The following is a 113622-nucleotide window of genomic DNA, read 5'->3' on the forward strand; positions in this document are numbered from 1 at the left end:
GCCGCTGGGAGCCGATGGAGACGGTCACCGAGCAGATCGTGGTGCGCGGCGAAGCCACGCCGCGCAAGGTGACCATCGACTACACGCGTCATGGGCCGGTGCTGTATGCCGACGGGAAAGCCAACCGCGCCTACGCGCTGCGCGCGGCGTGGCTGGACCTGGGTATGGCCCCGTACTTCGGGTCGATGGACTATATGCGCGCCCAGAACTGGGACCAGTTCCGCGCGGCCATGAACCGCTGGGGCGCACCGGGCGAGAACCAGGTCTATGCGGACCGCTTCGGTAATATCGGCTGGATTCCCGGCGGGCTGACCGTGAACCGTCCGAACTGGGATGGCCTGACGCCGGTGCCCGGCGATGGCCGTTACGAGTGGGCCGGCTATCGCAACATGGACGAGCTGCCGTGGGCCTTCAACCCGGCGCCGGGTTATGTGGTGACGGCCAACGAGAACAATATTCCGGCCAATCATCCGGCCGCGAAGATCGGCGTGGGCTACGAGTGGAGCGACAGCTCGCGCGCGCGGCGCCTGAAAGCGCTGGTGGCGGCGAATCCGCGGAGTTCGCTGGAAGACTCGATGGTGTGGCAGAACGACACGGTGTCGCTGCCCGCGCAACGCGTGGTGGCACTGGTCAAGCCGCTGAACAGCCCCGACGCGCAGGTGCAGCGCGGCCTCGACCTGCTGCGTAACTGGGATGGCAACGAGCGCGCCGACAGCGCGGCCGCCGCGTTGTTCGAGGTCTGGTTCAGCAAGCATCTGCGCACGGCCGTGGTACGCGCGGCGCTGTCGCCGGAAGGCGCGCGCCTGACTGGCGCCGGCGACGCCAGCCGCGTGATCGCGGTGCTGGAGCGGCCCGATACGTGGATGACGGTCGACAAGCGCAACGAGATCATGATGGGCACGCTTAAGTCGGCCATGGTGGAAGTCGAGAAGAAGCTCGGCACTGACCCCAAGGCCTGGCAATGGGGCAAGCTGCACACGGCCGTGTTCAGCCATCCGCTCGATCCGATCCTGGATGCAGGCCAGCGCCAGCAGTTCGACGTCAACGCCGGGCCGATCGGTGGCTCGTCATTCACGCCGATGAACACCAGCTACCGCAACAACGACTTCCAGCTCACGGCCGGCGCATCGTTCCGCATGGTGCTGGACGTGGGCAACTGGGATGCGTCGCGTGCGGTGAACACGCCGGGGCAATCGGGCAACCCGGCCAGCCCGCACTACCGCGACCTGGCGCCGCTGTGGGCCAAGGGCGAGTACTTCCCGCTGGTTTATACGCGCAAGGCGGTGGAGAAGGAAAGCAAGGAACGGGTGGAGTTGGTGCCGCAGTGATTGCGGCTCACCCGCGGCGTTTATGCTCCCCGGTGGTTTGGCTCCCCTCTCCCACAAAGTGGGAGAGGGGTTGGTGGAGAGGGTAACGAGGTCCTGCTTGCCGAAAGGCTTCGCAATTTGAACCGCCGCGCCCTCTCCCCCGGCCCCTCTCCCGCTGTGCGGGAGAGGGGAGCAAATCAAAAGAAAATAAAAAGCAAACCAAGCGCCAACCGCCCTACAACGCCATCTCCAACACCCTGGCCACATGTAGCGCCTCTCTTCCGGCGCCGTCATGAATCTGATGCCGGCAGCTCGTGCCATCGGCCACGACCAGCGTGTCCGCATCGGCCTTGCGCACAGCAGGCAACAGCGCCAGTTCCCCCATCTTCATCGACACCTCGTGATGCTCGGCTTCGTAGCCGAAGCTGCCGGCCATGCCGCAGCATGACGATTCGATCAACGACGTCTTGAGCTCGGGAATCCATCCCAGCACCTGTTCCACGGGCCGAACCGCGTCAAACGCTTTCTGGTGACAGTGGCCGTGCAGCAGGGCCTGCTTGTGATCGATGGGTTTGAGCGCCGGCGTGAAGCGTCCCGTCGCGTGTTCGCGCACCAGGAATTCCTCGAACAGGAACGCGTTGTCGGCCAACTTCCGCGCGGCATCGCCGTAGCCGTACTGCAGGAATTCGTCGCGCATCGACAGCAGGCACGATGGCTCCAGCCCGACCACGGCCACGCCGCGTGACACGAACGGCAGCAAGACGTCGAGCGCGCGCTTGGCTTCCGCCTTGGCCTCGTCGACCAGACCAGCCGCCAGGAACGTGCGGCCGCAGCAGAGTGGACGCTCGCCGGGCACACCCGACAAATGCACCGTGTAGCTTGCGGCTTCGAGCACCCGTTGCGCGGCGCGTGCGTTCGCGGGTTCCATGTGGTTGTTGAACGTATCGACGAACAGCACCACCTCTTTGTCGCCGGCAGCCTGGCGGGTGTAGTCGTCACCGAGAAACGCGGGTTGCCAGCGCGGCAGCGACCGCTTGGCAGACAGTCCCAGCAGTCGCTCGCCCAGTTGCGGCAGGCCTGGTATGCGGTCGCGCAGGTTGAACAGCCACGATAGGTTGCTGGCGATGCCCGCATAGCGCGGCAGGAATGCTACGAGGCGGTCGCGTGCGCGCAGGCGACCGGCCTTGGCGTTGGCAGCGCGCACCTCGATCTTCATCTTCGCCATGTCGATGCCGGTCGGGCAGTCGCGCTTGCAGCCCTTGCAGGACACGCACAGGTCCATCGTCTCCTTGACGGCGGGGTCGAGCAGTCCTTCATTGCCGAGCTGGCCCGAGAGCGCCAGCCGCAGCGAGTTGGCCCGCCCGCGTGTCAGGTGCTGTTCGTCGCGCGTGACGCGATAGCTCGGGCACATGGTGCCCGCGTCGAACTTGCGGCAGTGGCCGTTGTTGTTGCACATCTCCACGGCCGCGGCCAGGCCGCGCGCGGGATCGAGGCCGGTGCCGGGCGTGCTCTCGATTTCGGTGACCGGATCGCGCGTGACGTTCCACGCCGACCAGTCCAGCGCCGGCTGCAGTGGCTTGACCGTGTAGCTCGGCGGAAAGCGGAATAGCGCGGCATCGTCCATCTTCGGCGTGCGCACGATCTTGCCCGGGTTGCAGCGGTTGTCGGGATCGAACAGCGCCTTCACTTCGGCAAACGCGCTCGCCAGCGACGGGCCGAACTGCCACGCCACCCATTCGCCACGGCACAGGCCGTCGCCGTGCTCGCCCGAGTAGGCGCCCTTGTATTCGCGCACCATGGCGGCGGCCTCCTCGGCGATGGCGCGCATCTTGGCTGCGCCGTCGCGGCGCATGTCGAGGATCGGCCGGACGTGGAGCGTGCCCACGCTCGCGTGTGCATACCACGTGCCACGCGTGCCGTGCTTGTGGAACACCTCGGTCAGGCGCGACGTGTATTCGGCCAGGTGTTCCAGTGGCACCGCGCAATCCTCGATGAACGACACCGGCTTGCCGTCGCCCTTCATGCTCATCATGATGTTCAGGCCGGCCTTGCGCACTTCCCACAGTGCCTTCTGCGGGCCGGCGTCGGGCATTTCCACCACCGAGCCAGGCAGGCCCAGGTCGGCCATCAGCTCCACAAGCTGGCGCAGGCCGCGCAGCGTGGCGTCGCGGTCTTCGCCGGCAAACTCCACCAGCAGGATGGCCTCGGGCTCGCCGGTCAGCGCCTTGTCGATGACGGGGCGGAACGCGGGGTTGTTGCGCGCGAGGTCGATCATCGTGCGGTCGACCAGTTCCACGGCGGCAGGCTTGAGCGCGACGATATGGCGCGTCAGCTCCATCGACTGGTAGAACGTGGGGAAATTCACCACGCCCAGCGCCTTGTGCATGGGCAGCGGTGCCAACTGCAGCGTGATCTGGCGGAAGTAGGCCAGCGTGCCTTCGGAGCCGACCAGCAGGTGCGCCAGGTTGACGCTGCCGTCGGCCGTATAGGGCCGCTCGTTCTGCGGCTGGAAGATGTCGAGGTTGTAGCCGCCCACGCGACGCAGCACCTTGGGGTACATCTGCGCGATGGCGTCGCGCTCGCGCTCGGCAATGCGGCGCACGCCATCGGCAATGGCGCGATGCGGGGCATCGTCGTCCGGCCAGTACGCGTCGAAGCGCACGTCGTCGCCATTGGCCAGGATGGCCTGCACGCCCAGCACGTTGTGCACCATGTTGCCGTACTGGATCGAGCGCGACCCGCACGAGTTATTGCCCGTCATGCCGCCGATCGTGCATTGAGCGGCCGTGGAGACATCCACCGGGAACCAGAGGCCGTGCGGCTTGAGCCATGCATTCAGGTGATCGAGCACGATACCGGGCTGCACGGTGACGGTGCGCGCCACGGGATCGAAGTCGATCACCTGGTTCAGGTACTTGCTGTTGTCGATGACCAGCGCCTCGCCCACGGTCTGGCCGCACTGGCTGGTGCCGCCGCCGCGTGGCAGCAACGGCGCCTTGAGGTCACGTGCGATATCGAGGGCCAGGCGGGCGTCGGCTTCGTCGCGTGGCACTACCACGCCCAGCGGCATGATCTGGTAGATCGACGCGTCGGTGGCATAGCGGCCACGGCTGGCGGTGTCGAACAGCACGTCGCCGCGCAGTTCGGCGGCCAGGCGCCGGTACAGCGGCGATTGCAGTGCGGCGGACGATGCCGCGCCTGGCATGAAGCGCAGCGGCTGCACGCCGGGTGGCGTGGGGGTGACGGGCAAGGCCATGAGCGGGGATGTCTCCGGTTGCGGACACTCGAAGACGCCGCCATGGCCGGGCGCGCGCGTCGTGCGCGCACCAGGGGTCAGGCGGCGACGTTCTGTGCGCGTTCTAGTTCGGCGATCAGCGCGTCGTGCTTGTGCTTCAAGTGGGCGCGCAGGATGTCACGCAGGGCCGCGCCGTCGCGCTTCGCCAGGGCATCGAGCATGGCACTGTGCTCACGCACGGCCAGGTCCCATTTGTCGTGGTCGAAGTTCGAGCGGAACCGCAGCGCCTGGATACGCAGGTTGATGCGTCGATAGGTCTCCTCAAGGATTGGATTGCGCGCCGCCGCGTTGATGGCATCGTGGATGCGCCGGTTCAGCGCGTAGTAGTTCGGCAGATCGCGTCGCGCGTGGCACGCCAGCATCTCGAAGTGCAGCGCGCGGATTTCGTTGAGCTCGGCGTCGGTGATGCGCTGGCAGGCCAGTTCGCCCGACATCGCCTCCAGCGCGCCCATCATCTCGAACAGGTGGTCGATCGTTTCCTTCGAGAGCACCACCACCTCGGCGCCCCGGTTCGGCAGCAGCGTCACCAGCCCGTCGGCGGCCAGCACCTTGAAGGCTTCGCGCAACGGGGTGCGCGACACCTGCAGCAGGTCGCACAGCACCCGTTCGTTGAGCCGCGTGCCCGGCGCCAGATCGCCTTCCATGATCATCGTGCGCATGCGCTGGGCCACCGCCACATGCAGGATCTGGCGGTCCACGGCTTGAGAGGAGATGGTCGGAGAAGTGCTCATCAGGGATCGTGTGACTTGACAGTATTGTATTCAAAACCTACTCTGGGGCAAGCACGAATCACGTTCCGGTGCGAAATTCTGCTCCAGGAACCATGCAACGACTGGCAGCGAAGCCTTGTAGTTGTTGATTTATAAGGCTTTATGGTAGATCGGCCGGCAATCTTGTCCGCCAACATTATCCCGCATGCCGGCGCTGCAGTGCACCCCCGTTTTTTGAATACAAAATTCAAACGTAAGGACACGAGGCGACATGATCCGACTGAATTCCCATCCCAGTGGCCGGCATTTCCTGCAGATTCCGGGCCCCACCAACGTGCCGGATCGCGTGCTGCGCGCGATGGACTATCCGACCATCGACCACCGTGGTCCCGAGTTCCAGCAACTGGGCAAGAAGGTGCTGGCCGACATCCGCAAGATCTTCCAGACCGAACAACCCGTGGTGATCTACCCCGCGTCCGGCACGGGCGCGTGGGAGGCGGCGCTGGTCAATACGTTGTCGCCGGGCGACAAGGTGCTGATGTACGAGACCGGCCACTTCGCATCGCTGTGGAAGAAGATGGCCGACAAGCTGGGGCTGAACCCCGAGTTCATCGTCGGCGACTGGCGCCATGGCGTGGACGCCGCCGCCATTGGCGCGCGCCTGGCCGAAGACCGTGGCCACGAGATCAAGGCGGTCTGCGTGGTGCACAACGAGACGTCGACCGGCGTCACGTCCGACGTGGCCGCCGTGCGCCGCGCCATCGACGCCGCCAATCATCCGGCGCTGCTGCTGGTGGATACGATCTCCTCGCTCGGTTCGGTCGACTACCGCCATGACGAGTGGGGTGTCGACGTCACGGTGTCGGGCTCGCAGAAGGGGCTGATGCTGCCGCCGGGCATCTCGTTCAACGCGGTCAGCCAGAAGGCGATCGCCGCCTCCGCCAAGGCAAAGCTGCCCAAGGCGTTCTGGGGCTGGGAAGAAATCCTCGAATCGAACAAGAACGGCTTCTGGCCGTACACGCCGGCCACGAACCTGCTCTACGGGTTGTCCGAGGCATGCGACATGCTGCTGGAGGAAGGTCTGCCCAACGTGTTCGCGCGCCACCAGCGCCATGCCGCTGCCACGCGTGCCTGCGTGACCGCCTGGGGCCTGGAGATCCTGTGCCAGAACCCGGCCGAATACAGCCCGGCGCTGACCGCTGCCGTGATGCCTGACGGCCACAGCGCCGACACGTTCCGCAAGGTGGTTCTGGAGAACTTCAACATGTCGCTGGGACAGGGCTTGTCGAAGCTGTCGGGCAAGGTCTTCCGCATTGGCCACCTGGGCGACTTCAACGATCTCACGCTGATGGGCACGCTGGCTGGCGTGGAGATGGGCCTGGCGCTGGCCGGTGTGCCGCACCGCGCCGGCGGCGTGCTGGCCGCGATGGAAAGCCTGCGCAACGCGGCGGCTTCGCAACCGGCGTTGCGGGCGGCTTAGTGGTTCCTCTTGGGGCGGGCGTGTTGCTTGATGCGCCGGCCCTCACCCCCGGCCCCTCTCCCGCCTTGCGGGAGAGGGGAGCACAACTGATGCATTGCAGACCGAGGCCACCCGCGAGAGGTGTCCCGCCACCCAAAGGAGACAGACCATGACGTTTCGTTATGCTGCGCGCGCGTTGGCGTGCGCTTCGCTGTTTGGTGTTGCGCTGGCCGCCGCGCCGGCTTTTGCATGGGAACCCACCAAGCCGGTCGAAGTAATCGTGCCGTTCAGCGCCGGCGGTGCATCGGACCAGATGGCACGCTCGATCCAGGGCATCATCGCCAAGCACAAGCTGATGAGCCAGCCGATGATTGTGGTGAACAAGGCCGGTGCCAGCGGCGCTGAAGGGCTGATGGACGCCAAGGCGTCGAAGGGCGACGCGCACAAGCTGCTGGTGACCTCGTCCGCGCTGTACACGGTGCCGATGATCAGCCAGCTACCGTTCAACTGGCGTGACCTGACGCCGGTGGCGATGGTGGCCATGGACGAGTTCGTGTTGTGGACCAACGCCGAGGCGCCCTACAAGACGCCGTCCGATTACCTGGCCGACGTGAAGAAGACGCCGAACAAGTTCAAGATGGGCGGCACGAGCTCGAAGCGCGAAGACCAGATCATCACCGCGCAGACCGAGCGCAAGGCCGGCGTGCGCTTCATCTATATCCCGTACAAGGGCGGCGGCGAGGCTGCGACGCAGTTGTCGGGCAAGCATATCGATTCCAACGTCAACAACCCCTCGGAATCCATCGGCCAGTGGCGTGCCGGCGAACACCGCGCGCTGTGCGTGTACGCGCCGGAGCGCATGCAGTACACCACCAAGATCACCGGCTCGCAGAGCTGGCATGACATCCCCACCTGCAAGGAGCAGGGCCTCGACGTGCAGTACCAGATGCTGCGCGTGTTCATGCTGCCCGGTAGCGTCACGCCCGACCAGCAGAAGTACTACGTCGAGCTGATGCAGAAGGTGGTGGCCACGCCAGAGTGGAAGGAATACCTCGAGAAGAACGCGCTCAAGAACGACTTCCTCACGGGCGTCAAGCTGACCGAATTCCTGACCGCCGATGAGACGCGGCACAAGGACATCATCAAGGAAGCCGGGTTCGTGGCGGCGGCGAAGTAAGCAACGCTCGTCGATGGTTTGCTCCCCTCTCCCGCAACGCGGGAGAGGGGCGGAGGTGAGGGCCGGCAGTTCAAGCAGCGATATCGGCAAGCAGAATCGCATTGCCCTCTCCCCCAACCCCTCTCCCGCACGCGGGAGAGGGGAGTGGACTTCTCTGGGGATTCTCAATGACCGAACAAACACATGACACCGCGCCGGCGGCGATCACGGTGCGTGCCGCGGAAATCGCCGTGGCCGTGCTGATCGCCATCGGCGCGGTGGTGGTGATGGTGACCAACTACCAGATCGGCGCGGGCTGGGCACCTGACGGCCCCGAGGCCGGCTATTTTCCGCTGCGCATCGGCGCGCTGATCTTCCTGTCGTGCCTGGTCGTGCTGTGGCACGCATTGCGCACGCCCAACGACGCCGTGTTCGTGACATGGCCGCAGCTCAAGCAGGTGGCCGTGATCCTGGTGCCGCTGACGGTGTACGTGGCGCTGATTTCATTCCTGGGCATCTACGTGGCATCGGCCATCTTCATCGCCGGATTCATGCTGGCGATCGGCAAGTTTGCGTGGTGGCGCGCGGTGCTGACCGGCGTGGCAATCAACGCGGTGCTGTTCTGGATCTTCGAGATGCAGTTCCGCGTGCCGCTACCCAAGGGCCCGCTCGAAGCGGCCTTCGGGTTCTGAGGGGAAGGGCATGGAAGAACTCAATGCGTTGATGGGCGGGTTTGCCGTGGCGATGTCGTGGCACAACGTCGGGCTCATGCTGGTAGGCATCCTGCTCGGCATCGTGGTGGGCGTGCTGCCGGGCCTGGGTGGCCCGAACGGCGTGGCCATCCTGCTGCCGCTGACGTTTTCGATGGAACCCACGTCGGCCATCATCATGCTGTCGTGCATCTACTGGGGCGCGCTGTTCGGCGGCGCCATCACGTCGATCCTGTTCAACATCCCGGGCGAAGCGTGGTCGGTGGCCACGACGTTCGACGGCTATCCGCTGGCGCAGCAGGGCGAGGCGGGGCGTGCGCTGACGTCGGCATTCACGGGGTCGTTCCTGGGTGCACTGGCCGGCGTGCTGCTGATTACCTTCCTGGCGCCGATGGTGGCCAAGTTCGCGCTGCGCTTCGGTCCGCCGGAATTCTTCGCGGTCTACTTCCTCACGTTCTGCAGCTTCATCGGCATGGGCAAGGAAGCCAAGGCCAAGATCGTGATCGCGATGTGCATCGGCTTTGCACTGGCGGCCGTGGGCATGGATACGGTGTCGGGCACGCTGCGCATGACGTTCGGTTCCACCGAACTGCTGCGCGGCTTTGACTTCCTGGTGGTGGTGATCGGCCTGTTCGGCATCAGCGAGATCCTGATGACGATGGAAGAAGGCATCGCGTTCCGGGGCAAGCGGGCCAATATCGACCTCAAGGTGGTGCTCAAGACCTGGGCCGAACTGCCGCGCTACTGGATGACGCTGATCCGCTCGTCGATCATCGGTTGCTGGCTGGGCGTGACGCCGGGCGGCGCCACGGCCGCGTCGTTCATGGGCTATGGCGTGGCCAAGCGTTTCTCGCGCAAGCGCGATACGTTCGGCAAGGGCAATGTCGAAGGCGTGATTGCGCCCGAGTGCGCCGCGCACGCGGCCGGCACCAGCGCGTTGCTGCCGATGCTGGCGCTGGGCATCCCGGGCTCCGCCACGGCTGCCGTGCTGCTGGGCGGGCTGATGATCTGGGGCCTGCAGCCGGGGCCGCTGCTGTTCACCGAGCAGAAGACCTTCGTCTGGGGGCTGATCGCCAGCATGTACCTGGGCAACCTGGCGGGGCTGATCGTGGTGCTGTCCACCGTGCCGCTGTTTGCCGCCATCCTGCGCATTCCGTTCGCGATCATCGCGCCGCTGATCCTGGTGGTCTGCGCGATTGGCGCGTTCACGGTGCACAACGCCATGTTCGATGTCTGGCTGATGCTGATCTTTGGCGTGGTTGGCTACGTGCTCAAGAAGCTCGACTATCCGCTGGCGCCGCTGGTGCTGGCGCTGGTGCTGGGCGATCGCGCCGAGGACGCCTTCCGCCAGACCATGCTGATGTCGCAGGGCGAGATGAACGTGTTCTGGTCGAACGGTTTGGTCGGCACGATCATGGCGCTGGCCATCCTGATCCTGGTCTGGCCCGTGATCGGCGGACTGCTGGAGAAGACGCGCCGCCGGCGCATGGTGTCGGCGCCGGAAGGCGCCGGGGAGTAAGCGGTGCGTGGGCGGCGGGCGTCAGTCGACGTAAGTTAATCGACGTTGATTCAGTCGACGTAGAACAGGATGCTGACGAACTGGCAGATGCTGCCGCCCAGTACGAACAGGTGCCAGATGCCGTGGAAGTGGCGCACCTTCTCGTCGAACAGGAAGAAGCCGATGCCGGCGGTATAGATCGCGCCGCCGGCCACCAGCCAGTACAGCCCTGCCGTGGGTAGCGCCGCGGCCAGCGGCTGGAAGGCAATCAGCACCAGCCAGCCCATGATCACGTAGATCGACAGCGAGATGACGCGCGTGCGATGGCCGATCCACAGCTCCTGGATGATGCCGATGGCCGCCAGCCCCCAGTTGATGCCGAACAGCGTCCAGCCCCAGGGGCCGCGCAACGTGACCAGCGCGAATGGCGTGTAGCTGCCGGCTATCAGCAGATAGATCGCGCAGTAGTCGAGCCGCCGGAAGATGTCCTTGGCTGGCCCGCGCACGCTGTGATAGACCGTGGAAATTGTGTAGAGCAGCACCAGCGTGGTGCCGTAGACCACGGAACTGACCACCTTCCAGGCGTCGTGATAGAGCGCCGACGAGGTGACCAGCACCGCCATGCCGGCTGCGGATAGCACCGCGCCCGCCAGGTGACTGTAGCCGTTGAACCGTTCCCCGCGATACATCCCGAATGCTCCGTTTGCGTAGTTGGCCAACGGGCATTGTGGCATGGATCGCCGAGGAACACGGGTCAATGCCTGCAGAAGCAGGGTTATTTCATTTCCAGGAAATGCTTCAGCGTGCGGGCGTTGGCGGCCTTGGCGGCGGCGTCCACGTAGTGCACGCCCTCGTTGCGCGCGAACGCATGCTGGCAGTCGGGGTAGGTGTGGATCTCGACTTGGCGGTTGTCTTTTAGCGTTTCGACGATGCGGGCGCGCGCTTCGGCCGGCACGAATTCGTCGGCTTCGGCGATATGCATCAGCAGCGGTTTCGAGATGGCCGACGCCTCGCCCAGGTACTTGTCCAGCCCGACGCCGTAGTACGACACGTTGGAGTCAGCGTTGGTGCGCGTGGCAGCCAGGAAGGCCAGCAGGCCGCCCAGGCAGAAGCCCACGGTGCCAACAGCGCCGGTCACGCCGGGCAGCTGCCGCGTGGCCTGGATGGTGGCGTCGAGATCGGCCACGCCCTTGTCGACATCGAAGCCGGTGTACAGCGCAAATGCCTTCTTCCACTCGGCCTCGGTCTTGTCGGTCAGTTCGACATTGGGCTCCTGCCGCCAGAACAGGTCGGGGCACACCGCCACAAAGCCGTCGCGCGCGAAGTTGTCGCAGGTTTCGCGCAGGTCTGCATTGATGCCGAAGATTTCCTGGATGACAACGATGGCGGTGCCGCGCGCGTTACCGGCGCCAGGCGTTGCAACGTAGGCGGCAAAGCTGCCGTCGGGCACGGAGATGGTGATGCGATGGGCCATGGAGGGCTCCTGGGAGGGTTAGGGATTGGAGTGTGCCAGCCAAACAAGCTTAGTCAAAGACTGCTGCGGACCGGCGGTTGCCGGCGATCCGGATGGTTACTGCCGAACGCGCGAATCAACGTTCATTCGCAATGCCAATAGTTTCATACGCGCGATTCGTATCGTTCTGGTCACATCATTGACATATCAAGGGCACAGACTTCATATCTCGCCCGCAAACACCCCACTTAAGAGGGGTGCGCCTTGTCTATCAAGCCATTTGGAGACCCAGGCGGCCGGGGAATACGCACGTGCACCGGGTTGCTGGCAGCCCGGTCCGTCACTGGAAGCTCTCTGACCTAGAACCATGACAACCACAAATTCTGTTCATTCGCGCATGCGCAGGCCGATGCTCGGTGCCGGCGTGCTGTGCCTGGCCCTGATGCTGAGCGCCTGCGGCGGCGACGACAACAACACCACCACGCAGCCCGCCACGGGCGGCAACGGCGGCAATGGCGGTGGTACCGCGCCGGCTGCCTGCACCACGGCGCATTGCGCGCCCGCTCCCTGAGACCGGCCCACGCCCGGCGCCTACCCAATCCAACAGACACCAACCCCGGCATGACATTCAACCCATCCAAGCGCAAGTTCCTGCGCAACACGCTCGGCACCGCGGCGGCAGCGGCCACGCTGGCTTCGTTCCCGCCCAGCATTCGCCGTGCTCTGGCCATCGAGGCGAACAACGTCACCGGCACGATCCAGGACGTCAAGCATGTGGTGCTGCTGATGCTTGAGAACCGGTCGTTCGACAGCTACTTCGGCACGTTCAAGGGTGTGCGCGGCTATGGCGACCGCTTTGCCATTCCGCTCGCGAACGGCAAGAACGCGTTCTTCCAGACCGACGCCACCAGCAACACGATCACGCCGTACCGCCTGGATGCCACGCTGGGCAACGCGCAGCGCGCCGGCAGCACGCCGCATACCTGGCCCGACGCGCAGAACGCCTGGGACCACGGCCGCATGAATCGCTGGCCCGTGGCCAAGAACCGGCTGTCGATGTCCTACTACGACACCGCCGAGGTGCCGTTCCAGCGCGCGCTGGCCGATGCGTTCACGCTGTGCGACGCCTACCACTGCTCGATGCACACCGGCACGATTCCGAACCGCCTGTTCTACTGGACCGGCACCAACGGCCCGAGCGGCGCGAATGTGGCGGCCATGGTCAACGAGTTCAACGGTGGCAACGACGTGGGACCGTCCACGCAAGGCTGGACGTGGAAGACGTACGCCGACCGCCTGGTGGACGCCGGCGTGAACTGGAAGGTGTACCAGAGCCTGGCCGACAACTACGGCTGCAACGAGATGATGAGCTTCCAGCATTGGCGCGCGGCCATCGAGTCGATGCCCGTGGCACGGCGCCCGGTGGCGCTGCCCGCCACGTCGCCCGCCTACGATCCGTCGATCGATGACGCGTACACGCCGCTGGCCAAGGGCTTTGGCAACACCATGCCCGACGGGCTGCTGCAGTCGTTCCGCGACGACATCCAGAACGGCACGCTGCCCGAAATCTCGTGGATCATCCCGCCGTCGCTGTACAGCGAGCACCCGGGACCGTCGAGCCCGGCGCAGGGTGGCTGGTATGTGCAGCAGGTGCTGGACGCGCTGACTGCCAACCCCGAGGTGTTCAGCAAGACCGTGCTGCTGATCAACTACGACGAGAACGACGGCTTCTTCGACCACCTGCCGCCGCCGTCGGCCCCGTCGCGCAACGCCGATACGTCGCTGGCCGGTGGCAGCACACTCAGCGATGCCGACATGGCCTTCGAGTATCACAACTACACGCCGGCCTCGACGCTGCAGCAGACGCAGGGCCCCATCGACGGCAAGCCGTATGGTCCGGGTCCGCGCGTGCCGATGTGGATCGTGTCGCCGTGGAGCCGCGGTGGCTGGGTCAACTCGCAGGTGTTCGACCACACCTCGACGCTGCTCTTCCTGGAAAAGCGCTTTGGCGTGAAGGAGCCGCAGGTTGGCGCCTATCGCCGCGCGGTGTGCGGCGACCTGACGTCGGCCTTCAACTTCGTCAACCCCAACAAGGACCCGCTGCCGACGCTGGCTGGCCGCAGCACGAAGGTCACGGTCGACAACCTGGCGCTGTCGCAGAAGGCATCGGCCGCGATTCCGGTGCCGACGACGCCGGTGCTGCCCCCACAGCAGACCGGTACGCGTCCGTCGCGTGCGCTGCCTTACGAACTGCACACGACGTCGCACGCCAATGCGAGCGCCAAGACCGTGACGCTGAGCTTCGTCAACGGCGGCACGGCCGGCGCGGTCTTCCACGTCTACGACAAGCTGCATCTCGACGCCATTCCGCGCCGCTATGTGGTGGAGGCCGGCAAGAGCCTGGAGGGTGCATGGAGCCTGGCGGCCGACAACGGCAAGTACGACCTCTGGGTGCTGGGCCCGAACGGCTATCACCGCGAGTTCGTCGGCGACGTCACCGAGCAATCCAGTGCCGAGGTACAGGTTTGCTACGAGCTGTGCGACCCGCCGAAGCTGCAGGTCAAGCTGCACAACCGTGGCGACAAGCCCTGCACGTTCACGGCCGTGGCCAAGGCGTATCGCACCGACGGCCCCTGGGCGCAAACCGTGGCGCCGGGCCAGGTGGGCGAGCTGAGCTGGACGCTGGGTGATAGCGGCAACTGGTACGACTTCGAGATCGGCTGCAACCTGGCACCGTCGCTGCGCCGCCGTGTGGCGGGACGTATCGAGACCGGCAAGGACTCGGTCAGCGATCCGGCGATGGGACAGGCGTCGTAAGCGTTGCGCGGCACGGGTGCCGGCCGGCATGGCGTGTACACTTGCCGGCTGGCACCCGCACTGCGTTTTGCGCGTGGGGTGTCGCTCCCGAGAACCCGACACACGACAGAATCTCATGAAGAAAATTTCCCTGCTCCTCGCTGCCGTTGCACTGACGGCTTCGGGTCTGGCCGCTGCCGCCGAAACGCTGCCTTCGGGCGTGGTGGTCGATACCGTGACCAAGGGCACGGGCGCATCGCCCAAGGCCACCGACACCGTCAAGGTGCACTATCGCGGCACGCTGACCGACGGCACGGAATTCGACAGCTCGTACAAGCGCGGTCAGCCGATTTCGTTCCCGCTGAACCGCGTGATCCCGTGCTGGACCGAAGGCGTGCAGAAGATGCAGGTGGGCGGCAAGGTCAAGCTGACCTGCCCGGCATCGACGGCCTACGGCGCCCGCGGCGTACCGGGCACGATTCCCCCGAACGCAACGCTGAATTTTGAAGTCGAGCTGCTGGGTATCGGCGGCTGATTGATCTCTCATTCTCCCGACCGGTTTGCATCGCCTGCCGGTTTGCTCCCCTCTCCCGCATGGCGGGAGAGGGGCAGGGGGTGAGGGCCAGTAGTTCAAATTGCGACAGATCGGCAAGCAGAGCCTCCAGCCCTCACCCCCAACCCCTCTCCCGCGCGCGGGAGAGGGGAGCCGTGACACCGCATCCATAAAACCACCACCACCAACGAATGGATTCCGTCTTTCTCATCGTCGCGCTCGGTGCTGCGGTTGCGGGTTTCGTGCAAGGTCTTTCGGGGTTTGCCTTCGGCATGGTGGCCATGTCGTTCTGGGCATGGGGCGTGGAGCCGCACATGGCCGCGGCGATGTCGGTGTTCGGTTCGCTGACTGGCCAGTTGCTGGCCGCCGTCACCGTCCGGCGCAAGTTTCACCTCGGCACCGTGCTGCCGTTCCTGCTCGGCGGTGTCGTGGGCATTCCCATCGGCGTCAGCCTGCTGCCGATGCTTGATGTCAACCTCTTCAAGTTGTGCCTGGGCACCGTGCTGGTGATCTTCTGCCCGGTGATGCTGTTTGCCGCCCGCATGCCGAAGATCCACCATGGCGGCCGTGTGGCCGATGCGGTGGTGGGTGGCATCGGCGGCATCATGGGCGGCATCGGCGGGTTCACGGGCATCGTGCCCACGCTCTGGTGCACGCTGCGCGGCTTCGACAAGGACAAGCAGCGCGTGGTGATCCAGAACTTCAACCTCGGCGCGCTGCTGGTGACCATGGGGGTCTACCTGGGCACGGGCATCATCACGCGCGACATGCTGCCGATGTTCGCCATCGTGGCGCCCGCCATGCTGATCCCGACGCTGATCGGCACGCGCGTCTATATCGGTATCAGCGAACTGACATTCCGGCGCATCGTCCTTACGCTGCTGACGTGCTCGGGCACGGCCATGCTGGCAACGTCGGTACCCAAGGTCTTCTGGTAAAAAAGCGCTTTAAGCAGCACTAATATCGGCGCCAGCGACGCTGTGTAATCAGGGTTTATACTGATGCCCGCTTTCGCCTATCTTCCTGACAGAGGGCCCCGGAATTGCGGGTCCGCCGTCCGCCGCATCATGAACAAGCGCTTCTATCTCTTCTGTGCCACCACGTGGACAGCCGCCGCCATCCTGATCCTCGGTAACGGCGCCATGTCCACCGACGTCCTCAGTGGCGTAGTGGCACTGGCCGGCTTCGACCTGCTGCGCCCCTGACCCGATCCGTTTCGCGGCGCACGCCTGGATTTCGCGTTCGCACGGTGCTGTACCCGGCATGTGCGATCAGTGATGGCGATTTGACTATCTGACGTCTACGCTTATTGTTGGCTCGTGCGGTTTCCGCACGTCGTTATCCAACCGTACGTAGGAGATGTCGATGAAAGCGTCCACGATGGCATTGGCCGTAGCGGTGATGGCGGTATTCACTTCCGGACTGGCAGTAGCTGCCGGCCCAGCCAACCCGGCCGACCGCTATGACTACAACATGCGCACGACGAACAAGGACGGCTATGTGCCTGATCCGGCGCGCGTATCCAACAAGGACGGCTATGTCCCGGACACCGCACGGGCCGGCGACAAGTTCGATCCGTACACGCAAGGCGCCAACCAGGGCACCGCGTCCGCGCTGACCGACAGCAAGGCGACCAAGTCGACCAAGAAGTCGTCGACCAAGGCGCAGAAGAAGACGCCAGCGGCGCAGTAAAGCCTTCCGTCCCCACGGCAAGAAAAAAGCCCCGCCGAACGTGAGTTCGGCGGGGCTTTTGCGTGCCTGAAGCGGGAGAAAAATCAGCGCTGCGCCGACTGATCCCCGCGTGCAAACACACGTTCACCGGCCACCCAGGTTTCCAGCACCTGGATCTTCCAGATATCGCCTGCCGGCACCTTGAACAGGTCGCGGTCCACCACGATGAAGTCGGCCCACTTGCCGGCTTCCAGCGATCCCAGCGTCTTTTCCTGATGCTCGGCGTAGGCGGCGTCCAGCGTGAAGGCGCGGAATGCCTGCGGCAGCGTCATCGCTTCCTCCGGGTGCCAGCCCTTGATCGGGCGGCCTTCGTGGTCGGTGCGCGTCACGGCGGCGTGCAGGCCGTAGAACGGGTTGGCCGATTCCACGGGGAAGTCGGAACCACCGGCGATCACGGTGCCTTGCTTCAGGAACGTCTGCCAGGCGTAGGCGCCCTTGATGCGGTCATGGCCGATGCGGTCTTCGGCCATGTTCATGTCGCTGGTGGCGTGCGTCGGTTGCATCGACGCAATCAGGTCCAGCTTCTTGAAGCGCGGGATGTCCGGCATCGACACCACCTGCGCGTGCTCGATGCGGTTGCGCAGGTCGCGGCCGCCCACTTCCTTGTAGGCCACTTCCATGGCGTCCAGCACCTGGCGGTTGGTCTTGTCGCCGATGGCGTGCACGTTGACCTGATAGCCGGCCTTGATGGCGGTCTTCACGGCCGCCTGCATCGCGGCGTCGGTCATGAACAGCAGGCCGCTATGGGCGTGGTCGTCGGTGTAGGGCTCCATCAGGGCGGCGCCACGGCTGCCCAGTGCGCCGTCGCCGTACAGCTTCACGGCGCGCAGGTAGTAGCGGTCGTTGCCATAGCCGATGACCGGGCCCTTGGCGGACAGTGCCTTGAAGTCGTCGCCGGTGTCGCGAATCATCGCGTAGATGCGCGTGGTCAGCTTGCCCTGGTCGGCGAACTCGCGATAGATGCGGTCGTCGGTCACGGTCACGCCGGCGTCGCCCACGGCGGTCAGGCCCAGCGCGTTCATGTGCGAGATGGCGGCAGCCAGCGCGGCGCGGCGGTCGTCGTCGGTGTACGGCGGGATGATGTCGTTGACCAGCGCCATGGCCTTGTCGACCAGCACGCCCGTCGGGTTGCCGTTGGCGTCGCGCTCGATGCGGCCGCCAGCGGGGTCCTTGGTGTCGCGCGTGATGCCGGCCGCCTGCAGGGCCTTGGTGTTCAGCCACGCGGCATGGCCGTCCACGCGCACCAGGCGCGCGGGTCGATCCGACACGGCGGCGTCGAGTTCGGCGGCGGTCGGGAAGCGGCCCAGCTTCCAGTTCACCTGGTTCCAGCCATAGCCCAGCAGCCACTTGCGCTGCGTATTCTTCTGGCCGTAGGCGCGGATGATGCCCTGGGCTTCCGCCAGGTCACGGGTGCCCGACAGCGAGATCTCGGTGGTCTTGAAGCCCAGGCGGAACACGTGGCCGTGGGCGTCGATCAGGCCCGGCAGCAGCGTCTTGCCCTGGCCGTCGACGCGCTTGGCCTCGGGATACTTGGCGCGCAGCGCGGCGGCGTCGCCGGTGGCCAGCACCTTGCCCTGGTCGAATACCAGCCCGCTGAACGTGGCGAGCTTGTCGTTCTGCAGCGTGTAGCCCTGGACGGATTCCACCAGCGTCGGTGCGGCATGGGCCTGCAGCGCGGCCATGGCGGCCAGTGCCAGCAGGGTTGTGCGAATGGCTGTCTTCAAGGATGACTCCTTTTGCGTTGTGCGTGGTTTCTTGTTGTTGTGACGGCGCCTGGGAAGGGCGCCCTTATTCGCCGGCTGCCGTGGCGATGCCGCGCGCGGAGGCGTCGGCATTCGCTGGGGGCAGCGCGGGGAATTCCATGTCGGCGTAGCGCACGAAACGCGTCTTGCGTGCGATGCGATAGCCGAGCCAGATCAGCAGGAAGATCGGGATGCCCACATAGGTGGCCGTCACGGCCACCCAGTCGATCTTGCCATCGGTGAATGCCTGGTAGTTCTGCCCCAGCGTGACGATCATGCACAGCGCGAACGCGAAGATCGGGCCGTATGGGAAGAACGGCGAGCGATAGGGCAGGCGGTTCAGGTCCAGGCCCTGCGCCACGAAGCCCCGGCGAAAGCGGTAGTGGCTGACGGCGATGCCGAGCCACGCGATGAAGCCGGTCATGCCCGACAGGTTCAGCAGCCACAGGTAGACCGCCTTGCTTTCGAACATCGATGTCAGGAAGCACAGCGCCCCGACGGCCGTGGTGGCCAGCAGCGCCATCATCGGCACGCCGTTGCGCGTGAGCTGCGCAAACACGCGCGGCGCGCGGCCTTCGGTGGCCAGGTTGTAGAGCATGCGGGTGGACGCATACATGCCAGAGTTGCCGGCCGACAGCACGGCGGTCAGGATCACCGCGTTCATGACGCCGGCCGCAAACGCCAGGCCCGCGTGGCGGAACACCAGCGTGAACGGGCTGACGCCCACGGTTTCCACATCGTTCTTGAGCAGGCTCGGATCGGTGTACGGAATCAGGATGCCGATGATCAGGATGGCCAGCACGTAGAACAGCAGGATGCGCCAGAACACCTGGCGTACGGCGCGCGGAATGGTCTTGGCCGGGTCGGCCGATTCGCCTGCCGCCACGCCGATCAGTTCGGTGCCCTGGAACGAGAAGCCCGCGATCATCGCCACGCCGATCAGCGCGGGCAGCCCGCCTACGAATGGCGCGTCGCCGGTGGTCAGGTTGGCCAGGCCATTCACGTGGGCAAAGTCGCCGCGCATGATGCCGAAGATCATCAGCGTGCCGATCACGATGAACGCGATCACGGTCACCACCTTGATCAGCGCGCACCAGTATTCGGCTTCGCCAAAGCCGCGCACCGAGATCGCGTTGAGCGCGAACATCAGGCCCAGGAACAACGCGCTCCACAGCACGCCGGGCGTGTCGGGGAACCAGTACTGCATGACGAGTTGCGCGGCCGCCAGCTCCACGGCGATGGTCACGGCCCAGTTGTACCAGTAGTTCCAGCCCAGCGCGAAGCCGAAGCCTTCGTCCACGTAGCGCGCGCCGTAGGTGGCGAACGAACCCGATACCGGCATGTAGGCGGCAAGCTCGCCCAGGCTGGTCATCAGGAAGTAGACCATCGCGCCGATCAGGATGTAGGCCGCCAGCGCGCCGCCTGGGCCGGCCTGCGCAATCGTCGCGCCCGAGGCGACGAACAGCCCGGTGCCGATGGAGCCGCCAATCGCGATCATCGTGAGATGGCGTGCGCGCAAGGTGCGGCGCAGCCCGGGCGCGTGCGCGCCTTCTTTTGTATTCGAATGAGTGGACATATAAGACATGCGTCCGGGCCCTTGTGAGGCCGCGGGCGGAGTTCGCCGGCCGTGGTCTCCTCTCCTGCCGGCCAGCATGATGGGCGGCATCATAAGAGAAAACAGGGGCCGGGAAAAGGCGGGAAATGCCGGAGCCGGCTGCTTCAGCGCAAGCTTCGTTCGATGCGGGCGACCAGATCATCCATCCAGTTGCGCAGCGCCGTGTCGGACATCACGAGCGCCGTGCTGCGCCAGAGCACGCGATACACACTGTTGCGATTGATCTTGATCACGCGTGTCGGGTCGAGCCATGCATCGTTGGCGACAAGCAGCGCCAGCGTCTCCAGGCCGATCAGGATGGGCCACAGGCAGGCCAGCCGCAACCGGATCGCGGTGCGCGGCAGTGCGAACGTGTACGCCATGGCTTCGCGGAAGTGGTCGAGCGCGATGCGCAGCAGTTCGTGCAGCGCCGGCCGAGCGCGTTGCGAATTGGATGGATCGAGCAGCAACTGCACGGTCAGTCCATGACGATCGAGAACGTCGGTGGGCAGGTAGCAGCGGCCAATGCGCAGGTCCTTGCCGCAGTCGCGCAGCACGTTCACCATCTGCAGCGCCTTGCCGAAGCGCACGCCACGGCGCAGCATCGTGTCGACCGGCGCCTGCATCGTGCCGGGCAGATGCGCGTCGGTCATCGTGGTCCAGAATTCGCCGACGCAACCGGCCACCAGATAGGTGTACCGATCGAGGTCGGATAGCGCGGGCAGCGCGGCCACCTGGCCCGACCGTTCGTCGGGGAAGGTCTGCAGGTCGAACTCCATGCCCTCGGTCAGCGTGGTGACGATGCCTTGCACGGCGGTGCGGTCCGTGGCGGAAAGCTGCGCGAGCACGTCCAGCGCCGGGCCGATCGATTCGAGCAGCACCTTTTCGTCGGACACCGATTGCTGGCCGGCCACTTCCACGGCAAGCCGCTTCGCGAGCGTGCCGCCATCGTCGGCGCCATTCACGCGCTGGCGCAGCGCCAGCAGCAGGTCGAGCCGCTGTGCGGGCGGGATCAGCGAGGTATCGGCAATCGTGTCGGCCGCGCGCGCCAGCAGATAGGCCAGGCCAACGGGATCGCGCATGCCTGCGGGCAGGATGCGCAGCGTCAGGTAGAACGAACGGGAAACGCCCTTGAGCAACGGGCCGAGCAGAAAGGCCCGGTTGGGGTTTGGCATGACACGGTTGACGGACGAATGGGACCGCGCATTGTACCTATTGGGTCAATCTGTGCCGCGATGCTGTGCTTCTCTTTCCCAGGGTTTGCGCCCCTCTCCCTCCGGGAGAGGGGCGCAAAAAACCTGGGTGAGAAGAAAAAGCTCTCAGTCGTACCTCAAACTCGGATACCAATCCCCGCGTCCCTCCGGCGTCGTATCCAGCAGCGTCCACAGCGGATCGGGATCCGGCGCACTACGCGGGTCCTGTCCCGGGTCCGACATCTTGTCGCTCATCTCCACGCTGTAGAAATGGCGGATCTTGCCGTCGCGCTTCGTGAACACGGTGTAGGCAGGGATGTCGGCATCCTCGGCGCTGACGTAGTCGCGCGTGAATGCACCATCGGTGTCGGCGTAGACCTTGAGCTGCGTCCAGCCGCGCGCGGCCTTGGCCGCCTTGAGCCGGTCGATTGGCGAGCGCGCCACCATGGCCAGCGCCACGCGCTGCTCGATGTCGGGCACCTTGCCTTCCCACGACGCCATCAGCGAGGTGCACATCGGGCAGGGCTTTTCTCGCTGCGGCCCGAACATGTAGCTGTAGACCACCAGCGTGTCCTTGTCGCCGAACAGGTCGGCCAGCGAAACCGGGCCGTTCTCGCCGGTGAATTGATAGGTTTTCTGCACTTCGCCGCCCGGGGGCAGCTCGCGCCGCATTTCCGCCACGCGCTCGATATGCCGGCGTAGTTCGATTTCCTCGGCCAGCAGCGCATTGCGGGCCTGGCGGTATGTGGCGTTCTCGTTAGGAAATTGGGCACGGTTGCGTTGGGCCAGTGCCTTGGCCGGGGTCAATGTGGACGATTGCGTCATCGTCTTGCCTCCTTGATCCATGAATTCGTGGCGTGCGCGCCACGCTGGGGAAGACCCGCACCCGGCCGCAAAGCCCGGCATGGCGCGGCCGTCTGACCAGCATAGGCAAGGAACTGTCCACATACGCAACACACCGGTTGCTGGGTCATTCCCATGTCATGCGCAGAAATGCATAATCTGTGGCATCTGGGCTTCAAGTGTTTATCTGATGCACGTGACGATTCGAACCACGACGATTCCCGGATCCCCCGACAGGGGCCCACTGCATCGGGCGGCGGTCTACCTCACTACCGAGGAAGATGCTTCGCCGCTGATGGTCAGTGCATGGAGTCAGCGTGAACCCGATGCTTTCCTGGCTGCGCAGCGCTGGGCGCGTGACCACCATTACATGGTGTCCAACCCCCGCAACGGCACGTACTACGGTGGCCGCACCGCACGCTGACCCGCACGCCTGATTTCTGTAATGAAACGACTGCTGTTGTGCTGTCTGGCCCTGGCTGTGTCCGGGCCGGCGCTTGCCGACGTTAGCCTGCTTGAACGCATCGTCGGCGGCTTCTCCCGCGACTCGCTCTGGCGCAATGTGCAGGAGCGGTGCCTGATACCTCCCACCCCCTCGCATGCTGATTGCGTGATCGTCGATCGCGCGCAGGGCTTCGTGCTCTACAAGGACATGATCGGCGCGTCGCATTACCTGGTGATTCCCGACCAGGCCGTGGCCGGCGTGGACGATCCGCGCGTCTGGCAGGACGGACAGCGCAACGCGTGGGCCTTCGGCTGGCAGGCGCGCGACACCGTTGGCAAGGCCGTGGGGCATCCGCTACCGGACACGATGCTGGGCCTGGCGATCAACGCCAGGACGTCGCGCAGCCAGGACCAGCTACACATTCACCTGGACTGCATCAGCGAACGCGCGCGCGATTTCCTGGCTTCCGGCGATATCGGCACGCAATGGCGTGATCTGAAGTTCAACGGCAAGCCGGTGCGCGCGAGGTTGATCCCGACCGAGCAGCCGTCGCTGTCCGTCAATCCGTTCAGCCTGGTCCGACAGGACGTAGGCGGCGATATCGGAGACCGTGGCGTCTTCCTGACCTACGTGAAGCCCGCCAGCGGTGCGGCCGGGTTTGTCGTGGTGGACGAGCCCGTGGACAAGGCCGCCGGCGGCAACGGCCACGCAAGCGACTTTCTGGACCGGGGCTGCAAGCTCGGCCGCGCGCTGGCGCCCGCACAGTAAAGTGGCCGATTTTGCCAGGTGGAACCTCGCGGCGGCGGTGCGCGGTGATCGACCGCTTTATTAGTACGCGGCGGCCGTGGCGCGCGGTCCGGCCAGCTTCGCCGCGTAGAATGGGTGCCAAAACAGGGCAAGAGCCCCATCACGACGCGCACCCATGAACACCCCGGCAACAGAACCGGCAGCAGACCGGCGTTCGCAGACTCCCTCCGCCTTTGACGACAGCACCGCCGCGCGCGGCATTGCGCTGTTGACGTTCGCATTCATCCTGAGCCAATTCTACCGTAGCTGCCTGGCGGTGATCGCCCCCGAGCTGCAGCACGACTTCGGCCTGTCGCCGGCTGGTTTCGGTGCGCTGTCTTCATGTTTCTTCCTGTCGTTCGCGGTGGCGCAGATGCCGGTGGGCATCGCGTTCGATCGCTTTGGCGTGGGGCGTCCCACCGCGTGGCTGCTCGGGATTGGTGCGGCATCTGCCGTCGGCTTCGTCATGGCGCCAAGCGGCGCGTGGGCCATGCTGGCGCAGATGGGCCTGGGGCTGGCGTGCGCACCGGTCTTCATGGGGCTGCTGCACTATGCGTCGGAGCAGCTCTCCGAACGGCAATACATGCGTGTGGTGAGCCGCTCCAACGCCATGGGCATGATTGGCGCGCTGTGCGCCACCGCGCCGCTGGGCTGGTTCTCGCAGCATTTTGGCTGGCGCCCGGCGCTGGCGGTGTCCGCACTGTGCATGGTGGGTGCCTGCTATGGCGTATGGCGGCATGTCCGCGACAGCGGCCACGCGCAGGCGCGCCAGGCGCCGATGGGCGCGATGCTGGGCGAAAGCGTGCGACTGCTGGGCATGTGGCCACTGTGGACGCTGATTCCGCTGTGCGTGGCGATGGCGGCCGGAACAGGTTTCCGTAACGCCTGGAGCGGACCGTACCTGGCCGATGTGTTCGGGCTGCAGGCGGGCACGCGCGGCGTGGCGCTGACGCTGCTGAGCCTGGCGGGGTTTGCCACGGCGTTCCTGCTGCCAGTGCTGGTCCGGCGTAATACGCTCAAGTCCACCATTGGCGGCTGGGCCTGCCTGTCGATGGCGGGCGGCGTCGCACTGACGATCTGGCCCGACGTGGGCGTGGTGCCCGGCGTGGGCATGATGGCGCTGCTGTCGACCATCGGCATGCTGCATCCGCTGGTGATGGCACAGGGCCGCGCGCTGATTCCGCCGGCCAAGCGCGGGCGCGGCCTGGGGCTGCTCAATACCTTCGTGTTCCTGGGATCGGCGCTGACGTCGTGGGGCTTCGGCCTGATCGCCAACGTCGGCCATCTGCGCGACTGGCCCGTGGCCAATACCTACTCGGCCATTTTCCTGTCAGCCGTGGTCGTGGTGGCGCTGTCGCTGCTGCCGTACTGGTTCAGTCCGACCTCGGTGCCGGCACCTCGCAAATAAGCCAACATTACAGTTTGCTTTCAATGCGGGCCCGCGCCCGCAATCCGCGTTTTCCCTAAGTTTTTCCTTAAGTTTCGTCTACGCATGACCGTTAGGTCTTCCAATGTCTGTTCATGCGTACATGGAGATGTGCGCTGACCGCAGGAGGAGCGGCCGGGCGCGACGCGCGACTTCGGCCTGCCACGAACCAATCGATCAGGTAGAAGAAACATGAAGAATCTTGGTATTGGTGTGCGCCTTGGCATTGGCTTTGGCGTGGTGTTGGTGTTGTCGACGCTCATGACCGTGCTCGGCGTGGTGCGGCTGCAGGAAGTAGCGGGCCGCACGCACGCGATGATGCAGGAACCGCTGGCCAAGGAGCGTCTGGTCAGCGACTGGTATCGGCTGATGTATGCCAGCGTGCGCCGCACCACGGCCGTGGCACGAAGCGCCGATCCGTCGCTGGGTTCGTTCTTCTCCGCGGAAACCGCTTATTCGGTGAAGGCGATTGCCGAACTGCGCGACAAGATCGAGCCGCGTCTGTCCACGGACGAGGAAAAGGCGGCGTTCAAGAAGATCCAGGTGGTGCGCAACCCGTACAACGATTCGCGCGACAAGATCACCAAGCTCAAGGCCGAGGGCCAGACCGAAGAGGCGAACAAGGTGCTGGAGGCCGAGTTCGTGCCCGCCGGCGACGCCTACCTGAGCGAAATCCAGAAGCTGCTGGACATCCAGCGCGCGGCGATCGATGCCACGGCCACCGAGATCAACAACATCTACGTCAGCGCCCGCAACGGGCTGATCACGCTGGGCGTGATCGCGCTGGGTATCGGCGTGGCGTTTGCCTGGTGGCTGACTATCGGCATCACGCGTCCGCTGCACCGCGCCGTGGGCTTTGCCCGCACCGTGGCGGCCGGCGACCTGAGCAGCCGCATCGACGTGGACAGCAGCGACGAAACCGGCCAACTGCTGGGCGCGCTGCGCGAGATGAACGACAACATCCTGGGCATCGTCAAGGAAGTGCGCAACGGTACCGAGGCCATCGCCACGGGCACCAGCCAGATTGCCGCCGGCAATACCGACCTGTCGCAGCGCACCGAGGAACAGGCTTCGTCGCTGCAGGAAACCGCGTCGAGCATGGAAGAGCTGACCAGCATCGTGCGCCAGAACGCCGATAGTGCCAAGCAGGCCAGCGCGCTGGCCGTGAATGCGTCGGAAGTTGCTACGCAAGGTGGCGATGTGGTGGGCCAGGTGGTGCACACGATGGACGAGATCAATACGTCGTCGCGCAAAGTGGTGGACATCATCTCGGTGATCGAGGGCATTGCGTTCCAGACCAACATCCTGGCGCTGAATGCCGCCGTGGAAGCGGCGCGTGCCGGCGAGCAGGGCCGCGGTTTTGCCGTGGTGGCTGGCGAGGTGCGCAGCCTGGCGCAACGTAGTGCCACGGCCGCCAAGGAAATCAAGTCGCTGATCGGAGACTCGGCAGACCGCGTGGAGCGCGGCTCCGAACTGGTGGCGCAGGCTGGCCGCACGATGGAAGAGATTGTCGGCGCGGTGAAGCGCGTGACCGACATCATGGGCGAAATCAGCGCGGCCTCGGCCGAGCAGAGCGCCGGCATCGAGCAGGTGAACCAGGCCGTGACGCAGATGGACACCGTGACGCAGCAGAACGCCGCGCTGGTGGAACAGGCCGCCGCGGCCGCAGGCTCGCTCGAAGAGCAGGCCCAGCGGCTCAAGGAAGCCGTGGCGACGTTCCGCCTGGCTGCCTGAGCGATCTGAAGCTTGCGGGCCGGCGGGGCGTTACTGCTTCGCCGGCTCGGTCTTGGGCGGCACGATCTTGCCGCTCACGTCGGAGCTGGTACGGTCCGTCTTGTGTTGCATCGACGGCATCATGTTGCTGTTGAGGTGGTACATCACCCAGAGCGATCCGGTCAGGGTGATGACGACAAGCGTGAGTGTGAACATCAGCGACAGCATGTTCCAGCCGCCCTCCGACTTCGCGTTCATATGCAAGAAGAAGATCATATGGACGACGATCTGCACCGCGCCGATCAGCAGGATCACGATCGCCGTGGTCGACGACTTCTCGATCACTCCCCCCATCACGAGCCAGAACGGAATCGCCGTCAGGAACACTGACAGCACGAAGCCGGTCAGGTAGCCGCCCAGCGTGGCGTGCGGGCCGATGTCCTCGTCATGATGGCCATGATCGTGGCCGTGCCCGTTCAGTGCATGGTCTTGTGCGCTCATGGCAGCGTTCCCATCAGGTAGACGAACGTAAAGACGCCGATCCAGACCACGTCCAGAAAGTGCCAGAACATCGACAGGCACATCAGCCGACGCTTGTTGGCGGTGATCAGGCCATGCCGGCCCACCTGCACCATCAGCACGATCAGCCAAATCATGCCGAACGTGACGTGCAGCCCGTGCGTGCCGACCAGCGAGAAGAACGATGTCAGGAACGCACTGCGCGTGGGGCCTGCCCCTTCGTGGATCAGGTGCGCGAACTCGTAGAGTTCCACCGCCAGGAATGCCGCGCCGAACACGCCCGTGATGGCGAGCCAGATCTGCGTGCCCGCCACGCGGTTTTGCTGGAGCTGCAGCATCGCAAAGCCATATGTGATCGACGACAGCAGCAGGAACGATGTGTTCAGCGCCACCAAGGGCAGCTCGAACAGCTCGGCGCCGGTGGGACCGCCCGCGTACTCGCGGCCGAGCACGCCATAGGCGGCGAACAGGCACGCGAATATCAGGCAGTCGCTCATCAGGTAGAGCCAGAACCCGAGCAGCGTGCCGTTCTGCGGGTGGTGCTCTTCGGTCAGGTAGAACTGGTAGCCGCCCGGCGGCACAACGTCCGCCTCGGTGGTACCTGCTGCATGGAGGGGAAGGGTCGTATCAGCCATGGCCTGCCATCAGTTGGGTGCGTGCCGCCTCGGTCCGGACCACGACGTCGGTCGGGATGTAGTAGTCGCGCTTGTAGTTGAAGGTATGGATGATCGCCGTGATGATCGTGGCCGCGAACGACACCACCACGAGCCACCAGATGTGCCAGATCAGCGCAAAGCCCATCAGCGTGCACAGCCCTGCCAGGATGATGCCCGCGGCGGTGTTCTTCGGCATGTGGATCGGGATGAAGCCTTCGAGCGGGCGCTTGTAGCCATGCTGCTTCATCTGCCACCAGGCATCGGTGTCATGCACCATCGGCGTGAAGGCGAAGTTGTATTGCGGCGGCGGTGACGACGTCGACCATTCGAGCGTGCGGCCGTCCCAGGGGTCGCCGGTGGTGTCGCGCAGTTCTTCGCGCCGCAGGAAGCTGACCACGAGCTGGATGATGAAGCAGGCAATGCCGCACGCGATCAGGAACGCGCCGAACGCGGCGATCTGGAACCATATCTGCAGCGACGGATCATCGAAATGGTTCACGCGCCGCGTCACTCCCAGCATGCCCAGCCAGTACAGCGGCATGAACGCGAAGTAGAAGCCGCTGAGCCAGAACCAGAACGACGCCTTGCCCCACGACGCCACCAGCCGGTACCCGAACGCCTTGGGGAACCAGTAGTAGATGCCGGCCATCAGGCCGAACAGCACGCCGCCGATGATCACGTTGTGGAAGTGGGCGATCAGGAACAGGCTGTTGTGCAGCACGAAGTCCGCTGGCGGCACCGCCAGCAGCACGCCGGTCATGCCCCCGATCACGAAGGTGACCATGAAGCCGACGGTCCACATCATGGGCGCCTCGAACTTGATCTTGCCGTGGTACATCGTGAAAAGCCAGTTGAAGATCTTGGCGCCTGTGGGGATCGAGATGATCATCGTCGTGATCCCGAAGAACGAGTTCACGCTGGCCCCCGAACCCATCGTGAAGAAGTGGTGCAGCCACACCAGGTACGACAGCACGGTGATCACCACGGTGGCGTACACCATCGACGCATAGCCGAACAGGCGCTTGCGGCAGAACGTGGCCGTGACTTCGGAGAACACGCCAAAGACGGGCAGCACCAGGATGTACACCTCGGGGTGGCCCCAGATCCAGATCAGGTTCACGTACAGCATGGCGCTGCCGCCCTGGTCGGCCGTGAAGAAGTTGGTGCCGACGTAGCGGTCCAGCGAGAGCAGCGCCAGCGCGGCGGTCAGCACCGGGAACGCGGCGATGATCAGCACGTTGGTGCACAGCGACGTCCAGGTGAAGATGGGCATGCGCATCAGCGTCATGCCGGGCGCGCGCATCTTGACGATGGTCACCAGCAGGTTGATGCCTGATAACAATGTCCCGACCCCCGCCACCTGTAACGCCCATATGTAGTAGTCGACGCCCGCGTCCGGACTGTGCAGGATGCCTGACAGTGGCGGATACGCGAGCCAGCCCGTGCGCGCGAATTCGCCCACGAACAGCGACATCATTACCAGGATGGCGCCGCCAGTGGTCATCCAGAAGCTGAAGTTGTTCAGGAACGGAAACGCCACGTCGCGCGCGCCGATTTGCAGCGGCACCACGAAGTTCATCAGGCCCGTCACCAGCGGCATGGCGACGAAGAAGATCATGATCACGCCGTGCGCGGTGAAGATCTGGTCGTAGTGATGGGGTGGCAGGTAGCCCAGGTTGTCGCCAAAGGCCACCGCCTGCTGGATCCGCATCATGACAGCGTCGGCAAAGCCGCGCAGCAGCATCACGATGCCCAGCACCACGTACATGATGCCGATCTTCTTGTGGTCGATGCTGGTGAACCACTCGCGCCACAGGTAGCCCCAGACGCGGAAGTAGGTCAGCAACGCCACCAGCGCGATGCCGCCCAGCGCAACCGCGGCGAAGGTGCCGATCAGGATCGGCTCGTGGAACGGAATGGCCTCCCAGGACAGGCGGCCAAAAATCATGTTGGCGAGTTCGGAGCGCTCGGGCATGGTTGTCACCTGGGCCGGTATCGGCCCGTCAGGGCCGATGTTTTATCGTGAAGATTGGTATCTGGCAGTCGACCTGCTGGACCTGTTCGACGTCTCAAGCGAAGCGGGGCCGCGCGTCAGCGCAGCAGCCGGTTGCCGTCACTACTGGCCATGGCATCTGGCGCGAACGCCGGCGCGGCGGCCGGGGTGTTGCTCGCGGTGCAGATCTCCGACGACGGATCGAATCTGAGGCGACTGGGATTCCGGTTCTGGGCCATCGTATCGGCCATGCAGGCGCCGCCGTCCACGCAGCGGTTCAGAATCAGGTTGTAGAGGTCCGGCGCCACGCTGGCGTAGCGCTGCACCGGCTCGCGCTCGCTGGGCTTGGCCAGTTTCAGGTAGGCATCTTTCGACAACTGCGTGCTGGACGACTTGGCCTGCGCGACCCAGCGGTCGAAGTCCTCATTGCTCATGCCGTGGAACTTGAAGGTCATGTGCGAGAAGCCCGCGCCGCTGTAGTTGGCGGACAGGCCCTCGTAGACCCCGGCCTTGTTGATCACCGCGTGCAGCTTGGTTTCCATGCCCGGCATCGCGTAGACCATGCCGGCCAGCGACGGCACGAAGAACGTGTTCATGACCGACGTGGCCGTGATCTTGAACGCGATAGGGCGGTCCACCGGGGCGGCCAGTTCGTTGACCGTGGCAATGCCCTGGTCCGGATAGAGGAACAGCCACTTCCAGTCCATCGCCACCACCTCGACGTTCAGTGGCTTGACGTCAGGCGGCACCGGACGCCGGTCGTCGATTCGGGTGAGCGGGCGGTAGGGATCGAGCTGGTGGGTGCTGACCCACGTCACCGCGCCCAGCGCGATGATGATCAGCAGCGGGGCGGCCCAGATGGCCAGTTCCAGCACCGTGGAATGGTCCCACTCCGGGTTGTAGGGGGCATCGCCCTTTTCGCGGTAGCGCCACGCAAAGAGCAGCGTCAGGCAGATCACCGGCACGATGATCAGCAGCATCAGGCAGGTGGCAATGATGATCAGGTCGCGCTGCCTGACAGCCATGTCGCCCTGGGGCGATAACAGGACCGCGTTGCTACATCCCGCGAGCGCCAAGGCGATGGCGATTGCGGCACTTCTCGCAAGTAGTTTTCCCGTCACACTAAACGTCGGCACTGCAGCTTCAGAGCGTGGCATGGTCTTGGAAGTGGCGTTTGATTAACGTCGATGTTCGACTGACGTCGCAATCTTTCGATTTCCAATGGCAGTTTAGGCGCTATTCTTGTTACTGCGGGACTTTAAGTGCAGTACGACATTCCTTCCGCACTTGATGGAGACTCTCAGATGGCCAGTCTGTCTCACCAGCATCGCGCGTCGCCGACTGCACCTCCGGCGCCGGGCCACCACGAAGTGGCACCTGCCGAAATCGCCACAGGCGTGGTGATCGGGCGGGCCTCGGAGTACTTCGACTTCTTCGTCTACGGCATCGCATCGGTGCTAGTCTTTCCGACGGTCTACTTTCCATTTGCCGGCGAGCTGGCGGGGCTGCTCTACAGCTTCGCGATCTTCTCGTTCGCATTCATCGGACGCCCGTTCGGCACGGCGCTGTTCATGCGCGTGCAGCGCCGATGGGGGCGTGGCACCAAGCTCACCGCATCGCTGTTCCTGCTCGGCACCGCCACGGTGGGTATCGCGTTCCTGCCCTCGTATGCGTCGATCGGCAGCGCGGCCATCTACCTGCTGTCGCTGTTCCGATTCCTGCAGGGCATTGCATTCGGCGGCTCGTGGGACGGCCTGCCGTCGCTGCTGGCGCTGAACGCGCCGGAGAACAAGCGCGGCTGGTACGCGATGGTGGGCCAGCTTGGCGCGCCCACCGGGTTCATCGTGGCCGGTGCGTTGTTCCTGTTCCTGAACGTGAGCCTGACGCCGGCCGAGTTCATCGACTGGGGCTGGCGCTATCCGTTCTTCGTGGCGTTCGCCATCAACGTGGTGGCGCTGTTCGCGCGCCTGCGGCTGGTGGTGACCAACGAATACACGCGACTACTCGAGGAAGACGAACTGGAGCCCATCAGCACGCTGCAGATGGTGAACGCGCAGGGCTTCAACATCTTCCTGGGCGCCTTTGCCTCGCTGGCCAGCTACGCGCTGTTCCACCTGGTCACGGTGTTCCCGCTGTCATGGGTGAGCCTGCACAAGACGCAGGAGATCAGCGACGTGCTGGCGATCCAGATCGTCGGTGCGGCCATCGCGTTCATCGGCACGCTGATTTCGGGCTGGCTGGCCGACCGCATCGGCCGGCGCACCACGCTGGCGACCATGGCCGTGCTGATCGGCATCTTCAGCCTGGCGGCGCCATGGCTGCTGGATGGCGGCGCGACGGGGCAGGACATCTTTATCCTGGTGGGATTCGGGCTGCTGGGTCTGTCGTACGGACAAGCCGCCGGGGCGGTCACGTCCAACTTCGACAGCAAGTTCCGCTACACGGGCGCCGCGTTGACCACCGACTTCGGCTGGCTGTTCGGCGCCGCTTTCGCGCCGCTGGTGGCGCTGGGGCTGTCGTCACTGTTCGGACTTGGCGCGGTGAGTCTTTACCTGCTGTCCGGCGTGGTCGGCACGCTGATCGCGCTGCGAATTAATCGCGCACTGGGGACGCCGGACGACGCTTGAAGTGGTATCAATCTCCACCGCCTTGGTTTGCTCCCCTCTCCCGCACGGCGGGAGAGGGGCTGGGGGTGAGGGCGCGGCGGTTCAAACTGCTGCTTCGGCATCTTGATGCGCTGACCCTCTCCCCCAACCCCTCTCCCACTTCGCGGGAGAGGGGAGTCATAATCCCTCCCTTGACCCGGCGTGCGTATCGGCGCGCCATGGCTCAAACGAGGGGATTACCAAGTGAAAGACCTGATTCAAGGCATTCTCAAATTCCAGCGCGAGGAGTTTCCCAGGCTCTCGTCGCTGTTCCAGGAACTCGCCACGCAGCAGAGTCCCAGCACGCTGTTCATCGCCTGCTCGGACAGCCGGGTGGAGCCCGCGCTGCTGACGCAGAGCGAGCCGGGCAAGCTGTTCGTGATTCGCAATGCCGGCAACATCGTGCCCGCGCACGCAGTGCAGCCCGGAGGTGTGTCGGCCAGCGTCGAATATGCGGTGGCCGGCCTGAAGGTGCGCGATATCGTGATCTGTGGACACTCGAATTGCGGGGCCATGACGGCGGTGGCGATGTGCCAGTGCCTGGACCATATGCCGTCGGTGGCCGAATGGCTGGAACATGCCGCCAGCGCCCGCAAGATCAGCCTGGCGCGTCCGCATGCCTCGGATCGCGAGCGCGTGGAGGACATGGTGCGCCAGAACGTGATCGAGCAGCTGGCGCACCTGCGCACGCATCCGTGCGTGGCCCAGGCGTTGGCCGAGGGCCGAGTGGCGCTGCATGGCTGGTACTACGACATCGGCACCGGTGCCATCGATGCGCTGGACGGCAAGACCGGACGCTTCGTGCCGCTGGCCGAGTTTCCGGAAGTCAACGCCACGGTGATGACGGCCTGACGCGGCAGGCCGGCAGACGATTTATCGGCTTGCCGGCGCCGCGCGCATGACGCCCGCAGCAATCTCGCTGGTCAGGGCGTCGATGGCTTCCAGCTCGGTTTCGCCAATGGCAAGTGGCATGCGCGCCGTGCCCCAGTCGCCATAGATCATCGCGATGCAGCGATTGCGGATCTTCACGGGCGCCAGCAGTACCGTGCGCGCGTCGGGAATCGCATCGCGATACCAGCGCGGCATGCGGTGCGCCACTTCCGCGTCGAACGAATCCTCGATCAACAGCGGCCGGGATGACAGGCCGGCGAAGTGGAACACGTCGGGCACGAAGCCTTCCTCGAACGACAACGCCGGCAGCGCTTCGCGCATGCCGTCGCCAAAGCCCAGACGCGCGTGAAAGCGCCGCGTGCTCGGGTTCAGCATCATCAGGAAGCAGCGCGAGAAATCGAGCGCGCGCATGCTGGTTTCCAGCACCATCGGCGCCAGCTGCGACACCGTCAGCCCGGCGCCTTCGCGCTGCACCTCGGCCAGGCCCTGCTGCAGCCGCTCCAGCACGTTCACGGGCTGGGGGCCATGCGGGGCCGCGCCATCGGTGGGAATGGCCGCTTCCGACTGGGTGATCGATGAATTCAGGGCCTCGGCCTGCCGCACCGCCACGCTGACGTCACCGGGATTGAGCCCCAGCATCTTGGCGTGCGTGTTCAGCAGCGCTTCCACCGACGCCTCGGTGCCCTCGCGGACCATCGTGACAGCGGCTTCGGCCGATACATGGGCAATGGCCGACAGCCAGTCAGAATGCGTCTCCAGCACGGTGTCGTTGGACAGCGTGCGCGGTTTCATCGCGTGGGCGATCAGGCCCGGCAGGCGCCATTTGCGCGCCGCCGCTTCGGCGATGTCTTCCAGCGACACCCCGAGCACTTCCATGGCAGCCTCGTTCTCCGTCATCGGATGCACGGCGCACATGGCCTCCACGCGCTCCCATTCCTCGGGGAAGTAGAATACCAGCAGCAGGCGGCTCATGTGGTGCATCAGCGTGCAGACCACCGCCTCCTCGCCCTCGTTGATGCCCCGGGCCTGGGTCAGCGCGCGTGTGACCTCGCCTGCCACCAACGCACGCTGCAGCGCCTTGGCGGCCTGCGGACGCTTGGGCGCCACGCCGTGGAAGTAGTCCAGCAGCTGGATGCCCAGCGTGAGATGGCTGATGGCCTCCACGCCCAGCACCAGGATGGCGCGCGACACCGTGGTCACCTCGCCGCCGAACGACCGGTACATGGCCGAGTTGGCCAGCCGGATCACCTTCTGCGACAGGCTGAAGTCGGACAGCACGCTCGTGGCCATCTCGCCGACGGTCAGGTCGGCGTTGAGCGTCTGGAAGATATTGTCGACGCAGTACTGCAGCGTGGGAAAGTCCCCCTGCTGCGCCATGCGCGCCCACAGCGTCTCGAAGAACTCTGTCTTGGACATCAGGGCGCCACCCGTTGTGCGAATACTTCGCCCTCGCCCATCACGAGCCGGCCTTCCAGCACCGCGTTCTCGAAATCAGACGGGTTCAGGGCGCGCGCGTAGCGCCATCCCTGCACCAGATCGCAGCCCTGCGCGGCCAGCAGCGTGCCCTGGGCGTCGGTCTCGACGCCTTCGGCGATGGCCACCAGACCCAGTTCGCGCGCCAGCGACAGCACGGCGGACACGATGGTGCGCGCGTGCGGGGAGTCGATCATGTCGGCCACGAAGCTGCGGTCCACCTTGAGCGCGGACAGCGGAAAGCGCCGCAGGTAGGACAGGCTCGAATAGCCGGTGCCAAAGTCGTCCACGGCAAAGCGGATGCCCAGCGCGCGCAGCGACAGCAGCAGGCGTTCGGCTGCCTGCGGATCGGTCATCAGTGCGCTTTCGGTAATTTCCAGCACCAGGCGGTCGGCGCCGATGCCGGCGTCCTGGATCGCGTTGCGCACGCTGTCGTAGAAGTTCGGATGCAGGAACTGCACGGCCGACACGTTCACCGACATGTGGCCCACATGGATGCCCAGCGCATCCCACGCGGCCAGTTGCGCGCAGGCGCAGCGCAGCGCCCACGCGCCCAGATGCTTGATGAGGCCGTTCTTTTCCGCCACGGGGATGAACACGTCGGGGCGGATATCCTGGCCAGCGTGCTCCCAGCGCATCAGCGCTTCCACCGCGCAGATCTTGCCCGAACCCGGCCAGACTATGGGCTGATAGTGCAGCAGGAATTCGCCGCTCTGCACCGCTTCGAACATGCTCTGCTCGATCCGGAACTGCTCGTCCAGCCGCCGGTCGAGTTCGGGCGTATAGACGCAGTAGCGGTTCTTGCCCAGCGCCTTGGCCTCGTACATGGCCAGGTCCGCGCGGCGCAGCCATTGCGATTCGCTCTGCGACGCCTCGGCGGAGAACGCCAGGCCGATGCTGGTGGTGATGCGCACGTGGCAGCCGCCCAGCAGGAACGGCTGGCGGCACACGTGGATCACGCGTTCGAGAATACGCACCGCCTCGGCCTCGGATTCCAGACCGTCGAGCATCAGCACGAACTCGTCGCCGCCCAGCCGTGCCACGCTGTGGTGGGTGCGCACGGTGTCCTGCAGCCGCGCGCCCACTTCCTTGAGCAGCGCGTCGCCAAATTCATGACCCAGCGAATCGTTGATGTTCTTGAACCCGTCCAGGTCCATCAGGGCCAGTGCAAACGGCTGGCCGCCGGCCGGGCCGCACATGTATTCCTCGATCCGCTTGCGGATGAAGGCGCGGTTGCCCACGCCCGTCAGCGGATCCAGGAAGGCACGCTCGGTGAGCTGGCGCTGGGATTCCATCCATTCTGTGACGTCGTGGCCGAAGAGCAGCAGGCTGGCGGCACCGCTGGCCGCGCGGTAGTGGCTGACGCGCAGGTCGATCCAGTTCGAGCCGTTGCCGCCCGCCACGCGCACGCGCTCGCGGCGCGCGGCATGATCCTGCGCGCAGCCCTGCAGCATGCGCGCCACGCGTTCGCGCGAATCCAGCGCGATGACGTCGAGTACGGAGGTGTGAAGCAGATAGTCGAGCGGATAGACCAGCAGGTCGGCCGTGGTTTCGGTGGCTTCGAGAATGCGGCCCTGGACGTCAACCCGCATGGCCAGCGCGCCGGAAGCTTCCAGCAACGCCCAGGCTTCGCCCCCGGCAGGGGTGGCACCAACCGGCCGGCGGTCGGCGGGCTCGGGTGCCAGGGCTACATCGTATGCAAGCGCGGTCATGTATCTGTTATGCCCGAAGTCCCGTGGACGCAGGACAGATATCGGATGGTTTTCTTGGAAACTGAAGCGCCGGACCCCACGGACGAAACCAGTCCGGGGACGAATCCGGTCCCGGAACATGACCTCTGGCTTCGATGGAGCCGGACGTGACGATAGCGGCGATTCTAATACGACCTTGCGTGCGCCTGAACACCGCATGGGCAAACGGATTGCGGGAATCGGCGCGGCCGCAACAGGCGGCCCCGGTGGCCCCGGGTGGCGCATCGGCGGGATTGACACAATGTGGCGATATCCGTGACACTCGCTGCCATGACCTGTTTCGGCCTGCAAATTATCGCGATTATTCGCACCATTCCTCGAATGGTGGGTTAGCGCGCGTCCGGAACAGACATCGACAACCCGCCCAACGAGGCGGGTTTTTTGTGGCCGCCTCCTGGGAAATCCCCCCGACTTCAAGACAGGAGCGCCCCATGCAGTCCGTCACCGCCCAGTTCACCGCTACTGCCGCTTCGGCGGCGTCCGCCGCCGTTCTGCATGCAGATGCCGATAGGATCGACGCAGATGACTACCTGAGGCGCATTTTGACGGCACGCGTGTATGACGTTGCGCGCGAAACGCCGCTGGACCGGGCGCCCGCCTTGTCGGCACGGCTGGGCCACCAGGTCTGGCTCAAGCGCGAAGACCATCAGCCCGTGTTCTCGTTCAAGGTGCGCGGCGCCTACAACAAGATGGTCAACCTGCCGGCCGATGCGCTGGCGCGCGGCGTGATCACCGCTTCGGCCGGCAACCATGCCCAGGGCGTGGCGCTATCGGCGGCCCGGCTTGGCGTGCGCGCCGTGATCGTGGTGCCGCAGACCGCGCCGCAGGTGAAGGTGGATGCGGTGCGCGCCCATGGCGGCGCCATGGTGGAGGTGGTGCTGGCCGGCGAATCGTATTCAGACGCCTACGACCACGCGATGGCGCTGCAGCGCGAGCAGGCGCTGACTTTCATCCCCGCGTTCGACGATCCCGACGTGATCGCCGGGCAGGGCACCGTCGGCATGGAAATCCTGCGCCAGCACCGGGGCGCGCTGGACGCGGTGTTCGTGCCGATCGGCGGCGGCAGCCTGGCGGCCGGCGTGGCGTCCTATATCAAGGCAGTGCGGCCGGAGGTGCGGGTGATCGGGGTGCAGACCGAGGATTCGTGCGCGATGGCGCGATCGATCGCGGCGGGAGAGCGCGTGACGCTGGCATCGGTGGGTCTGTTCTCCGACGGCACGGCGGTCAAGCGGGTGGGCGAGGAGACTTTCCGGCTATGCCGCCACCTGCTGGACGACGTGCTGACCGTGGATACCGATGCGCTGTGCGCGGCCATCAAGGACATCTTCCAGGACACGCGCAGCCTGGTGGAGCCGGCTGGCGCGCTGGCCGTGGCCGGGCTGAAGCAGTACGCGGGCAGCCTGCCGAACGGGGCGTCGCGCACGCTGGTGGCGATTGCGTCGGGGGCGAACATGAATTTTGACCGCCTGCGTATCGTGGCCGAGCGGGCCGAGGCGGTGGAGGCGGCGGCGCGCTGAGGGCGCGCCGCCGGAGAGGACTTGCCAGGGCGTCAGGCTTTTGCCGGCCCGAAGTCCTCGGCGTCGACGTCGTAGTTGGCCGGCTCCCAACGGATGGCCAGCAGCGCCAGCAGGCCAGCTAGCGGTGCCAGGGCGATGACCCAGAACACCTTGGTGGACAGCGCGGCGGCCAGCACCGGGAACAGGAACAGCGATGCCGTGGAGCTGGCGCGCATCAGCGTCTGGTTGAAGCCCACGCCCACGCCACGCAGCGAGGTGGGGTAGCTCAGCGACGCGTACGTCATGGTGTGCGCGCCGGGGCCAAAGCCCTGGCCCAGCAGGAACACGGCCAGGAGCGCGATGGCGGTGACTACTTGGGCGGCACCGTCGGGCTTGCCGACCAGCGCCAGGCCGATCAGCGCGACCAGCTGGAACGAATAGCCGGTCACGGTCAGCTTCCAGGCGCCGGTCTTGGGCACCAGATGCACGCCGATCAGGCCGCCGACGAAGGCGAACAGCAGGTTCAGCGCCAGCGACACCAGAATCGTGGTCAGCATGGTCTGGGCCAGGAAGCTGGCGATGATCACGGGCAGGCCGAACGCCACTGCGTTGTACGCGAACGACGAGGCAATCGACATGATCGTGGCCAGCGTGGTGCGGCGGGCGTAGACGCCCTTGAGCAGCAGGCCGTAGTTACGCCACGAAGCCGGACGCTTGGGCGCTTCCACCACCGCGTCGGGGGCCACCACCGCATCGATGCCGTACGACTTGCGCAGGATCTTGGCGGCGCCTTCCAGGTCGCCCTGGTTGGCGGCCCATACCGGCGATTCGCTCATGTAGCGGCTGCGCACGGCAATGATGATCAGGGCCGGCACCGCGCCAAAGCCCAGGATGATGCGCCACAGCAGGCCACTGTGCGATGCGGGCAGGATCGAATAGCAGGCCAGCACCAGCAGGTACGACACGCAGATCGCCGCATACCAGGTGGGGCACCACATCGCCACCCGTGCGGCCTTGTTGCCATGCCCCTTTAGCTTGGAGAATTCGGCCAGGAAGGCCATGGCGACAGGCAGGTCGATGCCGACCCCGAGGCCCATGACAAAGCGGGCGCCGGCCAGCACGTATTCATTCGGTGCGAACGCGCAGGCGATGGCGGCGATCACGAAGCAGAGCATGTCGGCCATGAACACGCGGTAGCGGCCGATGCGGTCGGTGAAATAGCCACCCAGGAAGGCGCCGACAATCGCACCGAACGTGATGGCCGAGGCCACCATGCCGGTACCGGCCGGCGTCAGGCCGAATTCCTTGGTAACGTCCTTGAGGCCGAAGGCCAGGGCGCCAAGGTCGTAGGCGTCCAGGAAAATGCCGCCCAGCGCAATCGCCACCACGATGCGGGCGTTGCTGACGGCGGCGCCGCCTTCGTTGACAAGCCGCGCCACATCGGCGGCGGAACGGATGACGGCCTTGGACGGCGTGGCCGTCTGGGCGGCAGCCTGTGCACCGGCGGGCGACAGGGCGAGATCGACTGACATTTGTAGTTTTCGAGGGCGCTGTAGAAAGGAAGGCGAGCGCCTCCCAGCACTCGCCCAGTCAACGGCGGATCGTACGACAACCACCGGTCCAGGCCAAATGCATTGTTGTTATATCTTTAGAACTGCACCCACCGGCAGGGTGAAGGACGCGTTGCGGCGCCACGGAATTCCTTGAGCACGGCTATACCGCTGCCGCTCCGCATGTTGTACGATGACTGCCATATCAGCAGTTGCTTAACACACGAACGGAGACATCGAGCATGACAAAGCAGGCAAAGGTTGCATTGGTCACGGGCGCCGCGCGCGGCATCGGCAAGGCGGTGGCGCAGGCCATGCTGGCCGACGGCTACCAGGTAGTGCTGGCGGGACGCACCGCCGAAACGCTCGAAGCCCTGGCGGCCCAGGCCAACGCGGCCGGGCAGACGGCGCTGGCCGTGCAGTGCGATGTCAGCAACCCAGCCTCGGTGGACGCGATGTACGCCCAGGTGCGCGACCGCTTCGGGCGCCTCGATGTGCTGTTCAACAACGCCGGTATCAACGCGCCGGCGATCTGTATCGACGAATTGTCGTTCGAGCAGTGGAAGGCCGTGGTCGACACCAACCTGACGGGTGCCTTTCTGTGCGCACGCGGCGCATTCGCGCTGATGAAGTCGCAAGACCCGCGCGGCGGCCGGATCATCAACAATGGTTCGATCTCGGCCCACGCGCCGCGCCCGAACACCGTGCCGTACACCGCCACCAAGCACGCCATCACCGGGCTGACCAAGAGCCTGTCGCTCGACGGCCGTCCCTATGACATCGCCTGCGGCCAGATCGACATCGGCAACGCCGGCACCGACATGGCCAACCGCATGGCGCGCGGCGTGCCGCAGGCCAACGGCGAAATCCGCCCGGAACCGCTGATGGACGTGAACCACATCGCGACTTCGGTGCTGCACATGGCCAACCTGCCGCTGGAAACCAACGTCCAGTTCATGACCGTGATGGCCACGAAGATGCCGTTCGTCGGACGCGGCTGAAACTGGGGTCGGATCGGGCTCGGCTCATTGATGGCCGGGCCGTCCGGCCATGAACGCGGCCGCATCGGCGGCTGTCATGCCGCGCTCGTCGCGCGCCTCGGGGTCGGCGCCGTGTGTCTTCAGTAGTTCGACGATCTCGGCACGCTGGAACATCGCCGCCACCATCAGTGCCGTGCGGCCATCGGGCGACGCGCCTTCGACGTCCGCGCCGTGTTCCAGCAAGATTTCGATGATTTCCTTGTAGCCCTTGTAGGCGGCGCCGGCAATCGGCGTCTGTCCCATCGCGTTGCGCGTGTCGGGCGACGCGCCCTTTTGCAGCAGCATGCGCAGGGTATCGGCGTGGCCGTGGTACGCGACCAGCATCACCAGTGTGTCGCCTTTTTCATTGCGCAGGTTCGCCGGCATGCCGCGTTCGATCAGCACCGCCAGCGCAGCTTCGTCGCCATTGCGTGCCAGATCGAAGACCTGGCCGAGCGCCGCGATCATGCGGGCTTCCTCGTCGGCGGTCATGGTGGAGGCTTGAGACTGGTCCATCGGCTGTACTCGCTTCGAATTTCGTGTGGAGGGCGGGGTGCCTGCCCCCGATCCCTCTCCGGCGCGCCGCGCGGGAGAGGGATGATGCAGGCAATTACCTGGCGTTCTCGATCGCCTCGATCGCCGCCGCCACGCCCGCGCCGTAGGCCGGATCGGCCTTGGTGCAGTGCTCGATGTGCTTCGCCTGGATATGGCGGGACACACCCTTGATGGCGCGCGCCGTGTTGTCAAACAGCGCCTGCTTTTGCGCCGGCGACATCAGGCGGAACAGCGCGCCCGGTTGCGAGAAGTAGTCGCTGTCCTCGCGATGGTTCCAGTGGTCTGCCGTGCCTTCCAGCGTCAGCGGCGGTTCACGGAAGTCCGGCTGCTCGGTCCACTCGCCCTTGGTGTTCGGTTCGTAGGCGATAGTACCGCCCGAATTGGTGTCGGTGCGTCCGCGGCCATCGCGGTGGTAGCTGTTCACATACTTCGCGGCCTTGGGTGCGTTGACCGGAATCAGGTGATGGTTGACGCCCAGGCGATAGCGCTCGGCATCGCCATACGAGAACAGGCGGCCCTGCAGCATCTTGTCCGGCGAGAAACCCACGCCCGGCACGATGGTCGACGGTGCGAATGCCGACTGTTCCACCTCGGCGAAATGGTTCTCGGGATTGCGGTTCAGTTCCATCACGCCCACTTCGATCAGCGGATAGTCCTTCTTCGGCCAGACCTTGGTCAGGTCGAACGGGTTGTAGCGGTAACCGCCGGCCTCGGCCTCGGGCATGATCTGCACGAACAGCTTCCAGCGCGGGAATTCGCCGCGCTCGATCGCCTCATACAGGTCGCGCTGATGGTATTCGCGGTCCTGGCCGGTAGCCTGGGCGGCTTCGGCGTCGGTCAGGTTCTGGATGCCCTGCTGGGTCACGAAGTGGAACTTCACCCAGTAGCGCTGCATGTCCTTGCTGATGAAGCTGTACGTGTGGCTGCCGAAGCCATGCATGTTGCGCCAGCTGCGCGGAATGCCGCGGTCGCTCATGACGATAGTGACCTGGTGCAGTGCCTCGGGCAGGCCGGTCCAGAAGTCCCAGTTGTTCTCGGCGCTGCGCATGCCGGTGCGCGGGTCGCGCTTTACGGCATGGTTCAGGTCGGGGAATTTCAGCGGATCACGCAGGAAGAAGACTGGCGTGTTGTTGCCCACCAGGTCCCAGTTGCCTTCCTCCGTATAGAACTTGATGGCGAAGCCGCGAATATCACGCTCGGCATCGGCCGCGCCGCGCTCGCCGGCCACCGACGAGAAACGCATGAACAGTTCGGTCTTCTTGCCAATTTCCGAGAACAGGTTGGCGCGGGTGTACTTGGTGATGTCGTGCGTGACGGTGAACGTGCCATAGGCGCCCGAACCCTTGGCGTGCATGCGGCGTTCAGGAATGACTTCGCGGTCGAAGTGGGCAAGCTTTTCCAGGAACCAGACATCCTGGAGCAGCGCGGGGCCGCGCGGGCCGGCTGTCTGAATATTGTTGTTATCGACGACGGGCGCGCCGAAAGCGGTCGTGAGCTTTTTCATACAGACTCCTTGATGCTTGTGGCATGGCCCTGCTGGGCCATGTCCGGACGTTTGTGGGTCAGACGGGGCAGGCTGCCACCGATGGCGCGATGCATCGGTGAAAGACGGTTGCACTATCGCAGATGGACTGCGACAAGTCATATCGTATTGATCAATGGCCGCAATAGGCCATCAGACTTTCTGGTTAGTGAATTAAATGGTTTAGACGATGGTCAACTGACGGTGGCCACTTGCCCGCGCAGAATCTCGTAAATGTTCGATGTCATTGACGGCAAATTGACGCCGCGATTATCGATCTTTGCAACGTTTCGATAATGGACCTCATAAGCTGAAGACATTCAAACCGTCATGTCTGCGTCATGTGGATGGCATTCAGGATTGGCATTGCCGTGGTCGCGCTGGTCGCATTACTGGCGCTGTTTATCTGCCAGTACCGGTTGTCTGACCGGCTGTCACGCCGGGAAGCCGCGCTCGGGCGGCCGGAGGGGGAGGGCGGCGGAACTCAGTCGTCGGACGTGGCGAACTGGAACTGACCCTTGCCCTGGGCCTTGGCGCGATACAGCGCGCGGTCGGCCAGGTGCAGGATGTCGTCGGCGGTCAGCCCTTCGGGGCGCACGTGGGCGATGCCGATGCTGACGCCCAGCAGCGCCTGGTGGCCGGTGGACAGTACATAGGGCGCGCTGACTTCGCGCAGCAGGTCGTGCGCCAGGTTCTGGACGCTCTGGGTACTTTCATTGCGCAGCACGATCACGAATTCGTCGCCGCCAATGCGGTAGACCAGGCCGCGGCCAGGCACCGCGCCGCGCAGGCGCTCGCCCACGCGCACCAGCAACTCGTCGCCGCTGCCATGGCCGTATGAGTCGTTGACGGGCTTGAAGCCGTCCAGGTCCATATACAGCAGGGTCAGGAACCGGCCCGTGGCCATGCGCTGGGCACTGGCCTCGCGGATTTCGGCCAGCAGGCTCGACCGGTTCAGCAGCCCGGTCAGCGAATCGTGGCGTGCCCGGTGCGCGTTCTCTCTTTCGGAACGCATCGTGGCCACCACCATGGCATTCATGCGGAACGACGCACTGGTCATGCTGATGACATACACCGGCAGTTGCAGCAGCGTGAGCAGGAACAGCGGTTCGTGGGCCATCAGCGCGCCGGCGCAGATCGGGCCCAGGCTCAGCAGGATCATCAGCGCCGTCATGCGCGGCGCGCCATAGTTGCGGAAACAGATGCCGCCGCACATGGCCGCGCCCGACAGGCAGGCCATGGCGGCACTGAGCCAGTCGCCGCTGACCACGCTCAGGTATGAACCCAGGCCAACCCCGGCGGCCCAGGCCAGGGTCAGCAGCATGTGCCAGTCGGTGGGCGTCGGGCGGCCTGCGCGGGCGGCCCGACGCGCGACGAGCAGCACGGCCACGCGCGATATGCAGACCAGGATTTCCAGCCCCAGCCAGACCATGAACTCCGGCCGGCGCATATGGAGCGTGATGATGATGGCCACCATCAGCGTGTTGAGAATGCCGCCAAAAAAGATCGACAGCGTGCCGAACAGGCTGCCCACCAGTGCCTCGCGGATTTCGGTTGGCACGTCCCGGCCGGGCTCCGCGAGCCAGCGCATATAGCGCCAGCGCGGGGCGCTGTAGAGCTGGCCCGACAGGAACATGGGGGAGTAGCGTTGGGTCATCGCTCGTGATTTTGCCAGAGCCAGGTTACGCCGCGTGCACTACAAAGGGGGGTGTTGGGCGCCGGGCACGGCGCGGACCCGCCATGACGCACTGCGGCAAAAGCGGCGCGAGCGCTCCACAGGCACTGGAGCGGGGCAGGTTTTCCGTGCCTTTTCAGACGGCCCTTATATCCTTACAGGGAAAACAACCCGCAGGAGACAACGATGCAAGCGAGGTTTGCGCGCGGCATTGCGCAAACGCCACTGACGGTGGCGGCCCGGGAATATCCGCTGGCGGAGGAGGCCGCCATGCCCGAGGTCGGCGACCTGGTGAGCGTCTACAGCCAGGATCTGGAGACCGAGTTCAGCATCCGGCTGAACGCCGTGGCGGGGCCGGATCTCTGGTATGGCGTGATCTATGCCATCAACCGCGGCGCCGAAATGCTGGTGGTTGCCGAGGGGCTGGAGCTTGACGACGTGGTGAGCGTCCGGCGACAGGAGATTGCGTCGGTCATCAAGGCGGACCATCCGCATTGATGCCGGAGCCCGGTGGGGCAGACGTTGGCGCCCCGGTCCGGCGGAGGGTATGCTGCGCATGCCCTCTTTCAGCCGATCACCGGTTTTCACGATTTTCATGTCTTCGTCATTCACCACCTCCGCCCCCACCCGTCTTTTCATTGCCGGCCCCGCCGGACAGCTCGAAGTCCTGGCGGACGCCCCGGCCACCGCGCCGCGCGGCATCGCCGTCGTGGCCCATCCGCACCCGAGCCAGGGCGGCAACGCCGAACACAAGATTCCGCAACTGTTGGCGCGTGTACTGCAGGCGCATGGCGTCCTGACGCTGCGGCCCAACTACCGTGGCGTGGGCCAGAGCGAAGGCCAGTATGACGATGGCAACGGCGAGACTGACGATGTGCTGGCCGTCATTCGCCACCTGCGGGGCGAGCATCCGGATTTGCCGCTGGCGCTGGCCGGCTTCTCGTTCGGCGGGTTTGTCCAGGCACGGGCGGCCGCGCGGCTGGCCGCCGACGGCGAAGCCATCGCCCACGTGATCCTGACCGGCATGCCGGCCGGCGTGCTCTCCGAGACGCTGTCTTATGACACCCCGCCCGTGCCGGCCCATACGCTGATCGTGCATGGCGAGGCCGACGAGCGCGTGCCGCTGATCAATGTCTTTACATGGGCGCGGCCCCAGGAGCTGCCGGTGGTGGTGCTACCCGGTGCGGGGCATTTCTTCACCGGCAAGCTGCCGGGGCTGAAACAGGTGGTGGAAGGGTACCTGCGCCGGCCGCAGGACTGATGTCCGGGCCGGCGCGGTCAAGCCTGGCGGTGGCGGTCAGAACTGGTAATTGATCGAAATATCGCCGGTCCAGCTCGTCGATTTCGACACAACCGGGCTGTTGCGCGCATCGCCGACCAGGGCGGACACGCCAACGTCGGCCGTACTGAACCAGTGCTTGTTGAAGAACCACATGGCCGAGACGCCGCCGCCGTACGACTTGATACCGCCGCTGGCGCGGTGCTGCGGCAGGCCCGAGCGCGCCGACTGCTCGGCGCTGACGCCGTACCAGCGGCTCATGTAGGCCGAATCGGCAAAGGTCATGGTGGGGCCGGCGAACCAGAAGAACTTCTCGTTGCTGCCCGGCAGCGGCATGTAGGCGCCGATATCGCCAATCACGCCGTTGGCGCCGCCGAACTGGCGCCGCACGTTGGCGCGGATCACCAGCGGGAATTCCTTCGACACCACGTACTCGGCAAACGCCTTCGTCTCCAGCGCCATGCCGATGTTGCCCAGGCCGCCCAGGTGGTCGTGGTCGTGCTTTTCGCGGCGGCCGAAGTCATAGGTCAGCGCCACGCCAGCCCGGAAGTTGTTGGTATGGATGATGTTCCAGCCCAGGCCCTCGCCCGTGGACATGAACGCCAGGTCGCGGTAGCGGACGTCGATCACAGGGCCCGCCAGCATGAAATAGTTCGTGGTGCCCTCGTAATACGGCCGGACGCTGGTGGCCAGGCCAACGCGGACTTCCCACTTCTCGGGCTCGCCTTCGAACAGCTTTTCCAGCGGCACCCCCACGGAATACTGCCACTCGGACAGCGGCGCGGGCGTCTGGGCGTGGGCGCGCGTGGCGCCCAGCAGGGTCAGCGCGGCCAGCAGCGCCATGGCCAGCCATCTCGGGAAACGGGTGAGGATGTGCCACGACGGGCTATCCGGGATGGTCGACACTTTTTGGCTCTCCGGTCTTCTTGTTACCCCATTGGCCGGGGCGGAATCGACGTTTAACGGAACAAGGGGCCGTCTGGATGACGGCAACTTATCTTTTCACCGAAGCCCGCCGCCGGCAACTTCCCTGAATCTCACAACCGTGTAGGAAGGACGCCGATTTCGGCGTCAGCCGACGACGCCTACCATGCAAAAAAGCGGTGCGGCGTCACGTGCTGGCAGGTGGTTGCCCGGCGATCGGTCTCCTGGTCGTTGGTCTCCTAGTCGTTGATCTCCATCTCGTCGCCGCGCCAGTCGCGCCGCATGATCAGGAATGTGAACGATGTCGACCAACCGATCAGGATCAGGCCCACCAGCGGCTGCACCGACGCCAGCAGCCGCAGCGGCCCCACGGGAAAGATATCGCCGATGCTCTGCGTGGTGAAGGTTTCGAGCGAGAAATAGATATAGGCTATGGCGCCGTGCTCGCGCATGCCGGTCAGCTTGCCGATGGACAGCACGTCGTTGCCGACCCAGTAGCCGGCGCTGAACACGATGGCCTCGAGGCAGTGCGTCAGGATGATCAGGACGATGACGGTGCCGATGTTGAGCTTGCCGCTGAGCCGTTTCGGGTGGAATTCCGAAATCAGGCGCAGCGCCTCGTAATGGATGCCGACACACAGCAGGGTCAGCGCAGCGGTGAGCCCGACGGCAATCAGGTAGTTGAGCGGGGTTTCGTCCATCGGCGGGTAAGGCGCGAGGTAAGAAGACCAGACTATACGGCGCCTCGCGCGGTGTAAATGCATCGCGTGTGAGCGGATGGATACAAATACGGGGTTGCCGGCAAAGGAGTACGCCGGCGAGAACGGCATGCCCGGTGAATCGGGGAGAGCGCAATGACGAATGCTGACGGTGGTCTGCCGTCGATGGAACGTGATGGGCAGATGCCCGGGTTTCTGGCTGGCGCCGGCGAGATGGCCGCGCTCATTCGTCGGTTCGACTGGAACACCACCGGGCTGGGGCCTGCCGAACATTGGCCGCAAAGCTTGAAGACGGCCATCCGGATTATGCTGACGTCGCGCCAGCCCATCTGGATCGGCTGGGGCAGTGACCTGCTGTTCTTCTACAACGACCCCTACAAGGCCATCATCGGCGGCAAGCACCCCGTGGCGCTGGGCCAGCCCACCGCCGAGGTATGGCGCGAGATCTGGCCCGAGATCGAGCCGCTGCTGGCAACGGCCATGGCCGGCGTAGAAGGAACGTTCGTCGAGCAGAAGCTGCTGATCATGGAGCGCAACGGGTATCCCGAGGAGACGTACTACACGTTCTCGTACAGCCCCGTTCCCGACGATCAAGGTGGCACGGGCGGCATGATCTGCGCCAATAGCGACGACACCGAACGCGTGGTGGCCGAGCGCCAACTGAACCTGCTGCGCGAGCTGGGGTCGTCCGTCACCCACGCGCGTAGCGGCGCCGAAGCCTGCCGACTCAGCGTGCAGGCGCTGCGCGCCAATCCCTACGACATCCCGTTTGCGCTGCTCTACCTTGGTGAGCGCGGCGCCGGCACGCTGCGGCTGGCCGGCACCGCCGGCATCGAAGCGGGGCACGTGGCGGCGCCACCGGAACTGGACGCCGGCGACCCCGCGTCGCCATGGCCAGCGGCCGACGCGCTGCGTACGGCAACGCCGATGCGGGTCGATGACCTGGCTGCGCGTTTCAACGTGCCGCTGCCCGGCGGTGCGTGGCAGATGGCGCCGCGCCAGGCCATGGTGCTGCCCGTGCTGCTGTCCGGCGAGAGTGCGCCGCGCGGCGTGCTGGTGCTGGGGTTGAATCCGTGCCGACTGCTGGCCGACCGCTATCGCGCCTTTCTCGATCTCGTGGTGGGGCAGATCAGCCAGGCCATCAGCTATGCGCTGGCTTATGAGGAAGAACGGCGGCGTGCCGAGGCGCTGGCCGAGATCGACCGCGCCAAGACCACGTTCTTCTCGAACATCAGCCATGAATTCCGCACGCCGCTGACGTTGATGCTGGGGCCGCTGGAAGAGATGCTGAACCGTGCCGATGCGCCGGAGGCCGACCGCGCGCTGGCGGAGATCGCACATCGAAACGGCTTGCGGCTTCTGAAGCTGGTCAATGCCCTGCTCGATTTCTCGCGCATCGAGGCGGGCCGGGTGCAGATGGCCGCGCAGCCCACCGATCTGGCCACGTTCACCACCGAGCTGGCGTCGGTATTCCGTTCGGCCATCGAATCGGCTGGCATGGTGCTGGACGTGCATTGCCCGCCGTTGCCGGTGCCGGTGGCCGTGGACCGCGACATGTGGGAAACGGTGGTGCTGAACCTGCTGTCGAACGCGTTCAAGTACACCCATGCGGGCCGTATCGCCGTGACGCTGGAAGAGCGCGCCACGGGCGAGGTGGAACTGTGCGTGGGCGATACCGGCATCGGTATCGCGCAGGAAGAACTGCCGCGCCTGTTTGAGCGGTTCCATCGCGTGGCCGGGGCGGTGGGGCGTTCCATCGAGGGGAGCGGCATCGGCCTGGCGATGGTGCAGGAACTGGTGCATCTGCACGGTGGACGGATCGAGGTGCAGAGCACGCCTGGCGAGGGCTCGCGCTTCCGCGTCGTGCTGCCGGCCAGTGCGCGGCTGGCCGTTGCGTCAACCGCGAGCCCGGCGGCCACCAGTGCGCGGGCGCTGGCCTACGTCGATGAAGCGCGGCGCTGGACGCCCGGTGCCGACGACATGCCGACGCCGTCGTCGGCCGAAGACATCCCACCGGCCGCCGTGGACGTGGACGCGGACGCGGTACGCGGCCGCCTGCTGGTGGTGGACGACAACGCGGATCTGCGCGACTACATGCAGCGCATCCTGCGTGCGGCCGGCCATCGTGTTGAGATCGCCGCCGATGGGGAGGAGGCGCTGGAGCTGGCGCGTCGCGGTGCACCGGACCTGATCGTCTCCGATGTGATGATGCCCCGCCTGGACGGCTTTGGCCTGCTGCGCGAAGTGCGCGCCGACGCTGCGCTGCGCCAGACGCCGGTGCTGCTGCTGTCGGCCCGTGCGGGCGAGGAGGCGCGCGTGAGCGGCCTGGCGTCGGGCGCCGACGACTACCTGATCAAGCCATTCAGCGCGCGCGAACTGCTGGCGCGCGTGGCCAGCAACCTGCGGCTGTCGCGCCTGCGCAGCAGGGCGCAGCAAGAACTGCGCGAGATGAACGATTCGCTCGAACGCCGCGTGACAGAAACCGTGGCGGACCGCGACCGGCTCTGGGACCTCAGCGAAGACCTGATGATGGTGACAAGCGCGGACGGCACGCTCGAACGCGTGAGTCCATCGTGGCAGCGCGCGCTGGGCCATGGCGGCGATGCGCTGATCGGCCGCTCGTGCCTGGCGCTCGTGCATCCTGAGGATCTGGTCAGCGTGACCGAGCAGATGCTGGTGCTGCGCCAGGAGGGCGCGCCAGTGCGCTACGAATGCCGCATGCTGTGCGCCGATGCCCGTGTGCGCTGGATGGCCTGGACGTTGTCCGTCGATCCCGCGAACGGGCGCATCCACGGCGTGGGGCGTGACGTGACTGGCGACAAGGAAGCGGCCGAAGCCCTGCGGCAGGCGGACGAGGCGCTGCGCATGGCGCAGAAGATGGAGTCCATCGGCAAGCTGACCGGTGGCGTGGCGCATGACTTCAACAACCTGCTGCAGGTAATTGGCGGCAACCTGCATCTGCTGTCGCGCGACGTGGCCGGCGACGACCGCTCCGAAGCCCGCGTGCGCAATGCGCTGGCGGGCGTGGCACGCGGCGCCAAGCTGGCGTCGCAGTTGCTGGCCTTCGGACGCCGGCAGCCGCTGGCGCCCAAGGTGGTGAACTTGGGCCGCTTCGTGCATGGGTTGGACGACATGTTGCGGCGCGCACTGGGCGATGGCATCGAGGTCGAGACCGTGATCGGCGCGGGGCTGTGGAATACGCTGGTCGATCCATTCCAGGTGGAGAACGCGCTGCTGAACCTGGCGATCAATGCGCGCGACGCCATGAACGGCCATGGCCGGCTGACCGTGGAGGCGTGCAATGCCGCGATCGACGACGCCTATGCGCGCCGCACCGCCGACGCCACGCCCGGCCAGTACGTGATGCTGGCTGTCACCGATACCGGCGCGGGCATGTCGCCGGAAATCCGGGACCAGGTGTTCGAACCCTTCTTCACCACCAAGCCCGAGGGGCAGGGCACCGGCCTGGGCCTGAGCATGGTCTATGGCTTCGTGCGGCAATCGGGTGGGCACGTGAACATCTATAGCGAAGTTGGCGTGGGTACCACGGTGCGGCTGTACCTGCCGCGCGCCGACGAGCCGGAGGACCTGGAAATCCAGGTGGATACCGGGCCGGTCGGCGGCGGCAGCGAGACCGTGCTGGTGGTGGAGGATGACGAGGATGTCCGAGCGACCGTGGTGGAGATGCTGGCCGGACTTGGATATCGCGTGCTGAAGGCGCGCGATGCCACCAGCGCGCTGGCCATCGTCGAGAGCGGCGTGCCCATCGACCTGCTGTTTAGCGATGTGGTGATGCCGGGGCCATTGCGCAGCACCGAGATGGCGCGCAAGGTACGTGAGCGCTTGCCGGGGATCACGGTGCTGTTCACGTCGGGCTACACCGATAACGCCGTGCTGCGCGGCGGCCGGCTCGATGCGGGCATCGAACTGCTGAGCAAGCCGTACACGCAAGAGGCGCTGGCGCGCAAGGTGCGGCAGATGCTGGCCAGCGGCGCCACGCCGTTGCCGGATGCATCCGTGTATCCGCTGCATGCGGTACAGGCGGCGCTGCCGGTAGCCGAGGTGCCTGACGGCGTGCCGGTTGCCGTGCCGCGTGGCCCGCGCGTGGTCTTCGTCGAGGACGACGATCTGGTGCGCGCCAGCACCGCCGAACTGATGAGGACGCTTGGCATGGAAGTGCTGGAGGCGCGTAACGATATCGAGGCCATGGCCGCGCTGCGCGGCGACGGGATCGATGTGCTGCTGACGGATGTGGGGTTGGGCGGCGTGTCGGGCGTGGATCTGGCGATCGATGCCTGCCGGCTGCTGCCGGCCTTGCGCGTGATCTTCCTGAGCGGCTACGACGTGGTGCTTACGCCCACGCAGCAGGCAGCCTTGCCGAATGCGGCGATGCTGCGCAAGCCGTATGCGCTGACGGATTTCATCGACCTGCTGCAGGCTCGCCAGGCCCAGAAGTAAAAAAGCAAAAAGCCAGGGGCCACCTTCGTGGTGGTCCCTGGCTTTTTTCAGGCGGTCTTCTTCAGACTGGCAATGCCGTGGCGACGAGGGCGGCGGCTGCGCCGCTGGCGGCAGTCAGTGCCAGCCATCCGCCCACGAGCAGGGCGCTGTTCCGGAAAGTCATGATGGGCTCCGTGGAGAGGGTCCGGAGCCCAGCCTGGGCTCCGGCTACTGTTGGTGAACCGCCTTCATCGGGCGGGAATCAGACGTTGGCGCCGTCGGTGTAGATGTCGGGGGTGCGGGCACCGTCGTAGAACGGGTTGCGCGGCTGGTTCACGCTGCGGGCGCCGTCGTAGTACGGGTCAACCTTGCGGGCGGGGCTGGCCGATACGCCAACCTTGTCCAGACCTGCCACGATGCGGGCACCGTCGGTGAACGGATCAGTCTTGCCAACCTTGGCGCCGTCGGTGTACGGGTCGGCCTTGCCAACACGTGCGCCTTCGGTGAACGGGTCGAACGTGCCTTGGCGTGCACCATCGGTGAAGGCGCTACGCTGGTCTTGCACGCGGTAGCTGTAACCGTAGACTTCGCCGGCCTTTTGCACGGCGGGGGCGGCTTGCACGGCACCGGTCACGAAAGCGGCTGCGAGGGCGGCGGCGGTAACGAAGGTCTTGGCGTTCATGATTTGCTCTCCTTGGCTTTGGCCGGGCGATCACTTATGTCGGATGCGCGGGGCCGGTACATCTGTTTCGATCAGGGTAACTTTCTTTTGCTGCTATCTACTGGTAGGTAGATTTGCTTTGCTAAAAAAAGAACCGTCTCCGGTTTCATTCACTTGCCTTGTATTGCGTGGACGTTGCTGCTGCGTCTTGCTGTCTGCTGCGTGCGTCGTCCATGGCTCGAATATTATCTACTACTAGATAGACAAGCAAGGACTTTTTGCAGAGCACAATCGTATAACCGCGTAATTCGGACGTTCACAGTCGCTGCGGATGGAAGCTGTGGCGCCCCAGATCCTTGAATTAAAAAGAAAAAAGACGCTGCCTATGGTGTTAGGATGGTCATTAGAGTGTTTGCTCTAATCGCTGAACGACTACCGATCGCGCGCTGCAACCAGCCCCAGGAGCAGGATACGCGTGTGTTCCTGCAACACATCCTGCACGCGCTGGGTCTCCGCTTCGCCGTAGCCGTCCCATTCGAGTGCCCGCAGCACGTGACGCCGCATCACCTTGAACGCCGCGATCTGGCTGTCGATGGCGACTGTGCGGATACGCGTGGTTTCGTCGGTCGCCGGGCGGCCGATCAGGCGCCCGATCAGCGCCGAGGTCAGCGCGAACAGCCGGCGATTGATGCCCGCGTCGATGCGCTCGAACGCCGTGGGCGGTCCCAGGCCGGCGCGCTCGCGCGCCATGAACTGGCGCCAGTGGTCGGTTTCCGGGCACTCATACAGGAAGTTGGCAAAGCGTGCCTGCAATGCCAGGTAGGCGTCGATCAGTTCCGCATCGGTCACATCGGCGCGGGCCAGCAGGGCTTCGCCGTCGGCCACCAGGTCTTGCACCACGGCCCAGGCGCGCTCGACGAAATAGTCGATACAGGCCAGGTACACGCCTTCCTTGTTGTCGAAGTAGTACTGCAGGGCCGGTGCGTTGACGCTGGCCTCGCGGGCGATGTCGCGTGTGGATGCGCCGTCGAAGCCATGTACGGCAAATAGCCGCATCGCTGCTTCGATGATGCGTGCGCGGGTTTCTTCGCCGCGCTGGTAGCCGCCCTCGGCTGCCGGCCTGTGTCGCGCCATGTTGCAGTTTCCCCTCCGTGGTGAACAGGCTGAAATATATCAGTTGACAGATTTATTCCAAGTGGAATAATTGCGCAGCTTTCCCGACTCTTACGCCTCGCGCCCCATGTCCGCCCCCCAATCCGACACCCTGCCCTCGCCGGCCGGCATTGCTCCGCAGTCTGTTCCCGCCACCCGCACCGCGCGCCGCCGCTCGATCCTGATCGGCCTGGGCGTGGCGCTGGCGCTACTTGCCCTGGCCTTCGGCGTGCGCTGGTGGCTGTATGGCCGCTTCATCGAAAGTACCGATGACGCGTACATCCAGGCCGACAGCGTGACGGTGGCGCCCAAGGTGAGCGGCTATGTGGCCGAGGTCTACGTGCGCGACAACCAGCAGGTGGCCGTGGGGCAGCAACTGGTGCGGCTCGACAATCGCCAGTACCAGGCCGCCAACGACGAAGCCCAGGCTAACGTCGCATCGCGACAGGCCGATGTGGCACGCGCCGATGCCGACCTGCAGCAGCAGAAGGCGCGCATCGCCCAGGCCGCCGCCGAGGTGGATGGTGCGCGGGCCAATGCCCGCTACGCGGCGTCGCAGGTGGAACGCTACGCGCCGCTGGTCAAGACGGGCGCCGAGACCGAGGAACGCACGTCCGAATTGCGCAATGCGCAGACCCGGGCATCGACCACGCTCGCGGCCAATGAAGCGGCGCTGCGTGTGGAGCAGAGCCAGACCGTGACGCTGCAGACCCGCCTGCAGCAGGCACGTGCCCAGTTGGAAGTGGCCGAAGCCAGCGCGCGCAAGGCGCAGCTGGACCTGGAAGACACCGTGGTGCGGGCCACCACGGCCGGCCGCGTGGCCGACAAGGGCGTGCGCGTGGGGCAGTTCGCGCAACCGGGCACGCGGCTGCTGACCGTGGTGCCGGTGCAGGACCTCTACCTGACCGCCAATTTCAAGGAAACGCAGGTGGGCCGCATGCGTCCCGGCCAGCCCGTGACACTGCATGTCGATGCGCTGTCGGGCGAGGAACTGCATGGCGTGGTGGATAGCCTGTCGCCGGGCACGGGCTCGCAGTTCGCGCTGCTGCCCGCGCAGAACGCCACCGGCAACTTCACCAAGATCGTGCAGCGCGTGCCGGTACGCATCCAGGTGGACGTACCCAACGCGGCGCGGCCGGTGCTGGTGCCGGGGCTGTCCGTCGCGGTCGAAGTGGATACCCGCGACATGAAGCCCGCACAGGCGCAGGCGCCCGCCAGCGGAGCCAGCCATGGCTGAGGCCGTGGCAACCAGCCCGGCAGCTTCCGCCGCACAACCCGCTGCACGGCAGCCGAACGCAACGGCGGCGGACTGGATCGCCGTGGCGGCGGGTTCGCTGGGCGCGCTGCTGGCCACGCTGGATATCTCGATCACCAACTCCGCGCTGCCGCAGATCCAGGGGCAGATCGGCGCGGCCGGCACCGAGGGCACGTGGGTCTCCACGGGCTACCTGATGGCCGAGATCGTGATCATCCCGCTCACAGCATGGCTGACGCGCGTGTTCGGGCTGCGGCGCTTCCTGATGTGGAACGCGCTGCTGTTCACGGCGTTCTCGATGATGTGCGGCATGTCGCATAGCCTGACCGAGATGGTGATCGGCCGGATCGGGCAGGGCTTTGCAGGCGGGGCGATGATCCCGACCGCGCAGACCATCGTGCGTACGCGCCTGCCGCGGCACCAGATGCCCATCGGCATGTCGATGTTCGGCCTGATCGTGCTGCTGGGGCCGTTGCTGGGGCCCGTGGTGGGCGGCTGGCTGGCTGAGAACATCAACTGGCGCTGGTGCTTCTTCCTGAACCTGCCGATCACGGCCGTGCTGGTGCCGCTGCTGTACTTCGGGCTCAAGGCCGAGCGCGCCGACATCGAGGCGTTCTTCAAGGCCGACTGGCTTGGCATCGTCGGCCTGGCCATCGGGCTCAGCTCGCTGACCGTGGTGCTGGAAGAAGGCCAGCGCGAGCAGTGGTTCGAGTCGCAATACATCGTGTACCTGTCGGCGCTGGCCGCCATCGGCCTGTCGATGATGCTGATCAGCCAGTTCACGGCGCAGCGGCCCATCGTGCGGTTGCGGCTGCTGCTCAACAAGAACTACGCGAGTGTGATCCTGATCGTCAGCGTGGTGGGGGCCGGCCTGTATGGCGTGTCGTACCTGCTGCCGCAGTTCCTGGCCACCATTGCCGGCTACAACGCCGAGCAGGCGGGCGGCATCATGCTGCTGTCTGGGCTGCCGGCGTTTCTGCTGATGCCGGTGCTGCCGCGCATACTCGGCAAGTTCGACAGCCGCTGGCTGGTCATCACGGGCCTGATCTGCTTCTTTGCCAGTTGCATGCTCGACATCAACCTGACCGTGGACAGCGTGGGGCATGACTTCACGGTGTCACAGATCCTGCGCGGGTTTGGGCAGATCCTGGCGATGATGCCGCTGAACCAGGCGTCGATGGCAGCCGTGGCCACGCACGAGGCTGGGGACGCCGCCGGGCTCTACAACATGGCGCGCAACCTGGGTGGATCGATTGGCCTGGCGCTGCTGGGCACGCTGATCGACCGCCGCAACGCGTACCACGACTCGGTCATCCGCGAATCGGTCACCGCCAACAGCAGCATCGGGCAGGAACACATGGCGTCGAGCATCAGCAGCTTCGTGGCCCAGGGCGGCGATTTCGCGCACGCCCAGTTGCAGGCCGTGGCCCAACTCAGCGGCGCAATCGCACGCCAGGCCGCCGTGATGACGTTCTCCGAAACCTTCTTTGCGCTCGGTATCGCGCTGCTGTGCTGCGTGCCGCTGGCGCTGCTGCTCAAGCCGCCCCGTCCGGGCGCACCCGTTTCCACCGGTCATTGATCATGTTCGCCATTTCACAAGCCCGGCTGCCACGCCTGCTGGCAACCGCCGCCGCACTGCTCGCCGCCGGATGCACCGTCGGTCCCGACTATCGCAGCGCCCCTGCCGTGGCGGCCAACGCCATCGACGCGGGCAACTTCCCGCATGCCCCGGCCGTGGCCGAGCCCGCCGTGCCGCGCGCCGCCGACTGGTGGCATGCGCTGGGCGACAGCCAGCTCGACGCCCTGATCGAGACTGCGCTCAAGGACAGCCCCGACATCGATGTGGCCAGGGCCCGTGTGCGCCAGGCGCGCGCCGGGCTGAACAGCAACAAGGCCAACCTGCTGCCCAAGGTCGGCTTTGACGCGGCCATGCTGCGCACGCGCTCGCCAGACTTGTCGGCGTTGTCCGGCGAAGGATCGTCTGGCGGCGGCCGCGGGCCGCTGTCGCTCTATATCGCAAGCTTCGACGCGAGCTGGGAAATCGATCTCTTTGGCGGCACGCGCCGATCCATCGAGGCGGCGTCGGCCGAAGCCGATGCGGCATCGGCCCAGCTTGCCGACGCGCACGTGCAACTGGCGGCCGAAGTGGCGCAAGCCTACATTGGCCTGCGCGAGCAGCAGGCCAGCCTGGCGCACCTGCTGGCGTCAGAGAAGCTTGAAGCCGACATGCTCGACCTGACGCAACAACGCCGCGCCCGGGGCGTGGCATCGCAACTGGAAGTGGAGCGTCTGCTGACGCAGGTCGACAACACGCGGGCGCAGATGTCGCCGGTGCAGGCCGGCATTGCCGAATCGTTCGACCAGCTCGCGCTGTTGACTGGCCGCGCGCCGGGCACGCTCGATGCCGAACTGACTACGTCCAAGCCGTTGCCCAACGTGCCGGAGACGGTGGCGGTGGGTGACCCCGCCGCGTTGCTGAAAGCGCGTCCCGATATCCGCGCGGCCGAACGCCGCCTGGCGTCGAGCACGGCGCAGATCGGCGTGCGCCGCGCCGACTGGTTTCCGAAGCTGTCGCTGCTGGGGTCGCTGGGCTTCAGCGCGATGGACCCGGGCCACCTCGTGCGCAAGGACAACGGCACGTGGCTTACACTGCCGCGCCTGCAATGGAACATTCTTGATTTCGGCCGCGTGGCAGCAGGTGTGGATAGCGCCGAAGGCGGCCGCGACGAAGCGGAAGCCAACTATCGCGGCACGGTGCTGAAGGCATTGCGCGATGCCGACGTGGCGCTGTCGCGCTACGGCCATCAGCGCGAGCACGTGGTGGTGTTGCGCCGAGTGGAAGCGTCGTCAGAGCGTGCCTCCACGCTGCAGCAGCAACGCTACCGTGCCGGCACGGCCAGCATGCTCGAATGGCTGGATGTGGAGCGCACCCGCGTGGTGGCCCAGCAGAACCGCATCTCCGGCGATGCGGACCTGCTCAAGGACTACGTGTCGCTGCAGAAGTCATTGGGACTGGGCTGGCAGACGGCAGCTGCCAGCCAGCCCGCATCCTGAACGCCAGCGGCTCAGGCCATCACTCCGAAGCCGCCGCCTTCACCATGGGCGGCTGCTGCCAGCTGCCGTTGGTCGCCTCGGGCTTCGGCAAGTACATGCGCAGCATCACGTAGAACGGGCCGGCGGGCGCCGGCAGCCAGTTCTGCCGCGCGTCGCCCGCCGGCGCATCGTGCTGGACATGCAGAGTGATGCCGCCATCGGCGTCGCGCTTCAGCGACTGCAGCATGCGTGAGTTGATCAGATACCGGTTGATCGGGTTGTCGACCAGCAGCTTCGACTTGCCGTCGTACATCGTGATCGACCAGAACGAGTTGGCCGGCGGCAGCGCATCCTTGCTGAAACGCAACGTGTAACGTGCCCCGTTGGTGCTGTTGAGTGGCTTGTTGTCCGCATCGGTGTAGTAGCCCGAGTACAGCGCCTCGGCCGCCGTGTTGCCGTAGATGCCAAGCGCCGCCCCGGCATACCGGTACAGGTAGTTGTTCTTCAGGGCGGCTCGCGATCCGAACAGGTCGCCGCTGCTCACCTTGCGCGTGCGCAACTGCGTCACCTGGAACGTCTGCAGTTCCTTCTTCGCGTCGGCAATGCCGGCTTCCATCGCCTGGCGGATCTCGGGTGTCAGCGCCTTTTCGTCGAAGGTCTTGCCCGGCCCCACGTCGATGGCCGCCAGCCGCTGCATCAGGGCAGTCTCGCCCGGGTCGGCCGGCGCCAGCCCCAGCATGAAGTTCAAGTAACGGAACAGCGCCGGGCTATCGGTCATGCCCGGTTGCGGCGCCGGCCAGTCGATCGACGGCTGCGCCGGCGGCGCCGGGCGCTTCAGGAAGGCCGACAGCGTTTGCACCCGGTAGCCCTTCTGGATCTGCTCCACGCGCGGCAGGTCGGCATCGTCGAACAGCTGCGTGCGATAGAGCGCGTAGGCGATGCGCGATTCGCTGCGCAGCACACGGTCGATGCCGGGCGGCGTAGCGCCCTGCCAGTCCGGGCCGACGATCATGAAGCGGCCGCCGCCATTGCCGGTCTCGCGCGTGCCCAGGTAGCCGAAGATCTGCGTGTAGATGTCGAGCATTTGTACCGAGTAATACCGGCTGGCTTCCACGGCGGGCAGTGTCAGCACCATGGGCTCCGCGCGCAGGTCCAGCCAGGCGAGTGAGTACGGCGTGTCCGCGTTGGGCGTGATGATGGCGGTGTCTTTCGGAGAAAACGTGCCGACGCTATGGCCAATCCGGTTGAGCGGCGCCTTGAAGTTCGGGTCGGTGTTGTCCAGCGCCTGGGCATGCAGCGTCTTGTACGACTCCACCACGGGATAGCCGTAGATATACGCCTCGCGGGCCAAGGCGCGCGCCTGGTCGGGCGAGGCGGTCATGGCGGTTGCTGCGCCGCAAGGCAGCGCCAGCACGGTGGCCCCGGCGCCAGCCATCAGCCAGCGGCGGCTGGTCTTCCACATCATTGTCGTTCTCCCTGGATATTGTCTTCACGTCATGTGCCGCCAGTGGCGCGGCGGCACGATTCTGCGCTGTCTTGACGATTCGGTTTTTGCTTTCGCGCAGAGTGTGCGGGTGCAGCATATGCAGGAGAAACGCCGACATCGGAACCGGACGAATTCCACTTTTGTGCACGCGGGGCGCCCCGCACACTGCCAAGTGGATAGAATCGCCGTGGGCATTCGACCTGCGGCGCCGGTTGCAACAATGTGTGACAGGCGGGTGGAGATCGGGATGCAGAACAACAGGCACAGCACCCATGCACTTCAACGCCAACGACAGCATCCTGGTCAACATCATCACCAGCATCGTGGTCATCCTGGCCGGCACGCTGGTGGTCAAGCTGATCAACCGGTTTTTCTCGGCACGGCTGCAGGCCGACAACCGGGGCAGCTATCGCGCCTGGACGGTGGCATCGCGCAACCTCGTGGCGGCGGTGGTCTTCCTGCTGTTGCTGGGCATCTGGGTGTCGGAGCTCAAGAGCGTGGCCATCTCGCTGGCGGCGTTCGCGGCGGCCTTGCTGCTGGTCGGCAAGGAACTGGTGATGTGCTTTCTGGGCGCGTTCATGCGCATGATCACGCGCCCGTTCCAGCTGGGCGACCTGGTGGAGATCGGCCCGTTCGGCGGCGAAGTCATAGACATGGACGTCATGTCCACCACGCTGGTGGAAGTGGCCGCTGCACGCCAGTACACGGGCTTCACGGTGCAGGTGCCGAACAGCATGCTGCTGACCACGGCCGTGCGCAACCATTCGCAGGCAGGGGCCTATACGCTAGACATGGTGCGCATTCCGCTGGCCGTGGGCGACGACCCCGAGGCGGTGGAAGCGCTGCTGATACAGGTGGCGCGCCGCGCGTGCGAGGGCTTCATGGAGGAAGCGGGCCGCACGCTGCGCCGGTATGGCGACATGCGCTTTGTCGATCTGTCGCAGTTCGAGCCGCGCGTGATCTTCGAACCGTTCGACGTGACGCGCTACGACGCCGTGGTGCGCTTTCCGGTGCCGGTCAGTGCGCGGCTGGCGGTGGCGCAGCAAATCGTGCGCGGCTACTACCGCGAGCGTGCCACGGCGGCGGCCAACGCTTCGCTTGCACCGGCCGACACCGACACTCCGCTGGCACAGCCATAGCCCCCGCGCCGGCCGTGCCGGCCCTGCCAGGACCATCGAGGAGACAAGCATGGCGCAGGCACTGAGTCGATGGTCCGTCGCGAGCATGGCGCCGCGCTGGCGCAGCATGCCGCTGGCGTGGATGGTGCTGGTGTCCTTCTGCCTGGCGCTGCTGGGCGGTTGCGCGAGCCTGCCCGCCAACGCCGGGCGCACGCCCACCTACGCGGCCACCGATACCGGCAATACGCTGCTGGCGCGGTCGCTGGCCCCGCGCCTGGCCCAGAATCCGGGCCAGTCGATCTTCTATCCGCTGGGCGCCGGGCCCGATGCGCTGACCGCGCGCATGGCGCTGGCGCGGGCGGCGCAGAAGACGCTGGACGTCCAGTACTACATCTACGACATCGACACCACGGGCAGCGCGCTGCTGGGCGAACTGATCGACGCCGCCGACCGTGGCGTGCGCGTGCGCATCCTGATGGACGACATCCATACGGCCAAGCAGGACAAGACCTGGGCCGCGCTCGATTCGCATCCCAATATCGAGGTGCGAATCTTCAACCCGTTTGCCAACCGCAAGGCGCGCTGGCTGGAGCTGGTGTGGGACTTCGGCCGGCTCAACCGGCGCATGCACAACAAGCAACTGACCGTCGACAACCTGGTGTCCATCATGGGCGGGCGCAATATCGGCGATGCCTACTTCGCGGCCAAGCCCGACATGGCTTTCAGCGATCTCGACGTGATGGTGGCGGGGCCGGTGGTGCCGGCCGCCAGCAAGGTCTTCGACGCCTACTGGAATAGCGACCTGGCGTATCCGGTGGCCACGCTGACGCCCGAAGGCAAGGAGGCGCCGGGTGAACTGCGGGCCTTCCGCAAGCAGATCGAGGCGCGCGGCGACATGGCGCGCGCCAGCCCGTTCGTGCAGGAACTGCTCGATTCCGGGCTGGCCAAGGGGATCGAGGTGGGCCACCTGCCCGGCTTCATGGGTCCGGCCAGCGTGATCGCCGACAAGCCCGACAAGGTCGAGGAGGACGAAGACGATCCGTCGACGCACGCCATTCCGCAGTTGCGCGCCATGATGGACAAGGCGCGGACCGAACTGGTGCTGGTGTCGCCATACTTCGTGCTCGACGACGAGAACGAGAAGTGGCTGACGAACATGGTCAAGCGCGGCGTGAAGGTGCGTGTGCTCACCAATTCGTTCGCGGCCACCGACGTGGCGGCCGTGCATGCGGGCTACGCGCCGCGCCGCAAGAGCCTGCTGCGGTCCGGCATCGAACTGTGGGAACTGAAGCCTACGGTGGGCAACGCCGAACTGATGCGCGGCCGCGCGTCGAAGAGCCGCATGTTCGCGTCGAGCCGTGCCAGCCTGCATGCCAAGGCCTATGTGGTTGACCGCCAGCAGTTGTTCATCGGCTCGATGAACCTGGACCCGCGATCGATCAAGCTCAATACCGAGATGGGCGTGGTACTGCAGAGCCCGGCGCTGGCGAAGCAGCTGGTGGAGGATATGGACCGGCGGCTGCCGGAGATTGCCTACCACGTGCAGTTGAAGAAGGGCGAGAACGGCTCGGAATCGCTGACGTGGACCACCCGCGACAGCGGCAAGGAAACCACCTACGACAGCGAGCCCGACATGAATGTGTGGCAGCACATGGGCATCGGCGTGCTGCAGATCCTGCCGGTGGAAGACCAGCTATAGCGCTGGCGGGATCAGGTGCTGCCTAGGCGTCCGGCGCGGCAGCATCGAGGTTGCGGGGCTGCAGCAGTTGCAGCAGATACTCCTGCAGTCGCGACAGTTCCAGCGCGATACCGCCCGGAAACCCCTGCCGGCCGCCGCGCTCGTCGATCAGCAGCGCAGCCACGAAGGCCGACACTGCCGACGCATTGCCCAACGCGGCCAGCTGGTTGCCAATGCGCGGGTAGGCGTAGAACAGTTCCAGCGGACGGAATTCGCGCGGCAACTGGGCCAGCCACCGCAGCGCCACGGGCGTGAGCGACAGGTTGATCCGGTCCGGCGGCTGCCGCATTTCGCTCCAGTCGGCCTGCACCGATGCGGACGGGTCGCCGTCCAGTACCTTCTTGGCTTCTTCGACCGTGACGAATTCGAACGATAGGGGATCCATGGTGGTGGCTCGGTATAGGGCGTGAGGCGGACGGCTCACCCGCGCAGGGTCAGATTTCGCGCCGTCGCCATGTTAACGGACGCCGTTCAGGAATATGTAGCGATTACCTTTCAGTCCCTTGTTTTCAGTCCCAATCAGCCAGGTCGTCCCAAATCTCATGGCAGGTTGCCGGAACGCTCATGGCAGGCGCGCGTCGGTTTGCCAGACTTGCACCATGAACTGGAGCGTTGCCATGACCTGGGATCTGTTGATCGAATCGGACTGCGTACCCGTGACTTTGCGCGCGGGCGCCAGTGTGACCTGCCACGCCGGGCGGCTTTGGATCACCGTGGAAAGCCGGCACGCCATGCCATCGGCCGATATCGTGCTGGCGCCCGGGCAGCAATGCCACGTGGCGGAAGACGGCATCTACTTTCTCAGTGCGCTGAGGGGCGTGGGACGGGGCAGTGGCGCAGCGCAATGCCGTATCACGCCGGCCGGCCATCAGCGGCTGGTGCTGCGCCCGATCTGACGCGCTCCACGCGCGCCGCCTCCTCGGCAATCCACTCGGCCACATGACGTACATCCTCGCGCGGCGCGTCGGTGGCGTGGATCAGCCAGTACGCATTGGGGCTGGGCATGGCGGCGCCGGCCGTGGTCACCACGTTGAGCTGGCCGCCTTCGATCAGCCGCTGGATCAGTTCCAGCCGGCCCAGCGCCACGCCTTGTCCCGCCAGCGCGGCATGAATCACCTGGTCGTACTGGTTGAAACGCAGGATGCCGCGCCGGCTGGCCTGCTGGTACCCGTGGGCGCTGAGCCAGTTGCGCCAGTGCAGCCACGGCCGGGGGTCATCGAATTCGAGCAGCGGCAACTCGGCCAGCGCTTCGGCCGACGCCACGCGCGTGGCGCCCAGCGACGGATTGGCCACGGGCGCGATGGTCTCGTCGAACAGGTGGATCGCGTGCGGCGGCGCCACCGATGCCGGGCAGTAGCGGATGGCCAGGTCGATGCCGTCGGCGCGCAGGTCGCTGATGCGATTGTCGGCCGACAGCCGCACATCGAGCCGGGGATGCCGGTGCTGCAGACTGCCCAGCCGTGGCAACAACCACAAGCCGGCCACGCCAATGCTGGCGGTGACCGTCACCGGATGCCGGCCATCGCGCTTGCGCAACTCGGCGGCCACATCCTGCAACTGCTGTACCGCGCCATCGGCACTGCGGAACAGCCGTTCGCCTTCAGGTGTGAAGGCCACGCCACGATGCTGGCGCACGAACAGCTGTACCTGCAATTGCTCTTCCAGCGCGCGGATCTGGCGGCTGACGGCCGACTGGGTCAGGCACAGGTCGTCGGCCGCCTGCGTGATGCTCATGCGCCGGCCCACGGCCACGAAGCCTTTCAGCAGATCGAGCGGGAACAGCCGGACGAGCGGGACGGACATGGCAGCACCTCTTTGGGGGTGACGCCATTACAGCACGGCTGGCAGACGCTTGCCATGCGCGTTGGGAATACCAGAACGCCCAAAAACTCGGTTGAACGGCACGCTGTCTTCGCATGAAATGGAGCCATTTCCGCCAGGGAGTCCACCATGACCGATCGCCAGCCTTCTCATGCCGTCAGCGCATTGCAGCCGCCTGCCGTGCCGGTCTGGTGGCGCAATACCGCGTTCCTGTTGCTGGCCGCCGGGCTCGTGATGGGCCTGGCGCTCGGCGTGCGCCACGTGCAGGGGTTGTTTCTGCTGCCGGTGATCGCCGAGCGCGGCTGGACGCGCGAGTCGTTCGGCTTTGCGATGGCCGTGCAGAACCTGGTGTGGGGCATTGCGCAACCGTTCACGGGCATGGTGGCCGACCGCTTCGGCTCGTGGAAGGTCATGCTTGGCGGGCTGGTGCTGTACGCGGCGGGACTGTGGGGCATGGCGCTGGCGCCAAGCTCGCTGACCTTCGTCGTGGCGGCGGGCGTCTTTGTCGGCATCGCGCAGTCGGGTACCACGTTCGGTGTGGTCTATGGCGCGCTGAGCCGCATGGTGCCCCCCGATCAGCGCAGCCGGGTGCTGGGCATTGCCGGCGCGCTCGGGGGCATCGGCCAGTTCCTGATGGTGCCGTCGGCCCAGGCGCTGCTTTCCGTAGCTGGATGGCATCTGGCGCTGATGGTGTTCGCGGTGGCGGCCTTGCTGCTGCTGCCGTTCGCGCTGCCGTTCCAGGACCGGCCCACGGGCGGTGACGCGGCGGGCGCCCAGACGTCGATGCGCGGCGCCATTGGCGAGGCGTTCCGCCATTCCGGATTCTGGCTGCTGAACCTCGGCTTCCTGGCCTGCGGCTTCCAGCTTGCGTTTATCGCCAACCACCTGCCGGCGTACCTGCGCGACCAGGGCATGCAGCCGGCCAGCGCGATGATTGCGCTGGCCATCATCGCGCTGGCCAATATCGGCGGCACCTATGCGTTCGGCTGGCTGGGCGGCCGCCATGTGAAGAAGTACCTGCTGGCCGGCATCTACCTGGCGCGCGCGTCGGCCATGGCGCTGTTCGTGCTGCTGCCGCTGAGCCCGTTCACCTTGTACGCGTTTGCGGCGGTGATGGGCTTCCTGTGGCTGGGCACCGTACCGCTAACCAGCGGCATCGTTTCACAGGTGTTTGGCGTGCGCTACATCACCACGCTGTTCGGCTTCGTTTTCTTCGGCCACCAGCTTGGGTCGTTCCTGGGCGTGTGGCTGGGCGGGCTGGTGTTCGAACTAACGCATTCCTATGATCTGGTATGGATGGGTGCGATGGCGCTGGGCGTGATCGCGGCGGCATTGCATTGGCCCATCGACGACCGCGAGATCGTGCGCGTGCCATGGCAAGGGGTGCGGCCCTGAGCAGCGGCATGGAATAAACGGCTGGCCTGGCGTGTTTACGCATCAGGCGGGCTACGTGTCGGGCGCGGGAGGTGGAGTATGCTTGGCACGAAGTCCTGCCTTTGCCGATTCTCGGAGATTGCCATGCCGTTTCGATTCCCCGTCCGGGTGGGCGCCATCGCGGCCGCCCTTGCGCTTGCCGCGTGCGCGTCGTTGCAGCCGGTGGAGACCGGACAGAAGCTGATAGGCAGCCCGCAGGCAGCGGTGCAGCAGACCTTCGGCACCCCCACCGATACCTTCCAGATGGCCAATGGCACCCAGCGCTGGATCTATTCCAAGCAGCCCTATGGCTACGAGATCTACGTGGCCGACTTCGATGCCGGTGGCAAGCTGGCCAGCTTCCGGCAGACGCTGACCGAAAACGAGATCTATGCCGCGCGGCCGGGGCAGTGGACCAAGAAGGACGTGCTGGAGCGCTGGGGCAAGCCGCGTGAGCCGATCCAGTACTACGCGCTGATGAAGCGCGAGGCGTGGTCGTACCGGATGTATCTGCCCGGTTATGTGCCGGCGCACTTCAGTGCCTACTTCGACGACAACGGCGTGCTGGACCGCACGATGATCATCCAGGATTCGCGCGGTGGCGATCGCAGCCGCAAGTAGGCGCGGTCCTCAAAAACCCAGAGCCTCAGAGCTTCTGCACCGCCGCCAGCCTGAAGATCTTGGCCCAGCGATTGGCGGCATCGCTGTTCGGGACGGGAATCACCCAGGCCGGCTGCCGCGCGTCCCGCAGCGTCACGTTCACGTACCAGCGGCCCTGACGGGCCTCGGGCTGCGCGCTGTCGATGTCCGCGAAGATCAGCACCTGTCGCTGGCCATGCATTTCGAGCACGCCGTTCTTGCGTTCCGCATCGATCCGGAGGCTGCCCCAGTCACCACGCAGCGCCAGGATGCGCTCGCCCTTGACGCGTCGTCCGTGGATCGCGCGATAGCGGCGCAGCCACGCCACGAAGCAGGCGGTCAGCACCGCCAGCACCACGATCACGGCAGCGGCGCCGGCCAGCATGCCGGCCATGGCGGTCACCGCCTGATATAGCCGGACCATTCCGTAGACAAAGGCGGCAAGCACCGCCAGGCCAAGCAGGATAAAGGGCACGTACAGGTTTCTCCAAATGTTGGCGCGGACCCCACGGTCTTATAATGGTTCGCCCCCGCACGGTGCATTCAGCAGCGGCAGGGTTGCCATCCGGTTCGGCCCACCTTCGATGCCATCGTATCCTCTCGTCCTTTGCCTGACCATTGCCGTGGTATGCAGCGTGGGTATGGCCGTCGCGGCCTGGCCCCGGCGTGACGATCCTACCGTGCGCGCCTTCCTTGTGCTGGCGGGCGGCGTGGCCATCTGGAGCGGCGGACGGCTGCTGGAAATCAGCGAGACCGGACTGGCTGGCCGCATCTTCTGGGCCAAGTTCCAGTATGCAGGTATCGTGGCCGTGCCCATCGGCTGGCTGGTGGCGATGGTCCACCTGAGCCGCCCGCGCTTTGTCGTGCCGTGGTCGTTGCTGTGCGTGCCGGTCTTCGCGGCCGTGCTCACGCTGGCACTGGTGTTCACCAATGAACGCCATCACCTGATCTGGACCTCGATCGAACTGATGCCGCCCGGTGTGTCGCCAGGCGCGGTGTTTCGCCATGGCGTCGGCTACACGGTGGTGGCGGCGTGGACGTATGCCATGCTGGGGCTCAGCATGTATTTCCTGGCCACGGCCGAGGTGCCGAACGCGGCGTTGTCCACGCGCGGCCGGGCCGTGCTGATGGGCGGGCTGATGCTGCCGCTGGTGACGCATATCGCCTACCTCTACCGCTGGACGGGTCCGCTTGGCGGCGACCTGACCCCGGCCACGTTCTCGCTGATGACGCTGCTGGTCTGGTTCTGCGCGCTGCGCACGCACCTGGACGACACGGGCCATTACGCCCGGCTGCGAGTGTTCGACACGATCCGCGAAGGCTGCGTGATCCTGGGCGCCGACGGGCGCGTGGTGGAACTGAATCCCGCCGCCCGGCGGCTGGTGCCCGAACTGCGCCGTGGCCAGTTGCCGCCGGTGCTCTGGAACCACGCGCTGAACGACCCGGCCGAGGCCACGCCCGCGATTCCCGACGGGGCCGGATACGAACTGACGCTGGAGCCGGTGCGTCGCATGGACGGCAAGCAGATCGGTCTGCTGGTGTTCATGCGCGACATCAGCCGCTACCAGTCGCGCGAGCAGGCGCTGGCCACGCAGCTTGGCGAAGCGGCCGAGCGCCTGTCGCGCGTGCAGGCCGACCTCGATATCGATGCGCTGACCCGGATTCCGAACCGGCGCTACTTCCAGCGCGAATCGCATGCCGCCGTGGCCCGCGCCCATGAACGTGGCACGGAGATCGGCCTGCTGATCCTCGATGTCGACCTGTTCAAGCAGTACAACGACCTCTATGGCCACCCGCGCGGCGACGAATGCCTGCGGCAGGTTGCGGCCGCGCTGACCGCCGCGCTGCACGGCGGGCAATTCTGCGCCCGGCTAGGCGGCGAGGAATTCGCCGTGGTCCTGCCTGATTCGTCGGGCGACGAAACGCGTGCCATTGCGCGCCGCATGGTGGCGGCGGTGCGCGACCTGGGCATTCCGCATAACGGCACACCGGTGCAGCCGTACGTGACGATCAGCGTCGGCGCGGTCTGCGCAGTGCCGGAAGCCGCGCGCCTGGAGCCGCTGCTGCACCGTGCGGACAGCGCGATGTACCGCGCCAAACGCGCCGGCCGTAATCGCTACGTGGTCGACGGCAGCGTCTATCTTGGCGTGCAGAGCAATTGATGCGAAAAAGGGGTTGCAAATTACCGAACCTTCTGTAGAATTCGCGGCTGCGCGTCGCAGCAGCAATGCAGCGAAACGAAGCCCAGATGGCGGAATTGGTAGACGCACTAGGTTCAGGTCCTAGCGGTGGCAACACTGTGGAGGTTCGAGTCCTCTTCTGGGCACCAATTCGAAAGCCCTGCTCAAACGAGCAGGGCTTTTTTCGTTTGTGCGTTTGAATTTCGCTCGGTTTTTTCTCCCCTCTCCCGCAGAGCGGGAGAGGGGCTGGGGGTGAGGGCCAGCGCATCAAGACGCGACGGCGGCAGTTTGAACCGCCAAGCCCTCTCCCCCGACTCCTCTCCCACAAGTGGGAGAGGGGAGAAAAACAGAGGCCCTCAAGCCGTCACGCCGCTCGCCATCTCCCCGAGTGCAACGCGTCCATCTCCCGCCGCCTGCCGCACCACATCCCCCACCATCTCCGCCGTCACTGCAGACAGCGTCCATCCCAGATGTCCGTGCCCGGTGTTGTAGAACACGTTGGCGGCGTGCCCGCGCCCGACGCGCGGCATCATGTTGGGCATCATCGGACGCAGGCCGGCCCAGGGCACCACGCTGCGCGTGCTGACGCCGGGAAAGCACTGATGTACCCAGTCGACCAGCGGGCGAATGCGGTCGGCGCGGATGTCGCGGTTGATGCCGTTGAACTCGGCGGTGCCCGCCACGCGGAAGCGGTCGGCGCCCAGGCGGCTGGTCACGAGCTTGGTCTCGTCGTCAAGCAGGCTGACCGTCGGTGCGCTGGCCTGGCTTTCCGCGTCGTTGAGATTCACTGTGATCGAGTAGCCCTTCACCGGATAGACGTTGATGCGGTCGCCAAGCTGCTGCGCGAACGCGCGGCTGGCCACGCCGGCGCATACCACCACGCCGTCAAAGTCGCGCGAAGTGGGCAGGTTGTCTTCCGCCGACTGCACGGTCACGCGGCGGCCGGTGGTGGATACCGATCGCACGTCCTGGTTGTACAGCATCTGGACACCGAGGCGCCGGGCAGCGGCGGCCAGACCGTTCGTGAACTTGTGGATATCGCCGGTGGAATCGCTCTCGGTGTAGTAGCCGCCGTAGTACTGCCCGGCCAGCGTGGGCTCGATGGCGCGCATCTCGTCGGGCGTGACGGCCCGGCGCTCCAGCCCGCCTTTGGCCAGCAGCGCCGACACGCGGCCGGCGTGGTCGAATCCCGCCCGGTTACGATAGATATGCAGGATGCCAAGCCGCTTGAGATCGAAGTCGATGCCTTCGGCGTCAGCCCATGCAAACAGGTGCTGGCGCGCCGCCACCGCCAGGCGCGCGGTCTCGATGGTGTTGGCGCGATAGTGCGGCATCGATGCAATGAACTCGGCGAACCAGCTCAGCTTGTGCCACGACGGGCGTGGGTTGACGAGCAGGGGCGCATCGGCGCGCAGCATCCACTTGATGCCCTTGGCCAGCGTGGACCAGTGCGTCCAGACTTCGGCGTTCGACGCGGACAACTGGCCGCCGTTGGCGAACGACGTTTCCATGGCCGCATAGCGGTGCCGTTCGAACAACGTGACAGAGAACCCGCGCCGGGCCAGCGCATAGGCCGTGGTGACGCCGGTAATACCGCCGCCGACAACTGCAATGGATTTCATGAGGAAGGTCTTCCAGGACGTCATGGAGTGGCAGTCCACGGCGCACCATGCGCAACGCGGACGCCCCCTCTGTCCTTGACCTGAGAGATTCGCGGGCGCGCGGCCCGCTTGCTCCTTCGGTACCACCGGCCGACGTACGGGCCGGGGGTTCTTCAGAGTGCACTGGCGATACCGGTCCTTTTGCCTGAGAGTTTCCGGGGCGGTTGCTCCTTCGGCGCCGCGCTGCCTGGCGGCAGCGACGGGCTCTCCCGATATCGCGGGGTACAACGGTGGCAACTATGCCATAGAAATTAAGGAATCGGCTATGTGGGAAAGCGATACCCGGATCGGGCGCATGGTCACGCCTCGGCCACCAGGAAGCGCTCTGCCAGCCGCACCCACGCCGACGCGCCCAGCGGCAGCACCGCGTCGTTGAAGTCGTAGCCCGGGTTGTGCACCATGCAGCCGCCGAATTCGCCTTCGCCGTTGCCCAGGATCAGGTAGCAGCCTGGCACCGCGTTCAACATCCAGGCAAAGTCCTCGCTGCCGTTGAGTCCCTTGGGCGCCTGCGTGACCACCTGCTCCGCGCCGACCAGTTCCTTGCAGACCTCGGCGGCCAGCGCTGTTGGCGCCGCGGCGTTCACCATCGGCGGCGTGAGCTGGCGATAGTCGATCTGTGCGGTTACGCCGTGCGCCTGCGCGGTCAGGCTGACGATGTCGTAGATGCGCGATTCCACCAGCGCGCGCGTTTCAGGGCTAGCCGCGCGCACGTTGAGGCCGATCTTCACTTCCTCGGGAATCACGTTGTGCGTGGCGCCGGCGTGGATGTAGCCAATCGACACCACGGCCGTGTCATCGGGTGCCACGTTGCGCGCCACCACGGTCTGCAGCGCGGTGATGATGGCGGCCGATGCAGCGATCGGGTCCTTCGAACGATGCGGCATGGCGCCATGGCCGCCGACGCCGCGAATCGTGACGTCGGCGACATCGGACGACAGGCTCACCGGGCCTTCCAGCACTCGGAACGACCCGGCCGGCACGCCGGGCATGTTGTGCAGCGCGTAGACCGTGTCGCACGGAAAGCGCTCGAACAGGCCATCCTCGATCATGGCGCGCGCGCCGCACAGGTTTTCCTCGTCGGGCTGGAAGATCAGGTTCAGCGTGCCGTCGAAGCTGCGCGAATCTGCCAGTGCCTTGGCCGCCGCCAGCAGGATGGCGGTGTGGCCATCGTGCCCGCAGGCGTGCATGCGGCCCGGCGTCTTGCTGGCATAGGGCAGGCCCGTGGCTTCCTTGATCGGCAGCGCGTCCATGTCGGCCCGGATGCCCAGGCTGCGCGTGCCGTTGCCCACCTTGAGCCGGCCCACCACGCCGCTCTTGCCGATGCCGGTGTGCACCTCGTAGCCCCAGCTTTCCAGCAGCGTGGCCACGAGCCGGCTGGTGGCGCCCACTTCAAAGCCCAGCTCGGGTTGCGAGTGGATCTGGCGGCGGATGTCGACAAACGTATCGGTGTCGATCTGGGGCAGCAGGTGCGGACGCAGCTGGAACGGGGTCAGGGTGGATTCGCGTGTCATGGTGTGTGTCTCTCTCGCTCTCTCAGGGGATCAGTGTTCGCGTTTTTCGGTGATGCGCAGTACGGCAGTCAATGCCAGCACGCCGCACATCATCATGTAGAAGGCCGGGGACATCGGGTTGCCGGTCTTGGCCAGCAGCCACGTGACAATGAACTGCGACGAGCCGCCGAAGACCGTGACGCCGACGCTGTAGATCACCGCCAGTCCCGTGGCGCGCACGCCGGCCGGCAGCATTTCCAGCAGCATCAGGAACAGCGGCGTGGTGCCCAGGTTGATACTGGCGGTCAGCAGCGCGGACAGGCCCAGCACCAGCGGCACGCTCGGGTAGTGGTTCATCAGCCAGAATGCGGGATAGACGGCTACCAGGCTGAACAGCAGCGACCCGGCCACCAGCGGCTTGCGATAGGTGAGGCGGTCTGCCAGGCGGCCGGCAATCAGCGAGACGACCAGCAGCGTGACGCCGGTCACGCAACCGGACAGGTACGACAGCGATGCCGGCATGTGCAACACGCGGATCATGTAGGTGGGCATGAAGAACACCACCAGGTACATCGTGGCCGTGCCGGCGGTGCCGGCCAGAATGCCCAGCACGACCTTGCCGGCGTGGTTGCGGAACAGTTCACCCACGGGGCTCGGCGCATCGGCGTCGGCATGATGCGTTTCATCGAGATTCGCGCGGATGTAGAGACCCACCGGTGCGATCAGCAGCCCCAGCAGGAACGGCACGCGCCAGCCCCAGCTTTCCAGCGCCTCGGTGGACAGCAGCGCGTAGAGCGTGGCGCCCATGGCGGCACCGGCCAGCGCCGAGATGCCCTGGCTGCCGATCTGCCAGCTCACGCGCCAGCCACGGCCACTCACGTCGCCGCCTTCCATCAGCATTGCGGTGGACGCGCCGATTTCGCCGCCCAGCGAGAAGCCCTGCAGCAGCCGTCCGGCCAGGATCGTCAGCGATCCAAGCACGCCAGCCGTGGCGTAGGTCGGTGCCAGCGCAATGCACAGCGTGCCGATCACCATGAGCCCGATGGTCAGCGTCATCGCCGCCTTGCGCCCATGCCGGTCTGCGTAGTTGCCGATCAGCACGCCGCCCAGCGGGCGCATGACAAAGCCGATGCCGAACGTGGCCACGGCCAGCAGCAGCGATCCGTAAGGGCTGTCGGAAGGAAAGAACAGCTTGCCGATCAGCAGCGAGAAGAAGCTGTAGACCGTGAAGTCGAACATCTCCAGCGCGTTGCCAATGGAGCAGGCGGCGATCAGGCGGAACTGGCTTTGGCGGGGCTTGTGCGCCGCAGAGGCGGGGGTGGCTGCAGCGGCTGCGGAGAGCGGCGCACCGGCGGGCATTGTCGCGTCGTTCATGTCAGGGGGCTCCACGAACTGGGTTGGGGATGCGTGGAGCCGTTCAGCCGGTTTCCATCGCGCAAGTCGGACGTCCTTGGCGATGCAGTATTCCGGCAAACACGCCATGCCGAAAATCATTTATTGTCATCGTGATAACCAAACGGCATCACCGTCACCATCACCCGCCCGGCACCATCAGGACTAGTACCTACAGGGCGCTTGTAGTGGGTGCCGTGCACGACGAATGCGCGCGCCGCACCACGGCGGGGCATCGACAAATGGACGTTCGGGAGAAACCCTGATGAAGCTGCAACAACTGCGCGTGCTGGTGGCGGTGGCCCAGCACGGCAGCATGCACGAGGCCGCACGCAGCCTGCATACGTCGCAACCGGCACTATCCAAGGCCATTGCCGAACTGGAGCGCGAACTGGGTGTCACGCTGATGTCGCGCTCGGTGCGCGGTGTGAGCCTGACCGCCTACGGCCTGGCGCTGGTGCGCCGTGCCACGGTGGTGGAGCAGGAACTGCGGCACGCGCTGGAAGACATCGAATCGATTCGCGGGCATGCCGAAGCCCAGCTACATATCGGCTTCACGGCGGTGGCATCAAGCGCCGCGCTGCCCGATGCGATGGCCGCGTACCGTCAGCGCTATCCCAACGTGACGCTACGCGCGCTGGAGCTGCGTCCGCAGCAGATCCTGGAGGGTTTGCGTGAAGGGCGGCTCGATCTGGGGCTGATCTCCACCAACAGCGGCCCGGGTGGCGGCGGCATGCAGTGGGAGCCGCTGTTTTCCGTGGGCATGGGGCTGGCGGTGCGGCCTGACCATCCGTTGCGCCGCGCGCGACGCCTGCGCGCATTGCTCGATGCCGACTGGCTGACGCTGGACCCGCTCGACGATCCGGGCAGCCCGCTGGCCAGCCTGATGCGCTTGCATCGGCTGGACATGCCCAAGCGCATCGTGCAAAGCGCGTCGAACCTGCTGGGGCTGCAACTGGCGACCAAGACCGACCTGATCAGCGTGTGGTCGAACTACGTGTTCGATGGCACGGGGCCGCTCAAGCTCGACCCGCAGGCACTGGTGCGCCTGCCCATCGCCGATGAGCTGCCCGAGTTCCAGGTGTTCCTGGTCTATCGATCCGAAGACCTGATGACGCATGCCTGCGCGCAGTTCACGCGCGAGGTGCGGCATGCGGCCAAGCCGCTGCGCCGCACCCGCCAGGCGTCCTGATGAATCGGTCGAATTACTTCAGCAGCTTCATCAGCGCATGCGCGCCGGCTTCGGATGACGCGGGATTCTGTCCGGTCACCAGCTTGCCGTCGGTAATTGCGTAGCTGGCCCAGTCATCGCCGCGCGAGAACTCGGCGCCGTTGGCCTTGAGCACGTCCTCGACCAGATACGGCACCACCTTGGTCAATTGCACGGCCTCTTCCTCGGTGTTGGTGAAGCCGGTCACCTTGCGGCCCTTCACGAATGGCTCGCCGTCGGCACGCTTGACGTGGCGCAGCACACCGGGTGCGTGGCAGACCAGCGCCATCGGCTTGCCGGCGCGGTCGAAGGCTTCGAGGAGTGCGATCGATCGCTTGTCTTCGGTCAGGTCCCATAGCGGCCCGTGTCCGCCGGGATAGAAGACCGAGTCGAAGTCGTCGGCCTTGACCTGATCGAGCGTCAGCGTGGTGGCAAGGACTTTCTGGGCGGCGGGGTCTTGCTGGAACCGGCGTGTGGAGTCGGTCTTGAAGTCGGGTTCGTCACTCTTGGGATCGAGGGGCGGCTGTCCGCCCTTGGGCGATGCCACCGTGACATCCACGCCCGCATCCTTGAACACGTAGTAGGGTGCCGCGAATTCCTCGAGCCAGAAGCCGGTTTTCTTGCCGGTGTTGCCAAGCTGGTCATGCGAGGTGAGCACCATCAGGATCTTCATTGTCGTTCTCCGCCGGAGTTGGCGCCCCAACTTGCACGCGCGGGGCACAGGCAACCATCGTAGGCAGTGGCCCACGATTCCGAAAGCCCGGATACGGATTTGTCAGGAGCGATGGTCGGTATCGTGCCCGCTATTGCGGCGCTTGCGTCCAGTAAGCATCGCGGCAATCAGGTTCTCGCGCCCCTTGAGGCTCATGGCGATGGCAGCCACCACATGCACGGCCACCAGGCCAAGCAGCGTGTTCGACAGCCAGCGATGGATGTCGATGGGCCAGTCCTCACCCCAAAATGGGTCCAGCCGCGACATCCAGCCCGTGATGGCCAATGCCAGGATCAGCGTCCACGTCGCCAGCATCATCACCGCACCCAGCGGCGTGTGGCTGACAAAGCGCGGCGCACGGCCGTGCAGCAACGCGCGGCCATAGGCCAGCACGCCGGCCGGACGCGGCAGCCACGCGCCAAAGCGCGCATGCTCGGTGCCGACGAACCCCCACACGATGCGGAACAGCACGAGTCCGGCCGCCACATAGCCGAGCTGGCGATGCAGAAGATCGCCGGAATCGTCGATCACGTCATAGAAGACGATGGCCGCCACGCTCCAGTGCGTGAAGCGGACAGCCAGGTCCCAGACGCGAATCGTGCCGGATGCCTGCACCCGATCCGCGGGGGTTGCCATGGTTACTTCTCGATCTCGGATTTGACGATGTCGAGCGTCTTCGTGTCGAAATAGATCTCGGCCTTCTTGCCGTCCTTGGTGGTGCCGTAGATCTCGTAGCAGTTGCCGTCGACCTTGAACTTCTTGATGTTGTAGCCCTGGGCCGCGATCTTGGCCTTGGCATCGGCCTCGGGCATCCATTCCGACTTGGGATGCTTGGCGCAGTTGGCGCCGGCAAACGCGGCAGTGGAAAACAGGCCGACAAGAACAGCGGCGGCAAACTTGTGCATGGCGCAACTCCCTGAAAAGCCCGGTTGGGCGAAGATCTATGAATCGTAGAGGCTATTGAGATCGATTCTCAATGTAGGTTTATCCCGATCCTCCAGGTGGCGGAATCCTTACCAAAGCCGGCAAATGTCATTCGGCTGTCACCCTTTCGTAATGTCCCTACTTTAGACGTGGACTTCACCATTGTTCGTCTTGTGGGACAATCGCGCTGCATCGGATAAGGGTTTTCCCGATGCCGGCTTCGAAGGGACTGCATGAAAACGATCGACTGGAAGGACTGGGAAATCTTTTGCCGCGTGGTAGAAGGCGGCGGCTTCACACAGGGGGCCGAACTCGCGGAAGTCCCAAAGTCATCGGCAAGCGCGGCCGTGGCGCGGCTGGAAGGCCAGCTTGGCGTGCGCCTTTTCGAGCGCACCACGCGCCGGGTGCGCGTGCCGCAACGTGGTCAGCAACTCTACGACCGGGTGGCGCCATTGTTCGGCGCGCTGCGCGAGATCAGCGCCGAAGCCGCGTCGGTCAGCTCCGAAATCAGCGGCACGATCCGTATCGCCACGCCTTATGAAGTGGGTTCGCAGCATCTGTCGCCCACGCTGAACCACCTGCTCAAGCTGCATCCGTCGCTACGCGTGCAACTCGACATGAACTGGGACCAGCCCGACCTGATCCGCCATGGCTACGACCTGGCGTTCGTGATGACCGACACGGGTTTGAGCGACAGTTCATTTGCCAGCAAGCGCGTGGTGCTGATCGAGCGCGCGCTCTACGCGGCGCCCTCGCTGATCCGTGAGCGCGGCCTGCCACGCACGCCGAAGGATCTGGTCGGCTGGCCGACCGTGGGCAGCCTCGACGAAACGCACTGGGAATTCATGCGCGATGGCGTGGAAACCTATTCGCTCGACGTGGACCCGCGCATCTGCACGCACAACGCCGAAGTCCGCCTGAAGGCGGCCGTCGACGGGCTGGGTGTCACCCGCCTGTCGCCGCGCTTCGTGCACGAACAACTGGTGCAGGGGCAGCTCGTGCGCGTGCTGCCTGGCTATTCGTCGTCGCCACTCAAGGTGTATGTGCTGATGCCCGCGCGCAAGCTGATGCCTGCCAGCGTGCGTGCATTCCTGACCGCGCTGGAAGAAACGCTGGGGGTGCCGGAGACGCGGCGCCCGGTGCCCAGCGCGGCAACCGCGCCGGTGCCGGAGGTTGCCTTGGCTGTCGACGCGGACGGAGCCGATGACCAGCCTGTGATCCTGACGCTGGACTGAGCTGACGGACCGCTTCAGTAAGGCTAGTAAGGCTGGTCGCCGCTGCGCAGGTCGAAGCTCAGCGTTTCGGCGATCTCCAGCATTTCGTCGTCGTCCTCGCTGCGCGTGATCCAGCCCGCGTAGGCATCGCCGCCGGTATCCCAGTTCCAGAGGGTGTAGCCGGCCACGCGCAACTGGTCGGTGGCCAGCTCCATCAGCTCCGGCACGCTCGTGCCCTCCAGGAAATCCTCGTCCTCGGTGTCGTCCGTACCCCAGTCGATCTCCAGGTCGATGCGCTCGCAAAGCTGGTTCAGGCAGCCGATGAAGGACTCGGCGTCCTTCCAGTCGACATAGAAGCCCGACTCCCAGTCGATGATCTCCTTGACCTGGAAGAGCAGCATGTCGGCGTCGGCCTCGTCTTCCTCGGCGTCTTCGAGCGCCTCCTCGAACAGTGCCAAATGCCGCGTGGTCTGCTGGGTATCTCCCAGGTTGATCAGCGCAAAGAGCCGGCTTACGGCGTCCTGCGCGTCGTCGTTGAGTTCTATTGCCATCGGTTGCTCCTTTGTGGCGCGAATTCCCGGTTTATGCGGCCACGTTGCCAATCTCGCGATGCCCCCGCGGCGTCACGCGCAATGCGCGCGAAGCTTCGGTAGGCTCGATCCAGCCCTTCTCCAGCATGACATCCAGCAATGCGGCACCGAGCGCTCCGCCCAGATGCGGCTTGCGCTCGCTCCAGTCGGGGCACGTGCACGCAAACTGCCGCCGCTTGCGCCGCGTGGCATCCAGGTCGACGCCCAACCCTGCAATGGCGTGCGCGCCATCCCCGGTCAGGTCCACCCGCGTGCCATCCACGGCCAGCCACCCGGCCTGCCACATTCGGTCGAAAAGACCCACCGCAAGTTCCCCGGCCAGATGGTCATAACAGGTGCGCGCCTGCCGTAGCGCCGGCGGCGTGGTGCGCGACACGGGCAACGCCCGCACGCGCGGCGGCTGGCTGACCAGCGACGCCGTGGCCAACGCCTCGATGGCCACGCCAATCTCGGGCGCCGCCAGCCGGTAATACCGGTTACGCCCGCGAGATTCCACGGCCAGCAACCCGCCTTCCGACAGCCGCGCCAGATGCCCGCTAGTGGAAGACGCCGACAACCCGGCAATCAGCGCCAGCTCACCAGCCGGCCGCGCACTGCCATCCATCAGCGCCCACAGCATCGCCGCGCGCCCGGGATCGGCCAGCAAGCCGGCCAACTGGCTGATGCCTGGAGCGTATTCCATAGTTCAGTGGGAGGTGAAGGGACGGATGGAGTATAGGAGGTTTGGGGGGGAGGCCGGGCATCGCACACGGTTTGTCTTGTCGGCAGACTTCAAGCCAAATTTCCTGCGGTTTCCATATATTCAATTATTTTGAATAACTATGACAGCGATAGCCTGTTTCCTCCGGCTGGGCGACCGCTATAGTTCTGCACATGGACAGCGCAGCAACGCACTGAAGCAAACGAAGCGAAGCCCGCGCCGCCCGATAAAACCTCAAATTCATTGAATTATCTTTTATACCGGAGAATCACCATGTCGAACGCCAAGCTGCAAGTCCTGACCCCGCGTAACAGCCAGCTGATCATCATCGACCACCAGCCCCAGATGGCCTTCGGCGTGCAGTCGATGGACCGCCAGACCATGAAGAACAACGTGGTGGGCCTGGCCAAGGCAGCAAAGATCTTCGACGTGCCCACCACCATCACCACGGTGGAAAGCGATTCGTTCTCCGGCTACACCTACCCCGAACTGCTCGACGTCTTCCCGGGCAAGCAAACGCTGGAACGCACCTCGATGAATTCGTGGGACGACCAGAAGGTGCGCGACTCGCTGGCCGCCAACGGCCGCAAGAAGATCGTCGTGGCCGGCCTGTGGACCGAAGTCTGCAACACCACGTTCGCACTCTCGGCCATGCTCGAAGGCGACTACGAGATCTACATGGTGGCCGACGCCTCGGGCGGCACCACCAAGGAAGCGCACGACTACGCCATGCAGCGCATGATCCAGGCCGGCGTGGTGCCGGTCACCTGGCAGCAGGTGCTGCTGGAATGGCAGCGTGACTGGAAGAACAAGGAAACGTACGACGCCGTGACCGGTCTGGCCAAGGAACACTCGGGCGCCTACGGCATGGGTATCGACTACGCCTACACGATGGTGCACAAGGCCGCGCAGCGCACGCAGACCACACACGAGTCCATCGCCCCGGTGCATGCGCCGGTGATCGAGTACTGAAATCCAGGATTGGTGGCGCGGCATCGAGAGCCGGGCCACCGTTTATGAGCGCGGGCGACAAGGGCGGTAACCGCTATGACACGTAATCAACAACTCGGCCGTAAGCTGGAAACGGCCGTCGTCGCATTTGCGACCGGATTTTCAGCACACGGGCAAACGTCTTCGTCGCTCGGTTTGTTGGCCGGAACGCTGGCGGTTTGCGCTCTGGTTGCACGCAGCACTTTCACCAGCCGCTCGTCGACGGTGGGCCTGGTGTTGCTTCCCCAGGGATGACGCCTCTGTTCGCTACCAGCCTCCTTTGGTAGCCACCCCTACCCCCTCTCGAACGCTGTCACCTTCGGCAGCACCTCCGCCAGATAGTCCACCATGGTCCGTACCGCCGGCAGCAGGCCGGTGCGATACGGGATCAACGCCGTGATGCGGGCATCGGCGGCCACCCAGTCCGGCAGCACCTGGCGCAATTCACCGGCCTTGAGTTCGGCCTGGCAGATATAGCCGGGCAGTGCGGCGATGCCGATGTTGGCGCAGGCGGCTTCCTTCAGCGAGATCAGGCTGTTGCTCTGGAAGCGCGGGTCGACGGGAACGGAGACGACGCGGTTGTCAGGCCCCGTCAGGTTCCATAGCTGTGCGGTCTTGCCGCTGCGCGCGATGATCGAATGCGTGGCCAGGTCCTCGGGTGTGCGTGGGACGGACGTGCGCTGCAGATAGCCGGCGCCGGCGAACAGGAACCACGGCGCGCGTGCGAGTGGGTGCTGCACCAGATTGGAGTCTTGCAGCTGGGAGGAGTGTCCGCGTATGGCGAGGTCGAAGCCGTCGCCCACGACATCGAGCACGCGGTCGGTGGCGGTCTCGATGATCTTGACCTTGGGATTGTCGGTCAGGAACGTGGGCAGCACGTGGCGCAATGCGAATTGCGCGATCTCGGCGGCGGTGGTGACGCGTATCACGCCGCTGGGTTCGGTCAGCCGCTGCCGCATCGCTTCCTCGGCAACTTCCGCGCTGCGCAGCAGCGCCATCGCGTACTGGTAGAACTCCATGCCGACCTCGGTCATGGCGAACTGGCGCGACGTCCGGTTGATGAGCCGCACGCCCAGAGACGCCTCCAGTTCCTTCACGCGATGGCTCAGCGTCGATTTAGGCAGGCGCAGCATCTCGCCCGCCGAGGTGAAGCCACCGCGGTCGACGACCTGAACGAAGTAATAGACGTCCTTGAGGTCCAGCATTGGATGGCGTGTGGGGGCGATTGCCTGCTGATCGTTTTGCTGGATGTTACTCCATGACAGACCTGTGACGCATCGGTAAAAACCACCGAGGATCGTTCGAATTTGCCGAACCGTGCGTACAGGTTCCCGACCTTCTCAAATGAATACCAGCGCTTAAGCTGTTGCACGGGGGATAGCCCTGCTGCTGTCCCTGTGCGACGTATTCAATGTGGAGAAGACAATGTCGATGATCAAGGGATTTCACCACCTGACTGCCGGGGTCCGGCACGCTCAGGAAGACGTGGATTTCTACGTGAAGCTGCTGGGCCAGAGCCTGGTCAAGAAGACCGTGCTGCTCGATGGCGAGGACCCGATCTATCACCTGTACTACGGCAACGCCAACGGCGACCCCGGTACGCTGGTGACTTCGTTTCCGTTCCGTCAGCGCGGTGTGATGGCGCGCCCGGGTTCCGGTCAGGTACGCGTGATCAACTACTCGGTGCCGCGTGGCTCGCTGGACTTCTGGCGCGCACGTTTCGATGCGATGAACATCCGCTACGACGCCGACATTGTCGAGCGCTTCGGTGAACGGCGCCAGCGCTTCTATCACCCGAGCGACATCGAGTTCGACCTGGTCGAGACCGATCTGGACAAGCGCCCTGCGTGCGTGGAGAACGGCATTCCGGAAGCCTACGCGGTACGCGGCGTGCACAGCATCACGCTGTCGTTGCGCGAGGTGGCTGAATCGGTGCGCTTCATGAGCGAGGCGATTGGTTTCCGCCTGGTTGGCGAATCGGGCCCGTACCACCGCTTCGAGACGCACACCGGCGGCCCCGGCATGGTAGTGGAGTTCTTCCACGAGCCGGACCGTCTGCAGGGTTCGTCGGTCTATGGCGAAGGCACGATCCACCACGTGGCCTTCGCGGTGGACACCATCGAGCAGCAGATGACGCTCAAGGACAAGTTCATGGCCCTGGGCTACATCGACACTTCGGAGTCGGTGAACCGCAATTACTTCCGCTCGATGTATTTCAAGATGCCGGGTGGCGTGATCTTCGAAGCCGCCACCACCGATATCGGCTTCGCCATCGACGAGGAGCCGGGCCACTTCGGCGAGGAGTTCCAGCTCCCGCCCTGGCTGGCGGAGCGCAAGGACGAACTGCTCGCGCGCCTCGAACCGATTTCCGTCTGACCTGTTTCATCCGAAAGCAAAACGCCAAATGAAAAAATCCAAGATATTGATCGTCTTCTACTCGCGCAACAACTCGACCGAGATGCTGGCCAAGGCCATCGCCGAAGGTGCTATCGAGGCGGGCGCCGAAGTTCGCCTGCGCCGCGCGCGTGAACTAGTTGGCCCCGACGTGATGCAGCAGGTGCCCGGCTGGCTGGAGAACGCCAACGACATGAATGCCCAGTACCCGGCACCGACCGAGGCCGACGCCGAATGGGCAGATGCAATCGTGTTCGGCACGCCGACGCGCTTTGGTTCGATCTCGTCGGAGCTGAAGGCGTATATCGACGGCCTGGGCGGCCTGTGGTTCCAGGGCAAGCTCAACGGCAAGGTGGGGTCGGTGTTCGGCTCGACGTCGTCGATGCACGGCGGCAATGAATCGACGCTGCTGTCGATCTACACGCCGATGGCGCATCTGGGCCTGATCATTGTGCCGCTGGGCTACGCCGATGCCGCCATGTTCAAGGCCGGCACGCCGTACGGCGCCACGCATGTCTCGCGGTTGGATTCGGTGAAGCCGGATGAGGACCATCTGGCTGTGGCGCGCTTCCAGGGACGTCGGGTGACGTCGGTTGCGCGGGCGCTGCATGGTGAGGTTGAGGCGGTCGAGGCTTGAGTTTGAAGTCGTGTTTTCTCACCTCTCCCATGAAGTGGGAGAGGGGCCGGGGGAGAGGGCTTGGCGGTTCAAAATGCGAGATGTCGGCAAGCAGACCCTCGTTGCCCTCACCCCCAACCCCTCTCCCGCGTTGCGGGAGAGGGGAGCCAAACACTCGTGAATCATTGCGACGGCGCTGATTTTCTCCCCTCTCCCATGAAGTGGGAGAGGGGCTGGGGGTGAGGGGCTTGGCGGTTCAAAATGCGACAGATCGACAAGCAGACCTTCGCTACCCTCTCCCCCAACCCCTCTCCCGCGTTGCGGGAGAGGGGAGCTGAAAAGCGGTGGGAAGACGGGCATTACTTACGCCGCCCGCTCCATCAACCCATCCATATACGCCGAAGGCGGCATCGACTCCACAGTCGCGGTCACAACTTGTGCCATCACTGATGGCCTTGCCACCAGCGCATCGACATACCGCCCCACCGCTGGCAAGTCTTCCCACATCGACGCCAGCCCCAGGTAGGCAATCCGAACCAGATTCACGCCCCAGAACACGTCCGCGAGCGTGAACGCATTGCCCGTTACCCAGGTCCCGCCATGGGCGGCAACCGTTCGATCCAGATCCACCAGTAGCTGACCCACGTGCTGACGCATCTCGCGCTGGAAGCTCGCGTCGTGGCAAATCGCCTTGCCGCCGCGTTCCTTCTCGATCTTTGCGCGATAGGCTGCCACCAGTTCGGCGTCGTTGGCATTGGCGTCGATCATGGCCTGCAACGCCAGCACCTTTGCGTCGTAGACGGTTTCCATCACCGCCTTGAGGGCCTCGGGGCGGCGGTCGGCATCGGGATGAAAGCCGTAGAGCAGCGCGCCGTTGGGAATCTTGTCGACGATGCTCGCTTGCCGCAAGACGTCGGTACGCGCCGATCCCAACTCGGGCACCAGCCGGATCGGGGCGGGTGACACCGCATCGAGGTAGCAGCAGATGCGCATGGAATCGGCGATGACGCGGCCGGTGCCGTAGTCGATCAGCAGCGGCACCACGCACGGGTCGAAGCCCTCGGTTTCCACCGAGGTACGGCCGCTGTAGCCATCGACGAACGGCTTGCCGATCTCTCGGCCGGCATACAGCCTGAGCCTGACGTACGACGCCGAATAGTGCTCGGCCGGCACCACGCCATCCTCGCTCATCGCACTGAGGATCAGCATGTCGTTGGACCAGTACGACAACCCCTTCTCGGCCAGCACCGTGCGCACCTTTTGCGAGCACAGCGAACTGGCCGCGTGGAACAGTTCAAAACGTGGCTGCGCGGCGCCGCCGACGATGCGGCTTCGCTGCGGATCCCTCATGGCGGCACGGGCGCCGCCAGCCAACTCCAACAACTGCTCTGCGTTCATGCGCTGCGCTCCTGTTTGTGCATATGAGGACATACCGCTGCCGGCGGATCGCCGATGAAGCTGCGCGCGGTCCACAGTTCCGGAAAGGGCAGTTCTTCCATCGTCGGCAGCAACCAGGCAATGCCTTCAGTGCCGAAGTAGGCCGCCCGGTGTCCGAACGTCCGGCGCGTGGCCATCAGGTGCAAATGCTTCCATGCCGAAAAGCCCTCGACGATGTCGGCCAACGTCTCGCCTAGCAGATACAGCTCGGCATGCTTGCCGGGTTCCGCATAGATATCGCGCCACGCCTGTTCCACCGTCTTGTCCGGTGTGTAGGGCTGCCGGTAGTCGCGCTCACTCACCGCTGCAGGCACCGCGAAGCCGGCGTGATGCAGGTAGGCGAGCACATCGTCATAGAGACTCGGCTGCTCCAGCACCTGGCTCAGTTGCTGATGGCGCTCCGGCTGCGGCGTGAAATGCTGCAGATGTTCGGGCTGCCGGATGCCGAGCAGGTACACCATCTGGCGGTAGGTCCATCCCTGCAGCGCCGTATCCTTGCCGTACTTCGCCACCGCACGCGACAGGATCGACAGCAGGTCGGTCGGCGTCATCCACGCAATCGATTTCCAGGTGGCATTGAGCGGCTCGTGATGTGCCACCACGCGCCGCAGCGTACGGCACACTTCGGCCAGGTCATGACTGCGCAGTTGCTGTTGCGCGGTCTGGATTTCCCGGATCATCAGCATCCAGTACAGCTCGGATACCTGCACGGAGGTGATCCACGCATGCTCGCCGGGATGATCGCTGACCGGGTGCTGCAATGTGTGCAGCACGTCGGTGCGCATCCAGGCGCTGTACGGTGTTTGTCCCGCTGGCGTGATACCGGGTTGGGGGCCAGCGTTCTCGGTCGCTATGGCATTGCTCATCGTTGCCTCCTCGTGGGTGGGGGTTATGCGTCTTCGTGTGGGACGTTGTTCAACAGCGTTTCGATCTGCTGGGCGATCTGCAGTAGCGCGCCGTCATCGCCAGGGCGCGCGACGATCTGCAATGCGCTGGGCAACGCGCCTTCGGCGGCGGGCAGCGGAATCGAGATGGCAGGAAATCCGGCCACGTTGAAGGGCGCCGTGTAGGTCATCAGTGCCTCGCGCAACGTGCCGCTCCAATGCCCGATGTCGAGCGTGCTGGCGCCTAGCGGCGGCGCCGTGCACGGACATGTTGGCAAGACGAGGTAGTCGACCCTTGTCATCACATCGTGCAGGTCGGCCACGAAGCGACGGCGGGTGTCCTGGGCGGCGGCATAGGGGCGCAAGTCCATGGATTGCGCGCGCCGCAGCCGGTCGGCGGTCTCCGGTTCGTACTCGGCGGCAATACGGTCCCAGCTGCTGCGCCGGAAATGCTCGATGCCACCCTCCACCAGCACGATGGACGCGAACGCATCGAAGACCCCATCGAACAGCGACGCCGAAGAAACGTCCTGGCACGCGAACGTGCGTGCCAGACGCTGTATCGCGGCATCGAACGCCGTGGCAACATCGGGCGCCAGCGGCACCGGGCCGATCTGCCGCAGCACACCAAGCCGGGCGGATAGCCACGCATCGCTTTCGGGCACGTCGATGAACAGCGCATTGGCCAGCCAGAGCACGTCGTCGACCTGGCGGCCCAGCAATCCGACGTGATCGCAGGTAGGGGCCAATGGAAAGACGCCACGCGTCGACAGCGTGTCGAAGGTTGGCTTGAAGCCGACCACGCCGCACAGTGCGGCCGGAATCCGTACGGAGCCGCCCGTATCGGTGCCCAGCCCCACGGTCAACGCGCCCGATGCAATCGAGGCGGCGGCGCCGCCGCTCGATCCGCCGGGAATGCGCGAACGGTCGAGCGGGTTCAGCGTGTCGCCAAAGCGCATGCTCGATGTGCTCACGCCCCACGCGAACTCGTGCGTGGTGGTCTTGCCAATGACGATGGCGCCGCGATCGACCAGCGAATGCACGACATCGGCATCGGCAGTGGGGCGATGGCCACGGTAGGCCGCCGAGCCGTAGCACGTTTCGATGCCCCGGGTGTCGATCAGGTCCTTCACGCCGATGGGCAGCCCCTCCAGCGCGCGCGCGGTGCCGTTCTCGTAACGACGGTCGCTTTCCGCGGCGGCCTTGAGCGCGTGGTCCCAGTCGATGGTGGCGAATGCGTTGACGGCACGACGGCTCTGTTCGGCGGCCTTGAGCACCTGTTCGGTCAATGCGGTGGCCGTGATCCTGCGTGCGAGCAGCGCATGGCGCAGGCCACGCAGGCTGACGGCATCGGGCATCGGAGCAAAGTCGGGCGCGTTCACCACAGGTCCTCCAGCAAAGCCGCGAGCTTCTGCGTGGCGTTGTCGCCCAGGTCATTCACTTCAGAGGGATAGTGCTCGGCAAGCATCGTGGCGACTTCGGGCAGCGCATCGCGCGAGAAGTCGAACGCGCGCAGCCGATTCGGCAACTCAAGCTGGTCGACCAACCCGGCGATGCGATTGGCCAGGGCTTCGGCGACCGTGCCGCCATCGGAAGCGGCGCCGAAGACATCGAACTTGCTGCCGTACGTGGCCGCGCACGCACGGATGGCCGGCGCGAGCGTGATGCATGACGTCATGCTGTGCGGCAGGCCGAAGGTGCCGCCGAGGATATGGCCGATACGATGGCTCAGGCCATAGATCACCGATGCGGGATAGAAGTAGCACTGCCATGCGCCAAGCTGCAGCTGCAGCAGGTCTTCCATCGAAACGAGACCACGTTCGAGGGCTTCGCGTGTTTCGATTTGCTTGGGCCATCGCTCCAGCACGGCGAAGAAGCGCTCCACGCCGCGTGCGGCAAGCATGGCGTGCGGATGTTCCACGCCGACGCGGCGCATGCCCTCCACCGCGTGATCGATCCCCTTGATCGCCGAACTCAGCAGCAGGGCGCGCGGCGTGTCGACGATCAGGCGTGGATCGATGGCCACCAGCGTTGGCACGGTGTCGCGCACCGCGTAGCTGCGCTTGAACTTGCGTGCACCATCTGTTTCCGTCACACCAAAATAGTGCGAAAACTCGGAACCCGACAGCGTGGTGGGGAAGGCCGCGATGGGCAGGTAGCGGCCGGTCTCGCGATGGTGCGCGGCAGATACCGCCTTGGCGGCGTCCAGCACCGAGCCGCCGCCAAGGGCCACGATCGATTCGGCGCGTGCCGTCAGGCAGGCCTGCAGTCCCGCGTGCACTGCGAAGTCCGGCACATGCGCGGGCAAGTCGCTGAACACGCCGACGCCGTCTGCGATGCCGGGGTCAAGGTATTCCTGGCGCAATGCATCAAGAAAGGGCACGGAAAACGTGATGGGGCGCCTGATGCCATAGTCGCGAAGCGACGCGGCAACGGGTTTCAAAATATCGTGTCCCCACACGACGTGGTCCTGTGGCAGGCATTTGAGCTGGTCCATCTATTGCGTCTCCGTATCGTGTCATCGACAATGCGATGCCGTTTATCGTGAGACAGAAGATAGGCGATCCCGATACGGGCGTGCGCGCCGGATTCGCGAACGTATCGTCCATGGATATGGACGTTGGGGCCAGGCGCCGTGGAGTTAGCGGCGACGGCCGATCGTTCAAGGACATGAACGCAGGATGCAAGCTTTGGCACCTGTTCAACGCCATCCACGTGTCTATGATTTTTCTCCAGAAGTACAACGAAAACCACAACCACAGCCAGAAGACGGAGTCATGGAGATGGAGATGACAATGGACAGGAACGAGACGATGGTGACTGCCACCGATGCGATTGCCGCAGACATTGCGGCACTGATTCGGGGACGACAAAGCAAGCGCGGCTTTCTGAGTCAAGCTATACCGATGGCCACGGTGCGGCGGATACTGTCGGTGGCCAAGTACGCGCCAAGCTCCAGCAACACGCAGCCCTGGCGTTGCTATGTCGTGAGTGGAGATGCGCGCGAGCGGATCACCGAGGCGGCGGTGGCGGCCTATCGCGAGAATCCCGATGCGATGCCGGTGCAGTATCCGTTCTTTCCGAAGGAGCTGCCGAACCCGTTCTCGTCACGCTTCAACACGTTCCGCGGCAAGCTCGGCGACGCACAAGGCGTGCCGCGCAGCGACATCGTGGGGCGCCGGCGCGACGTCGAGCGGCAGTTCCGCTTCTTCGACGCGCCCGTGGGCCTGATCTTCACGATGGATCGCCGCCTGGAATGGGCCAGCTTTCTCTGCTACGGCTGCTTCCTGCAGAACATCATGCTGGCCGCGCGCGCGGAGGGGCTCGACACTTGCCCGCAGCAGATCTGGTCGCTTCAGGCGGCCGTGCTGCACCGGGAGCTTGAGATTCCCGAGGGCGAGATGGTGATTGCCGGGATGTCGCTCGGCTATGCCGACAACAGCCTGCCCGAGAACCGGATGCAGATCGACAAGCTGGAGCTGGAAGACTTCGTGTCGTTCGTCGGCACCTGAGCGATTTTCTTGTCGCTTGCCCTACGTTGCCTGGTCCGTGCGGGGAACGTAGGGAATCTGCTCTTCCTCGTAGAGCCGATAGATCAGTTCGAGCATTTCCTTGAGGTCGTGCGATTCATCCATCGCGCGCATGCTCATGATGATGGGCGACGTCAGCGTCGGGTCGTCGAGCTTCATGTAGCTGACGTCATCGCGCTTCAGCCCGTAGACGCTGCTCGGCACCACCGAAATCCCTTCGCCAGCGGCGACCAGCCCCAACGCAATCTGCAGTTCGCGCACCTCGTAGATGCGCTGCGGCGTCAGCGCGCGTTCCTGGAATGCTGACAGCACCTGGTCCGCGTAACTGGGCCTGGGTGTCTTGGGAAACACGATCAACGTCTCGTGGATCAGGTCGCGCAGCGACAGCACCGACTTGGATACCGAGAGCGGATGCCCCACGGGTAGCGCGACGATCATTTTTTCCTCGCGCAGGATCACGCGGCGGATGTTGGCGTCCTCGTGCCGGATACGGCCGAACCCGACGTCGATGCGCCCATCCTTGAGCGCGCGGATCTGGTCCATGGTCGACATCTCGTGCAGGCTCAGCTCGACGGACTTGTTCTCGTCGCGAAAGCGCCGGATGATCTTGGGCAGCATGCCGTAGAGCGTGGAGCCGACAAAACCTACCGACAGGCTGCGCTCGATATTGCCCACGCGCCTTGTCATCGACTCCAGTTCGCTGGTCTGCGCCAGCAGGCTGACCGCGTGCGAATAAAAGAACTTGCCGGTCTCGGTGAGCTTGAGCGGGCGCGAGTTCCGTTCGAACAACTGCACGCCGAGCAACTCTTCCAGTTGCTGGATCTGGCGGCTGAGTGGCGGCTGGGCGATATGGAGTCGTTCTGCCGCCCGCGTGAAGTTGCGTTCTTCCGCAACGGCGACGAAGTAGCGCAGGTGTCGCAGCTCCATACAATACCTCCAGGATATAACCCGATACTAATTCAGTGTTGGACTGGTCCGTTTGCCGTCTCTATTCTGGTTTTACACACCGTTTCGGGCGCCGATTATACCTTCCGAGTTGCTTCGAATTGGCCCGGAACGAGGGTAAACCCCACAGAAAACCAGAGAGTCAGGAGCAGACATGAGTGCCAACGTATTCGATTCGAAGGAAGTGCAAGACCTGCTGAAGGCCGCCGCCAATCTGGGAAGCCAGGACGGCAATGCCCGCACCAAGCAGATCACGCATCGCCTGCTGAGCGACCTCTTCAAGGCCATCGACGACCTGGACATGACGCCCGACGAGATCTGGGCCGGCGTGAACTACTTCAACAAGCTGGGCAAGGATGGCGAGGCTGCGCTGCTGGCTGCTGGCCTTGGCCTGGAAAAGTATCTCGATATCCGCATGGACGCGGAAGACCGCGAAGCCGACATCCACGGCGGCACCCCGCGCACCATCGAAGGCCCGCTGTATGTGGCCGGTGCGCCGGTGCGCCAGGGCGTGTCGAAAATCGACCTCAATGCCGACGAAGCGGCCGGCCCGCTGGTGATCCGTGGCACGGTGACCGGCCCGGACGGCAAGCCCGTGGCCGATGCGGTGGTGGAATGCTGGCACGCCAATTCGAAGGGCTTCTACTCGCACTTCGACCCGACCGGCGCGCAGGACGACTTCAACCTGCGCGGCGCGGTGAAGACTGGCGTCGACGGCAAGTACGAATTCCGCACGCTGATGCCGGTGGGCTACGGCTGCCCGCCGCAAGGCGCCACGCAGCAACTGCTTGACGCGATGGCCCGCCACGGCAACCGCCCCGCGCACGTCCACTTCTTCGTGAACAGCGACAAGACCCGCAAGCTCACCACGCAGATCAACATCGAAGGCGATCCGCTGATCTGGGATGACTTTGCGTACGCCACGCGTGAAGAACTCGTGCCCCACGTGGTCGAGAAGACCGGCGGTGTCGCGCTTGGCCTCAAGGACGACGCGTACAAGGAAATCGAGTTCAACATCACGCTGACCCCGCTGGTGCAAGGCAAGGACAACCAGCTCGTCAACCGCCCGCGCGTCGCCGCCGCCGCCGCCGCGTAAAAAGCCTCCAGCTTCCGTATGGCGGCCCGCCTGGCCGGCCGCCAATCCCCCGCACGAACTTTCTGAACCGATGCCATCGGCCTGACCACCAGGCCGGCATAGGGAGACGACTCATGTCCGCAACGATCGATCAAGCCCGCCAACTGGACGACCTGCTCAGCAACGCCGTCCAGGACGACAAGGAAAACGGTGTCTTCCGGTGCCGCCGAGACATCTTCACGAACGCCGACCTGTACGAACTCGAGATGAAGCACATCTTCGAGAGCAACTGGGTCTACCTGGCGCACGAAAGCCAGGTGCCGAACATCAACGACTACTACACCACGTGGATTGGCCGCCAGCCCATCGTCATCACGCGTGACAAGACCGGCGAATTGCACGCGGTGATCAATGCCTGCGCACACAAGGGCGCCATGCTGTGCCGTCGCAAGCATGGCAACAAGGGCAGCTTCACCTGCCCGTTCCATGGCTGGACGTTCTCCAACGCCGGCAAGCTGCTGAAGGTGAAGGACGAGAAGACCACCGAGTACCCGGTGCAGTTCAACAAGCAAGGCTCGCACGATCTGCGCCGCGTGGCGCGCTTCGAGAACTATCGCGGCTTCCTGTTCGGCAGCCTCAGCGAGGACGTGATGCCGCTGGAGGATTACCTCGGCGAAACGCGCGTCATCATCGACCAGATCGTGGCGCAGGCGCCCGAAGGGCTGGAAGTGCTGCGCGGCAATTCGTCCTACATCTACGACGGCAACTGGAAGATGCAGATGGAGAACGGCTGCGACGGCTATCACGTCAGCACCGTGCACTGGAACTACGCCGCCACGATGGGCCGCCGCAAGGATGAAGGCACCAAGGCCGTCGACGCCAATGGCTGGAGCAAGTCGGTGGCCGGCGTGTATGGCTTCGAGCACGGCCACATCCTGCTGTGGACCAACACGATGAACCCCGAGGTGCGGCCGGTCTACCAGCATCGCGACGAGATCGCCGCACGCGTGGGTGAGGACAAGGCGCACTACATCGTGAACCAGACGCGCAACCTGTGCCTGTATCCGAACGTGTTCCTGATGGACCAGTTCAGCACCCAGATTCGCGTGGTGCGTCCGATTGGCGTCGACAAGACCGAAGTCAGCATCTTCTGCTTCGCACCCAAGGGCGAGAGCGCGGAAAGCCGCGCCATCCGCATCCGCCAGTACGAAGATTTCTTCAACGTGTCGGGCATGGGTACCAGCGACGACCTGGAAGAGTTCCGCGCCTGCCAGGCGGGCTATGCCAGCACCACGTCGATGTGGAACGACATGTCGCGCGGCGCGCCGCTGTGGGTGCATGGGCCTGACGACAACGCCAAGGGCATGGGCCTGAATCCGCTGATCTCGGGCGAGCGCAGCGAGGACGAAGGGCTGTTCGTCGTGCAGCACGAATACTGGATGCGGGTTATGCGCGAAGCAGTGCGCAAGGAGCAGGCGGAGGCGGCAGCATGAGCATCGACTATCAAACGATCTGCCAGGCGCTGTATCAGGAAGCGCGCTACCTGGACGACCGTCAATGGGACGAGTGGCTGGCCTGCTACGCCGAGGACGTCACCTACTGGATGCCGGCATGGGACGACGATGACAAGCTCACCGAAGACCCGCAGAGCGAAATTTCCCTGATGTACTACGCCGACCGTGGCGGCCTGGAAGACCGTGTATTCCGCATCCGTACCGAGCGCAGCAGCGCGTCGATGCCGGAACCGCGCACCAGCCACAACGTCACCAACGTCGAGGTGCTTGCCGAACGCGATGGCGAGGTCGACGTTCGCTACAACTTCAACACGCTGAGCCATCGCTACAAGGTGACAGACCAGTACTTTGGCACGGTCTACCTCACCTTGCGCAAGGCTGACGACCGCTTGCTGATCGCCAGCAAGAAGATCGTGCTCAGGAATGACTACATCCGCCAGGTGCTCGACGTCTATCACGTCTGAGCCCACCGGTTGGAACGAGAACGGACGCAGGAGGCAACATGTCCAGCTACAACATCGCACTGAATTTTGAAGACGGCGTCACCCGCTTTGTGGAATGCAAGGCCGGCGAGAAGGTCCTCGATGCCGCGTTTCGCGCGAAGATCAACCTGCCGATGGATTGCTCCGACGGCGTGTGCGGCACTTGCAAGTGCCGCGCCGAGAGCGGCCGCTACGATCTGGGCGACGACTACATCGAAGACGCACTGAGCGAAGACGAGAAGGAAGGCGGCCTGGTGCTGACCTGCCAGATGGTGCCGCAGAGCGACTGCGTGATCGCCGTGCCGGCATCGTCGACCGTGTGCAAGACCGAGCAAAGCAAGTTCGCAGCAACGGTCACCAAGGTCGAGCAACACAACGATGCGGCAGTGGTGCTGGAACTGGACGTGGACAGCATCCCCCCGGTGTTCCTGGCCGGGCAGTACGTGAACATCGACGTGCCCGGCAGTGGCCAGCATCGCTCGTACTCGTTCTCGTCGGCACCGGGTGCATCGAAGATCAGCTTCCTGATCAAGAAGATTCCGGGCGGGGTGATGAGCACCTGGCTCGAATCGGCACAACCGGGCCACAAGGTGCAGCTGACCGGCCCGCTGGGCAGCTTCTACCTGCGCGCGGTGGAGCGCCCGCTGCTGTTCCTGGCTGGCGGCACGGGCCTGGCCCCGTTCCTGTCGATGCTGGAAGTGCTGGTGCGCGCCAACTCGCAGCAGAAGGCGCACCTGATCTACGGCGTGACGCGCGACCTGGATCTGGTGCAGGTGGAAGCCATCGAGGCGTACGTGGCCAAGCTGCCGAACTTCACGTTCAGCACCGTGGTGGCCGAAGAAGCGTCGGCGCATCCGCGCAAGGGCTGGGTGACCCAGCATATGCCGGCCGAATGCCTCAATGATGGCGACGTCGACGTGTACCTGTGCGGCCCGCCCCCGATGGTGGACGCCGTACGCAAGTACTTCGACGACAACGGTGTGAAGCCCAACAGCTTCCACTACGAGAAGTTCACGCCCAACGCAGCCCCGGTGCCAGCATGAACACGCAGCGATTCGCAGGCAAGGTAATGGTGGTGACCGGTGCCGCCCAGGGCATTGGCCGTGGCGTGGCGCTGCGCGCAGCGGCGGAAGGCGCGAAGGTGCTGCTGGTCGATCGTGCCGACTTCGTTTCCGAAGTGGCGGCCGAAGCTACAGGCGGTGAAGCAGCAGGTTTCATGGCTGACCTTGAGACCTACGAGGGCGCCTTCTCCGCGATGGCCTTCGCGATGAAGATCTTCGGTCGCATCGACATCCTTATCAACGGCGTGGGCGGCGCCATTCGCATGCGGCCATATGCCGAGTTCGAGCCGGCCCAGATCGATGCCGAGATCCGCCGTTCGCTGATGCCCACGCTGTACGCGTGCCACGCGGTGCTGCCGCATATGCTCGCGCAGGGGCACGGCACCATCGTCAACGTGTCGTCGAATGCTACGCGTGGCATCCGCCGCGTGCCGTATTCGGCCGCAAAGGGCGGTGTCAATGCGATGACGCAGTCGCTGGCGATGGAGTACGGCGAGCACAACATCCGCGTAGTCGCCGCCGCGCCCGGTGGCACCGCGGCGCCGCCGCGACGCGTGCCGCGCAATGCGGCGGGCGATAGCGAACGCGAGAAGGCCTGGATGGACGAGGCGGTGACACAAGTGACCGAGTCCACCTTCTTCAAGCGCTACGGCACGCTCGACGAGCAGGTGGCGCCGATCCTGTTCCTGGCCTCTGACGAAGCGGGCTACATCACAGGAGCCGTGCTGCCGGTGGCCGGCGGCGATAACGGTTAGGCGGTTAGGCAGAAGTTAGAGGCCGGGTCATAGAAGCGGAAAAAAGCACGCCGCGACCATTCCAGTACACGGAGGAGACAAACCATGCGACATATCGACGTACACAAGCTCGCCGACGACGCGCGCTTCAACAAATTCCACGCGGGCCTGCTGTTCTGGTGCGCGCTGATCATCATCTTCGACGGCTATGACCTTGCCGTGGTGGGCATTGCGCTGCCGTCCATCATGAAGAGCATGGGCGTGGATGCCACGCGCGCCGGCTTCATGGTCAGTGCTGCGCTATTCGGCATGATGTTCGGTGCTGTCGTCATGGGCACCATCGCCGACCGTATCGGCCGGCCCAAGGCGATTGCCATCTGTATCGGCCTGTTCAGCGTCTTTACCGCTGCGGCGGGCATGACGCACGACCCGGTCACGTTCAGCGTGACGCGCTTTCTCGCGGGACTCGGTATCGGCGGTGTGATGCCCAACGTGGTGGCTCAGATGACCGAGTTCTCGCCACGAAAGATTCGCGGCACGATGGTCACGCTGATGTTCAGCGGGTATTCGGTGGGCGGGATGCTTGCCGCGCTGATGGGCAAGTCGCTGATCGAGACGTACGGCTGGCAGTCGGTGTTCCTGGCCGCCAGCGCACCCGTGCTGATCATCCCCGCCGTACTGAAGCTGATGCCGGAGTCGCTGCCGTTCCTGATCCAGCGGAATCGCCTGGACAAGCTGAAGGGCGTGCTGACGCGGATGGAGCCCAACTATCGTGCACAGTCGACGGACCGCTTCGACCTGCCACAGACCGAGAAAGGCGCCAGTGCCCCCATCAGCATGCTGTTCCGCGATGGGCGCGGCTTCAGCACCGTGATGCTGTGGGTGGCGTTCTTCATGTGCCTGTTCATGGTCTACGCGCTGAGTTCCTGGCTGACCAAGCTGATGGCTGGCGCGGGCTACAGCCTGGGGTCGGCGCTGACGTTCGTGCTGGTGCTGAACTTCGGCGCGATGGCTGGTGCCATCGGCGGCGGCTGGCTGGCGGACCGGTTCAATATCAAGTACGTGCTGGTCGGCATGTACGCGCTGGCGGCGGTATCGATCACGCTGCTGGGCTTCAAGATGCCCACGGAGGCACTGTTCTTCGTCGTAGCGCTGGCCGGTGCCTCGACGATCGGCACCCAGATCGTGACGTACGCCTATGCCGGGCAGTTCTATCCCGCCACGGTGCGCAGCACGGGCATTGGCTGGGCGTCGGGGGTTGGCAGAAGCGGTGCGATCCTTGCACCCATCGTGATCGGTGTGCTGGTCAGCATGTCGCTGCCGCTGCAGCAGAATTTTGCGGCGATGGCGGTGCCGGCGGTCATTGCGGTGCTGGCCGTGCTGCTGATCGACCACAAGCGCTCGGCATCGGTCATCGACAGCCAGCAGGCCCAGGCCAAAGCGAATCCCGGCCAGGCGACGATGTCCACCGCACGATGACAACCGGCCGGCATGCGATATGCCGGCCTTTACCCTTCCAGAACCTTAGAACCGGTGGCGGATGCCCACCACGGCGCCGAACTGGTTCGCGCCGGGCTCGACGTTGTACACGGCCGAGGTGGCCGAGACATTGTTGAAACCGTTCACGCCCAGGGCCGACTTGTCTTTGTTCAGCGAGTACGACACCGACGCATAGAGGTCGGTACGCTTGGTCAGCGTGTAGTCGCCGGTCACGGCGAACAGCCACGGGTCCGAGCCGGTGTTGCGGAAGTCCTGGTAGTAGGCCGCACCGGTCACCGTGAATGCCTGCGTGAACTTGTAGCCGAGCGCCAGCCAGTAGAGGTTCGATCCACTGTTGGCGGTCTGCGCGCCGGGCAGCATGGCGCCGTCCAGCGCCTTGGCCAGCCGGTAGCCGGCAAACACCTTGACCGGGCCGGTGGCGTAGGTGCCGGCCACCGAATAGCGGCGGATCACGGGCGCCTGCACGGCTGGCGTGCCAGCGTGCGCATCGTCATAGGCCACGCCCACCGATACCGGACCCGTGGCGTAGTTGACGTAGGCCCCGAAGTCACGGCCGAACACATAGGCGCCCGGCACCTCGTTGCCATTGGACTGGAACGAGTAGAACGCCGAAGCGGTCAGCCCGCCGAACTGGCCGATGTACTTGACCGAGTTGTCGGCGCGCGCCGCGAATTCCGGTGCGATCGACAGGATGCCGTAGCGGTCTGCCAGCGCGGCCGGATCGTAGATGTTCGCGAAATCGCGCAGCGAGGTCTGCTGGCGACCCAGCAGCAGCGTGCCGTAGCGGCTTTCGGCGCCCACATAGGCATTACGGCCGAACAGTCGGCCGCTCTGGCCCGACACGCCGGTATCCAGGTCGAAGCCGCTTTCCAGTACGAACAGCGCCTTCAGGCCCTGGCCCAGGTCCTCGGTGCCGCGCAGGCCCCAGCGTGATCCGGACAGGTTGCCCGACGTCAGCCGCACCTGGCTGTTGCCGTTGCGTCCGGCATTGGTGGTGAATTCGACGCCGGCGTCGGCCACGCCATACAGCGTGATGTTGGATTGGGCATACGCGGAGCCGGTCAGGGTGGAGACCGCGAGCAACACAAGGGACTTCTTCTTCATTGGACGTTCTGGATACGGCTGGGGGAGGGGGTTGTAAGAAGGGCGCCCGGAGGCGCCCCTTTTTGCTCTTCTGGTGCTTCTCAAACGCGGCGCCGTCTGCCGCCGGGCGGATCCACCCGATACTGGCCGGGTGCGCCCTTCCAGGCGCAGCGGTCGGCGCCGCCGCCCAGTTCGCAGGCCATCGCGGACAACGCCATCGTGGCCAGTATCAGCAGTCGATGCAGCATGGCGGCTCCTTGGCTAGTTACTTGCGGTCGATGTCGAGCACGGCCTGCGCGAACGCCGTGGGGGCTTCCTGCGGCAGGTTGTGGCCGATGCCGCCGGTAATGTCGCGGTGCTCGTAGCGACCCGTGAACTTGCTCTTGTACGCGCTGGGCGACGGGTGCGGCGCGCCGTTGTCGTCGCCTTCCATCGTGATGGTGGGCACGCTGATGGTGGGCGCCGTGGCCAGTTTCTTCTCGATGTCGTCGAACTTGGACTCGCCCTCGACCAGGCCCATGCGCCAGCGGTAGTTGTGGATCGTGATGGCAACGTGGTCCACGTTGTCCAGCGACACGGCGCTGCGTGCGAACGTGGCGTCGTCGAACTTCCACTTCGGCGATGCCAGCTTCCAGATCAGCTTGGCAAAGTCGTGCGTGTACTTCGTGTAGCCCGCAGCGCCACGGTCGGTGGCGAAGTAGAACTGGTACCACCACTGCAGCTCGGCCTCGGGCGGCAGCGGCAGCTTGCCCGCGGCCTGGCTGCCGATCAGGTAGCCGCTCACGGACACCAGGCCACGGCAACGGTCCGGCCACAGCGCGGCCATGATGTCGGCGGTGCGCGCACCCCAGTCGAATCCGGCCACCACGGCGTTGCGGATCTTCAGCGCGTCCATCAGCGCGATCATGTCGACGGCGATGGCGGACGGCTGGCCGTTGCGCTTGGTCTCGGGCGACAGGAACGTGGTGGTGCCGTAGCCGCGCAGGTGCGGAATGATCACGCGGTAGCCGCGCTGCGCCAGCAGCGGCGCCACGTCGACAAAGGCGTGGATGTCATAGGGCCAGCCGTGCAGCAGCAGGGCCACGGGGCCGTCGGCCGGGCCCACTTCGGCGTAGCCGACGTTGAGCACGCCGGCATTGATCTGGCGGATCGTGGCGAACGACGTATGCGCACCCGGCGTCACCGGAGCCAGCGCAGCCGCCTTCGACACGCCGGACTGGGCGTGCGCCGAGCTGATCATGCCCAGGTTGGCGGCAGCCAGCGCCAGGCCGGCGGTGCCAAGAAAGTTACGGCGCGGCAAATCGATGGTCTTCTTCATTTCTTCTCCTTTGCGTCTGACGCTAGCAGATGGCTACGTGTCGCTTGGTTTGGCTGGAAAAAGTCGGGTCACGGTGTGATGCAAGTACCGACACACTGGTGTTTAATGCCAGCGCGTGTGCTGCGATATCGACCCGGTGCGACGCGTTGCCGAAACGCACGGTGTCTGAAGCATCGGTGCCGGCACTTGCATCGAACCGGTGAGTTGGCACGAGTCTAGGCACCCGGCGCAAGCCTTGTGTGTCGGTATGCCCGGGTTTTGTATCGCAGTGTATTTGGCGCCGGGCAGCCTGATATGCCGATACAAAAAGGGGCGCCTCGTGCCCCTGCGCTTGTGCCGCCAGGCAGGCCGCCCGAGCGGCCTCGATACGTCTTTGGTATGACATCGCCATGCCGACGCGCTACGGCCGTCGAACCAACGGGCAATGCACAAGCTGGCCGCGTCTGCCTACCATGTGTTCACGGGGCGCGGGCATTCGCCCCTGGGGAGAAAACATGAATCAAGCTAATGGCCTCGAGATCGTCCGCCTGCGCGCGGCGGCATCCGCGCAGATCCAGGATGCCCGGCTGTGGCGCTGGTTTTCAGACCAGATGGAAGAGCACCGGCTGTGCTGCGAGCGCACGCGCGACTGGTGGCGTATCACCATCGCCGGGCGGGAACTCGCGTGCGACCGGTCGTTCGACGTCGCGGTACGCACCGCCTACACGCTGAGCCGGGCGCTGGAAGCGTTGTAGCACCAGGCTGGTGCGTCAAGTAGCGCCGGCTAGAGGCCCGCTTCGACGGCCGGCGCCGTGCGGCCGTTTGCAAATCCACCGAAAGCGCCGATAATTCCGCTTCGCATTAGGCGGGCTGACGTCGGTATCGCGCCGTTTCACGGCAAATTCATCGTGTTCAGTGTGCATCTCCGGCCAGCCCCGGCGGACCGTCCATGAATGCATAGTGAGAGTCGCGATGAACAGCAGTGCCGCCATGTTGCGCCAACCCGAACCCACCGACGATGGGGTCGTCCTCGTGGTCGATGACGACCATGACGTGCGGCAGGCCCTGGCGGGGCTGTTCCGCTCGGTCGGACTTGCCAGCGCGTCGTTTGCCTCGGGCGAGGAAATGCTGATGCACGTCATGCCGGACCGGCCCACCTGCATCGTGCTCGACGTACGGCTGCGTGGCGCCAGCGGACTCGACCTGCAAAGCCATCTCAACGACGCGGGGCGCAGTGCCTCCATCGTCTTCATCTCGGGCTACGGCGACGTGCCGATGACCGTGGCCGCCATGAAGGCCGGCGCGGTCAGCTTTATTCCCAAGCCATTCCGCGAGCAGGACCTGCTGGACGCCGTCAACGAGGCGCTGGAGCGCGACCGCGACCGGCGCCAGGCACGCTCGCAGACGCAACTGCTGCGCGAGCGCTTCGACGCCCTGACCGGCCGCGAGCAGGAAGTCATGCAGCGGCTGGTGCACGGCCTGATGAACAAGGAAGTGGCCGACCAGCTCGGTATCAGCCAGGCCACCGTGAAGATCTATCGCGGCCAGGCCATGCGCAAGATGCAGGCGCGCACCTTTGCCGAACTGATCCTGATGGCGCAGGCGCTGGGCCTGGTGATGAACGCCGCGGCCCAGGTCCCGATCTAGCGCAGCAAGTTCGTCTTCGCCAGTTCCACCAGTTCGTCGGCGCGGCCGTTCACCACGGCCTTGAGCGCCCACAGGCTGAACCCCTTGATCTGCTCGGCCTTCAGCGCGGGCGGCATGGCCAGTTCCTGCGTGTTGGTCACCACATCGAGCAGCGCCGGGCCGTCGTGCTCCAGCATCGATGCCACGGCATCGGGCAGCAGCAACGGGTCTTCCACGCGCTGGGCATGCACGCCCACGGCACGGGCCATGGCGGCGAAATCGGGATTCTGCAGCGATGTGCCCGCCTCCAGGAAGCCCGACGCCTTCATTTCCAGCGCCACAAAGCCCAGCACGCTGTTGTTGAAGATCACCACCTTGACCGGCAGCCGCTGCTGCACCAGCGTCAGGAAGTCACCCATCAGCATCGCAAAGCCGCCGTCGCCGGACAGGCTGATCACCTGCCGGCCCGGATACGCGGACTGGGCGCCGATGGCCTGCGGCAACGCATTGGCCATCGACCCGTGCGCCAGCGAGCCGATCAGCCGGCGTTGGCCGTTCATCTGCAGGTAGCGCGCGGCCCAGATGGTGGGCGTGCCCACGTCGAACGTGAACACGGCATCCTCGGCAGCATGCTCGCTGATGAGCTTCGCCAGGTATTGCGGATGGATCGGGCGCCGCCCGCTGTCGCCGGTAGCCAGGTCGTCGAGTTGCCGGCGGGCGTCGCGGTAGTGCCGCACGCTGGCGTCCAGGTGCGTGCTGTCGGCCTGCGGCCGCAGGCGCGGCTGCAGCGCGTCGAGCGTCGCCGCCACATCGCCCACGAGCCCGAGGTCCAGCCGCGTGCGGCGTCCCAGGTTCTCGGGACGCACATCGACCTGCACCACGCGTGCGCCCTCCGGATAGAACTGGCGGTACGGAAAATCGGTGCCAAGCATGACCAGGGTGTCGCAGTTCTGCATCGCGTGATAGCCCGAGCTGAAGCCGATCAGCCCTGTCATGCCGACGTCATACGGATTGTCGTACTCGATGTACTCCTTGCCGCCCAGCGCATGCACCACCGGCGCCTTGAGCGTTTCGGCCAGCCGCACCACCTGGTCATGCGCCCCGGCGCAGCCTCGGCCGCACAGCAGCGTGGTGCGCTGGCTGCCGGCCAGCAGGTCCGCCAGCGCATCGAGCGATGCGGCGTCGGGCACCACCACCGGCGCAGGCAGCATCATCGAGGCCGGTGCCGACAACGCGGCGGTGGCGGCCTTCAGTGCTACATCGCCCGGAATCACGATGACGGCCACGCCCCGGCGGCCCACGGCGGTGCGGATGGCGGTTTCCAGCACGCCGGGCAACTGCTCGACGCTGGTCACCAGCTCGCAGTAGTGGCTGCATTCGCGGAACAGCTGCTCGGGATGGGTTTCCTGGAAGTAGTTGCGTCCAATCTCGGCGCTCGGGATATGCGCGGCAATGGCCAGCACCGGTACACGCGACCGGTGGCAATCGAACAGCCCGTTGATCAGGTGCAGGTTGCCCGGCCCGCAACTGCCGGCACAAACGGCCAGCTCGCCGGTCAGATGCGCTTCCGCACCGGCTGCGAAGGCCGCCGTTTCCTCATGCCGCGTGTGGATCCAGTCGATGTCACCGCGCCTGCGCAGCGATTCGGTCAGCCCGTTCAGGCTGTCGCCCACCACGCCGTAGATACGGCGGACACCAACGCCATACAGCACCGAGGTGATCAGATCGGCTGCATTTTCCGTGGCCATGCTGTGCTCCTTGTCCGGAGGGATAGTTCAACCTAGCCTACGCGGGCGTGATGCGCCAGGGTTGTGTACCGGTGTGCGGGGTTGTGGATTTGCACAGTGGATCGTTCGTTGCCCTTTGCTTTCTTTGTTTGCTCCCCTCTCCCGCCTTGCGGGAGAGGGGAGCAAGACAATCGAAGCGAGCCAGTCTCACCCCCGCAACGGAATCCCGAACCAGAACCGGCTACCGTGTGGCTCCAATGCGGCAGCCTGCAACTGCCCCTTGTGTGCCTCGATGATCGAGCGGCAGATGGCCAGGCCCATGCCCATGCCGTTGACCTTGGTGGTGTAGAACGGCTCGAACACCTGTTCAGCCAGCGCCTGGCCGATGCCGGTGCCGTTGTCGGTCACGCTCACTTCCAGGCACTGGCCGTCGACGATGCGGGTGGCGATATGCAGCACGCGCGGGCGGTCCAGGATCTCGGCCATCGCATCGATGGCGTTGACCACGAGGTTCAGGATCACCTGCTGCAACTGAATGTCGTCCCCGAACGCGGTGGGCGGGTCGGCATCGAGCGACAGCGTCAACGCAATCTGGCGGCGGTCCACTTCGTTGCGCGAGATGGCCAGGATATGGCGGATGGCCTGGTGGATGTCCACGTTGGCCAGCACGGGTGCCGCGTTGCGCGTCAGCCCCTGCAGGCTGCGGATCATGTCGCCGGCGCGTTGTCCTTCGCTGCGGATGGCCTCCAGGCCCTCGCGCGCGTTGGCGATGTCCGGCGTGGCCCGCGCCAGCCAGCGCAGGCTGGCTCCCGCGTTCGAGACAATCGACATCAGTGGCTGGTTCACCTCATGCGCGATCGACGCGGTGAGCTGGCCCACCGTGGTAGCCCGGGCCACGCGGGCCAGGTCGGCCTGCGCGCTGCGTAGTGCGTCCTCGGACTGACGCCGCGCGGTGATATCGGTGACGGTGCCCACGTAGTCCAGCGCGCCGTTGTCTCCGGGCAGTGGCTTGCCGATGGCGGCCACGTACCGGATCGATCCATCGGCACGGACGATGCGATGCTCCACGCGAACCGTGGCCTGCCGCGCGACCTGCGTTTCGGTGACATGGCGCACCATCTCGCGGTCTTCGGGATGCATGCGCGAGAGAAACACCTCGAATGGTGCTTCGCGCTGGTCGGGGCCGAGTTCGTAGATGCGGCGCAGTTCCTCGGAACCCGTGAAGCGGTCGCGCCGCAAATCCCAGCGCCAGCTACCGGTGTGGCTGACGCTCTCGCCCATGGCCAGCGATGCCTCGCTGGCGCGCAACTCTCGTTCCACCTGCTGGCGGCGCTCGTTCTCGACGAGCAGGTCGTCGTAGAGCCGTGCCGTGCGCAGCGAGATGGCCGCTTGCGACGCGATCAGCTCCAGCACGCGCGTGCGATCCAGCGTGAAGGCGTCGTGGATCAGGCGGTTCTCCAGGTACAGCGCACCGATCACCTCGTTGAGGCGCAGCATCGGGATGCACAGCGCCGAGACATGTGGCGAGGCGAGCTGCCCGAAATAGGGATCGATCGCAAACGGATTGGCGCCCGTCGATGCATCCGCCATGGCCGCCTGCCCGGTGCGTACGGCGGTGTGGAACATGGCCAGCGGCAGCGCGCGGGCCGTGACCGGGTCCTGCGTCAGCCGCACCTGGATGCCGTCGGCCGCGGTGTCGGCGCAGGCTTCGATCAGCGGGCCCTCGGGACGGATACGGATCAGCAACCCGCGCTGCGCACCCGCATATTCAAGCGCGACGGTCATCAGCTTGTCGATCAGCCGGTCCAGCCGGATTTCTTCGCTCAACGCACGCGACGCCTTGATCACGCTCTCGGCATCGAGCGTCTGCGCGCTAGCGCCAAGGTGCCAGGTGCGCGGCGGCGATGCGGCATCGGCGATGTCCGGATGCGCGGCTTCCAGTTGCCGCGCCTTGGCCGTGGCACCCCAACGCAGATAAGCATCGCGCGCATGCCGCCGATGCGCGTTTGCGGCCGATGTCAGCCCCTGCGTGGCGCACAGCGCCGCAGCGCGCTCGTGGGCCATGGCGGCGATCTGCACGAAGCCGTGCGCCGAGGCATGACTGATGGCCTGCTCGTAGCGCGACATCGCACCCAGCACATCGCCTTCCAGCCGTGCCACTTCCGCCTCCACCAGCAAGGCCTTGTCGGTGAACGTGTGCGGGTTGGCCTCGGCCCAGCCGCGCAGGCGGCCGGCGTCGGCGCGCAGCGTTTGCCAGCCGGCGGCATCGGGCGAGCCCGGCTGAGCGGCGATGGACAGCGCGCGCAACAGGTGGAAGTCGAGCTGGTGGATATGAGCCGGCGCCGACCAGGCAAACACGGCCGCGTGCTCCAGGCACTGCGCGGCTGTATCGAAACGGCCGGAGAGGAACAGCACAGTCGCCTGGTACACGGACTGCCAGAACTCGAACGTGCTGAGGCGTTCTTCCACCGCGCCCGTGGCTTCGCGTACCACCTCGGCCTCAGGCCAGGACAGCGTGCGCAGCCCGTCGACAAAGCGCTGCTGCAACAACAGGATGGCCTCGACGTCGCCAAACCGGGCCGTGCGGACGAACTGCAGCCCCCGGGCGATTTCGGCCTCCACGTCGTCGAGTACGTCGCCGCGCACCAGCATCGCGGCCGCGATATGGCAGCACTCGTAGCAGGCGGTGGTCACGTCGCCATGCGTGACGCCAGCGGCAAAGCCGGCGCGTGCGCATTCGATGGAATAGGCCAGTGGCTGGGTCCAGACGCTGAGCTGATCCAGCGGCAGCAGCGTGCGCGCCTCGTGTTCGGCGTACCCGGCACGGGTGGCCAGCCGGTGCGCCAGCTCTCCGTAGCGGAAGCCATCGGCATACGCATCGTAGCGGTGGCACACCAGCACGCCGAGCCAGCCCAGCGAGGCCGCCGCCGCCGCGGTCATGCCGTGGCTCAGCGTCAGCCGGATCATCTGGCACAAGCCCGTGAAAGCCAGGTTCTCGTCGGTGAAGCTGGCCGGAATATGCAGCGCCGACAGCAGCCCCATGGCCGCCTCGGTGCGGGCATCGGCCACCTCGGGCAGGGCCAGCAGCGCATCGAGACTGGCGTGGTCGAGGTGCGGCCGGATCTCGGCGTAGAGCGTATCGCACAAGGAGTCGGACGGATGCGGATGCAGGTCGATGCCAAAGCCCCGCAGCCCGTCGATGGCCTGCTCCACGGCCAGCGCATTCTCTGAGCGCCGCAGGTGGATCTCGATCTTGAGCCGGTACACGGCGGCCTGGCGCAGCGGCCCGGCTGGCTGTTCGAGCAGGTCGGTGGTCAGTGCCAGCGCGTCGTCCAGATGCCCCTGCAGGAACTGGCAGTGCGCCTGTTCCTCGCGCAGCGAGTAGGCCAGCCCGTCGGCAGCTGGCACCGGTACATCGGGAAGGCTGACGCGATGCAGCCCGCCTTCGACATAGCGCAGCGCGGCCCCATAGGCGGCGGCGCTGCGCGCCCGTCTTGCCGCGTCCAGGAGCAGCGTGGCCATCTGTCGGGCGTCGTCGATCGATGCCTGCTGCGCGGCGCCCTGCAGCAGCAGGTCGGCGGCGCGGAACAGCAGGTCGTCGCGGGCGTCGGGCCGTACCGACCGGGCCAGCAGGCGCCCGGCGCGCAGGCAGATCGACGCACGTTCGGCGGCATCGATCCCGGCTTGCGCGGCATCCTGGATGCGGTCATGCGCGAAGACGTAGTCGTGCTCCATCAGCATGATCAGGCCGGACGCGCGGGCCGGTGCCAGTTGCGCGTGCAGCGCGCGTTCGCTGATATCGAAAACTTCGCACAGCAGCGCGGTCGACGAACGGCTTCCCAGGCACGCCATGCCGCCCAGCCGCTCGAACGTGTCGGGCGGCAGCCGGTGCAGGCGTTGCAGGCTCAGCGCCGCCACGTTGTCGGTGTAGGCGCGTTGCTCGATGGCGGTGAGGTCGAACTGCCAGCTATCGCCATCGGCCGTGCCGGAGATCAGCCGTTCATCAGCCAGCGTCTGCAGGAACTGCCTGACGAAGAACGGGTTACCCAACGTCTTGAGGTGGACCCGGTGGGCGAGCGACCGCACGGCCGCCGCCGGCATGCGGAAGGCTTCCGCCAGCAGGCTGGCCACGGAATCCACTGTCAGGTTGTCCACGGCGATCTGCTGGACGTGCGCGGACTGTCGAGGCGTTGCCAGCAGCGAGATGCCGGGCGTCGGAGCGCTGCAGACCAAAAGCCACGGTAACGGCGGCGACATGTCCGCCAGCCGCGCGAGCAATGCCTGCGAGGGCTGGTCGAGCCACTGGACGTCGTCCATCAGCAGCACGAAGGGCAGGTCCGGTTGCGCGAAGGCCTGGATCAGCCGGCGCAGTGCGATATCGACGTGGACGTCGGCGTCCGCGCCTTGCGATGCGGGCGCCGCCGGAAAGTCGTCGACCAGCAGGCGCAGCGCCGGGGCAACGCGCGCCGCCACGCGGCCGTAGTTGCCCAGCGCCTGCCCAAGGCGTACTTGCCATGTCCGAACGGCGTCGTCGGGCAGGGCCAGGATCCGATGCACGAGGCCGCCGAATGCAGTGGCCAGCGCGGCGTACGGCACGTCTTGCTGGGAGCGGTCTGCCTTGCCGATGGCGGCATGTACGCCACGCGTCTGCAACGTCTGCACAAACGCTTGCAGCAGCGCGCTCTTGCCCACACCCGATGGCCCGGTCGCCACCACCACGGCAGGCTTGCCGGTGGCGGCCACGCTGGAGAGCGCATCGTCCAGGCGCGCAAGTTCCGCATGGCGCGCGTAGAGGCGGTCGGGCAGTTCGAGCCCGGCGGACAGGTCGCGCTCGCCGGGCTCGAACGGTTCGATACGGTGGTGCGCGCCCCACGCCTGCGCGCATCGCGCCAGATCGGCATGCAGGCCGGCGGCGGTCTGGTAGCGGCGCGACGGCGCCTTCTCCAGCAGCTTGAGCACGATGCGCGACAGCATCGGGGGTACGCCGGGCTCCAGCGCGTCGGGCGGCTGCGGCGTACCGGCGACGTGGCCGTGTATCCATTCGCCCATGTCGTCCGGGTTCCTGACGCCAAACGGCAACTGGCCGGTCAGCAACTGGTACAGCACCACGCCCAGCGAATAGAGGTCGCTGCGCGCATCGATCGTGCGCCCGGTGCGGCCCGTATGTTCGGGCGACATGTAGGCCGGCGCCTCGCCGGCCAGCATGGTCACGGCGGGCCGGCTGGCCGCCGGTTGCGAAGCGTGCGTGGCCATGCCGAAGCGGCCGATGCGGCATCGTCCCGTGTCATCGACGAAGAGACTGCAGGGCGTGATCGCGCGATGCAGCATGCCGCAGTCGTGCGCGGCTTTCAGCGCCGCAGTGGCGCCAAGTGCCACCGCCAGCGCACGCGTGACGCTGGGGCGCTGCGGCAGCAGCGCGGACACCGGCATGCCGTACAGGTCGTCGTAGACCGATGCCACACCGTGGCGATAGCGGGTCAACGCACGCGGCACCAGCGCCCATTCGGCGCGCAGCAGGCCCCGCAATGCGTACTCGGTTTCAATGCGGCGCGCGGCGTCGGCTTCCACCTGGAGCGACGCGGCATGCGTCACCATGACGGTACTGCCTGTGCGGGGGTGCGTGCCGCGAGAGAACGCGACGATGCCGTCCTGCAGGCAGGGCTCGAAGTGGAAATCGTCGAGGGGAAAGGCGTTGGTCAGGCCGGTGGCGTCGGTCGTCATGGTGCGGCGTCCCGGGGGCAAGCGTCAGCCTCCGGGGCGCATCTGCAAAGCGTTTTCGATGCAGTCGATGATATCCGTATCCTGGAACGGCTTGTTCAGGAAACAGGCGGCGCCGGCATCGCGCGCGCGTTGTTCGTAGCCTTCCTGCGCAAAGGCCGTCATGAAGATCACCGGCATCCGGTGGCCGTTGGTGCGCAGCGCGTCGCACAGGGCAAAGCCGTTCATCCCGGGCATCTGCACGTCGGTGATCACGCAATCGATGTCACCGATCGAGGGAGACTGCAGCAATTCGGGGCCGCCGCCGTAGAGTTCCACGGCCATGTCGAGCGAGCGCACCAGTCGGCCCATGGCATGCCGGACGGAAACGTCGTCGTCGACAATGGCAATCACGGGGGTGGCAGTCACACGAGTTCCTTGAATAGTCGAAAGCGGCGGCATACCTGCCACCGCTTTGCCCAAAGCATAATCTCGCTGGCCACCGGTCGACATCATACGGTGGTATTGTCAGCGCGCCGCCGACATGCGCCGCTGACGTGACCACCGTGGCCCGCGCGTAAACCGACAAGGATATTCGGTTTCCGATACGCTCCGCCACCAATCGGAGCGTACCCATACCAAGGTATTAGTGACGCTCCGAGCGTGGCATCGGCGTCAGAAGTTGTGCCGCATGCCCAGTGCGAACGTCTGCGGATCGGCGCCAGCGCTCACACCCAGCTCGTTGATCGCGAAGTCGTAGATCGCGTTGCGCTTGTTGTTGATGCGGCTGTAGTACGCAAACAGCGCTGTGCGCTTTGACAGCGGATAGTCGTAGCCCACCGTGAACTGCGTGGCGCCCGTCTCGGACCCGCTGCGGAAAAAGCCCACCGTCTCGGTGGAAGATCCGGTGCCGTTGGCGGCCAGCGCAAAGCCCACGCGCACGCTGCCCGGCCCCAGCTGCTGCACCAGCGACGCGTAGTAGCCGTTGCGCTGCAGGTCGCCGCTGTCGGTGCGGTAGTGCAGGTGCTCGTAGACGGCCGAGATACGCGTGCCCTGGAACAGCTGGTAGGCCACGCCTACCTTGAGCGCATCGTCGTTGCGGCCGGCGGCCTGGTAGTGCTGGTGGATCTCGTAGGCGACGGTGGCATTGAGCGGCCCCTTGTCGTAGACCAGCGCGGCCGAGTACAGCGCCGGATTGCGCGCCACCGTGGTCTTTTCCTCGGGCAGGCCCCAGCCCAGCCAGACGCTGACGCCGGCCAGTTGCGGCGAGCGGTACTGCAGGATGTTCTTCTGGCGCCGGTCGAACGAACTGGTGTCCTGCACGTTGTCCGAGCTCGACGTGGAGCCGTTGCCCATCAGCGCCATGTACCCCGCCGTGGTGGGGTAGTACGGGTCGTAGGCCATGGTCGCCTCGGTGTAAGGCGTATGCCAGTGCCCCATGAACAGCAGCCCGTAGTCGCCCTGCAGCCCGATGCGCGAGTTGCGCGTGGCAATGCCGCCCTGGCCGTTGTCCACCGACAGGTTGCTTTCGATCTGCCACAGCGCCTTCAACGAGCCGCCCAGGTCTTCCTCGCCGCGCAGGCCCCACACCGACCGGTTGTTGGTCTGGCGCACCACGCTGCCCAGCGACGTGCCATCGGTGGCGGTGCTGGCGCGCGAATACTCGATGGCCGTGTTCAGGCGGCCATAGATCGTGACGGTGCCGGCCGCGCCGGCGCACGCCGGCGCCAGCAGGGCGGTGGTCAGCGCAAGCTGCTTACTGTGCCACTTACTGCGTCGCATCGGTCTTCCCGTCGTCGCGCGCCGCCAGCGTCGGCCCCGGCGTGCCCGTGATCTTGGGCACGCACTCCGAATGGAACCAGGCCACCGTCACCGGCTCACCTGCGATCATGCGCTTGATGGGCGGCACCACCTGTTCGCCGATCAGCATGCCAAGCAGGCCGATCAGCGCCACGGCCGGCGGCGCGGGAGAGCGCACCTGCATCAGTGCATAGATGATGCCGACCAGCACGCCGGCGCCCAGGGATACGAGATAGATCTTCATGATGACTTCTCAACAGTAACTTCAGACAGGTGACGATGCCGGGGGCGTGGCCGGCAGGCCCACGCCAAGCAGGTGCCGCACGCGCGGCGGCTCGCTGGCCACGTGGTAGCGCGCCACGTCGCGCTGCAGGTCGGCATCGGCATTGGGTACGCGGCGATGCTGGCGCAGGTGTTCGGCCCACGACTCCACCAGGAACCACTCGGTCAGCAGTTCGGGGTTGGCCGGGTCCTCCATGACGCCCCAGTTGAAGGCGCCGTCGCGCAGGCGCTCTTCCTTCAGGCCGTGCACGGCGCGCAGGAATGCGTCGCGGCTTGCCGCCGGAATGCAGTACTCGATCAGGATCATGACCGGGCCGCGATCGTGGGCGATCTCGTCGGCCATTTCCGGCTCGGGCCAGTGGCGTGCCGGGCCCAGGTCCTCCTCGCCGCGCGGCAGTCGTACGCGGTGCAGCAGCAGCGCGGCCACCACCAGGCCGACGGCGGCGATCAGCAGCGCATGGGGCGTGCCCATGGCCTGGGCCACGAAGCCCCACAGCAGGCTGCCACCCGCCAGCGCGCCGTTGAACACCATCTGGTAGACGGCCAGCGCGCGGCCACGTACCCAGTTGGGCAGGATGGCCTGCGCCGCGCCGCCCAGCGTGGTCAGCGCCATGATCCAGGCCGCGCCAAGCACGAGCAGCAGCGGCAACGCCAGCCAGACCGGCGGTGCGAACGACAGGCCGGCCATGACGGCGGCGGTGGCGATGGCGGACACCAGCACCACGCCGTCGCCGTCGAGCCGCCTCTGCAATGCGGGCATCGTCAGCGCACCCATGATGGCGCCTGCACCAACCGCGCCCAGCAGCACGCCATAGAGACCGGCGCCGCCGTGCAGCAGTTGCTTGGCGACCAGCGGCAACAAGGCCCACACGCTGCTGCCGAACGCGAAGTGCACGGCCGCGCGCAACAGCACCACATGGAGCTTGCTGTGGGCGCGTGTGAAGCGCAGCCCGGCACGGAAGGCGCTGAAGAAATGCTCGCGCAGCGGATCGGCGGGCTGCGCGGGACGCTTCCACCAGATCAGCGCGGCAATCACGAACAGATAACTCAGCAGGTCGGCGCCATAGGTGGCGGCGGCACCGAATGCGGCCAGCAGCAGGCCGCCCGTGGCCGGGCCGATGGCGCGGGCGATATTGACGCCCAGTGCGTTGAGCGCCACGGCCTGGCGCAGCGTGCTGGGGGGCACCAGCTCCGGCACGATCGACTGCCACGTCGGCCCCATCATCGCGGCGCCGATACCGCCGGCAAACGCCAGCGCAATCAGGATCTCGATCGTCAGGCCGTTATGCCAGGACAGGAACGCCAGCGTGCCGCTGACCGCTGCCAGAGCGATCTGGATCACGATCAGGAAGCGGCGCCGATCCAGGATGTCGGACAGCACGCCGGCCGGAATGGCCAGCAGGAAGACCGGCAGCGTGGCCGCGGCCTGGATGGTGGCCACGGCGGCGGGCGACGACGACAGGTCGGTGGCCAGCCACGCGCTGGCCACGTCGCGCATGAAGCTGCCGACGTTGCCGAGAATGGTGGCCGCCCAGAGGACGGCGAAGGTCGTTTGCGCCAGTGGCGCGAACGAGCCGACGGACTTGGGTTGCGATGCAGCCTGCGTCATGCCCGGCTCCGCAGGTCATGCCATGCCACCAGCACGAAGCCGCCGACCAGGCCCAGATGTTCGAAGAACGCGTTCATCAGCATGAACTGCGCTTCGGGCGGCGCACTCCAGAAACGGTTGGCCATGAACGTGGCCGCCAGCGTGAACACGGCCAGCGCCAGCGCGCCAAGCCAGCGGAACACACCCAGCAGGATCATGGCCGGCGCGGCCAGTTCCAGTGCAATGGTGGCGGCGGCAAGCGGCACGGCCGGTGCCAGGCCAAAGTGCTGCATCTCGGCGACCGCGCCGGAGAAATCGAACAGCTTGACGAGCCCGCCTTGCAGGTACGCCGCGCAAAGCAGCAGCAGGGCGATCCAGTGCAGCCAGCGGGGCAGCCGGTGCGCGGGGGCGCCGGAAGCGGCCATTGGGGAAAAGGATGATTGCATGGTGGGAGCTCCAGGGGCGAAGATGGGTGCAGCGAAACAGGGTGATGCGAACAGGGTGATGCGAACAGGGTGATGCGCGGTTGTTCGGTTTTTGCTCCCCTCTCCCACGCAGTGGGAGAAGGGCTGGGGGTGAGGGCCGGGCGCGTCAAATTGCTGACTGGTTGGCAAGCAGAACCTCGATGCCCTCACCCCCAACCCCTCTCCCGCCGTGCGGGAGAGGGGAGCACATATGGTGGGTCTCCCGCCATGCGGGAGAGGGGAGAAACAATCAGAACGCCCAGCAAGAACAGCCCAGCGCGCCCCAGAACGTGCTTTCGTCCGACGTCGGTGCGCTCGTGGTCCACGCCTTGGCATGCGCGTGGCCGTGCACGCCGCATGAGCTGGCGCAGCCGCAGGCGGTGTTCATCGCCAGCTTGGCCTGCGCGGTCGGGCGCGGCTGGTACTTGCTGCCGTGGCGAGCGGGCGACCAGTCGGGCATGGCCGGCGGAATGTTGGGCGAGTGCTTGCCGAATTCGCTATCGCCGTAGACCACCTTGCCGCCCAGCACCGTCATCACCGACGTGATGTCCTGGATGTCGTCGCCCGGCACGCTGAAGTAGTCGGCCGACAGCACGGCCAGGTCGGCGAGTTGGCCGCTCTTGATCTGGCCCTTCTTGCCTTCTTCCGACGAGAACCACGTATTGGCTTCGGTCCACAGGCGCAGCGCCGTTTCGCGATCCAGCAGGTTGGCTTGCGGATACATCGACATGCCGCCCACGGTCTTGCCCGTGGTCAGCCAGTACAGCGACACCCACGGGTTGTACGATGCCACGCGCGTGGCATCGGTACCGGCGCCCACCTTCACGCCCTTTTCCAGCATCTTCTTGACCGGCGGCGTCGCCTCGGCGGCGCGTGCACCGTAGCGCTCCACGAAGTACTCGCCCTGGTAGGCCATGCGGTGCTGCACGGCGATGCCGCCGCCCAGTGCCGCGATGCGGTCGATATTGCGGTCGGAAATCGTCTCCGCGTGGTCGAAGAACCAGTTCAGGCCGTTGAACGGCACGTCCTTGGCCACCTTCTCGTAGACGTCCAGCGCACGCGTGATGGTTTCGTCGTAGGTGGCATGCAGGCGCCACGGCCAGCGCTTCTCGGCCAGCAGGCGGATTACCGGTTCGAGATCGGCTTCCATCGATGGCGGCATGTCGGGACGCTCCACGCGGAAGTCCTCGAAGTCGGCGGCCGTGTACACCAGCATCTCGCCGGCGCCGTTGTGGCGGTACAGGTCATCGCCCTGGCCCGGCTTGACGGTCGACGTCCAGGTCTTGAAGTCGCTCAGTTCTTCCTTGGGCTTCTGCGTGAACAGGTTGTAGGCCAGGCGCACCGTGAGCTGGCCGTCGCGGTGCAGTTCCTCGATGATGTTGTAGTCCTCGGGGTAGTTCTGGTATCCGCCGCCGGCATCGATCACGCCGGTTACGCCCAGGCGGTTCACTTCGCGCATGAAATGGCGCGTGGAATTCTTCTGGTATTCCGGCGGCAGCTTCGGACCCTTGGCCAGCGTGGCATACAGGATCGTCGCGTTGGGCTTGGCCAGCAGCAGGCCGGTGGGGTTACCCGCCTTGTCGCGGATGATCTCGCCGCCCGGCGGGTTTGGCGTGTCCTTGTTGTAGCCCACAGCGCGCAGCGCGGCGCCGTTCAGGATGGCACGGTCGTACAGGTGCAGGATGAACACGGGCGTGTCGGGTGCCGCCGCGTTCAGTTCCTCGATGGTCGGCAGGCGCTTTTCCACGAACTGGTGTTCGGTGAAGCCACCCACCACGCGCACCCATTGCGGGGCGGGCGTACGGGCAACCTGGTCCTTGAGCATGCGCATGGCGTCGGCCAGCGACCGCACGCCGTCCCAGCGCAGCTCCATGTTGTAGTTCAGGCCGCCACGAATGATGTGCATGTGGCTGTCGATCAGCCCTGGAATGGCCCGCCGGCCATTCAGGTCGATCACCCTGGTACCGGCTGCCGCGAGCTTCATGATCTCGTCGCGCGTACCCACGCCGATGAAACGGCCGTCCTGGATGGCAACGGCATCAGCCTGGGGGTTGGACTTGTCTAGGGTGGTGAACTTGCCGTTGACAAGGATGAGATCGGGAGTCGGGGTCGGTGACATGGCGAAAAGCTCCGAAGAAGCTGCCGCCCCAAGGGCGGCAGCCGAGGCGATGAATTGCCGGCGGGTTACTGACATGGGGTCTGTTCGCTCGGGCTTCAGGCGTTCAGGAAGGCCAGCAGGTCGGCGTTGACCTGGTCGGCGTTGATCACGCACATGCCGTGCGAGGCGCCCGGGTACACCTTCAGCGTGGCGTTCTTGACGATCTTGGCGGTCAGCTTGCCGGCGTTGTCGATCGGCACGATCTGGTCGTCTTCACCATGCAGCACCAGCGTGGGCACGTCGAACTTCTTCAAGTCGGCCGTGTAGTCCACTTCCGAGAATTCCTTGATGCACAGGTACTGGCCCAGGATGCCGCCGGTCATGCCCTGCGCCCAGAACGCGTCGATGGTGCCTTGCGAAACCTTGGCGTTCGGACGGTTGAAGCCGAAGAACGGCACGGCCAGGTCCTTGTAGAACTGCGAGCGGTTCTCGGCAACGCCCTTGCGGATGTTGTCGAACACTTCGAGCGGCAGGCCGTTCGGGTAGGCGGCGCTCTTGGCCATGGTCGGCGGCACCGCGCCGATCAGCACGGCCTTGGCCACGCGCTTCGTGCCATGACGGCCGATGTAGCGCGCCACTTCGCCGCCGCCGGTGGAGTGGCCCACCAGCGTGGCGCCCTTGATGTCCAGTGCGTCGAGCACGGCGGCCAGGTCGTCGGCGTAGGTGTCCATGTTGTTGCCCTGCGCCGGCTGGTCCGAGCGGCCATGGCCACGGCGGTCATGGGCGATCACGCGGAAGCCCTTCTGCACCAGGAACAGCATCTGGGCGTCCCAGGCGTCGGCGTCGAGCGGCCAGCCGTGCGAGAACACCACCGGACGGCCCGAACCCCAGTCCT

The 113622-nt window shown here is 65.5% G+C and carries 98 protein-coding genes, 1 tRNA gene, 1 pseudogene and 2 riboswitches (2 of these 102 cut by a window edge); of the genes and pseudogenes, 48 read left to right on the plus strand and 52 right to left on the minus strand.

Features of this window, described 5'->3' with window-relative positions:
- Window positions 1-1328 carry the 3' portion of a penicillin acylase family protein gene (locus MFF62_RS09985; protein WP_238262678.1) on the plus strand. 1102 nt of this gene lie to the left of the window's left edge, so 1328 of the gene's 2430 nt are visible here — the last part of the coding sequence; the start codon falls outside the window, past its left edge; its stop codon occupies window positions 1326-1328.
- 214 nt (window positions 1329-1542) lie between these two features.
- On the opposite strand, the gene MFF62_RS09990 is transcribed toward MFF62_RS09985, so the two are convergent.
- Together MFF62_RS09990 and MFF62_RS09995 are read right to left on the minus strand one after the other, a co-directional pair.
- On the minus strand, window positions 1543-4563 hold the full coding sequence (locus tag MFF62_RS09990; RefSeq protein ID WP_238262680.1) for an FAD-binding and (Fe-S)-binding domain-containing protein: 3021 nt from the start codon (window positions 4561-4563) through the stop codon (window positions 1543-1545).
- Window positions 4564-4640: 77 nt separating this feature from the next.
- A complete protein-coding gene (locus MFF62_RS09995; protein WP_238262682.1) occupies window positions 4641-5333 on the minus strand; it encodes a GntR family transcriptional regulator in 693 nt (230 codons plus the stop codon).
- A 250-nt stretch (window positions 5334-5583) separates the two neighbouring features.
- Here MFF62_RS09995 and MFF62_RS10000 point away from each other — a divergent pair, with 250 nt between their 5' ends.
- The 4 genes from MFF62_RS10000 to MFF62_RS10015 all read left to right on the plus strand — a co-directional run bounded on the left by MFF62_RS10000 (window position 5584) and on the right by MFF62_RS10015 (window position 10156).
- On the plus strand, window positions 5584-6792 hold the full coding sequence (locus MFF62_RS10000; RefSeq protein ID WP_238262684.1) for a pyridoxal-phosphate-dependent aminotransferase family protein: 1209 nt from the start codon (window positions 5584-5586) through the stop codon (window positions 6790-6792).
- 148 nt (window positions 6793-6940) lie between these two features.
- Window positions 6941-7948: a Bug family tripartite tricarboxylate transporter substrate binding protein gene (locus MFF62_RS10005; protein ID WP_238262686.1), complete on the plus strand. Its 1008-nt coding sequence runs from the start codon at window positions 6941-6943 to the stop codon at window positions 7946-7948.
- 167 nt (window positions 7949-8115) lie between these two features.
- Entirely contained in the window at window positions 8116-8619 is a 504-nt protein-coding gene (locus MFF62_RS10010; RefSeq protein WP_238262687.1) for a tripartite tricarboxylate transporter TctB family protein, read from the plus strand.
- Window positions 8620-8629: 10 nt separating this feature from the next.
- A complete protein-coding gene (locus MFF62_RS10015) occupies window positions 8630-10156 on the plus strand; it encodes a tripartite tricarboxylate transporter permease (protein ID WP_238262689.1) in 1527 nt (508 codons plus the stop codon).
- A gap of 50 nt (window positions 10157-10206) precedes the next feature.
- On the opposite strand, the gene trhA is transcribed toward MFF62_RS10015, so the two are convergent.
- Window positions 10207-10824, minus strand: a complete 618-nt coding sequence (trhA, locus tag MFF62_RS10020) for a PAQR family membrane homeostasis protein TrhA (protein ID WP_238262692.1) — start codon at window positions 10822-10824, stop codon at window positions 10207-10209.
- Window positions 10825-10910: 86 nt separating this feature from the next.
- Entirely contained in the window at window positions 10911-11609 is a 699-nt protein-coding gene (locus tag MFF62_RS10025; RefSeq protein ID WP_238262694.1) for a dienelactone hydrolase family protein, read from the minus strand.
- Window positions 11610-11955: 346 nt separating this feature from the next.
- On the opposite strand from MFF62_RS10025, the gene MFF62_RS10030 reads away from it, so the two are divergent.
- The 6 genes from MFF62_RS10030 (at window position 11956) to MFF62_RS10055 (ending at window position 16629) form a co-directional block, all read left to right on the plus strand.
- Window positions 11956-12159 carry a hypothetical protein gene (locus tag MFF62_RS10030; protein ID WP_238262696.1) on the plus strand — a complete coding sequence of 68 codons (204 nt, stop codon included), beginning with the start codon at window positions 11956-11958 and terminating at the stop codon, window positions 12157-12159.
- 50 nt (window positions 12160-12209) lie between these two features.
- Entirely contained in the window at window positions 12210-14405 is a 2196-nt protein-coding gene (locus MFF62_RS10035) for a phosphocholine-specific phospholipase C (protein WP_238262698.1), read from the plus strand.
- Between the two features lie 115 nt (window positions 14406-14520).
- Window positions 14521-14919 carry an FKBP-type peptidyl-prolyl cis-trans isomerase gene (locus MFF62_RS10040; RefSeq protein WP_238262700.1) on the plus strand — a complete coding sequence of 133 codons (399 nt, stop codon included), beginning with the start codon at window positions 14521-14523 and terminating at the stop codon, window positions 14917-14919.
- 209 nt (window positions 14920-15128) lie between these two features.
- Window positions 15129-15875: a sulfite exporter TauE/SafE family protein gene (locus MFF62_RS10045; RefSeq protein ID WP_238262702.1), complete on the plus strand. Its 747-nt coding sequence runs from the start codon at window positions 15129-15131 to the stop codon at window positions 15873-15875.
- Window positions 15876-16004: 129 nt separating this feature from the next.
- Complete coding sequence (locus MFF62_RS10050; RefSeq protein ID WP_172966149.1) at window positions 16005-16142, plus strand: hypothetical protein; 138 nt, start codon at window positions 16005-16007, stop codon at window positions 16140-16142.
- A gap of 160 nt (window positions 16143-16302) precedes the next feature.
- Window positions 16303-16629: a hypothetical protein gene (locus tag MFF62_RS10055; RefSeq protein ID WP_238262703.1), complete on the plus strand. Its 327-nt coding sequence runs from the start codon at window positions 16303-16305 to the stop codon at window positions 16627-16629.
- Window positions 16630-16712: 83 nt separating this feature from the next.
- Here MFF62_RS10055 and MFF62_RS10060 read toward each other — a convergent pair whose 3' ends face one another.
- The 4 genes from MFF62_RS10060 to MFF62_RS10075 all read right to left on the minus strand — a co-directional run bounded on the left by MFF62_RS10060 (window position 16713) and on the right by MFF62_RS10075 (window position 22022).
- Entirely contained in the window at window positions 16713-18392 is a 1680-nt protein-coding gene (locus MFF62_RS10060; RefSeq protein WP_238262705.1) for an amidohydrolase, read from the minus strand.
- Window positions 18393-18456: 64 nt separating this feature from the next.
- Window positions 18457-19995: an amino acid permease gene (locus MFF62_RS10065; RefSeq protein ID WP_404990717.1), complete on the minus strand. Its 1539-nt coding sequence runs from the start codon at window positions 19993-19995 to the stop codon at window positions 18457-18459.
- 134 nt (window positions 19996-20129) lie between these two features.
- Window positions 20130-21179, minus strand: coding sequence for a phytoene/squalene synthase family protein (locus MFF62_RS10070; RefSeq protein WP_238262709.1), 1050 nt, complete (start codon window positions 21177-21179; stop codon window positions 20130-20132).
- Window positions 21180-21323: 144 nt separating this feature from the next.
- Window positions 21324-22022, minus strand: a complete 699-nt coding sequence (locus tag MFF62_RS10075) for a DUF899 family protein (RefSeq protein WP_238262710.1) — start codon at window positions 22020-22022, stop codon at window positions 21324-21326.
- A 208-nt stretch (window positions 22023-22230) separates the two neighbouring features.
- On the opposite strand from MFF62_RS10075, the gene MFF62_RS10080 reads away from it, so the two are divergent.
- The 4 genes from MFF62_RS10080 to MFF62_RS10095 all read left to right on the plus strand — a co-directional run bounded on the left by MFF62_RS10080 (window position 22231) and on the right by MFF62_RS10095 (window position 26431).
- Window positions 22231-22464: a CDP-diacylglycerol pyrophosphatase gene (locus MFF62_RS10080; RefSeq protein WP_238262712.1), complete on the plus strand. Its 234-nt coding sequence runs from the start codon at window positions 22231-22233 to the stop codon at window positions 22462-22464.
- A 21-nt stretch (window positions 22465-22485) separates the two neighbouring features.
- The gene (locus tag MFF62_RS10085; RefSeq protein WP_238262714.1) at window positions 22486-23253 is read left to right on the plus strand and encodes a CDP-diacylglycerol diphosphatase; all 768 of its coding nucleotides are present in this window, start codon (window positions 22486-22488) and stop codon (window positions 23251-23253) included.
- Between the two features lie 154 nt (window positions 23254-23407).
- Complete coding sequence (locus MFF62_RS10090) at window positions 23408-24679, plus strand: MFS transporter (RefSeq protein ID WP_238262716.1); 1272 nt, start codon at window positions 23408-23410, stop codon at window positions 24677-24679.
- Between the two features lie 210 nt (window positions 24680-24889).
- A complete protein-coding gene (locus MFF62_RS10095) occupies window positions 24890-26431 on the plus strand; it encodes a methyl-accepting chemotaxis protein (protein ID WP_238262718.1) in 1542 nt (513 codons plus the stop codon).
- A gap of 30 nt (window positions 26432-26461) precedes the next feature.
- On the opposite strand, the gene cyoD is transcribed toward MFF62_RS10095, so the two are convergent.
- The 4 genes from cyoD to cyoA all read right to left on the minus strand — a co-directional run bounded on the left by cyoD (window position 26462) and on the right by cyoA (window position 30735).
- On the minus strand, window positions 26462-26911 hold the full coding sequence (gene cyoD, locus MFF62_RS10100; RefSeq protein WP_238262720.1) for a cytochrome o ubiquinol oxidase subunit IV: 450 nt from the start codon (window positions 26909-26911) through the stop codon (window positions 26462-26464).
- The gene (gene cyoC, locus MFF62_RS10105; RefSeq protein WP_238262722.1) at window positions 26908-27564 is read right to left on the minus strand and encodes a cytochrome o ubiquinol oxidase subunit III; all 657 of its coding nucleotides are present in this window, start codon (window positions 27562-27564) and stop codon (window positions 26908-26910) included. The genes cyoD and cyoC overlap by 4 nt, the downstream gene beginning before the upstream one ends.
- A complete protein-coding gene (cyoB, locus tag MFF62_RS10110) occupies window positions 27557-29560 on the minus strand; it encodes a cytochrome o ubiquinol oxidase subunit I (RefSeq protein ID WP_238262723.1) in 2004 nt (667 codons plus the stop codon). Before cyoB ends, cyoC begins: the two co-directional genes overlap by 8 nt.
- A 116-nt stretch (window positions 29561-29676) precedes the next feature.
- Window positions 29677-30735 (minus strand): ubiquinol oxidase subunit II, encoded by a 1059-nt coding sequence (gene cyoA, locus MFF62_RS10115; RefSeq protein WP_238262725.1) that lies wholly within the window; start codon window positions 30733-30735, stop codon window positions 29677-29679.
- A gap of 147 nt (window positions 30736-30882) precedes the next feature.
- Here cyoA and MFF62_RS10120 point away from each other — a divergent pair, with 147 nt between their 5' ends.
- Together MFF62_RS10120 and MFF62_RS10125 are read left to right on the plus strand one after the other, a co-directional pair.
- A complete protein-coding gene (locus MFF62_RS10120) occupies window positions 30883-32205 on the plus strand; it encodes an MFS transporter (protein ID WP_238262727.1) in 1323 nt (440 codons plus the stop codon).
- A gap of 222 nt (window positions 32206-32427) precedes the next feature.
- Entirely contained in the window at window positions 32428-33075 is a 648-nt protein-coding gene (locus MFF62_RS10125; RefSeq protein WP_238262729.1) for a carbonic anhydrase, read from the plus strand.
- A gap of 21 nt (window positions 33076-33096) precedes the next feature.
- On the opposite strand, the gene MFF62_RS10130 is transcribed toward MFF62_RS10125, so the two are convergent.
- Complete coding sequence (locus MFF62_RS10130) at window positions 33097-34530, minus strand: HDOD domain-containing protein (protein WP_238262731.1); 1434 nt, start codon at window positions 34528-34530, stop codon at window positions 33097-33099.
- Window positions 34530-36299: a putative bifunctional diguanylate cyclase/phosphodiesterase gene (locus tag MFF62_RS10135; protein WP_238262732.1), complete on the minus strand. Its 1770-nt coding sequence runs from the start codon at window positions 36297-36299 to the stop codon at window positions 34530-34532. The genes MFF62_RS10130 and MFF62_RS10135 overlap by 1 nt, the downstream gene beginning before the upstream one ends.
- Before the next feature lie 470 nt (window positions 36300-36769).
- Between MFF62_RS10135 and ilvA the strand changes: the two are divergent.
- Window positions 36770-37843 (plus strand): annotated as a pseudogene (ilvA, locus tag MFF62_RS10140) (threonine ammonia-lyase, biosynthetic); the annotation flags it as partial.
- A gap of 44 nt (window positions 37844-37887) precedes the next feature.
- Here the strand turns inward: ilvA and MFF62_RS10145 are convergent.
- Window positions 37888-39366 (minus strand): MFS transporter, encoded by a 1479-nt coding sequence (locus tag MFF62_RS10145; RefSeq protein WP_238262734.1) that lies wholly within the window; start codon window positions 39364-39366, stop codon window positions 37888-37890.
- A gap of 260 nt (window positions 39367-39626) precedes the next feature.
- Here MFF62_RS10145 and MFF62_RS10150 point away from each other — a divergent pair, with 260 nt between their 5' ends.
- Window positions 39627-40385, plus strand: a complete 759-nt coding sequence (locus MFF62_RS10150) for an SDR family oxidoreductase (protein WP_238262736.1) — start codon at window positions 39627-39629, stop codon at window positions 40383-40385.
- A 24-nt stretch (window positions 40386-40409) separates the two neighbouring features.
- On the opposite strand, the gene MFF62_RS10155 is transcribed toward MFF62_RS10150, so the two are convergent.
- Both MFF62_RS10155 and MFF62_RS10160 read right to left on the minus strand, forming a co-directional pair.
- Window positions 40410-40895, minus strand: coding sequence for an ankyrin repeat domain-containing protein (locus tag MFF62_RS10155; protein WP_238263089.1), 486 nt, complete (start codon window positions 40893-40895; stop codon window positions 40410-40412).
- 118 nt (window positions 40896-41013) lie between these two features.
- Window positions 41014-42462, minus strand: coding sequence for a catalase (locus tag MFF62_RS10160; protein WP_238262738.1), 1449 nt, complete (start codon window positions 42460-42462; stop codon window positions 41014-41016).
- Window positions 42463-42827: 365 nt separating this feature from the next.
- Between MFF62_RS10160 and MFF62_RS10165 the strand changes: the two genes are divergently transcribed.
- Entirely contained in the window at window positions 42828-42995 is a 168-nt protein-coding gene (locus tag MFF62_RS10165; RefSeq protein ID WP_238262740.1) for a hypothetical protein, read from the plus strand.
- Here the strand turns inward: MFF62_RS10165 and MFF62_RS10170 are convergent.
- Window positions 42965-44137 carry a GGDEF domain-containing protein gene (locus tag MFF62_RS10170; protein WP_238262742.1) on the minus strand — a complete coding sequence of 391 codons (1173 nt, stop codon included), beginning with the start codon at window positions 44135-44137 and terminating at the stop codon, window positions 42965-42967. The genes MFF62_RS10165 and MFF62_RS10170 overlap by 31 nt on opposite strands.
- A gap of 204 nt (window positions 44138-44341) precedes the next feature.
- Here MFF62_RS10170 and MFF62_RS10175 point away from each other — a divergent pair, with 204 nt between their 5' ends.
- The gene (locus MFF62_RS10175) at window positions 44342-44653 is read left to right on the plus strand and encodes a hypothetical protein (protein ID WP_238262744.1); all 312 of its coding nucleotides are present in this window, start codon (window positions 44342-44344) and stop codon (window positions 44651-44653) included.
- Window positions 44654-44750: 97 nt separating this feature from the next.
- Window positions 44751-45416, plus strand: coding sequence for an alpha/beta hydrolase (locus MFF62_RS10180; RefSeq protein ID WP_238262746.1), 666 nt, complete (start codon window positions 44751-44753; stop codon window positions 45414-45416).
- A 36-nt stretch (window positions 45417-45452) separates the two neighbouring features.
- On the opposite strand, the gene MFF62_RS10185 is transcribed toward MFF62_RS10180, so the two are convergent.
- Together MFF62_RS10185 and MFF62_RS10190 are read right to left on the minus strand one after the other, a co-directional pair.
- Window positions 45453-46340: a MipA/OmpV family protein gene (locus tag MFF62_RS10185; RefSeq protein ID WP_404990720.1), complete on the minus strand. Its 888-nt coding sequence runs from the start codon at window positions 46338-46340 to the stop codon at window positions 45453-45455.
- A gap of 257 nt (window positions 46341-46597) precedes the next feature.
- Window positions 46598-47059, minus strand: a complete 462-nt coding sequence (locus tag MFF62_RS10190; protein WP_238262748.1) for an ion channel — start codon at window positions 47057-47059, stop codon at window positions 46598-46600.
- Between the two features lie 153 nt (window positions 47060-47212).
- Here MFF62_RS10190 and MFF62_RS10195 point away from each other — a divergent pair, with 153 nt between their 5' ends.
- The gene (locus MFF62_RS10195) at window positions 47213-51535 is read left to right on the plus strand and encodes a response regulator (RefSeq protein ID WP_238262749.1); all 4323 of its coding nucleotides are present in this window, start codon (window positions 47213-47215) and stop codon (window positions 51533-51535) included.
- A 241-nt stretch (window positions 51536-51776) separates the two neighbouring features.
- Here MFF62_RS10195 and MFF62_RS10200 read toward each other — a convergent pair whose 3' ends face one another.
- Window positions 51777-52196, minus strand: coding sequence for a copper resistance protein CopQ (locus tag MFF62_RS10200; protein WP_238262751.1), 420 nt, complete (start codon window positions 52194-52196; stop codon window positions 51777-51779).
- A gap of 411 nt (window positions 52197-52607) precedes the next feature.
- Window positions 52608-53309, minus strand: coding sequence for a CerR family C-terminal domain-containing protein (locus MFF62_RS10205; protein ID WP_238262753.1), 702 nt, complete (start codon window positions 53307-53309; stop codon window positions 52608-52610).
- A gap of 106 nt (window positions 53310-53415) precedes the next feature.
- Here MFF62_RS10205 and MFF62_RS10210 point away from each other — a divergent pair, with 106 nt between their 5' ends.
- From MFF62_RS10210 to MFF62_RS10220, 3 genes are read left to right on the plus strand one after another with little or no spacing between them, the layout of a single operon-like run.
- Window positions 53416-54564, plus strand: coding sequence for an HlyD family secretion protein (locus tag MFF62_RS10210; protein ID WP_238262755.1), 1149 nt, complete (start codon window positions 53416-53418; stop codon window positions 54562-54564).
- Window positions 54557-56161 carry an MDR family MFS transporter gene (locus MFF62_RS10215; RefSeq protein WP_238262757.1) on the plus strand — a complete coding sequence of 535 codons (1605 nt, stop codon included), beginning with the start codon at window positions 54557-54559 and terminating at the stop codon, window positions 56159-56161. Before MFF62_RS10210 ends, MFF62_RS10215 begins: the two co-directional genes overlap by 8 nt.
- Window positions 56162-56163: 2 nt before the next feature.
- A complete protein-coding gene (locus tag MFF62_RS10220) occupies window positions 56164-57636 on the plus strand; it encodes an efflux transporter outer membrane subunit (protein WP_238262758.1) in 1473 nt (490 codons plus the stop codon).
- Window positions 57637-57655: 19 nt separating this feature from the next.
- Here the strand turns inward: MFF62_RS10220 and MFF62_RS10225 are convergent, their stop codons facing one another.
- Entirely contained in the window at window positions 57656-59080 is a 1425-nt protein-coding gene (locus tag MFF62_RS10225; RefSeq protein WP_238262760.1) for a DUF1254 domain-containing protein, read from the minus strand.
- Window positions 59081-59373: 293 nt separating this feature from the next.
- On the opposite strand from MFF62_RS10225, the gene MFF62_RS10230 reads away from it, so the two are divergent.
- Together MFF62_RS10230 and MFF62_RS10235 are read left to right on the plus strand one after the other, a co-directional pair.
- Entirely contained in the window at window positions 59374-60240 is an 867-nt protein-coding gene (locus MFF62_RS10230; RefSeq protein WP_238262762.1) for a mechanosensitive ion channel domain-containing protein, read from the plus strand.
- A 49-nt stretch (window positions 60241-60289) separates the two neighbouring features.
- A complete protein-coding gene (locus tag MFF62_RS10235; RefSeq protein ID WP_238262763.1) occupies window positions 60290-61918 on the plus strand; it encodes a phospholipase D family protein in 1629 nt (542 codons plus the stop codon).
- 22 nt (window positions 61919-61940) lie between these two features.
- Here the strand turns inward: MFF62_RS10235 and MFF62_RS10240 are convergent, their stop codons facing one another.
- On the minus strand, window positions 61941-62342 hold the full coding sequence (locus MFF62_RS10240; RefSeq protein ID WP_238262765.1) for a hypothetical protein: 402 nt from the start codon (window positions 62340-62342) through the stop codon (window positions 61941-61943).
- 232 nt (window positions 62343-62574) lie between these two features.
- Between MFF62_RS10240 and MFF62_RS10245 the strand changes: the two genes are divergently transcribed.
- Window positions 62575-62853 carry a DUF2917 domain-containing protein gene (locus MFF62_RS10245; protein WP_238262767.1) on the plus strand — a complete coding sequence of 93 codons (279 nt, stop codon included), beginning with the start codon at window positions 62575-62577 and terminating at the stop codon, window positions 62851-62853.
- Here the strand turns inward: MFF62_RS10245 and MFF62_RS10250 are convergent.
- Window positions 62810-63760: a LysR substrate-binding domain-containing protein gene (locus tag MFF62_RS10250; protein WP_238262769.1), complete on the minus strand. Its 951-nt coding sequence runs from the start codon at window positions 63758-63760 to the stop codon at window positions 62810-62812. The genes MFF62_RS10245 and MFF62_RS10250 overlap by 44 nt on opposite strands.
- A gap of 147 nt (window positions 63761-63907) precedes the next feature.
- Between MFF62_RS10250 and MFF62_RS10255 the strand changes: the two genes are divergently transcribed.
- Complete coding sequence (locus tag MFF62_RS10255) at window positions 63908-65173, plus strand: MFS transporter (RefSeq protein ID WP_404990722.1); 1266 nt, start codon at window positions 63908-63910, stop codon at window positions 65171-65173.
- Window positions 65174-65296: 123 nt separating this feature from the next.
- A complete protein-coding gene (locus MFF62_RS10260) occupies window positions 65297-65812 on the plus strand; it encodes a hypothetical protein (RefSeq protein ID WP_238262771.1) in 516 nt (171 codons plus the stop codon).
- A 25-nt stretch (window positions 65813-65837) separates the two neighbouring features.
- On the opposite strand, the gene MFF62_RS10265 is transcribed toward MFF62_RS10260, so the two are convergent.
- The gene (locus MFF62_RS10265) at window positions 65838-66305 is read right to left on the minus strand and encodes a hypothetical protein (RefSeq protein WP_238262773.1); all 468 of its coding nucleotides are present in this window, start codon (window positions 66303-66305) and stop codon (window positions 65838-65840) included.
- A gap of 109 nt (window positions 66306-66414) precedes the next feature.
- On the opposite strand from MFF62_RS10265, the gene MFF62_RS10270 reads away from it, so the two are divergent.
- Together MFF62_RS10270 and MFF62_RS10275 are read left to right on the plus strand one after the other, a co-directional pair.
- Window positions 66415-67992: a diguanylate cyclase domain-containing protein gene (locus MFF62_RS10270; protein WP_238262774.1), complete on the plus strand. Its 1578-nt coding sequence runs from the start codon at window positions 66415-66417 to the stop codon at window positions 67990-67992.
- An 80-nt stretch (window positions 67993-68072) separates the two neighbouring features.
- Window positions 68073-68159, plus strand: a tRNA-Leu gene (locus tag MFF62_RS10275).
- Window positions 68160-68366: 207 nt separating this feature from the next.
- Here the strand turns inward: MFF62_RS10275 and MFF62_RS10280 are convergent.
- The 3 genes from MFF62_RS10280 to MFF62_RS10290 all read right to left on the minus strand — a co-directional run bounded on the left by MFF62_RS10280 (window position 68367) and on the right by MFF62_RS10290 (window position 72535).
- Entirely contained in the window at window positions 68367-69632 is a 1266-nt protein-coding gene (locus MFF62_RS10280; protein ID WP_238262776.1) for a D-amino acid dehydrogenase, read from the minus strand.
- A gap of 59 nt (window positions 69633-69691) precedes the next feature.
- A riboswitch (glycine riboswitch) is annotated at window positions 69692-69794 on the minus strand.
- Window positions 69795-69893, minus strand: a riboswitch (glycine riboswitch).
- Window positions 69894-69970: 77 nt separating this feature from the next.
- Window positions 69971-71182 (minus strand): M20 aminoacylase family protein, encoded by a 1212-nt coding sequence (locus tag MFF62_RS10285; RefSeq protein ID WP_238262778.1) that lies wholly within the window; start codon window positions 71180-71182, stop codon window positions 69971-69973.
- 30 nt (window positions 71183-71212) lie between these two features.
- Window positions 71213-72535 (minus strand): MFS transporter, encoded by a 1323-nt coding sequence (locus MFF62_RS10290; RefSeq protein ID WP_238262780.1) that lies wholly within the window; start codon window positions 72533-72535, stop codon window positions 71213-71215.
- A 283-nt stretch (window positions 72536-72818) separates the two neighbouring features.
- Between MFF62_RS10290 and MFF62_RS10295 the strand changes: the two genes are divergently transcribed.
- Entirely contained in the window at window positions 72819-73745 is a 927-nt protein-coding gene (locus MFF62_RS10295) for a LysR family transcriptional regulator (protein WP_238262782.1), read from the plus strand.
- A gap of 13 nt (window positions 73746-73758) precedes the next feature.
- Here MFF62_RS10295 and MFF62_RS10300 read toward each other — a convergent pair whose 3' ends face one another.
- The 3 genes from MFF62_RS10300 to MFF62_RS10310 form a co-directional block, all read right to left on the minus strand.
- Window positions 73759-74436: a type 1 glutamine amidotransferase domain-containing protein gene (locus MFF62_RS10300; RefSeq protein WP_238262784.1), complete on the minus strand. Its 678-nt coding sequence runs from the start codon at window positions 74434-74436 to the stop codon at window positions 73759-73761.
- A 102-nt stretch (window positions 74437-74538) separates the two neighbouring features.
- Entirely contained in the window at window positions 74539-75111 is a 573-nt protein-coding gene (locus MFF62_RS10305) for a cytochrome b/b6 domain-containing protein (RefSeq protein ID WP_238262786.1), read from the minus strand.
- Between the two features lie 2 nt (window positions 75112-75113).
- On the minus strand, window positions 75114-75380 hold the full coding sequence (locus MFF62_RS10310; RefSeq protein ID WP_238262788.1) for a PepSY domain-containing protein: 267 nt from the start codon (window positions 75378-75380) through the stop codon (window positions 75114-75116).
- A gap of 252 nt (window positions 75381-75632) precedes the next feature.
- On the opposite strand from MFF62_RS10310, the gene MFF62_RS10315 reads away from it, so the two are divergent.
- Window positions 75633-76634, plus strand: a complete 1002-nt coding sequence (locus MFF62_RS10315) for a LysR family transcriptional regulator (RefSeq protein WP_238262789.1) — start codon at window positions 75633-75635, stop codon at window positions 76632-76634.
- Between the two features lie 23 nt (window positions 76635-76657).
- Here the strand turns inward: MFF62_RS10315 and MFF62_RS10320 are convergent, their stop codons facing one another.
- Both MFF62_RS10320 and MFF62_RS10325 read right to left on the minus strand, forming a co-directional pair.
- Window positions 76658-77164: a DUF6630 family protein gene (locus tag MFF62_RS10320; protein WP_238262791.1), complete on the minus strand. Its 507-nt coding sequence runs from the start codon at window positions 77162-77164 to the stop codon at window positions 76658-76660.
- A 31-nt stretch (window positions 77165-77195) separates the two neighbouring features.
- Window positions 77196-77885 (minus strand): ArsR/SmtB family transcription factor, encoded by a 690-nt coding sequence (locus MFF62_RS10325; protein ID WP_238262793.1) that lies wholly within the window; start codon window positions 77883-77885, stop codon window positions 77196-77198.
- A gap of 291 nt (window positions 77886-78176) precedes the next feature.
- On the opposite strand from MFF62_RS10325, the gene MFF62_RS10330 reads away from it, so the two are divergent.
- Both MFF62_RS10330 and MFF62_RS10335 read left to right on the plus strand, forming a co-directional pair.
- Window positions 78177-78875 carry a hydrolase gene (locus MFF62_RS10330; RefSeq protein WP_238262795.1) on the plus strand — a complete coding sequence of 233 codons (699 nt, stop codon included), beginning with the start codon at window positions 78177-78179 and terminating at the stop codon, window positions 78873-78875.
- 75 nt (window positions 78876-78950) lie between these two features.
- A complete protein-coding gene (locus MFF62_RS10335) occupies window positions 78951-79148 on the plus strand; it encodes a hypothetical protein (RefSeq protein ID WP_238262797.1) in 198 nt (65 codons plus the stop codon).
- Between the two features lie 38 nt (window positions 79149-79186).
- On the opposite strand, the gene MFF62_RS10340 is transcribed toward MFF62_RS10335, so the two are convergent.
- Complete coding sequence (locus MFF62_RS10340) at window positions 79187-80098, minus strand: LysR substrate-binding domain-containing protein (RefSeq protein ID WP_238262798.1); 912 nt, start codon at window positions 80096-80098, stop codon at window positions 79187-79189.
- A gap of 220 nt (window positions 80099-80318) precedes the next feature.
- Between MFF62_RS10340 and MFF62_RS10345 the strand changes: the two genes are divergently transcribed.
- Window positions 80319-81269 (plus strand): ring-cleaving dioxygenase, encoded by a 951-nt coding sequence (locus MFF62_RS10345; RefSeq protein ID WP_238262799.1) that lies wholly within the window; start codon window positions 80319-80321, stop codon window positions 81267-81269.
- A 28-nt stretch (window positions 81270-81297) separates the two neighbouring features.
- Window positions 81298-81924 (plus strand): NAD(P)H:quinone oxidoreductase, encoded by a 627-nt coding sequence (gene wrbA / locus MFF62_RS10350; protein WP_238262801.1) that lies wholly within the window; start codon window positions 81298-81300, stop codon window positions 81922-81924.
- Window positions 81925-82266: 342 nt separating this feature from the next.
- Here the strand turns inward: wrbA and MFF62_RS10355 are convergent, their stop codons facing one another.
- From MFF62_RS10355 to MFF62_RS10370, 4 genes are read right to left on the minus strand one after another with little or no spacing between them, the layout of a single operon-like run.
- Entirely contained in the window at window positions 82267-83301 is a 1035-nt protein-coding gene (locus MFF62_RS10355) for a glutathione S-transferase family protein (RefSeq protein ID WP_238262803.1), read from the minus strand.
- Window positions 83298-84206: a tryptophan 2,3-dioxygenase gene (locus MFF62_RS10360; RefSeq protein ID WP_238262805.1), complete on the minus strand. Its 909-nt coding sequence runs from the start codon at window positions 84204-84206 to the stop codon at window positions 83298-83300. Before MFF62_RS10360 ends, MFF62_RS10355 begins: the two co-directional genes overlap by 4 nt.
- Window positions 84207-84229: 23 nt before the next feature.
- Entirely contained in the window at window positions 84230-85606 is a 1377-nt protein-coding gene (locus MFF62_RS10365; RefSeq protein WP_404990724.1) for an amidase, read from the minus strand.
- Window positions 85603-86721 carry an iron-containing alcohol dehydrogenase gene (locus tag MFF62_RS10370; protein ID WP_238262807.1) on the minus strand — a complete coding sequence of 373 codons (1119 nt, stop codon included), beginning with the start codon at window positions 86719-86721 and terminating at the stop codon, window positions 85603-85605. The genes MFF62_RS10365 and MFF62_RS10370 overlap by 4 nt, the downstream gene beginning before the upstream one ends.
- Window positions 86722-87019: 298 nt before the next feature.
- Between MFF62_RS10370 and MFF62_RS10375 the strand changes: the two genes are divergently transcribed.
- Window positions 87020-87736, plus strand: a complete 717-nt coding sequence (locus tag MFF62_RS10375) for a nitroreductase (RefSeq protein WP_238263097.1) — start codon at window positions 87020-87022, stop codon at window positions 87734-87736.
- 21 nt (window positions 87737-87757) lie between these two features.
- On the opposite strand, the gene MFF62_RS10380 is transcribed toward MFF62_RS10375, so the two are convergent.
- Window positions 87758-88681, minus strand: coding sequence for a LysR family transcriptional regulator (locus MFF62_RS10380; protein WP_238262808.1), 924 nt, complete (start codon window positions 88679-88681; stop codon window positions 87758-87760).
- A 172-nt stretch (window positions 88682-88853) separates the two neighbouring features.
- Between MFF62_RS10380 and catA the strand changes: the two genes are divergently transcribed.
- From catA to MFF62_RS10410, 6 genes are all read left to right on the plus strand, one after another.
- Complete coding sequence (gene catA, locus MFF62_RS10385) at window positions 88854-89795, plus strand: catechol 1,2-dioxygenase (RefSeq protein ID WP_238262810.1); 942 nt, start codon at window positions 88854-88856, stop codon at window positions 89793-89795.
- A gap of 113 nt (window positions 89796-89908) precedes the next feature.
- The gene (locus tag MFF62_RS10390) at window positions 89909-91267 is read left to right on the plus strand and encodes an SRPBCC family protein (protein ID WP_238262812.1); all 1359 of its coding nucleotides are present in this window, start codon (window positions 89909-89911) and stop codon (window positions 91265-91267) included.
- Complete coding sequence (benB, locus tag MFF62_RS10395; RefSeq protein ID WP_238262814.1) at window positions 91264-91752, plus strand: benzoate 1,2-dioxygenase small subunit; 489 nt, start codon at window positions 91264-91266, stop codon at window positions 91750-91752. Before MFF62_RS10390 ends, benB begins: the two co-directional genes overlap by 4 nt.
- 38 nt (window positions 91753-91790) lie before the next feature.
- Window positions 91791-92813 (plus strand): benzoate 1,2-dioxygenase electron transfer component BenC, encoded by a 1023-nt coding sequence (gene benC, locus MFF62_RS10400; protein ID WP_238262816.1) that lies wholly within the window; start codon window positions 91791-91793, stop codon window positions 92811-92813.
- Window positions 92810-93586: a benzoate diol dehydrogenase BenD gene (gene benD, locus MFF62_RS10405; RefSeq protein WP_238262818.1), complete on the plus strand. Its 777-nt coding sequence runs from the start codon at window positions 92810-92812 to the stop codon at window positions 93584-93586. Before benC ends, benD begins: the two co-directional genes overlap by 4 nt.
- 84 nt (window positions 93587-93670) lie before the next feature.
- Entirely contained in the window at window positions 93671-95044 is a 1374-nt protein-coding gene (locus MFF62_RS10410; protein WP_238262820.1) for an MFS transporter, read from the plus strand.
- 45 nt (window positions 95045-95089) lie between these two features.
- Here MFF62_RS10410 and MFF62_RS10415 read toward each other — a convergent pair whose 3' ends face one another.
- The 3 genes from MFF62_RS10415 to MFF62_RS10425 all read right to left on the minus strand — a co-directional run bounded on the left by MFF62_RS10415 (window position 95090) and on the right by MFF62_RS10425 (window position 97466).
- The gene (locus MFF62_RS10415) at window positions 95090-96169 is read right to left on the minus strand and encodes a porin (protein WP_238262822.1); all 1080 of its coding nucleotides are present in this window, start codon (window positions 96167-96169) and stop codon (window positions 95090-95092) included.
- An 80-nt stretch (window positions 96170-96249) separates the two neighbouring features.
- A complete protein-coding gene (locus MFF62_RS10420; RefSeq protein WP_238262824.1) occupies window positions 96250-96396 on the minus strand; it encodes a MarR family transcriptional regulator in 147 nt (48 codons plus the stop codon).
- Window positions 96397-96413: 17 nt separating this feature from the next.
- Window positions 96414-97466 carry an alpha/beta fold hydrolase gene (locus tag MFF62_RS10425; RefSeq protein ID WP_238262826.1) on the minus strand — a complete coding sequence of 351 codons (1053 nt, stop codon included), beginning with the start codon at window positions 97464-97466 and terminating at the stop codon, window positions 96414-96416.
- A 494-nt stretch (window positions 97467-97960) separates the two neighbouring features.
- On the opposite strand from MFF62_RS10425, the gene MFF62_RS10430 reads away from it, so the two are divergent.
- Together MFF62_RS10430 and MFF62_RS10435 are read left to right on the plus strand one after the other, a co-directional pair.
- On the plus strand, window positions 97961-98200 hold the full coding sequence (locus MFF62_RS10430; protein ID WP_238262827.1) for a hypothetical protein: 240 nt from the start codon (window positions 97961-97963) through the stop codon (window positions 98198-98200).
- A gap of 235 nt (window positions 98201-98435) precedes the next feature.
- Entirely contained in the window at window positions 98436-99092 is a 657-nt protein-coding gene (locus MFF62_RS10435) for a response regulator transcription factor (protein WP_238262829.1), read from the plus strand.
- Here MFF62_RS10435 and poxB read toward each other — a convergent pair.
- The 9 genes from poxB to MFF62_RS10480 form a co-directional block, all read right to left on the minus strand.
- Window positions 99089-100819 carry a ubiquinone-dependent pyruvate dehydrogenase gene (poxB, locus tag MFF62_RS10440; RefSeq protein WP_238262831.1) on the minus strand — a complete coding sequence of 577 codons (1731 nt, stop codon included), beginning with the start codon at window positions 100817-100819 and terminating at the stop codon, window positions 99089-99091. The genes MFF62_RS10435 and poxB overlap by 4 nt on opposite strands.
- Before the next feature lie 186 nt (window positions 100820-101005).
- Window positions 101006-106519: a trifunctional serine/threonine-protein kinase/ATP-binding protein/sensor histidine kinase gene (locus tag MFF62_RS10445; RefSeq protein ID WP_238262833.1), complete on the minus strand. Its 5514-nt coding sequence runs from the start codon at window positions 106517-106519 to the stop codon at window positions 101006-101008.
- Window positions 106520-106543: 24 nt separating this feature from the next.
- The gene (locus MFF62_RS10450; protein ID WP_309295905.1) at window positions 106544-107011 is read right to left on the minus strand and encodes a response regulator transcription factor; all 468 of its coding nucleotides are present in this window, start codon (window positions 107009-107011) and stop codon (window positions 106544-106546) included.
- 159 nt (window positions 107012-107170) lie between these two features.
- The gene (locus tag MFF62_RS10455) at window positions 107171-108277 is read right to left on the minus strand and encodes a porin (RefSeq protein ID WP_238262835.1); all 1107 of its coding nucleotides are present in this window, start codon (window positions 108275-108277) and stop codon (window positions 107171-107173) included.
- Window positions 108264-108539 (minus strand): XapX domain-containing protein, encoded by a 276-nt coding sequence (locus tag MFF62_RS10460; protein ID WP_238262836.1) that lies wholly within the window; start codon window positions 108537-108539, stop codon window positions 108264-108266. Before MFF62_RS10460 ends, MFF62_RS10455 begins: the two co-directional genes overlap by 14 nt.
- Before the next feature lie 21 nt (window positions 108540-108560).
- Window positions 108561-110186 carry an MFS transporter gene (locus MFF62_RS10465; protein ID WP_238262838.1) on the minus strand — a complete coding sequence of 542 codons (1626 nt, stop codon included), beginning with the start codon at window positions 110184-110186 and terminating at the stop codon, window positions 108561-108563.
- Window positions 110183-110611, minus strand: a complete 429-nt coding sequence (locus MFF62_RS10470; RefSeq protein WP_404990725.1) for a DoxX family protein — start codon at window positions 110609-110611, stop codon at window positions 110183-110185. Before MFF62_RS10470 ends, MFF62_RS10465 begins: the two co-directional genes overlap by 4 nt.
- Before the next feature lie 268 nt (window positions 110612-110879).
- On the minus strand, window positions 110880-112748 hold the full coding sequence (locus tag MFF62_RS10475) for an amidohydrolase (RefSeq protein ID WP_238262840.1): 1869 nt from the start codon (window positions 112746-112748) through the stop codon (window positions 110880-110882).
- Window positions 112749-112843: 95 nt separating this feature from the next.
- Window positions 112844-113622, minus strand: partial view of an alpha/beta fold hydrolase gene (locus MFF62_RS10480; protein ID WP_238262842.1) — the 3' portion only. The gene runs 220 nt beyond the window's last position; the window shows 779 of its 999 coding nt (coding positions 221-999); its start codon lies beyond the right edge, outside the window; its stop codon occupies window positions 112844-112846.

The sequence above is a fragment of the Cupriavidus pauculus genome, from assembly GCF_022179805.1.
Lineage (GTDB): Bacteria > Pseudomonadota > Gammaproteobacteria > Burkholderiales > Burkholderiaceae > Cupriavidus > Cupriavidus pauculus_E.

Coding starts and splice junctions, on each gene's coding strand:
- MFF62_RS09990 (WP_238262680.1), bottom strand. CDS start 4,563: ATGGCCTTGCCCGTCACCCCCACGCCACCCGGCGTGCAGCCGCTGCGC.
- MFF62_RS09995 (WP_238262682.1), bottom strand. CDS start 5,333: ATGAGCACTTCTCCGACCATCTCCTCTCAAGCCGTGGACCGCCAGATC.
- MFF62_RS10000 (WP_238262684.1), top strand. CDS start 5,584: ATGATCCGACTGAATTCCCATCCCAGTGGCCGGCATTTCCTGCAGATT.
- MFF62_RS10005 (WP_238262686.1), top strand. CDS start 6,941: ATGACGTTTCGTTATGCTGCGCGCGCGTTGGCGTGCGCTTCGCTGTTT.
- MFF62_RS10010 (WP_238262687.1), top strand. CDS start 8,116: ATGACCGAACAAACACATGACACCGCGCCGGCGGCGATCACGGTGCGT.
- MFF62_RS10015 (WP_238262689.1), top strand. CDS start 8,630: ATGGAAGAACTCAATGCGTTGATGGGCGGGTTTGCCGTGGCGATGTCG.
- trhA (WP_238262692.1), bottom strand. CDS start 10,824: ATGTATCGCGGGGAACGGTTCAACGGCTACAGTCACCTGGCGGGCGCG.
- MFF62_RS10025 (WP_238262694.1), bottom strand. CDS start 11,609: ATGGCCCATCGCATCACCATCTCCGTGCCCGACGGCAGCTTTGCCGCC.
- MFF62_RS10030 (WP_238262696.1), top strand. CDS start 11,956: ATGACAACCACAAATTCTGTTCATTCGCGCATGCGCAGGCCGATGCTC.
- MFF62_RS10035 (WP_238262698.1), top strand. CDS start 12,210: ATGACATTCAACCCATCCAAGCGCAAGTTCCTGCGCAACACGCTCGGC.
- MFF62_RS10040 (WP_238262700.1), top strand. CDS start 14,521: ATGAAGAAAATTTCCCTGCTCCTCGCTGCCGTTGCACTGACGGCTTCG.
- MFF62_RS10045 (WP_238262702.1), top strand. CDS start 15,129: ATGGATTCCGTCTTTCTCATCGTCGCGCTCGGTGCTGCGGTTGCGGGT.
- MFF62_RS10050 (WP_172966149.1), top strand. CDS start 16,005: ATGAACAAGCGCTTCTATCTCTTCTGTGCCACCACGTGGACAGCCGCC.
- MFF62_RS10055 (WP_238262703.1), top strand. CDS start 16,303: ATGAAAGCGTCCACGATGGCATTGGCCGTAGCGGTGATGGCGGTATTC.
- MFF62_RS10065 (WP_404990717.1), bottom strand. CDS start 19,995: ATGTCTTATATGTCCACTCATTCGAATACAAAAGAAGGCGCGCACGCG.
- MFF62_RS10070 (WP_238262709.1), bottom strand. CDS start 21,179: ATGCCAAACCCCAACCGGGCCTTTCTGCTCGGCCCGTTGCTCAAGGGC.
- MFF62_RS10075 (WP_238262710.1), bottom strand. CDS start 22,022: ATGACGCAATCGTCCACATTGACCCCGGCCAAGGCACTGGCCCAACGC.
- MFF62_RS10080 (WP_238262712.1), top strand. CDS start 22,231: ATGCACGTGACGATTCGAACCACGACGATTCCCGGATCCCCCGACAGG.
- MFF62_RS10085 (WP_238262714.1), top strand. CDS start 22,486: ATGAAACGACTGCTGTTGTGCTGTCTGGCCCTGGCTGTGTCCGGGCCG.
- MFF62_RS10090 (WP_238262716.1), top strand. CDS start 23,408: ATGAACACCCCGGCAACAGAACCGGCAGCAGACCGGCGTTCGCAGACT.
- MFF62_RS10095 (WP_238262718.1), top strand. CDS start 24,890: ATGAAGAATCTTGGTATTGGTGTGCGCCTTGGCATTGGCTTTGGCGTG.
- cyoD (WP_238262720.1), bottom strand. CDS start 26,911: ATGAGCGCACAAGACCATGCACTGAACGGGCACGGCCACGATCATGGC.
- cyoC (WP_238262722.1), bottom strand. CDS start 27,564: ATGGCTGATACGACCCTTCCCCTCCATGCAGCAGGTACCACCGAGGCG.
- cyoB (WP_238262723.1), bottom strand. CDS start 29,560: ATGCCCGAGCGCTCCGAACTCGCCAACATGATTTTTGGCCGCCTGTCC.
- cyoA (WP_238262725.1), bottom strand. CDS start 30,735: ATGCCACGCTCTGAAGCTGCAGTGCCGACGTTTAGTGTGACGGGAAAA.
- MFF62_RS10120 (WP_238262727.1), top strand. CDS start 30,883: ATGGCCAGTCTGTCTCACCAGCATCGCGCGTCGCCGACTGCACCTCCG.
- MFF62_RS10130 (WP_238262731.1), bottom strand. CDS start 34,530: ATGTCCAAGACAGAGTTCTTCGAGACGCTGTGGGCGCGCATGGCGCAG.
- MFF62_RS10135 (WP_238262732.1), bottom strand. CDS start 36,299: ATGACCGCGCTTGCATACGATGTAGCCCTGGCACCCGAGCCCGCCGAC.
- MFF62_RS10145 (WP_238262734.1), bottom strand. CDS start 39,366: ATGTCAGTCGATCTCGCCCTGTCGCCCGCCGGTGCACAGGCTGCCGCC.
- MFF62_RS10150 (WP_238262736.1), top strand. CDS start 39,627: ATGACAAAGCAGGCAAAGGTTGCATTGGTCACGGGCGCCGCGCGCGGC.
- MFF62_RS10155 (WP_238263089.1), bottom strand. CDS start 40,895: ATGACCGCCGACGAGGAAGCCCGCATGATCGCGGCGCTCGGCCAGGTC.
- MFF62_RS10160 (WP_238262738.1), bottom strand. CDS start 42,462: ATGAAAAAGCTCACGACCGCTTTCGGCGCGCCCGTCGTCGATAACAAC.
- MFF62_RS10165 (WP_238262740.1), top strand. CDS start 42,828: ATGGCATTCAGGATTGGCATTGCCGTGGTCGCGCTGGTCGCATTACTG.
- MFF62_RS10170 (WP_238262742.1), bottom strand. CDS start 44,137: ATGACCCAACGCTACTCCCCCATGTTCCTGTCGGGCCAGCTCTACAGC.
- MFF62_RS10175 (WP_238262744.1), top strand. CDS start 44,342: ATGCAAGCGAGGTTTGCGCGCGGCATTGCGCAAACGCCACTGACGGTG.
- MFF62_RS10180 (WP_238262746.1), top strand. CDS start 44,751: ATGTCTTCGTCATTCACCACCTCCGCCCCCACCCGTCTTTTCATTGCC.
- MFF62_RS10190 (WP_238262748.1), bottom strand. CDS start 47,059: ATGGACGAAACCCCGCTCAACTACCTGATTGCCGTCGGGCTCACCGCT.
- MFF62_RS10195 (WP_238262749.1), top strand. CDS start 47,213: ATGACGAATGCTGACGGTGGTCTGCCGTCGATGGAACGTGATGGGCAG.
- MFF62_RS10200 (WP_238262751.1), bottom strand. CDS start 52,196: ATGAACGCCAAGACCTTCGTTACCGCCGCCGCCCTCGCAGCCGCTTTC.
- MFF62_RS10205 (WP_238262753.1), bottom strand. CDS start 53,309: ATGGCGCGACACAGGCCGGCAGCCGAGGGCGGCTACCAGCGCGGCGAA.
- MFF62_RS10210 (WP_238262755.1), top strand. CDS start 53,416: ATGTCCGCCCCCCAATCCGACACCCTGCCCTCGCCGGCCGGCATTGCT.
- MFF62_RS10215 (WP_238262757.1), top strand. CDS start 54,557: ATGGCTGAGGCCGTGGCAACCAGCCCGGCAGCTTCCGCCGCACAACCC.
- MFF62_RS10220 (WP_238262758.1), top strand. CDS start 56,164: ATGTTCGCCATTTCACAAGCCCGGCTGCCACGCCTGCTGGCAACCGCC.
- MFF62_RS10225 (WP_238262760.1), bottom strand. CDS start 59,080: ATGATGTGGAAGACCAGCCGCCGCTGGCTGATGGCTGGCGCCGGGGCC.
- MFF62_RS10230 (WP_238262762.1), top strand. CDS start 59,374: ATGCACTTCAACGCCAACGACAGCATCCTGGTCAACATCATCACCAGC.
- MFF62_RS10235 (WP_238262763.1), top strand. CDS start 60,290: ATGGCGCAGGCACTGAGTCGATGGTCCGTCGCGAGCATGGCGCCGCGC.
- MFF62_RS10240 (WP_238262765.1), bottom strand. CDS start 62,342: ATGGATCCCCTATCGTTCGAATTCGTCACGGTCGAAGAAGCCAAGAAG.
- MFF62_RS10245 (WP_238262767.1), top strand. CDS start 62,575: ATGACCTGGGATCTGTTGATCGAATCGGACTGCGTACCCGTGACTTTG.
- MFF62_RS10250 (WP_238262769.1), bottom strand. CDS start 63,760: ATGTCCGTCCCGCTCGTCCGGCTGTTCCCGCTCGATCTGCTGAAAGGC.
- MFF62_RS10255 (WP_404990722.1), top strand. CDS start 63,908: ATGACCGATCGCCAGCCTTCTCATGCCGTCAGCGCATTGCAGCCGCCT.
- MFF62_RS10260 (WP_238262771.1), top strand. CDS start 65,297: ATGCCGTTTCGATTCCCCGTCCGGGTGGGCGCCATCGCGGCCGCCCTT.
- MFF62_RS10270 (WP_238262774.1), top strand. CDS start 66,415: ATGCCATCGTATCCTCTCGTCCTTTGCCTGACCATTGCCGTGGTATGC.
- MFF62_RS10280 (WP_238262776.1), bottom strand. CDS start 69,632: ATGAAATCCATTGCAGTTGTCGGCGGCGGTATTACCGGCGTCACCACG.
- MFF62_RS10285 (WP_238262778.1), bottom strand. CDS start 71,182: ATGACACGCGAATCCACCCTGACCCCGTTCCAGCTGCGTCCGCACCTG.
- MFF62_RS10290 (WP_238262780.1), bottom strand. CDS start 72,535: ATGAACGACGCGACAATGCCCGCCGGTGCGCCGCTCTCCGCAGCCGCT.
- MFF62_RS10295 (WP_238262782.1), top strand. CDS start 72,819: ATGAAGCTGCAACAACTGCGCGTGCTGGTGGCGGTGGCCCAGCACGGC.
- MFF62_RS10300 (WP_238262784.1), bottom strand. CDS start 74,436: ATGAAGATCCTGATGGTGCTCACCTCGCATGACCAGCTTGGCAACACC.
- MFF62_RS10305 (WP_238262786.1), bottom strand. CDS start 75,111: ATGGCAACCCCCGCGGATCGGGTGCAGGCATCCGGCACGATTCGCGTC.
- MFF62_RS10310 (WP_238262788.1), bottom strand. CDS start 75,380: ATGCACAAGTTTGCCGCCGCTGTTCTTGTCGGCCTGTTTTCCACTGCC.
- MFF62_RS10315 (WP_238262789.1), top strand. CDS start 75,633: ATGAAAACGATCGACTGGAAGGACTGGGAAATCTTTTGCCGCGTGGTA.
- MFF62_RS10320 (WP_238262791.1), bottom strand. CDS start 77,164: ATGGCAATAGAACTCAACGACGACGCGCAGGACGCCGTAAGCCGGCTC.
- MFF62_RS10325 (WP_238262793.1), bottom strand. CDS start 77,885: ATGGAATACGCTCCAGGCATCAGCCAGTTGGCCGGCTTGCTGGCCGAT.
- MFF62_RS10330 (WP_238262795.1), top strand. CDS start 78,177: ATGTCGAACGCCAAGCTGCAAGTCCTGACCCCGCGTAACAGCCAGCTG.
- MFF62_RS10335 (WP_238262797.1), top strand. CDS start 78,951: ATGACACGTAATCAACAACTCGGCCGTAAGCTGGAAACGGCCGTCGTC.
- MFF62_RS10340 (WP_238262798.1), bottom strand. CDS start 80,098: ATGCTGGACCTCAAGGACGTCTATTACTTCGTTCAGGTCGTCGACCGC.
- MFF62_RS10345 (WP_238262799.1), top strand. CDS start 80,319: ATGTCGATGATCAAGGGATTTCACCACCTGACTGCCGGGGTCCGGCAC.
- wrbA (WP_238262801.1), top strand. CDS start 81,298: ATGAAAAAATCCAAGATATTGATCGTCTTCTACTCGCGCAACAACTCG.
- MFF62_RS10355 (WP_238262803.1), bottom strand. CDS start 83,301: ATGAACGCAGAGCAGTTGTTGGAGTTGGCTGGCGGCGCCCGTGCCGCC.
- MFF62_RS10360 (WP_238262805.1), bottom strand. CDS start 84,206: ATGAGCAATGCCATAGCGACCGAGAACGCTGGCCCCCAACCCGGTATC.
- MFF62_RS10370 (WP_238262807.1), bottom strand. CDS start 86,721: ATGGACCAGCTCAAATGCCTGCCACAGGACCACGTCGTGTGGGGACAC.
- MFF62_RS10375 (WP_238263097.1), top strand. CDS start 87,020: ATGGACAGGAACGAGACGATGGTGACTGCCACCGATGCGATTGCCGCA.
- MFF62_RS10380 (WP_238262808.1), bottom strand. CDS start 88,681: ATGGAGCTGCGACACCTGCGCTACTTCGTCGCCGTTGCGGAAGAACGC.
- catA (WP_238262810.1), top strand. CDS start 88,854: ATGAGTGCCAACGTATTCGATTCGAAGGAAGTGCAAGACCTGCTGAAG.
- MFF62_RS10390 (WP_238262812.1), top strand. CDS start 89,909: ATGTCCGCAACGATCGATCAAGCCCGCCAACTGGACGACCTGCTCAGC.
- benB (WP_238262814.1), top strand. CDS start 91,264: ATGAGCATCGACTATCAAACGATCTGCCAGGCGCTGTATCAGGAAGCG.
- benC (WP_238262816.1), top strand. CDS start 91,791: ATGTCCAGCTACAACATCGCACTGAATTTTGAAGACGGCGTCACCCGC.
- benD (WP_238262818.1), top strand. CDS start 92,810: ATGAACACGCAGCGATTCGCAGGCAAGGTAATGGTGGTGACCGGTGCC.
- MFF62_RS10410 (WP_238262820.1), top strand. CDS start 93,671: ATGCGACATATCGACGTACACAAGCTCGCCGACGACGCGCGCTTCAAC.
- MFF62_RS10415 (WP_238262822.1), bottom strand. CDS start 96,169: ATGAAGAAGAAGTCCCTTGTGTTGCTCGCGGTCTCCACCCTGACCGGC.
- MFF62_RS10420 (WP_238262824.1), bottom strand. CDS start 96,396: ATGCTGCATCGACTGCTGATACTGGCCACGATGGCGTTGTCCGCGATG.
- MFF62_RS10425 (WP_238262826.1), bottom strand. CDS start 97,466: ATGAAGAAGACCATCGATTTGCCGCGCCGTAACTTTCTTGGCACCGCC.
- MFF62_RS10430 (WP_238262827.1), top strand. CDS start 97,961: ATGAATCAAGCTAATGGCCTCGAGATCGTCCGCCTGCGCGCGGCGGCA.
- MFF62_RS10435 (WP_238262829.1), top strand. CDS start 98,436: ATGTTGCGCCAACCCGAACCCACCGACGATGGGGTCGTCCTCGTGGTC.
- poxB (WP_238262831.1), bottom strand. CDS start 100,819: ATGGCCACGGAAAATGCAGCCGATCTGATCACCTCGGTGCTGTATGGC.
- MFF62_RS10445 (WP_238262833.1), bottom strand. CDS start 106,519: ATGACGACCGACGCCACCGGCCTGACCAACGCCTTTCCCCTCGACGAT.
- MFF62_RS10450 (WP_309295905.1), bottom strand. CDS start 107,011: ATGATGTCGACCGGTGGCCAGCGAGATTATGCTTTGGGCAAAGCGGTG.
- MFF62_RS10455 (WP_238262835.1), bottom strand. CDS start 108,277: ATGCGACGCAGTAAGTGGCACAGTAAGCAGCTTGCGCTGACCACCGCC.
- MFF62_RS10460 (WP_238262836.1), bottom strand. CDS start 108,539: ATGAAGATCTATCTCGTATCCCTGGGCGCCGGCGTGCTGGTCGGCATC.
- MFF62_RS10465 (WP_238262838.1), bottom strand. CDS start 110,186: ATGACGCAGGCTGCATCGCAACCCAAGTCCGTCGGCTCGTTCGCGCCA.
- MFF62_RS10470 (WP_404990725.1), bottom strand. CDS start 110,611: ATGCAATCATCCTTTTCCCCAATGGCCGCTTCCGGCGCCCCCGCGCAC.
- MFF62_RS10475 (WP_238262840.1), bottom strand. CDS start 112,748: ATGTCACCGACCCCGACTCCCGATCTCATCCTTGTCAACGGCAAGTTC.